This window comes from Enterobacter cloacae complex sp. HYC033_NIDB, assembly GCF_056673335.1.
This window is the reverse complement of the sequence record NZ_CP115123.1, coordinates 3,671,339-3,786,292: the sequence shown is the minus strand read 5'-3', so window position 1 is coordinate 3,786,292 and position 114,954 is coordinate 3,671,339. Positions and strand designations below refer to the sequence as shown.

The following is a 114,954-nucleotide window of genomic DNA, read 5'->3' as shown; positions in this document are numbered from 1 at the left end:
AATGCCTACGCGCGTTGCCGCGGAGACGGTATCATTGAAGGCAAACACGCCGTGCAAACCAATGACGCCAATTTTCACGCCATCTTTTTCGACGATGGTATAAGGTTTATCCCAGAATAATTTGCTGCTGTTCTCATAGAATATGTTGCCCTGTACGACAGGGAATTTCGCCTGGCTTAGCTGTAATAATGTATTATCCCAGCCATGATCAAATTCATGATTACCTATCGTTACAACATCAAACGACATGGTATTCATAATATCAATAATTGCTTTTCCCTTCGTTAAGCTACTAATATAAGGGCCAGTGAAATAGTCACCTGCATCAAAAAACCATGTCGCTTTACTTTTTGATTTTTCCTCTTTTACCAGAGTAGTGATATTCGCCCAGCCACCAATATCCCGTTTGCCGTCAGCAATCCATGGCACTTTATAAGGTTCTACATGAGCATGGAGATCATTGGTATAAAGGATGGTGACATCCTTAGCGCAGGCCCAAAATGGTAACGTCGTCAGAATACCCGCAGCGATTAACTTTATCTTCATAAGTCGTTCCTTTCAGTCATATAAAGATTCGCTACTTTACGTTCTGAAAGGATTTTTTATGCGAACCTGCTCACACACTTATGCAAGAGTTATGCGGCAAAATCACCGACCCATTCAAATCGTTGGTGATTAATATTGATTCTGTTTACGATTAATACCTGTAAATCGTTTGGTTGCCGTAATTTAGGGCTGCCAGTCTCAGCATCTGAAGATTACAGTTGGCCAGACTACAGGCTGGGATATCCAGCATTGCACTGCCGGGCATGTGGGAGTTATCCCCCTCTGTTTAATGAACAACAATTTAATGAATGGCTTTTTTCTTGCTTAAGCGCCTATGCCTTAGAAAACGGTTATTTTTGCCCTGAATGTTATTGCCCGAAAACTATTTGTTATGGTTATAACCCACGGGGGACACAGCGCGTTCAGTGCCGCGCCTGCAAAAAAGTCTGGACACCCAAACAGCAAAAGCAAAGAAAAATAGTGTATCCAGAACGTATTGAAACTGTGTCACTGGTTGTACCGTTCCAGGGGAGAATTGCAGAACAGAAATTGTATGTCCTGATCAGTTTTGATGCGATTCGCGGTAATATTATTCATCTCTCCACTAATTTTACTGAGCATCAAAGTGGGGAAACATTACGTTATCACTGGAAGGGAAATATCGAGCCTGATTTGCATCACGCTGATATTGTAAAACGCGTTGATATGCGAGAGACACAGTTTCTGCGTCGGAGCCAGTTCGATGAAATACAGTATGGAAGCGCGGCTCTGAAATGTAACGCCAGAGGTTCGATTGTGCGCCCGGTGATAGCGGCTCACGGGCATTTTCGAATACTGAATCTCCTCTTTCCTGAGGTAAAGATGCATGTTATTTCACACGAATGCTTTCTTCGGGGAGCAGTCATTACCGCCTGGGCAAATTTGTTTCGCCTGGGGCAAGGTGAAATGTGGTTTATAGAAGAAGAAATCAACGATAATGATAGTGATATACCCTGGAATTTTCAGAGAACGTCACAGCATGGCTGGTGGCAAAGTCAGTGGCAGCTTTGGGAGCAGGGAAGAAACCGTAAGATGGTTTGCCCATTAACAGGGGGGGATAGCAGTAACGCTAAAAGGCTCTCTTTAACGGCCAGCAGGTGCTTTATCAACTGGCTATATAAACAAACGCATTTTAGTCGCAGCGCGCAACTATCCGCAGGGCGGGTGACGCAAATACTACTTTCCCTGGCGCAAGACTATAACGATAAATTTACATTAGCGCCTTCAGGTATGAATAATGGCTCAATCTTTTCGGCGATGAAGTCATGACCTGTGCGCTTCGTATATAGCATCAAGGGGTCATGGCTCGACATGACCCCCTATTAACATATGCAGTGATCAATTGCATCTGTTCCAGATTGTTACATCATTTGATTAATTTGCATAAATAGATGCCGCAGTGATGACGTCAGTAAGCTCCGTTTCATTAAATAATCTTGCACGGTAGGCCTCCCCAGGGTATTGAGGAGCGCCATCAGATAAAGAAATTACATCATAGATAGAGGCAACCATATTACCGTCTACGTCACTGATAAAGAATGAGCGCGCATGGCAGGTAAAAATAGTGAAATAATCACCATGATCAAACACGCCTCCCATAAAGTCGGTCCATTGGAGGATAGGCGTCGTTGGGAGTTCAACAGGCGCATGAATCTCAACAGCGGTGCCTGCTGCTAAGTCGACCGCATAGAACAGAATGCGGGCTGGATCTGTTTGATAGGGGTCCGACGTCGCTGCGTCATTTATCGGACGAATAACGGGGTTGCCATTTTCATCTACGCAAGATCGGTTATCGAACACTGATAAGACAAATTTTCCTGCGGTAGGATCGATACTGGCAGAAAAAGCACTATTATTCGTAATGCACACCGTATGGGCACCATTTTCAAAATGAGTAATACCCGAATTATCAATATGAATAGTCGCTTGTTTTGCCGGGAACTGAGGGTTGAAATTACCTGTGTCGATTGCCCACAAGATACTGCCATCAACGATAGAGATACCAAAAGTTGTACTCGTTGTGCGAGAATGGACAATAATGGCTTCTTCGTTATTTGGGCTGCTTGCAATCCATGTAAGAGAGTTAAAATGGACATCATTAGGCGTATTGTTATTCAGAATTTGAGAACCACTATATTCGCTGGTATAGTTTTTCGCCCAAATCATTTTCCCTGTCTGATCGTTAAATTTCAGAACCAGCGCATCTTGCGCCATCGTGTTGGTTAGTCGGTTAGGGCTATCGGTGCCAAACATATAAATGTCGCCCGCGGAGTCCCAGACTACATCATGAGTATTTGCATAGTGATTGCCATCAGCATCACGCATGTCGAATTCAAGGACGACATTGCCCATGATATCAATTTTGAAAAAGCGACGGCCGTACCACGCCATATCTTCGTCGCTGCCGGTATAGAGGTAGCCATTGTGGATCCGCAGCGGCTGGAGATGATAAACCGATAAGAAGTTAAAACGCAGGTCACCATTTTGGTCATAACCTCGGCCAGTGGATTCCATTAACCAACTGTTTCCCCATACAGAGGTAAATAGTGCAGGATCGGTTTGCTCAATATCGAGGTGGAAGATGACAGATGTATCATATTCCTGATCTTCTGTACTGATGATAAATGGCTGATTGAAAACTTCAGTACCCGTGTCATCCTTAAATACGACCTGCACACTGTTTGCATATTGCGCATAAAGACCAATAACAGGGATTTTAATGGTTTGCGTAACACCATAAATGAGATCCGATGTATAGGTAAAATCTACGCTGGTTGGACTGGTCGTCCTTTTTGTAACAGTGTAAGAATAACTTACCGGGGTATCTGAGGTAGAATAAAGGTATGCAGCGAGCTGGTTGTCGGCTGGTGCAAGTTCAGTTTTAATATAAGTAATTGTCATGATGGTATTCCTTTTATTTCATTCAATAAGATATATGGTTTTTTTTCAGCGCAATTAAGCATCGCCTGTATAAATAACGAGTAAATAAACGCCTGACGGATAATTTTGTGCTGTGATAATTAAAAGCGATTTTGTATTCTCATTCTCCTATTATAAACTTTATGTAAAAAGAACATGGTTAATCATCCGGAAAATAACGATGTGCTGCATTCTCTGCGGAAATATACATATCAAATGTGTTAGGTTCTATTCAGGATACATCTTTCGTGATAGCTGAAAATGAACGCCATCCTTTATTTCCGTCCAGTTGCCACCCCACTCAACATCAACAGATAGCTCCTTAGCGGCCTGAAAAACAGCCGTTGCAATTGTCTGATAATGTTTAAAATCCCATGAAACGGTACCGTTGATGACCGCGAATACATCGACGGCGTGCCCCGTTAAATGCCTGCTTTTAGACGTTAATGATTTTCCTAATGCTAATAGCTCAAGCTGTCGTTTTTGGTTTCTTACCCCTTCAGAAATACCGAAGTCAACAGGCGATAATTTCAATGCTTTTCTCATCACCTCCGAAAGATCTTTATGTACTCCTTTAAGGTTCTTTTCAGTCTTTCTACTAAATTCATGATTTATCATTACTATCTCCAGAGATTTTCTTCCAGTAATAATTAAGAGCAACAACACCCATTGCACCTGATATACCGCTGACTGCAAGTGAAGTATGAAATACTGAACCAAGGCTTTGTGACATCAACCCAGCAAGTACACCGGTAAATCCTGATACAATAATTTGTGCTAACGCAGAAAATAAACTTCTTCCCGACTGGCCTGACTTAACGTCAAGGAGATATCTGACAAGTCCTCCCCACGCGCCAAATAATATTATGTAAAGCCAGCTAAAAAATGCATTTGATGATGGGTCTTTCCATGGCAAAGCAATTACCTCCATAGGGTATATAAGTAAAAAACTTTAACTCTTGATGAGATTATTTTTCTTGGTCTAACGATTTGCTTTTGCTATGCGGTAAATAATAAACGTTGAGCAATCCCGTTTTGTGATGAATATCACACGGAATGTAATTAATAGTTTTTGCCGATCGATATTTGATGAATGATAGTTATGTGTTATTAATATTAATGATTCTATTTATTAGTGGAATATATAACAGGGACAGGTGAGGAGGTGGGGGTAAACACTAAAACGGCAACGGGCGCCGTCCTGCATTTCTCATGCGCTGAAAAGCAAAAAGCCTGCTTTAAAAGCAGGCTTTTCAAATTTGGCTCCTCTGACTGGACTCGAACCAGTGACATACGGATTAACAGTCCGCCGTTCTACCGACTGAACTACAGAGGAATCGTGTGAACGAGGCGCATATTATCGACCTGCGTGCGCCTTGTCAAAGGGGAAAACACCGTTTTTGTTCGTTTGCCGACAATTTCAGCAAACCGATGATTTAATAGCAAATTTGCTTTCAAATTGCACAGCAAATCGCGCCGCCCGCAGGCGGCGCGCAGGATCAGAACAGTACGGAGTAGTTCAGGCCAAAGGTACGTCCACGGCCTTTATAAGTATAAAGACCCGGTGCGCCGTAGGTTGGGCTATACAGCCCCGGTGCGCGCTGGCCCCAGGCGGTGGTGTAGTCTTTGTCCAGCAGGTTCTCCACGCTGAAGCTGACTTTGCCCACCGGCAGGGCGTAGCTGCCCAGGAAATCAACGGTGTTATAGCCATCAATCTTCTTACCGTCGGCGTCAGACACGTCGAAGGTTTGTGTGCTCTGCACGCGCAGGGCCCAGTCGCCCGGCGCCCAGTTAACCCATGCGCTGGCTTTAGACGGGCTGGCGCTATCGACCGTCAGCTTCTCCCATTTCCCGTTTTCACGCGTTTCGGACTTGATGGCGTTAAAGTTCGCCCCGGTGCTCCAGTCGCTGTCGGTGAAGAAATAGTCCACCTGGCCTTCAACCCCATAGATACGACGTTTGTCGTCCTCCAGGTTGATGGTCATGTCGCTCTTGTTGATGGTGATGGTTTTATCCGAGAGCGAGTAGTAGGCCGCCACCTGGGTACGCAGGTTATCGCCGGTGAAGCGCCAGCCCAGCTCGTAAGCATTGACCTTAATACCGTCCAGCGTTGAGTCGTTCACGTTGACGCTGTTTTGCAGGCGATAGTGACCATCGACCAGCTGATAGGTGCCGGAGCCGTAGTACTTCGCCAGGTCCGGGATCTCGAAGCCCTGGGAGAAGTTAAACCACAGCTGCTGCTGTTCGGTAAGACGTCCAAGGATCCCGGCGTTAAACAGGAAGTTGTTGTAGTCGGTTTTCCCGCCCGGCACCGCGTCAGCGGAGGTCGCTTTGCCCGTGGCGATTGCCTGCTGCTGGGCGTAGCCGACAAAATCGTCCACCTTGTTTTCGGTGTACTGGTAACGCACGCCGCCGCTCAGGGTGATGGCGTCAATGTCATAGCTGGCTTGCAGGAACGGCGCGAGGTTGGTAATGCTGTAACCCGGATAACGGCCCACGTTGTAGGCATTGTCCAGCTCCATGCCGCCGCTCGCCGCCGCTTTGCTTAAGTCGAAGAACTGCTGGTTGGCATCGAACGTTTCATGGTCGGCGTCTACACCCCAGGTGAGGGTCAGGTCGTCCATCGGCTTGCTGTTCAGCGTCAGCTTGCCGCCGTAAAAATCGGTTTTCTGCTGGGAAGCGCCAATGCTGGTCACCGCGCCTTTGCTCAGCGTCGGGAACGGATAGTAGGTCAGGCTCTCGTCACGGTAGTAAATCTGCGCAACCAGATCCTGACCCCAGAAGTCGGTGTTCGAGTATTGCAGGTTAATCAGGTGACGCTCTGTGCCCGGGATACGGTCAGAGTTCAGGTTATCTTTGTTGTAGGCTTTGGCATCGCCCGTGACCGCAGCGAAATTCTCCCCAAGGAACAGGCCGTGCTTGCCGTCGGATTCGCTCTTGTAGTACTGCGTGGTTAACTGGAGCTGCTGATGATCGTCGATGTTAATGGTGCCTGTCCCCATCACGTCGATACGGTCGGAATACTGCAAGCCGGTCTGGGTGTTATCGATAATCACCTCGTCGCCGTTGCCGTCATACCAGCCGCCGTAGCGCTGATAGGAGACCGACAGACGACCAGAGGCGTTGTCATTGCCGCCGCTGACCGCTGCCGATACGTTCTCATCATGGTCGTTATGGCTGTTAAACCCGCTTTTTGCCCCGGTCTGGAACTCCACTTCGGTCTCCGGCTGGCCTTTTTTGGTGACGATGTTCACCAGACCGCCGGTACTGCCGCCGCCGTACAGCGAGGTGGCTCCGGAGATCACTTCGATGCGGTCAATGTTGAACGGATCGATTGAGTCGAGCTGGCGGCTGTCGCTGCGGGACGAGTTCAGACGTACGCCGTCCACCATCACCATCATGGAGCGACCGCGCAGGTTCATGCCGTAGTTGGTACGTCCCTGGCTGCTGACGTCCATGCCGGGGATCAGCTGGGCCAGCACGTCTTTAATCTCTTTCCCGCCCTGAACCTGCTGCTCAATTTCCGCCCGCTCAATAACCCAGGTGGTTTGCGCCATCTCTGCCACGCTGCGATGTGCCCGGCTGGCGGAGACCACAATATCTTCTTCCTTTTGTTCTTCCGCCCACGCAGAGGTAGAAAGCATGGCAAGCAAGCACGGATTTAAAACCCAAAGATGAGAACGTTTCATTGTTATGTTGATCCTGAATGTGTGTGTCAGTACTCGGTGGTCTTTATTAATGATTTAAAAACCTGGCTGCTCTCCGGGCTGGTGGTGCTCCGCCAGTGGATCACGCCGGGGGTGGTTGCCAGCTCAAACGGCTCGGCATCGTGGGCGCGATTCAGAATTCGCGCCGCGCGCCAGGCCATCAGGCTGAGCTGGGGTTCGGCAATACCGAGACGGTGCATCCCGGCATTGACGGCAAACAGGCGGTTGCTCTGCGGGCCGTCCCATTCAAGGGTAAAATCGTTGTTGATGCAGAAGGCTTCATCCTCATCCAGACGCAGTCGGGAAGAGAGCGGGGCGAGAAACGCGGGCTGTACGGCGCGGTAGCCGGTGGCGAAAATCACCACGTCGCTCTCCAGCTGTTCGCGCCCGCCGTCCAGGTGATGCTGGATGCTGAGGCGATGTCCGGTTTCCTGGCGCGTCAGCGACGTCACCGAGCGGGACGGCATCAGGTGCGCCCAGGGTTTTTCGCGCAGCACTTCGAAGCGGTGATACATGGCGCGATAGATGGCCAGCAGCGACTCCGTGGTGATCCCGTCGGAGGTCATCTTCTGCTCCTGCAACATCTGACGTCGGGCGTCGTCACCAAGGGTGGAAAAGCTATCCACATACTCCGGCGTGAAATACTCATTGGCAAACGCGGCTTCATCCAGCGCGTTGTAGTTGTTGCGGCGCGACACCCAGTTGAGGCTCAGCGGCTGCCCCCATTCCCCACGGAAGATATTTAAAAACAGATCCGCACCGCTCTGGCCGCCGCCGACGACGGTGACGCGCTTGCCCGCTAAATCCGGCGTGCGCAGCATCATTTCGCTGGCGTGGAAGCAGGTGTCGTCCTGCGCGGTGACGCAGTCTGGGAGATTGATCTGCTTCCCAATCCCCACGCAGACGTGGCGCGCCAGGAAGCGATCCCGCTGGGTCACGACCTCAAACAGGCCGTTTTGCTCATCAAAGCTGACCTGCTGTACCTGCTGGCTGAAGGCCAGGTTAGTTAGGTTATCCGCCGCCCAGCACAGGTAGTCGGCAAACTCCTCGCGCGACACGGTGCGCTGCTCGGTGGTGAGGAAACGGTAGAACTTTTTGCGCTGTACCAGATAGTTCAGAAAGCTGTGGCGGTTGGTAGGCTCCACGGCGCTCACCAGATCCTTCAGGAAGCTGGTCTGCATATGGCAGTCCGGCACCATCATCCCCGGGTGCCAGGAGAAGTGCGGCTTGCGTTCAAGAAACAGCGAGCTAAAACCGTCCAGCCCCTCTGCCAGCGCGGCAATACTGAGGTTGAACGGACCGATACCAATGCCGATGAAATCATAGGTTTTCATTGCGCTGACTCCCGGGAGACCAGAAAAAGAGGGTTATCAAGATCGCAGACGTAGTTCGGCAGCATGCGGCTGCCGCCGTCGTGTTCAGAGAAGGTAAGTTTGACTGGGTTGAGGATCACGCGAATAATCTGCGGCTTAAACAGGTCGAATTTGGCGAAGCGCGCCGCAAGATCCGGATGGGCGGCCATATAGCGACGTAACACCAGCGCCAGGATCTGATAGAAGCGGGTTTCGCTCACGCCGCATTGCAGGGTGAGGCGGGATATAAAGCGCAGCACCGTGACAAAGTTGCCGGTTTGCAGGTCGTGGATGATGTAATCCGCGCTGAGGCGCGCCGTCACCGCTTTTACCTGCTCCGGCAGGCTCTGCGCCTGCGGGAAATCTTCATCCACCAGGCGCATATCGCCCTGAAAATCCTTCAGGAAAATGCGCTGCGGAACGTAATCTTTCATCACCAGCGTGACGTTCTGGCCGTGGGCGATGAGCGCCACCCCGTAGCGACAGAGCAGGTGATAGAAGGGGATCACCGTCGCCTCAAACAGCTTTTCCAGCCATGCGTCAGCGGTTAACCCCGAGCGTTTGATCCACGCGTCAATCAGCGGGCGCCCCTGGTTATCGGTTTCCATCAGAGCCGCCATCAGCACCGCCTGTTCGCCATCCTGTAAATAGCAGGATGGGTTCTCGCGCCAGATCACCCCCAGCATCTCCTGATAGCGGTACGGCGCCTCAGGCAATGCGGTATAACCCGGATGCGACAGATATCCGGCTGCGGGTTCGCCAAGCACCTGCGCCCCGGAGTGAATCAGCGTGGCATCGCTGGCGAACTGCTGCTGTAGCCAGCGCGAGGCCAGCGGACCGGCGGCGATATACTTGCCCGGAATACCGCGATAGCAGGAGGTGTTGTAGATAGTCAGCGGCAGCTTGATGTCATACGGCGCGCGACGGCTGGCGTTGGTCAGCGTGCGCAGGGACTGCTGCGCCAGATACTCATCGCCGAACTCACCCAGCTCTACCATCTCACCGCGCGCGAGCTGCGCCAGGAAATGAATGGCAATTTTTTGCTGCCACTGCCACGGGTGCAGCGGCACCGGCAGCCAGCTGTCGTCCAGATCCAGCTCCTGCCAGCGGGCGTCGAACCGCTCGCGCTCGGCATCGTCCATGGCGCTGGAGAGCAGGGCGTTAATATCGCAATCGGCGTCGCTGCTCCAGACCAGACGCTCGCGCTGCACGGCGACCCAGTGCAGGCGGAAACGCCCGCGATATTCCGGCGCGTACAGGCGCAGGGCATCCAGCCCCCAGCCGCGGCGTCCCTTGTTGAAAATAAACTTCGGGTGACCGCGCATCAGGCACTGTAGTTCGTCCGGGTCGAGGTGGATCAGCGCATCGGCATCCAGCGTTTCACGCGCCTGCAACAGCTGCATGTCACCCCGCAGCGTGGCGTAGAGATCTTCCATGTGCTCCGCCGTTTGCGCGTCGCTCATCTCCAGCACGGTGGCCAGTTGCAGCAGCGCGTTTTCCGCTTCGACCGCCGCGCCGCTGGTGGTGGTCAGGGTATCAGGGTCAATATGCAGCCAGCCCCATATCCCACGCGTGGCGCGAAACTGCCAGCACGCGTTGCCCATACTGATGCGCCAGTTGTCCGCCGAAACCGGCTCGGCGCGCAGGGTGCGTTCATATTCCAGTTCGGCGAGGATCTTCGCCACCATCTCGCGGTTCACTTTCTGCCAGAGTGCGTTCACAGTTCCACCTCGTGGAAGAAGCGGTGACGCTCGCTCATGATCAGACGGGAGCGTTTGTGCGGGAAGTCGAACTCTTTCACCGTGTCGAAACCGGCGGACGCCAGATGGCGGAACAGACGCTGGTTGTCGAAGCGCGGTTCCGCCACAATGCGCGCCGTGCGCGGTTCATCGAGATACAGATAGTGGCTGAGGCCGCGCAGCCAGCTGCGGATGTATTGCGCGCCGCGCCAGTTTTCTTCACCCACCAGCATGTGCAGCCCGCGGTCAAACGGCTGCCAGCGATAGTGGCGGCCAATGCGATCTTCTGCCGCCCAGTAGAGTTCAAAATAGCCGAACGGCTGGTCATCGAAGCAGCCGATAACCGGGTAGCAGTACGTCGAATCAAGCTGGCGGCGCAGGTAGTTCTCCTGCTCGGCCTGCGGTCCCGCCATCTCCCAGAAAGCGTTCACGCGCGGGTTATTCATCCAGCGGGTAAAGCGCTCGCCGTCCTGGGCCACATCGGCCACGCGGAAGCTCAGGGTGCGTTTAATTTGCGGATCGTAACGGCGATACACCTCACCCTGCGGGCGGTGAGGGCGCAGCGGGAAGTACAGCTGACGGCTTTCGTCAAACTGCATTCCGCCGCTCGCCTGCGGACGTTCGCCTTTCAGCCACAGCGGCAGCTGCCAGAAAATTTCACGCGCCAGATAATCCCCGTGAACGAGGCTAAACAGCGCCTGCGCCTGAGGTTCATCCTGCCAGGCTGCCCACGGCAGGGTAATGCCGGTCAGGGCGGGCGCGGCAACAAACAGCTGGTCGAGGGCGTCCACCAGCCAGCCGTCCGGGAGCCCGGTCAGCCGCTCCAGCACCGCGCTGCCGTCGAGACCCAGCGTCAGCGGCAGGTTTTGTTCCGTGACCGTGCAGCGAAAGCCGTAGCCGGAATGGACGATATTCGCGTTTGCCATCACGCCTTCTCCTTATAAAACGGGTTGCTAAAGTCGAAATAGATCACCGCCGGATCGACGATGGTGTTTTCGTTGCGATCGTGCAGATAGCAGAAGAAGTTGCCTTTGCAGTTCCAGGTCGGGCTGTCGAGCACGTAATCGAGGCAGCGGGTCTGCTTCGCCGTCGTGCGCAGTTCGGCCAGCGCGTCACGCACGCGGGACATCAGGTTCTCTTCGCTGTCGAAGCCGGCGGCGGCGAGCGCGGCGGTGACGGCAAGGGTAGAGTTCAGCAGCAGGTAATAAGGGAAGTAGCGCAGCAGCTGGCTCTCACCGAAGCGGTTTTCCACCTCGGTTTCACCTGCCTCTTTCAGCCACGCGTCGGCCCCTTCGGTCCAGGCGCTGCCCTGGCAGTCGCGGTAGATCAGCCCAACGGGGAAATCCTGCTGCATCTCAACGAGGATATTTTGCTGGTGCGCCAGCAGGACCAGACCGTAGTCCGCCTCGGCGCTGAACAGCGGAAGCAATACCCGGTCGCAGTAAGCGTCCAGCCAGCAGCGCGCGGCCTGGGCGAGCGGGAGATCCAGACGCTGGCTCAGACGACGCACCGCCGCGGCGAGCAGGCTGTCGCCGCCGTCCGGCGCGGCCTGGGTCAGGCTCACCAGCACGTTGGTTTGCGTTTCAGGGGTATCGAACAGCAGGTTGACGCGCAGGGCCATCAGGCTCTCTTCCTGGACGACGCCGTGCTCATCGCACAGCCCCGCCCAGCCGTCCTCCTGCATCACGCGCATGGTCGGGTAGCGCGCCTGAAGTTCCTGCCAGCGTGCCGTTTTCGCCAGTCGCGCCAGGCGCATGCCGCGCTTAACCTCTTTCACCGACAGCGTGCGCACGGAGTTGGTCAGCCGCACGCTCAGGGAAAACTTAATCATGTCGCTGTTGGTTTCACTGTACAGCGAGCGGGAAGAGCTGGTGGGCAGCCATTGCGCACCGGCTTCGCCCAGATCGCGCAGGGCGCCTTTTTCTACCAGACGCTGGCACCAGTCCTGCTCCAGCAGATAGTCGGCCTGCCACGGGTGCATCGGCAGCATCCAGCAGGTGTCGGTGAAGTGACCGAGAAGGGCCGGCGCGCTCTGCGCTGCAAAGCGCAGCAGACGTTCCCGCAGGGAGACATTCAGGCTGTCGCCGGTAATCAGCTCATGCTCAACCGCAAACCAGCGCAGCGGGAAGCGGGAGGCGAAATCCGGCAGATAGCGACGCGCCTCGGCCTCGTTGAACGGCTCGTGCGACTTTGGGGCAGGATGAAAAGCATGGCCGACCAGCAGCGCCTGTTCCGCTTCGGCAAACGTCAGCGGCTTATCGCGCAGGTTTGCCCAGTTGTGGCGTAAATCAATGGCCTGCCAGGTGTGCGTATGGCTTTCCAGGACGCGCTGCTTAAAGCGAGCCAGCGTATCGGCATCCAGCTCGCCTTTTACCGTCTCTTTTTGAAGAATGAAATCAATCAGTTGATGAAATGTGACCGTGTCACCGCCGTCGCTGTCGGCCTGAATCAGCGTTGCCGGAAAACGATACTGGTGATGCTGCGTGGGGGAGAAATAGCGTACCGGAACCCGAATGGCCTGGGTTGGGGAGAGCGGGATATGAATCTGTGATAACTCATCCGCACGGGTTGCGGGAAGATAATGCCAGTCCTTCGTTTCGCGCAGCAGCGCGTTCAAAAAACACTGGGCCGCAACATCTGTACCGGCGGAGCGGGGCAGAGTACGCATAGTTGTACCTCATTCCATGACTGATAATAATTCTCGTTATGATATTCATTCTGTTTACAGTGGCAACTATTTTTGCAATATTTGTTTTCATAAACTTCATAATTTCCACACATTTATTGACATTATCTTCACAATTTTATGCGCACCCGTACTGAGAATCTCACTGACGTTGTGACCCCTAAAGCTAACTGGCCCCTGGCACTGGGCGCCGGTTTATTAGGTATTGGGCAAAACGGTTTGCTGGTTATGCTGCCGCAGCTGGTCTCCCTGACCGGACTGTCGCTCTCCGTCTGGGCCGGGCTGCTGATGTTCGGCTCGATGCTCTTTTTACCCGCATCGCCCTGGTGGGGACGCCAGAGCGAGCGGCACGGCTGTAAGATCGTTATGCTGGCCTCGCTGGGAGGCTATCTGGCGAGCTTTGTCGTGATGGCGCTGGTGGTGTGGGCGATGGCGAACGGCGCGCTGAATGCTCTCTGGGGAATGGCAGGCCTGGTGCTGTCGCGCATGCTGTACGGCCTGACGGTATCAGGGCTGGTGCCTGCGGCCCAGACGTGGGCCATTCAACGCGCGGGGCTGGATAAAAGGATGGCGGCGCTGGCGACGATAAGCTCTGGCCTTAGCTGCGGGCGTCTGCTGGGACCGCCTCTGGCCGCGCTGATGCTCAGCGTCAGCCCGGTCGCACCGCTCTGGCTGATGGCGGTGGCGCCGTTTATCGCGCTGCTGCTGGTGCTGCGCGAAGCCGCCGATCCCCCGTTGCCGCCGGTGGCGCACCAGTCGACGCGGTTACAGGCCTCCATGCTGCCTTTCCTGGTGCTGGCACTGCTGCTGGCGGCGCTGGTCAGCCTGATGCAGCTTGGTTTATCGCCGCATCTTCACCCGTTATTTAATGGCGATGCCGTGCAAATCAGCCATCATGTCGCGCTGCTGCTGAGCCTGGCCGCGCTGGCGACCCTGGCGGCGCAGTTTCTGGTGGTACGCCCGCAGCATTTTACCCCGAGAGTTTTACTCTTAATTGCCGCGGTCTTGATGGTGGCGGGTCTTGGGCTGATGTGTCTCGCCAGTTTAGCCCTGTTCTACGTGGGAATTGTCATCACTTCGCTGGGGGCCGCCATGGCAACGCCGGGATACCAGCTTTTGCTCAACGATCGGCTGACGACGGGCAAAGGCGCAGGGGTGATCGCCACCAGCCATACGCTGGGATACGGGGCCAGCGCGCTGCTGGTACCCGTGGTGACGCGCTTTTACGGTGAGCAGTTTTTGATTACTGCCGCATGGGGAATGGCGCTGCTGTTTCTCGCGGTGAGCGTGTGGGTACGATCGACCGATCGTACCCCTTAAACATTAGTGGAACGGATGAGGGGAGGTGCTGGCTGCGTCCTCACTTTGCCGCAGACGCTGGAGCGGATCCTGCTGATAAAACTGGCAAAAACGCTGCCACAGCGCCGGGAAGCGCGGAGCGAAAAGCTCAGGTGCGCTAAAGAAATACTCGGACAATACCGCAAAACACTCGGCGGGATCGGTCGCGGCATAGGCATCAATGCTGGCCGCGCTTTCACCCACCAGGTCTATCTCATCCTGAATGTTTTCCATCGCCGCGTGCAGGTCGTGCTCCCATCCCGCGACTTCACGCAGCGGGATCAGCGGCACGCCGCTGGCGCGATCGCCGTTGCGGGTATCCAGCTTATGCGCCACTTCGTGAATGATCAGGTTGAAGCCCGAGGCATCGAACGAGTCCTGAATATCCAGCCAGTTGAGGATGATTGGCCCTTGCTGCCAGCTTTGCCCGGACTGCACCATACGCTGGTTGTGCACCAGCCCGATGTCATCCTCCCACTCATCATCGACGATAAACGGCGCCGGGTAGATCAGCACTTCGTGGAAGCCATCCAGCCATTCGATACCCAGCTCCAGCACCGGCAAGCAGAAGAGCAGGGCGATGCGGGAATTTTTAAGCGGATCCAGTTCGAAGCCCTGTAGCGGTACCAGCCGTTTTTGCTGTAAAAAACGCTCGGCTAGCTGAATCAGCTTTGATTGCTCTTCAGGCAAGAGATTCGCCAGCACGGGGATCGCCAGAGCCTCATCCCAGGGCAGCGCCATATTTCGACCAGCGTCGTTCGTTTTCCAGGGCCACTTAATCATCGCTTTGCTCGTTACTCGCACGTGAACAAAATGGAAAGGTCAGGGGCTGTTAGCATGCCAACATACTCTGTTAAGCAGTATGACACTCCTCTTCGGCTGCATGCAGACTGGCAGCCTGTTTAAGAGGAATCCAGCCCGCATAAACTATCACTATGTGCCGTCAGGTTGATAGCGCTTTAGGGGTATCCCCTTCATTTTGTGAAGTATGTCGTGCACGACTATGATAAATCTCTTCTTACCCTACCGTGCTTAAGGATCCCGTCAGTATGCCCGTCAATTTTGACCTCAACGATCTCTATGCCTTCCGCGCTTTACTGGAATATGGCAATTTCCGTCTTGCGGCGGAGTCTATCTGCCTTTCCCAGTCGGCGTTGAGTCGCAGAATTGAAAAGCTGGAGGCGGCACTGGGGACAAAACTGTTCGACAGAACCACCCGGCGCGTCACGCTGACCCTGTATGGACAGACCTTTGCCGACCGATGCGGACAGCTGCTTGCTGATGTGGAGTCCATGCTTTCGGATATCGATAAGGCCAGCGAGGAGCGTACGGGGCTAATCACCGTGGCGACGGTGCCGTCCGCCGCCTGTTACTTTATGCCGGATGTTATCCGCCGCTTTCAGTCCCGTTACCCCCGCGTGCGCATAAAACTGATCGACAGCAGCGCCGGAAATGTTATCGAGGCCGTCACCCGCGGACAGGCGGATTTTGGTATCTGCTTTGCCCGGAGTTTGCAGCCCGACATCGAGTTTGTCCCGCTGGTGGAGGATGTCTACGTGGCTGCCTGCCGGCGCGACAGCCCGCTTGCAAAAAGAAAAAGCCTGACGTGGCAGGCTTTTTATCAGCAGGATTATATCGGTCTGGATAAGACCTCCGGCAACCGCAATCTTCTCGACCAGCGGGTCGGGCATATTCGGCCTGAGCGCCCCAGCATCTGCGAAACGCGGCACGTGACGACCATGCTGGGGATGGTTGAAGCCGGGATCGGCATTGCGGCCGTTCCCGCCATGTCAATGCCCCGCGCAGAGCATTCGCTGCTGACGTCGGTACCTTTAACCGAGCCTGAGGTCAGGCGAACCGTGGGGCTGATCCGCCGCCGCGGGCGGATCCAGTCCTATATTGCTGCCGAACTCGAAACGCTGATTACCGAGCAGTATCGCGAGGTGCACTGACGGGCGTTAAGCCCGTTGCCGTAATGACGCTGGCGGCCTGTGGCGAGGCGAGAAAAGTCAGCAGCGCTTTTCCCTGTTCGGGATGGTCAGCCTTCTGCGTTACGGCTCCGGCGAAACGGGTAATGTACTGCATGTCGTCAGGCAACTTACCCACAAACGTCACCCCCGGGACCGGCAGAAGCTCGCTCACCTGCTGAAAGCCGAGATCGTATTTCCCTTTTGCCACTTCAGACGCCACCGGGATGCGCTCAACCCGGTGCTCTTTATCGTGAACCTGGCCGTCGATGCCCAGCTTACGGAACAGCTGACTCTCTACATACCGGCCGCTGGCGCTGTCGGAATAAGCTATGGAATGCGCCTTCAGCAGCGTTTGCCGCAGGGCAGGCACCGTACTGATATCCGGCACCGGCGCGCCCGCTTTGACGACCATCCCGACGGGCGAATCCGCCAGCTCCACGCGAGAGCCCGCCGCCGTCCTGCGATCCTGTTCCAGTTTCGCCAGCGCATCGCCCACCATAATCACCACGTCCGCTTTTTCGCCCCGGGCGAGCCGGGCCGGAATGGCCTGCGGCGTTTTGCCCATCGACGGGCCGGAGATCACAATGAGCCTGTCACCGCTTTGCGCTTCGTACTGCGGCGTCAGCTTCTCCAGCGCCGCTTTGAAGCCGCCAGAAATCATCACCGTCACATCCTGCGCAAGCGCGCCCGCGCTGAGGGTGGCGAAGGTCAGGGCGGCAATCACCGTTCTGAATGTAAGCATGAGGGATCACTCCTTAACGGCAGTTTGCAGGATTAACGTGCTACGACGATAGAGATAAAGCGTTGCCAGCAGGGCGCAAACGGCGGCAAAGCTCATCCAGTAGCCCGGGGAGGCTTTGTCGCCGGTGTACTCAATTAAGGCAGTCGAAATCACCGGCGTGAAACCGCCAAAGACCGCCGTTGCCAGGCTGTAAGCCAGTGAGAAGCCCGCCACGCGCACCTCTGCTGGCATGATCTCCGTCAGGGCCGGGATCATCGCGCCGTTATACAGGCCGTAGAGGAAAGAGAGCCACAGCAGCACGGTCAGCATCATTGAGAAGCTCGGGGCTGCGGCCAGCATCGTCAGCGCCGGATAGCTGGTCGCCAGCGCCAGCAGCGTCATGGCGATCAGCACTGGTTTACGCCCGAAGCGATCCGACAGCGCGCCGCCCACCGGAAGCCAGATGAAGTTGGACACCGCCACCAGCAGCGTGACCAGAAGACTGTCCGACGCGCTGAGCATCAGGACTTTTTTACCGAAGGTCGGGGCGTAAACGGTGATCAGGTAAAACGCGGTGGTGGTCATCGCCACCATCAGCATGCCCGCGACGACTACCGGCCAGTTGGCGAGCAGCGTTGTGAAGACCTGACGCATCGCCAGATGGTGGCGACGGGCGCTGAATTCCTCGGTCTCTTCGAGCTTGCGGCGCAGGAAAAAGATAAACGGCACAATCAGACAGCCAAACAGGAACGGAATACGCCACCCCCATTCGCGAATGGCACTCTCTTCCAGCACCACATTCAGCGCAAAGCCCATCGCCGCCGCGATCATAATGGCGACCTGCTGGCTACCTGACTGCCAGCTGGTGTAGAAACCCTTGCGGCCCGGCGTGGCGATCTCCGCCAGATAAACCGAAACCCCGCCCAGCTCGGCGCCTGCCGAAAAACCCTGCAACAGGCGGCCGGTCAGCACCAGCAGCGGCGCCCACAGGCCAATGCTCTGGTAAGAAGGGATCAGCACGATCAGGAAGGTTCCGGCGGCCATAATTGACAGGGTGACGATCAGCCCTTTACGGCGACCCACTTTATCAATGTAAGCCCCCAGCACAATGGCCCCGATCGGACGCATCAGGAAGCCCGCGCCAAAGACGGCGAAGGTCATCATCAGGGACGCAAATTCACTGCTTGCCGGAAAAAAAGTATGGGCGATGTAGGTGGCATAAAAGCCGAACAGAAAGAAGTCGAATTGCTCAAGAAAGTTGCCCGACGTGACGCGGAAAATCGCGCCCGCTTTGGCACGAAGCGTTGCAGGTGAGGTTGAGGAAACCATGATTATCTCCAGTTTTATAGTGACGTTATGCTCGTCTGTTTCTGAAAACTGGATCAGGAAGTGGAAATTAATAAGCGCAAATAGCGCATGGACTGATGCGTGTGGTGCATTAATGACAAAGCGTTGACCAGTATTTACATATTCAACAATAACTTAACATTTCGGTGATCTTTTATTTACTCGATTTCGCTAAGTTGCTGATATATCGGTTTTGTGACATCGCGCAGGTGAGAAGCCAGGCGGGGCCTGGCTTGGGATTATCAGCGCAGCGCGTTCGCAATCGCGCTAAACATCAGCGACGCTTCCAGCGGCTGCGCGCTGAATGACGGCTCTGCCTGCGGCCAGGTGGACCACTGGACGATAACCAGATTTTCTTTCTGATTAACCATGATCATCTGACCAAATATACCCAGCGCCCACAGGGAATCCTTCAGCGAATTTTCGACTTTCGGCTCCACGTGTGTGGCGGTGGCTGGTACTTCGTTGTTCCACCACTGGTAGCCGTATAACCCCTTCGGATGCGCGTCGGACACCGATCCTTTGGCCTGTGTCCAGGCTGAGGACTGTTTCACCCAGCCCTCGGGGAGGATCTGCTTCCCGTCCGGCAGCGTACCGTTATGCAGGATAAACTCCCCGAAACGCCCCCAGTCTTCCAGCGTGGCGTTGAACCCATGCGCACCCACGTCGTGCTGGCCTTTGCTGTAGGCATGCCACACGCCGTCGCTCGCCATGCCGTACGGCTGCCAGATGGTCTTCTCCAGATACGCCGCGAGCGTCATGCCGGTGGCGCGCTCAAGCACATCGCCTAACAGCCAGGCTCCACCCGAGGAATAGGACCAGTTTTCGCCCGCCGGGTGTTCACGGTGTAACCCCTTCACCAGGGTGCGCACGCAGTTGTAGGTGCCCGGCTTCGCTTCGCATTCGGTAAGCCGGGCGAAGTCAGATTGCGGGTTGGTGTAATCTTCGTTCCACGCCACGCCAGAGGTGTGGGTGATGAGCTGTTTTAGCGTTACGCCCTCCCAGGCGGTGCCTTTTAAATCAGGTTCGTATTGGGTGACAAGGTCGTCCAGCGAGTGGATTTTCCCTTCTTTAATTGCAACACCCACCAGCGCGGAGACTACGGATTTGCCCACGGAACGCGACGTCCAGAGCGTTGAGTCGGTATTGTCTTCTCCCAGGTATTTATAGGCTACTTTGCCATTTTTCAGCACCAGCATGCCGCTGACGTTCTGGCGTTTCAGGTAATCCTGAAGAGTGTAACTCTTACCCTTCACCTGATAGAGGGCATCGGTGAGCGGTTTTTCTGCGGGCAGTAGCGGCGTAGCGTTGCCGTGGCGGAACACATCCCCTGCGTAGTTGCGGTAGTCATTGCGAAAGCCCACCACGCGATCGGCCTGGTTCCAGGTGAGCATGGTATGCGCGTCCGGGAGTCTGGCATCGAAAGGCGCCGGACAGGTGGTGAGGTCGGTACCGTTGCAGGCCGCCATAACGGCGGGCGAGAGCAGGCTGCTGACAACCAGCGCCGCGAGCAGCGTGCGGTTTGTTTTGATTTTCATATTTATCTCGTTTGGCTCAGGAAGGACTTCAGTTTAAGAACCTGCGGCCTATAATAAAAAACGCGTTATGGGGGAAAATCCCCCGTAAAAATTGCGTGGAGAATGGCGTGGCATCACTGATCTATTCCTTTGCCCAGCTTGAGGCGTTCACTGCCGTCGCTGAACACGGCAGCCTGATGAAGGCGGCCAGTAAACTCGGCAAAGATCGTACTACCCTGCGGGATCTGATCGATTTCCTTGAGGATGGGCTGGGCTATGCTCTGTTCCTGCGGGAGGGGCGCAGCCTGCGCCTGACGCCGGAGGGGGAGCAGCTTCAGCGGCAGGCGCACCTGCTGATGCGCCAGGTCAAAGCGTTTGAGGCGTTTGCCAGATCGGTACCGGACAGCGCGACGCAGGACATTGCCCTCGCTTACGATCCGTTCACCCCCAGAGCTTTTTTACAGGCGCTGATTGCCACGCTGGCGACGAAAAAGATCCGCCTGAGCCTGACCAGCGCATCGCGCGATGAGGCGGAAGCGATGCTGGCAAACGGTCAGGCCGATCTGGGGATCTGCCAGGCGCGCAACCGCAGCGTGGGCAATGAGATGGAGTGGCGGGCGCTGGGGGCGATCGAAATGGATTTTTACGCCGCAACGGCGCTTTTTGCGGAGGTTGCGTCGCCGGTGTCGCTGCTCAATCTCTCTCTGGTGCCACAGGTGATTATGCATCCCGCGTCAGACGAGCCGGTTGCCCGTCGCCTGCAAATTTCAGGGCACACGCTTTTCACTAACGAACTGGAGATGCTGCGCGGCCTGCTGGAGCAGGGCTGCGGCTGGGGGTTTTTGCCGACCCATCTTCAGGCAACGCAGTGGAAAAATGTAAAAAGGCTGCCCACCGAAGTGGGCAGCCAGGGGATAAGCCAGACGATGGTCACTATCTGGAAGCCGGGCAGCGACAAGCGCGGGTTGATCAACGATACGCTGTCGCTGCTTCCGGCGTTATGGAAACGTTCAGCGCTGTGAGCACCCTTTGCACTGTTTATTCTGGATCTGCTGGAAGAAGTCGTTGCCTTTGTCATCTACCAGGATAAACGCCGGGAAGTTCTCCACTTCAATTTTCCAGATGGCTTCCATTCCCAGTTCAGGATACGCCACGCACTCCAGGCTCTTGATGCTGTTTTGCGCCAGCACCGCCGCCGGGCCGCCGATGCTGCCGAGGTAGAAGCCGCCGTGCTTATGGCAGGCGTCGGTGACCTGCTGGCTGCGGTTACCTTTGGCCAGCATGATCATGCTCGCACCGTGGGATTGCAGTAAGTCTACGTAGGAGTCCATACGCCCGGCGGTGGTTGGGCCTAAGGAGCCAGACGCGTAACCTTCTGGCGTTTTCGCCGGGCCTGCGTAGTAAATCGGGTGATCTTTAACGTACTGCGGCAGTTCTTCCCCGTTGTCGAGCAGCTCTTTCAGCTTCGCGTGGGCGATATCGCGCGCCACGATGATGGTGCCGCTCAGCGACAGGCGGGTGGATACCGGGTGCGAGGAAAGCTGCGCCAGAATGTCGGGCATCGGCTTGTTCAGATCAATGCTTACCACGTCGCCTTCTCCCTGCTGGCGCAGGGATTCAGGAATATACTGGCCCGGATTGTGCTCCAGCTTCTCAATCCAGATCCCCTCGCGGTTAATCTTCGCCTTGATGTTGCGGTCAGCGGAGCAGGAGACCCCCATGCCGATCGGGCAGGAGGCGCCGTGGCGCGGCAGACGGATCACGCGAATATCGTGCGCGAAGTATTTCCCGCCGAACTGCGCGCCAAGGCCGAGGTTTTGCGCTTCCTGAAGCAGTTCCTGCTCAAGCTGGACGTCGCGGAACGCCTGGCCGTGCGCATTGCCTTCGGTTGGCAGGCCATCGTAGTAGCGCGCAGAGGCGAGCTTGACGGTTTTCAGCGTGGCTTCCGCTGAGGTGCCGCCGATAACGAAGGCGATATGGTAAGGCGGGCAGGCCGCGGTACCCAGAGTTCGCATCTTCTCAACCAGATAATTTTTCAGCTTCGCCGGGGTGATCAGCGCTTTGGTTTCCTGATACAGATAAGTTTTATTGGCGGAACCGCCGCCTTTCGCCATGCACAGGAATTTATACTCGTCACCATCAACGCTGTAGAGGTCGATCTGCGCGGGCAGGTTGGTGCCGGTGTTCACCTCTTTATACATATCCAGCGCCGCATTCTGCGAGTAGCGCAGGTTGTCTTCAATATAGGTGTTATATACGCCCTGACTCAGCGCCGCTTCGTCACCGCCGCCGGTCCAGACGCGCTGGCCTTTCTTACCCATAATGATTGCCGTACCGGTATCCTGACAGGTGGGCAGCACGCCTTTCGCCGCAATTTCGGAGTTGCGCAGGAATTGCAGGGCAACGTACTTATCGTTCTCGCTGGCTTCCGGGTCGCTCAGAATAGCCGCAACCTGCTTCTGGTGAGAGGTGCGCAGCATAAATGCCGCGTCGTGGAAGGCCTGCTGTGCCAGCAGGGTCAGGGCTTCAGGCTCCACTTTCAGGACTTCCTGACCGTCGAACTCGGCAACGGAGACGTGCTCTTTGGTCAGCAGATAATATTCGGTGTCGTCATGCGCGAGGGGGAAGGGGTTCTGGTAGAAAAAGGGTTTGTTCGACATAGCGTATTGCTCCATAAAAATAAAACCGCCGGAGAGTTAGCCCGGCGGTCAGGAATCAGAACATCATGGACATCCACGGGTAGCCAATCAGCAGCAGAGCTGCCAGGAAGATGGCGCCGAAGATGGTGCCGAGGCGCCAGTAGTCTTTGGTTGGCAGGTAGCCGCTACCGTAGTAAATCGGGCTTGGACCCGTACCGTAGGGGGTAATGATCCCCATCACGCCCAGCGAGGTCACCATCAGCAGAACGAACACTTCCATATTCATGCCCGGAATGGTGGAGGCGATGGTCAGCATCGCAGGCAGCAGCGCCGTGGTGTGCGCGGTGGTGCTGGCGAACAGGTAGTGCAGCAGGTAGAACGCCAGCAGCAGCACGATGGTGGCGACACCCGGAGAAATACCGCTCATCAGCAGGCCGCCTTCTTTACCCAGCCAGCTGATAAAACCGGTGGAGGAGAGGCCATCCGCCAGCGCCACCAGGGTGGCGAACCAGACGAAGGTATTCCACGCGGCTTTGTTACCGGTGATATCGTTCCACTCCAGCACGCCGGTCCACAGCATCAGGCCAACGATCAGCAGGGCAGCCATGGCCGGTTCAATCCACGCCGCGGCGAAGATCCACATCAGCAGCGCACAGCACACGAACACCAGCAGCAGGATCTCATTGCGCGACAGTTTGCCCAGTTTTTCCAGTTCACGGGTCGCCCACAGCGGTACTTCGTTGTTTACCTTCACTTCCGGCGGGTAGAACCAGTAAGCCAGTAGCGGCATGGTCAGGATCAGCAGGATGCCCAGCGGCAGGAAGGCGAGGAACCAGGTCCCCCAGGAGATATCAATTCCAACCGTGCTTTTTACCAGCGCCAGCGCCAGCAGGTTAGGTGCCAGAGCGGAAAGGAACATCGAGCTGGTGATACAGGCCGCGGTGATGGCTACCCACATCAGATACGAACCGATTTTGCGCGCGCTTGGGTCATTGGGTTTTGAACCGTACAGCGGCGGCAGGTTGGCGATGATCGGGTAGATGGTTCCGCCGCTGCGCGCGGTGTTGGACGGGGTGAACGGGGCCAGCAGCAGGTCCGCAAACGTAATGGCGTAACCGAGCGTGAGGCTGCGACGGCCCAGGTACTTCACCAGAATCAGCGCCAGACGGCGGCCGAAGCGGGTTTTGTCGTAGCCTGCGGCGAACATAAAGGCACCGAAAATCAGCCAGACGGTGGAGTTACCAAACCCGCTGACCGCCCATTTAAAGGAGGCGCCCGCCAGCTTGAATTTTGGGTCAGCCAGCTGTTCCGGGCTAAAGAGTACCCACTGGCTGCACAGCGCAATCGCCACGACGCCGGTAAGACCGATCACGGCGCCCGGCAGCGGTTCGAAAATTAAGCCGACGATGACGCCGACAAAGATGGCGAAGTAGTGCCACGCATAAGGCGGCAGCCCTTCCGGAACGGGGACAAACAACAGCAGGACGGCAACAATGACGGGCAAAGCCATCATCAGCAGTCGTTTTGCTGTTCCATTTGATGCCAGATTCGCCGCAGGAGGCGTTACAGCAGTTTTTGTATTCATAGTTTCACGTCTTAAGTTGTCAAAAATTCGTCGCCCGGCGAAAACACAAATTCGATTGAAATATCCTTTTTGCTTTTTTTAGTTATTTAAGGTGCGGTTTTGTGTTTTCACTAATAGCGATTTAACGCATTTTGGTTTGCGCTAAATAAAAAATGATGATGTTTTTATATTGCTCTTTTGAATGCCATAACTATTGATCGCGATCAAGAAAACGGAACTGAATGGCTATTTTTATATTTTTTATAATAACCACTCTGAGTAGTGTGGTTATTCGCTGATTTTACGTATGTTATGTATCAAAACTATAACATTTAAATTCTGGTGCTTTTGTTTATCGTTGTTTTATAAGGTTTTTTGATAGATTTGGTGTATTGGTTTGACCTTTTATAATTTAACTTTTTTTAAATTCTTGTGAACGAGTGAAACATTCCCGCTAACACCAATGTGTTATTAATGTTATCGAAGGGATTAAATAGTTTATTAACTAACGTAATGACTTTAGAAACTAAAAAAAGCTTTATATTACTATCATGACATCGGCAAAAAACACGAAATAAAAAATCATCCCGATAACGAATTATTAATTTTTAAAGTTTGGAGTTTCTATTATGAGCACTAACGAACGTATTTTAAGCCCCTTCACATTACCGAATGGTACTGAACTGAAAAACCGTTTGTTAATGGCCCCGATGACAACCTGTACCGGTTATTACGATGGCACCGTGACCAGCGAGCTGGTGGAGTACTACCGCGCCCGCGCGGGCAGCATCGGCACCATCATCGTTGAGTGCTGTTTTGTTGACGATCTCGGCCTGGCGTTCCCGGGCGCAATTGGTATTGATAACGACGAGAAAATCGCCGGGCTGGCAAAAATCGCTGACGCCATCAAGTCCAAAGGCTCTAAAGCCCTGCTGCAAATCTACCACGGCGGCCGTATGGTCGACCCAAAACTGATTGGGGGCCGCACGCCGGTTGGCCCAAGCGCCGTTGCCGCGCCGCGTGACGGTGCCGCCACGCCGGTTGCCCTGACCGCGGAAGAGGTGGAAGGCATGATCGGCAAGTTCGGCGAAGCCGTGCGCCGCGCAATTCAGGCCGGGTTCGACGGCGTCGAAATCCACGGGGCGAATACCTATCTGATCCAGCAGTTCTTCTCCCCGAACTCTAACCAGCGCGACGACGAGTGGGGCGGCAGCCGCGAAAACCGCGCGAAATTCCCGCTGGCGGTGCTGGACATTACCCACAAGATGGTGCGCCAGTACGCGGACGACGCGTTTATCATTGGCTACCGTTTCTCTCCGGAAGAGCTTGAAGTCCCGGGCATTCGCTTCGAAGACACCCTGTATCTGCTGGAAAAACTGGCCGCGCGCGGGGTAGATTATCTCCACTTCTCCCTTGGCGCCGCCCTGCGTCCTTCTATCGTCGATACTCAGGACCCGACGCCACTTATCGAAAAATACTGCGCCATGCGCTCTGACACGCTGGCGCAGGTACCGGTAATGGGCGTTGGCGGCGTGGTGAATGCCACGGATGTGAATGAAGCGCTGGATCACGGTTACGACCTGATTGCCGTTGGCCGCGCCACCATCGCCTATCCGGACTGGACCGATCGCATCGCGGCGGGCGAAAGCCTGGAGCTGTTTATGGACAGCTCCCGACGCGAAGAACTGAGCATCCCGGAACCGCTGTGGCGCTTCTCGCTGGTGGAAGCGATGATCCGCGACATGAGCATGGGCGAATCTAAATTCAAACCGGGCACCTTTATTGAAAAAGTGCAGGACGATGCTAACGAGCTTGTGATTAACGTCAGCCTCGAAACCGACCGCATCGCCGATATCGAACTGGCCTCCGGCCCGAGTGAAGACGTCGAGTTTGTCACCAGCTTCGAAGAGATCCGTACCCGTATTCTGGATGCCAACACCCCGCACGTGGACGCGATTACGGGCGCGACCAGCCAGAGCGAGGCGGTGAAAAAAGCGGTCTCGAAGGCGATGCTGAAATCCAGCAAAGCGCTGGCGGCGGAAGAGGGCGCTGACCCGAATGAGACTAAAAGCGTGGATGTGGTGGTGGTCGGCAGCGGCGGCGCCGGTCTGGCGGCGGCGATTCAGGCGCATGACGAAGGCGCGAGCGTGCTGATCGTCGAGAAAATGCCCACCATCGGCGGGAACACCATTAAAGCCTCGGCCGGGATGAACGCGGCGGAGACCCGCTTCCAGCGCGTGAAAGGTATTCAGGACAGCAAAGAGCTGTTCTACCAGGAAAGTCTGAAAGGCGGTGGCAACAAGAACGACCCTGAACTGCTGCGTCGCTTTGTCGAGAACGCGCCGCAGGCTATCGAATGGCTGGCCACGCGCGGCATTATGCTGAACGACATTACCACCACCGGCGGGATGAGCATCGACCGTACGCACCGTCCGAAAGACGGTTCCGCAGTGGGCGGGTATCTGATCAGCGGCCTGGTGCGTAACGTCAACAAGCGCAACATCGAGGTGATGCTGGATACCTCCGTGAGCGACATCATTTTCGAAAATGGCGAAGTGACCGGCGTGCGTCTGACCACCGAAGAGAACGAAACCCTCACCGTGGCAACCAAAAGCGTGATTGTGGCAACGGGCGGCTTCAGCGCCAACAGCCAGATGGTGGTGAAATACCGTCCGGATCTGGCAGGGTTCGTTACCACCAACCACAAAGGGGCGACCGGAGGCGGTATCGCGCTGCTGGAGCGTATCGGTGCGGGCACCGTGGATATGGGCGAAATTCAGATCCACCCAACCGTTGAGCAGAAAACGTCGTATCTGATTTCCGAATCCATCCGCGGCGGCGGGGCGATTCTGGTAAACCAGCAGGGCAACCGCTTCTATAACGAAATGTCGACCCGCGACAAAGTCTCGGCGCAGATCATCGCGCTGCCGGAGAAATACGCTTACATCGTCTTTGACGAGCATGTTCGCGCCAAAAACAAAGCCGCGGATGAGTACATCGCAAAAGGGTTTGTTACCAGCGCCAGCTCGCCAAAAGCCCTGGCGGAAGCGCTGGGGATGGATCACCACCAGTTCCTGGCAACGCTGGAACGCTACAACGGCTTTGTGGAGAAACAGCACGACGATGATTTCGGCCGCACCACCGCGCTGCGTGCGCCAATCAACGAAGGGCCGTTCTACGCCATTCAGATTGCACCGGGCGTTCACCACACCATGGGCGGCGTGACCATTAACACAGAAACCTGCGTGCTGGACAGCAACCACAACGTATTGCCGGGAGCGTTTGCTGCGGGTGAGGTTGTCGGGGGCATCCATGGCGGTAACCGCATCGGCGGTAACGCGGTGGCAGATATCATTATTTTTGGTACGCTTGCAGGACATCAGGCGGCTATGCGTTCGAAAACACGGTAAGGCTCCTGTTTCCCCGGCGGCGCGGTGCCTGCCGGGGCTACATCTGAGGACTCATGAAATGCCTGATAGCCATCGCGTTTACAGCTACTCCGCCGTTCTGATGGGATCGCCCATCCTCCTGAAACTCTTTTCCCATGACGAAGCGCTTGCCTCTCGCGTGTTTCGCCTGATCAAACAGTACGAAGATCTGCTCACCGTTAACCGAGCGCACTCTCAGGTAATGGACATCAACCATGCGGCCGGTCAGCATCCGGTTGCCGTCAGTCGCCCGGTGTTCGAGCTGATCCGCTGCGCGAAAGCGGCCAGCCTGCTTAAAGACAGCGCCTTTAACCTGGCGATCGGCCCGCTGGTGAAGCGCTGGAAAATTGGCTTTAAGGGGGACGCTGTACCGCCCGCGGACGAGATCGCCGCCTTGCTGGGCATCACGCATCCTGCGGACGTGGTGCTGGATGAAGCCAACAGCAGCGTGTTCCTTACTCGCCAGGGAATGGAGATCGATCTGGGGGCCATTGCTAAAGGCTATATCGCCGACAGGGTGCGGGATTACCTGCATAAAGAGGGCGTTGAACTTGGGCTGATCAACCTTGGCGGCAACGTCCAGACGTTAGGCTCGCCGGAGGGCGGCTGGCGCGTCGGCCTGAAAAAACCGTTCGCCGTTGACGCGCTGATTGGTGCCATGACGGTCGAAAACCGGTCGGTGGTGACGTCAGGCACCTATGAGCGCTACTTCGAGCTGAACGGCAAACGTTATCACCACATACTTGACCCACGCACCGGCTACCCGCTGGATAACGAACTGGACAGCGTGACGATTATTTCGCCAGACTCCCTCGACGGCGATATCTGGACCACGCTGATCTACGGCATGGGCGTGGAAAAGGGCTGCGCCGCGCTGCGTTCGCGCCCCGATATTGAAGCCATCTTTGTCACCAAAACAAAAGAAGTGGTGATCTCCTCGATGCACCACTTCCGTTTTACCCTTCTGGACGACAGCTACCGAATTACTGGCAGTACTGTTTGAGTAGGCCGACCTGTTCCGGCTGCAAACGGTAGCGATATACCGGCCGGCCGGTAGCGCCGTAGTGAATGCTGGTGAACAGGATATTAATTTGCGCCAGCCAGATCAGGTATTTGCGGCAGGAGACGCGGGAAATGTTGACCGCATTCGCCAGATCGTCGGTGGAAAATTCTATCTCCGGATGGCTGTCGATCCACTGGCAAATGGTGCGCAGCGTCTGCGGCGTTAGGCCTTTCGGTAATTTTTTGCTGTCGGCCAGCTCCGGCGCGCCGCCGTGGATCAGCCTGTCGACGTCGGCCTGTTCATAATACTGATGCGATCCCATCAGGCTGCGCTTTGCCTTCCAGCCGTTCAGCGCCTCTTCAAAACGCGGGAACTGGAACGGTTTAATCAGGTAATCCACCACGCCATAGTGCATTGAGGTCTGGATCGTTGCGGCGTCGGAGGCCGACGAGATCATGATGACATCAATCGGGCGGCCCGACGCGCGGATGATGGGCAGCAGATCCAGCCCGTTATCCTGCTGCATATAGACATCCAGCAGCACCAGATCGATCGGCTGGCCTGGGTTGGCGATCAACGCCTCGGCCTGGTTGAGCGTGGAAGCGACGCCGCAGCAGCTAAAACCCTCAACGCGGTTAACATACAGACGGTTGAGGTCGGCTACCATGGCGTCATCATCGACAATTAACACATTTATCACGCGATATTCCTCTCGCTATCCCAGGGGATCTGAACAAAAAATTGGGTAAATACGCCAGGCTCCGACTCGACGGTAATATCTCCGCCCAGATTCTGGATCTGCTGACGCGCAAGGAACAGCCCAACGCCGCGGTTTTCACCTTTTGTTGAGTAGCCCTTTGTAAAAATAGCCTCCAGCCGCTCGGGATCAATGCCGGGACCGTCATCGCTGACCTCACCGCTTAGCCAGCCGTTCTGATAATGCAGCAGCAGGCCGATCTCGCCTTCCGGCTGGCCTTCCATCGCATCCAGGGCATTTTCGATTAAATTGCCCAGCACGGTGATCAGCACCGCAACCTGCTCTTCATTGGCGGTGTCAGGAAGCTGACTTTCCTCCGCCAGCGTCAGGGTCACTCCGGCCTCTTTAGCGCGGTTAATTTTACCCAGCAGGAAGCCCGCAATGACCGGCGATTTAACTTTGCGCTGTATCGCGCCGATATCCGTCTGATAATTCTGCGCGGTCTGGATGATGTACTCCTCCAGCTTATCGTAGCGCTTCATGTGCAGCAGGCCGAGGATCACGTGCAGCTTGTTCATAAACTCATGCGTATGGGAGCGCAGGGCATCAACGTAGCTGACCATGCCATCAATACGCTGCATTAACTGGCTGATTTCAGTTTTGTCGCGGAACGTGCTGATCGCCCCGATCACCTGATTCTGGCTTTTCACGGGGACCATGTTGCACAGCAGCAGCCGCCCGTTACAGCCGATCTCCTGATCCTGGCGGGCAATGCCCGTCCTGGATACTTCGCGCAGGCTGGCCAGCAGCGGTTCACTGCTGCTTTCGGAGTGCTGGCCCGAGGTCAGGAGTAATATTTCTCTGGCGGTGTGGTTAATCATCGTCACGCGCCCGTGCATATCCACGGCCATCACGCCTTCGCGCAGGGACTGCAACATGGCCTGGCGCTGCTCAAAGAGGGCTGAGATTTCGTAAGGCTCCAGCCCAAAGAGGATACGTTTCAGAACCCGGACCAGACCCCATATCGCCACTGAGCTCATCAGAACGCTGAATAAGATGGTCCACACGGCGTTGAGCCGCCCGCGGGCAATCTGATCTTCAACTTTATTCAGCGAAATACCCACCACCACCACGCCGATCTGGTCGTGCTGGTCGTCATACACGGGCGTAAAGACGCGCAACGCTTCTGCGAGCGCGCCGCGGTTAACGGAGACATTCTCTTTCCCTTCCAGGGCGGGCGTCAGATCGTCGCCAATAAAATGCAAACCTAACAGCGCTTCGTTTGGATGGGAATAGCGGATCCCACGCAGGTCGGTGACCACGGTAAACAGCAGGTCGTTGCGCTTCGTCACCGCCTCGGCAATCGGCTGGATGATGCCAGCCTGCGGCGATTCCATCAGGCCACGCTTGATCTCCGGGCTGTCGGCCAGCGTCCTGGCGATACCCAGCGCGGTATCTTTCACGTCATCGCGCGTGGCGCGGGTGATCTGCACAGAGTACAGCGCGAAGACCACCAGCAGCACCGAGCCGATAATCGCGCACACCATCAGCGTAACCAGCGTATTCAGCTTCATAGGGCGCTTGCGCGTCGGGGGGAAGGGCTGCAAATCGCTCATTAACACTCCGCGATGAATAAGAAAGGGCTAATTATCGCTGATGACGGGCGTTTCATAAAGCCATGTAAAGAGAGGCGTTTCGTGAGCCTCCTCTCAGGTGACCTATATAAAACACTTTATAGTGTGAGGGTACTCATAATAAGGAGGCAGTTTATGAGCATTATGCTTACCGGTACGGCCAGGGAAAGACGGCACGCCAGCACCACGAACATCGACAGATTATCGACGCTGGATATGCTTAACGTCATACACCAGCATGACGCGCAAATCTCTTCTGCACTTACCCCTCACTTAAGTATGCTGGCCCGCGTGGTGGATAACGCGGCGGCGACGCTTAGCCACGGCGGACGTCTGGTACTGACCGGCGCGGGCGCGTCCGGACGCGTGGCTGAACAGGCGGCAGAAGCGTTTGCGCCGGGAAAACATCCCGTCATTGCGATGACAGCAGGCGATCACGCCGGTAGCTACGCGCGCGGCGTTGCCGACCTTCAGACGATAGAATTTGGCGAGCATGACATGATGCTGGCGCTGTCCGTCAGCGGCAAAACCCCATGGGTATGGGGCGCGATGCGTCATGCGTGGTCTCTGGGCTCAACGGTTGCGATCATTACGGAGGATGCGCAAAGTGAAGCGGCGCAGCTGGCGAGCATGGTCATTGCCCCCGAACTGGGCGCGGACGTGGTGGCCGGGTATACCAACGCTAAAGCAGGCATTGCGCAAAGCATGATCCTGCATATGATCACCACCGGTCTGGCGGTACGTTCCGGACGGGTGTACAGCAACCTGCGCGTTGATCTGGAGGCAAGCAACACCAGATGGGCCGAACGACAAATTGCCATTGTGATGGAAGCGGGGGGATGTAGCCGTGCTCAGGCGAAGGCCGCGCTGGAAAGCTGCAACCACCAGTGCAAAACGGCGGTACTGATGGTGCTGACGGGGCTGGATGCCTGGAAAGCGCACGAATTGCTGGCGCAGAATAACGGGTTTGTTCGCCTGGCCTTGCAGGAAGCGCCGTAATATTTCAGCGTCAAATAAAAAAAGCCCGCATCGCGGGCTTTAATATTGATGGGGATTAGAACTGGTAGGTCATGCCTACGCCAACGATGTCATCGGTAGAAATACCGTTTGCTTCGTAGAAGCGTTCATCGTTGTCCAGCATGTTGATTTTGTAGTCAACATAGGTAGAGAAGTTCTTGTTGAAGCTGTACGTCATGCCCACGTCGATGTAGTTAACCAGATCCATATCGCCTTTCTGACCCTGCGGGTTGCCGGCGTAGCCTGGATAAGTCATGTCCTTACCTTTAGAGTAAACCCATGCCAGGGATGGACGCAGACCGAAGTCGAACTGATATTGTGCCACTGCTTCGAAGTTCTGAGTCTTATCCGCAATACCATCATCGCCGTATGGGGTCATGTTGCGGGTTTCAGCGTACATCATTGCCAGATAGACGTTATTGGCATCGTATTTCGCGCCAATGGTCCATGCTTCGGCTGTTTCACCGCCAGCAAAGTGGGCGTTATTTCTACCCGCACCGACTTGTTCGTTAGTACGGTCAGAAGAAGAGTATGCAGCACCCAGGCTCAGACCAGACAGATCGCCAGAGAAGTCATAAGAGGTGGACATACCGAAGCCGTCGCCGTTCTGGAAACGAACATCATCATGGCCGTTTTTGGTGCCTTCCTGATTTTCGTTTGCGTTGCCACCTTCATTATTACCCTGGTATTGCAGCGCAAAGTTCAGGCCGTCGACCAGACCGAAGAAATCGTTATTACGATAGGTCGCCAGACCGTTAGCACGACCGTTCATGAAGTTATCGGTCCAGGTGTAAGAATCTCCACCAAATACCGGCAGCATATCGGTCCAGGCTTCAACGTCATACACGACGCCGTAATTACGGCCGTAATCAAATGAGCCGTAGTCGCCATATTTCAGACCAGCGAATGCCAGACGGTTGAAAGATTTATCCCCTGCGCCTTCGGTGTCGTTAGCGTAGGTTTTATATTCCCACTGGCCATAGCCTGTCAGGTCGTTCGTGATCTGCGTTTCGCCTTTGAAACCCACCTGTACATAGGTTTCATCGCCGTCGTCGCCTGGGTTGTCGGAGAAGGTATGACGCGCATCAACCTTACCGTACAGGTCAACTTTGTTGCCATTCTTGTTATACATTTCCGCCGCATTTACTGCGCCAGCCATTAATAACGCGGGTACGAGAATTGCCAGAACTTTTCTTTTCATTATATATTCCCTTTAAATATAAATTGTCTGAATATATGTAATTACCCTCCGTAACTACATGGCTGATACTATTCTATGGATTATTATTTAGGTTCAAAAATAAATGTAATTAAAGTGGTAAAAATATTACAAAATATTTCTTTTTATCTCTTTATTTTTCATATGAATTAATTCATTGAAAATATAGCGGGTAATTATTATTAAGTATTTCGTAATTCTATTTATAAAGGATTTTAATTCGGGTGTATTATAATTCACTCACTTTTGAGCAACAGGACAGGATGATGGAACTTGCGCAGTGGCAACACCGTTTTGAGCGCTGGCTCGACGAAAATCATTTTACTGATGATGCGGCGCACGATATCGCCCATTTTCACCGCGTCTGGATGACGGCGCAGGGTATTATGGCTGACGAGGATAGCGATCCGCTGGTTGTGCTGACCGCATGCTACTTCCATGACATTGTCAGCCTGCCGAAAAATCACCCGGAACGTAGCCACTCCTCGCGGCTGGCAGCGGGAAAAACGCGCGAGATCCTGAGTCGCGATTTTCCTGATTTTCCGCCGGATCGTTATGCAGCCGTTGAGCATGCTATTGAAGCGCACAGCTTCAGTGCCGGTATCGCGCCGCAAAGCCTGGAGGCCAAAATTGTGCAGGATGCCGACCGGCTGGAGGCGTTAGGCGCTATCGGCCTGGCGCGCGTCTTTGCCGTCTCCGGTGCGCTGGGCGCCGCGCTGTTTGATGCCGACGACCCGTTCGCCGGAACACGAGCGCTGGATGATAAAGCCTTCGCGCTCGACCACTTTCAGACCAAACTCCTGCGCCTGCCTGACACCATGCAAACCGCGCGGGGGCGCGAACTTGCGCGTCACAATGCCGATTTTCTGATCCAGTTTATGGCGAAGCTGAGTGCCGAATTACAGGGCGATTACCTCGGAACCGACAGCCAGATATTGACCCATTTCCGTCGCAGTGTGCGATCCTGAACTGTGGTACTCTGTTTTCTGTCTTTATTGTCCGGTTAAGAGAATGCAGGAAAATCGATCAGTGACTGTGCCCGCGCCTGAGCGGGTTGAGAAATCAACGGCAGCCGTGCAGGCACTCCTGCGTCAGCTGCTGGAAATGTATGATGCTAAAACGCTGGCAAACCAGCTGGTGGCCCATGGCGAGAGCCACTGGAGCCCGGCGATACTCAAGCGGCTGCTGATAAGCGACAGGGCAGGTCACCGCCTGAGCGATGGTGAGTTCCGCTATCTGCAAAATTTGCTGCCGCGTCCGCCTGCTGCGCATCCAAATTATGCCTTTCGCTTTATCGATCTCTTTGCCGGTATCGGCGGCATTCGCCATGGCTTTGAAGCTATTGGCGGGCAGTGTGTATTCACCAGTGAATGGAACAAACATGCCGTCCGTACCTATAAAGCCAACTGGTATTGCGATCCCGACGCGCACCAGTTCAACGCGGATATTCGGGATGTCACGCTGAGCCACAAAACCGGCGTCAGCGATGAAGAGGCCGCCGAACACATTCGCAATACCATTCCGGCGCACGATGTGCTGCTGGCGGGCTTTCCGTGTCAGCCGTTCTCGCTGGCTGGCGTGTCGAAGAAGAACGCGCTGGGACGCGCACACGGCTTTGCCTGCGATACGCAGGGCACACTGTTCTTTGATGTTGCCCGGATCATTGATGCCCGCCGCCCGGCAATTTTTGTGCTGGAGAACGTCAAGAATTTAAAGAGTCATGACGGCGGCAAAACCTTCCGCATTATCATGCAAACGCTGGATGAACTGGATTATGACGTGGCGGATGCAGAGGACATGGGGCCGGACGATCCGAAAATTATCGACGGCAAACACTTCCTGCCGCAGCACCGCGAACGCATCGTGCTGGTGGGCTTCCGCCGCGATCTCAATCTGAAAGGCGATTTTACGCTGCGTGATTTGCCCTCGCTGTATCCGGCGCGCCGCCCGACGGTGGCCGATCTGCTGGAGCCCGCCGTCGATGCGAAATTCATTCTGACCCCGGTGCTGTGGAAATACCTCTATCGCTATGCCAAAAAGCATCAGGCCAAAGGCAATGGCTTTGGGTTTGGCATGGTCAATCCGCTTAATCCTGACAGCGTGACGCGTACGCTGTCGGCGCGCTATTACAAAGATGGTGCGGAAATTCTTATCGATCGCGGCTGGGATAAGGCGCTGGGCGAAAAAGATTTTGACGATCCCCAGAACCAACAGCACCGACCGCGGCGCTTAACGCCGCGCGAGTGCGCCCGCTTAATGGGCTTTGAGACGCCGCAGGGCTACAGTTTTCGCATCCCGGTATCAGATACCCAGGCCTATCGTCAGTTTGGCAACTCGGTGGTGGTGCCAGCCTTTGCCGCGGTAGCTAAACTGCTGGCCTCACGCATCAGCAAGGCCGTTCAGCTTCGTCAGAGCGAGGCCGTCGATGGCGGACGTTCACAACAAGGCCACGCGCAGTAAAAACATGCGTGCCATCGGCACGCGTGATACCGCGATTGAAAAACGGATCGCGGGCCTTCTGACCGCCGCCGGGTTTGAATTCAGGGTTCAGGATGCCACGCTTGCCGGGCGTCCTGATTTCGTCATCGACGCGTACCAGTGCATCATCTTTACCCACGGCTGTTTCTGGCATCATCACGACTGCTATCTGTTTAAAGTCCCGGCGACACGCACCGACTTCTGGCTGGAGAAGATTGGCAGAAACGTCGAGCGTGATAAACGCGATGTTTCTCAGCTTTACGCTCAGGGCTGGCGGGTGCTGATTGTCTGGGAGTGCGCGCTGCGTGGAAGAATGAAGCTGAATGACTTGGAACTGACGGAGCGGCTGGAAGAGTGGATCTGCGGCGGCGGTCAGGCCGCGCAGATCGATACCCAGGGCATTCACCCGATCACGGTTTCTCCACCTCACACCTCGTGACAATCGGTTTCGCGGGCAGCAAATATTTACCCAGCGTGACCAGTACCACGGCAAAGACAATCACACCCAGCGCCAGCCATTCAATCGTCGACAGCACTTCGCCCGCAAAACCGGTACCCAGCAGCACGGCAACCACCGGGTTAACGTAGGCGTAGCTGGTGGCAACCGCCGGTGAGACGTTGCGAATCAGGTACATATAGGCGTTGATGGCGATAATCGAGCCAAACAGCGCCAGATACCCGACGGCCAGGAAACCTGAAAGGTCTGGCATCGCCGTCAGTTTTTCACCCGTCAACGCGGAGGCCATCAGCAGCACAATGCCCGCCGCGAGCATCTCAATCGCACCTGCCATCATCCCGGAGGGCAGCTCGATGCGTGAACCGTAGACCGAGCCGAAGGCCCAGCTCATGGAGCCGATCATGATCAGAACGGCAGCCCAGGGGTTCCCGCTCAGGTTACCGCCGCTGTTCAGCAGGATGATACCCACAAGCCCAATCGCGATGCCCAGCCATTCGAGCTTACGGGTGCGGATCCCGAAGAGGCGACTAAAGCAGAGCGTAAACAGCGGCACGGTTGCGACGACCACTGCGGCGATGCCCGACGGCACGTTCTGGTGTTCGGCGACGGTTACCGCGCCATTGCCCACCGCCAGCAGCAGCAGGCCAATCAGGGCGGCGTTAAGCAGGGGACGCCGCGGCGGTAGTCTGTGGCCGCGCAGCAATAAAAACGCCATCAGCAGCACGCCGGCCGTAAGGAAACGAATACCGGCCATCATCAGCGGGGGCCAGCTTTCCACGCCTATACGAATGACAAAATAGGTGGACCCCCAGATGATATACAGGGAAAAGAGTGCTCCAATGAGCGGTAATAAATGCCGGAAACGCATAGTCCCTCACGACGAAATAAAAAGTTCGCTCATAGTTAACGCCAAAACTATCAGCCTGGCGAGTGCTTTAATTGTGTTGTTGATGTGAAATTTTTGTTGACGCGAGGTGCCAGTTTCCGGGCGGTGAGTTTTGTTCCATACTATTCACTTAATTAGCAAAAAAAGAAGGAAAGAGATTTTGGCAGGAAGTAGCTTATTAACATTACTGGACGACATCGCCACCTTGCTGGATGACATTTCGGTTATGGGAAAACTGGCGGCGAAAAAGACCGCCGGGGTACTGGGAGATGATTTGTCGCTTAACGCGCAGCAGGTCAGCGGCGTGCGGGCGAACCGTGAGTTGCCGGTGGTGTGGGGCGTTGCGAAAGGGTCCTTTATTAACAAGGTGATCCTCGTTCCGCTGGCGCTACTGATTAGCGCCTTTATACCCTGGGCCATTACGCCCCTGCTGATGATTGGCGGGGCGTTCCTGTGCTTCGAGGGTGCCGAAAAAGTGTTGCATATGTTCGCTGCACGCAAAGAGAAAGACACCCCGGAAATGCGCCAGCAGCGTCTGGAAGCGCTGGCCGCGCAGGATCCAAAAACGTTTGAACGCGATAAGGTCAAAGGCGCGATCCGCACGGACTTTATCCTCTCGGCCGAGATAGTGGCGATTACGCTGGGTATCGTCTCAGATGCCCCTCTGATGAACCAGGTGCTGATCCTGTCCGGCATTGCGATCCTCGTGACGATAGGGGTTTATGGCCTGGTCGGGCTGATCGTCAAGCTGGACGATATCGGCTTCTGGCTGGAAAAAAAATCCAGCGCAATTGCGCGCGGCATTGGGAAAAGCCTGCTGGTGCTGGCGCCGTGGCTGATGAAAACCTTGTCGGTGGTGGGAACCCTGGCGATGTTCCTGGTCGGTGGCGGAATTATCGTGCACGGTGTTGCTTCGCTGCATCACATGATTGAACATTTTGCGTCAGGCCAGGGAGCGGTAGTTGCTGCAATTCTGCCCACACTGCTTAACCTCGTACTGGGCTTTATCGTCGGTCTGATTGTGGTAGCCGTTGTTAAGCTGGTTGAAAAAGTACGCGGGAAATCGCATTAATTATTGCTGACCCCGGATGCAAAAAGACCATTCCTCGTCTAAATTGAAAACGTTTCACCCTGATACAGGAGGCAGGTATGGTCTTTTTGATCAGTGATGAAGTTAAGCCCAAAAATGGTGGTCCAGGTATGATCGTCACCGGGTATTCCAGCGGAATGGTGGAGTGTCGGTGGCATGATGGATACGGCATTAAGCGGGAGGCTTTTCGCGAAGACGAGCTTCAGCCTGCTAATAAAAGGCAAAAACGCGACAAGGCTTAATCACACAACGCCCGGCCTTGCCGGGCGTTTTTACTGGCAGAAGACTTATCATATCAGATGGTGAGCGACAATCAGGGAGTGTGTGTGCAGCACGATACCTTTGTTGTAAAACAATCTTTTTTGCAGTGGCTGCATAAGCGTAGCAATCCCCGTTTGATTGTTAACTTCTGTTTTATCGTTGTCCTGATCTTTTCCACCCTCCTGACCTGGCGCGAAGTTGTGGTACTGGAAGATGCTTATATCTCCAGCCAGCGTAACCATCTGGAAACGGTTGCCAGTGCGCTGGACAGACAGCTTCAGTTCAGCGTCGATAAGTTATTGTTTTTTTCGCCACAGCATGCGTGATGCGCTGGAAACGCCGCTGGCGTTTGGCGTGCTGCATGATGCGGTAAAGCGTTTTGCGCATTTGCGCACGTCCCCCAGCTGGCAAATTGCGGTTGATAAACAGCGCACGTTACCGATCAACGGTGTTTCGGATGCCTTCGTTGAAAAGACGACCCTTCTGAACCGTGATGATGAGTACCTTGATAATGAACTGTCCGCCGCGCTTGAAGTGGGGTATTTGCTGCGTCTGGCATCCAGCCCTTCCCGCAACGAAGAGCGCGTGATTTATGTCTCTCGCGCCGGATTCTTTCTGGAAACGGATACGCCGGGAAATTCCAGCGATATCGTGCAGCGCTATTACCATCTGGTCACTCAGCCCTGGTTTACCCAACAGTCCGAGCGTGAAAACCGTGCGCGTGCCGTGCGCTGGTTTATCTCGCCGCCTTCCACCTTTGTCGGCAAAAAGCCGCTGATCACCGCCAGCGTGCCGGTTTATTACAATCACGTCTGGTATGGCGTGGTGGCGATGGATTTCACCTTTGCCACCCTGCGTCGCCTGCTGGTGGAAGCCGTGGGCGATAACCCGGAAGGGGAATACCAACTGTATGACAGTCGGCTTACTCAGCTTGCAACGTCTGAATCACCTGCTGCGGACGTTAATCATTTTGACGCGCGCGAATTAGCGCAGATAGCGCACGCGATAGAATCGGATTCCGAAGGTGGCATTCGCCTGGGGAGTCGTTTTGTGAGCTGGGAGCGTCTCGACCATTTTGATGGCATCGTCCTGCGCGTGCACACCCTGGATGAAGGGGTGCGCGGTGATTTCGGCAGCATCAGCATTGTGCTGGCATTGCTTTGGGCGCTGTTCACCGCGATGCTGCTCATCTCATGGCTGGTGATCCGGCGCATGGTCAGTAATATGTATTCGATGCAGAACTCGCTGCAATGGCAGGCCTGGCACGACCCTCTGACCCGGCTGAATAATCGTGGGTCGCTGTTCGAGCAGGCGAAAATGCTGGCGAAGCAGTGTGAACAGCAGTCGCTGCCTTTCTCGGTCATTCAGATCGATCTTGATTGCTTCAAGAGCATCAATGATCGGTTCGGGCATCAGGCGGGTGATAAGGTGTTGTCCCATGCCGCGGGTCTGATTGCCAGCACCCTCCGGACTAAAGATATTGCCGGACGCGTCGGGGGCGAAGAGTTCTGTGTGGTGCTGCCGGGCATGACGCTTGAAGAGGCGGCGGAAGTCGCAGAGCAGATCCGCGAGCGTATCGACAGCAAAGAGATCCTGATTAAGAAAAGTACCACCCTGCGCGTAAGTGCGTCGTTTGGCGTCTCTGGCGCGCAGGAGAAGGGCAATTATCACTTCGAAAATCTGCAATCCATCGCCGATGCGCGTCTGTATGAGGCGAAACAGCGCGGGCGTAACCGGGTCATCTGGCAGGATCACGTCAAAAAGTAATCAAGCCCCTCGCACCAGCCAGTCGGCCCGGTGTGCTGAGTGTGATAAACCCGGGCGGGATCGTTGTTCTTAAGGCTGACGCCCTCCCGGTTGAAGCCTTTCACCACGACGGCAAAGCCTACGCTGTCCAGCAGCGGGGCATCATTCGGGCCGTCGCCCAGGCCCAGCGTCATCGGTTCGGAACCCTCGTGCAGGCGATACTGGTCCACAAGCCAGTGAACCGCCGCGTCTTTGCCGCAGCAGGTGTCCAGGATATGCCAGAAGCGTGCTCCCTGGACGATCTTCAGCCCCTGCCGGGCGAGTTCGGCGGCAAAGCGTTCCATTTGTTCATCACTGTCACGCCAGATCAGCGTCACGGAAGCCTCGTGTTTACGCGCAAGCACTGAGCGGGGACGACTCAGCCCAGTCCATCCGGCGACCACGCGCTCATCCACGTCATCGAAGGTGGTGAATTTAAGATGCATTTCCTGACGTACCCGGGCAATACACTGCCGGATATCGTCATGCTTCTTTTCTGAGATGAACCGTGCGGCGTTTTCCCACCGTACGTCAGGCTGGATCACCGCGCCGTTTTCCGCAATATAGGGCAACCCGCCAAGCCCCAGCTCCTGCTGGATGTCATCCATCTCGGACGCGGTTTTGCTGCTGCACAGAATGACCGGTACCTGTTCATCCATTAACTTTTCCAGCCAGGGGGCCGCAGGCTGCCAGTCGAGTGTGTGAAAATCCAACAGCGTGCCGTCGAGGTCGGTAAAAACAAGCAGAGTCTCCTCAAACGAAGGCATAACGTCTCCCGGGTGATGATTTCACCTAAGATAAATCTTAAAAAAACAGGCATTGACGCGCCGTTGAAGTGGAAACGATCCCGACAAACCCACACGCGGCGCATGTTTATACTCATAACCAAAATTCACATGTATAAAATATAATATTCGCTAAGAGAATATATGCTTGTAAGACTATTCCGTTGGGGATAATGTCTTACCTGCATCAGATTTCCTGGTGTAACGAATTTACAAGTGCTTCTTGCATAAGCAAGTTTGATCCCGGTCATCCCCATGACCGGGATTTTTTTCGCCTTAGCGGTTCGTCTCCGAGACGCTAAAGTCATGGATATCCAGCTCGAATGCTTCAGCCAGTTCACGGTAGGTATGGTAATCCCTACCATTGACCACGACACGGTCGGAATTATCCTCCGCGCGATGAACTTCGGACTCACTGATTTCATTGATGGCGGCAAGCAGGGCATCGACATCCACTTCAACCTCACGCTTAATGGTGTCGCTGTACTCTTTGTCGGTCTTCATGGCGGGTTCCTCATTTAATCGTCTCAACAGTTAAGTATAGACCGCACACAAAAACGCCATTCGCGCCAGGTGGCGATGCCAGGCAATGCAATTTGTTCTACACTGGCTCAAAACCACAGGAGGAATGTATGAAGGTCAACGATCGGGTAACCGTCAAAACGGACGGTGGGCCGCGCCGCCCGGGCGTGGTGCTGGCTATAGAAGAGTTTAATGAAGGCACAATGTATCTGGTGTCGCTGGAAGATTACCCGCTCGGCATCTGGTTCTTCAACGAACTGGGGCACCCGGATGGGATCTTTGTGGAAACGGCGGAATAGGGCGGCGTCGGGGGCATCTTCTCCCCGGCTCCGGCTACTGAAAAGCAAAATCTCTGGCCAGGCCAGAGATCAAGGTAGGGTACAACATGGCCGTGCAAATTAGCGCATATTAACGAAAATCCCATTCGTCACATTATCTGTCAGGCGTACGACATGGTATATGACTTGCTTATTATGCGTTTTAATTTTCCTTTTAATATTTCCTTTGTGTGACGATACTGTTTTTGCCTTGATATTCATCTGGTCTGAGATCTGAATTGTCCCTTGTCCAGCCATCCACATTCTTAGCATACTTGATTCAGTTCTGCTTAATGATAGGGTGGGTAAGTTAACCGCCCCTACATTCTTAACTTCTTTATTCAAATAATCGCCCAGGATATCATCAAGCGACTCTGGTTTAATCGATTTCGAACTGATTAATAAGTTTTTACGCACCAACAAATACTCATCGAAATGAATATTGGCGATCGCCATAAAAACAATAAACAGGGTCTTAGGATGCTGATTAATGATCTGCTTAATGTGCTGACTGTTAGCGGGGTCGTGAATGAAACAGTCCTCATTAATAAACACCACGCCGGGCTTGTGGGCGTCACAAGCGGCTGCGAGTTCTTCAACGGTGTGTGCATCGTTGATGTCTCTCTTTCTTACCCCTCTGCTTGCTAAGTACCCGGTTAACCCTAGCCGGGTGTAGCTGCATAAATCCATAATGATCGTTGACATGGCATACCCTCACTCAATGCGTAACGATAATTCACCACCTGCCTGAGAGCTCATAAACAGCCATACGGGATGGAAAAAATCTAATAAAACCTGTGAGCATGACAAAGACTTTCAGGCGAACTCACTATCCCGTAAAGTTACGTATAATTTGCCAGGAATCATCTTAAAGTAAAGTAAATATTAAGTATTGTGAGGTGGTTAGAAACATTTAAACCGCGTCAGATATATCCTGGTAGATGTTTTTCGAGATTATTTTTAGGAATATCCTCAGAAAGACATTGCAAACACTGCGGGTTATTATTTGCGTGGAAGTTCGCTGACAATATCCGCTAACAGATTGAATATCTCACTGAATAAATGCTCGCAGAAGGGGGCGATAAGTGGCATCAATAATGACATTAATAAAAGGCCAACCGTCAAAGTCACCGGAAAGCCGATGACGAATACCGACAGCTGCGGAGCCATTCGGTTGAGTAAACCTAATGCGAAGTTAACGGTGAGCAGCAGGGTAATGATCGGCAGCGCCAGCATCAGCCCGTTGAGGAAGATCAGCCCGGCAGCCCGCACCAGCGCCAGAAACGCGTTGCTGTTTACCGGGTTGTCGCCAATCGGCAGCGTGTGGAAGGTGTCCACCAGCATCGAGATGAGCCACAGGTGGCCGTTGAACGAGAGAAACAACAGCATCGCCAGCAGGTCGATAATACGCGCCAGCACGGGCATATTCAGATGGCTGCCCGGGTCAACGAACGTCGCGAAAGACAGACCCATCTGCAAACCGATAAGTTCACCCGCCGTTCGTACCGCGGCGAAGGCGAGCTGCATCGTAAACCCGACCGCCACGCCAATCATCACCTGTTGCAGGGCAATCCAGATCGCATTCGGGGAAAAGATCGGGATATCCACCGCTGGCAGGGTAGGGGCAACGATAATCGTGATAACGATGCCCAGCCCAATTTTGACGCGTTTAGGCACCGACTTTTCACTGAGTATGGGGGCGGTGGAGATCAGCGCCATGATGCGCAGCATCGGCCAGAAATAGATCCCGAGCCACTGAACAAACTGATCGCTGGTGAAATGCAGCATCGTCCGTCAGCCGATGATGTAAGGCAGATTGGTGAACAGGTTGCGCATATAGTCCAGCAGCAAATTGAGCATCCATGGCCCGGCAACGATAATCGCCACGAAGACGGCAATGATCTTCGGGATGAACGACAGGGTCATTTCGTTAATCTGCGTGGCGGCCTGGAGAATACTGATAATCAGACCGGTGACCAGCGCAACCAGCAGCAGGGGCGCGGCGACAGCAATCGCGACTTTCATCGCCTCCGTGCCCATCATCATGACCGACTCAGGCGTCATTGCGCGCTCCTCAACTGTAGAAACTCTGCGCCAGCGAGCTGACCAGCAGCTGCCAGCCGTCGACCAGCACGAACAGCATGATCTTAAAGGGCAGGGCAATGGTTGCGGGCGGGACCATCATCATCCCGAGCGCCATCAGGACGCTGGCGATCACCAGGTCAATAATCAGGAACGGAATGAAAATGGTGAAGCCAATCTGGAACGCCGTTTTCAGCTCACTGGTCACATACGCCGGGAGCAGAATACGCATCGGCACCGCTTCCGGCCCCTGTAACTCACCGGTGTTAGCGAGACGGGCAAACAGGGCCAGATCCGCTTCGCGCGTCTGGCGAAGCATAAATTCACGTAATGGCTGCGCGCCCTTTTCCAGGGCAACATGCATGGAAATTTTATCTTCGCTGAACGGCTGGTAGGCCTCGGTGTAAATCTTGTCGATCACCGGCGACATAATGAAAAAGGTCAGGAACAGGGCTAAACCCAGCAGTACCTGATTGGGCGGCGCGGACGGCGTGCCGAGCGCGTTGCGCAGCAGGCCAAACACAATGATGATGCGGGTGAAGCTGGTCATCATTAGCAGGATCGCCGGGATAAAGGTCAGCGAGGTGATGAATACCAGCGTCTGCACGGACAGGGACCAGCTTTGTCCACCGTTCGCCAGCGGCGTGGAAACCAGCCCCGGCAGTTGCGCATACACAGAGGGCGCGAACAGGCCCAGGCCTGTCAGCGTAAGGAATAACAAACGGCGCATCAGGATCTCCCGGGACGCTTGAGCAAACTCTTCATTACGGACTGGAAATCCGCAGGGGCCTGGGCGTTAGCCTCCACCGTGACAGGCGCAGGGGGGAGCGTGTGAAGGACGTTAATGCTGGAGGCGGTCACGCCCAGCACCAGTCGTGCATCTTCCACCTCCACAATGACCACGCGCTCGCGCGGTCCTAGCGGGGTGCTGGCGCTGACCTTCAACCCGCGGGTACCGGCCGTTTTCCCCGCCAGACCGAAACGCTTTGCCAGCCAGGCGGCGATAAGGATAAAGGCAATAATACCGAACAGCGCGCCGCTCACCTGGAGCAGCGGTGAGCCGGGTACGGCGGAGGGCGCGGACAGTGTTGCCTGGGTTTTCATACTTAACGACTCAGACGACGCATGCGTTCGGAAGGGGTAATGATGTCGGTGATACGTACGCCGTATTTATCGGCCACCACCACTACTTCGCCCTGTGCAATCAGGTAGCCGTTGATCAGAATATCCAGCGGCTCACCCGCTAAACCGTCAAGCGCCACCACGGAACCCTGCGTCAGGCGCAGCAGCTCTTTAATGGTCATGCGGGTGCGACCCAGCTCAACGGTCAGCTTGACCGGAATGTCCATAATCAGGTCGATGTCCTGCAACGTGCCGCTGACGTCGCCGCCGCCTAACTGCTGAAAGACCGCGTCTGCCGCGCTTTTCGTCGGCGTCGTTTTCTGCTCGTTTAACGCGTCAGCCCACAGATCGTCCAGTGCTCCGCTGTTTTCATCGGACGGATTGTTCATGTCACTCATTTGGGCTGTTCCTCATTCAGCGAATTCAAAATCGGGTTGATCAAGTGCTCAACGCGTAACGCATACTGGCCGTTAATCGTGCCGTACTGGCTTGTCAGCACGGGTACGCCATCCACATGGGCAATAATGCGGTCAGGTTTATCTATCGGCAAAACGTCGCCGGGTTGTAATTTCAGGATCTGCGATAACCGCATGGAGATGTCGGCGAAGTTGGCCACCAGCTCCAGCTGCGAATGCTGCACCTGACGCACCAGGTTTTCACGCCAGTTCTGATCTTCGTGACGTGAGTTCTCCAGCGGCGGGTTCACCAGCAGTTCGCGCAGCGGTTCAATCATGCTGAACGGCAGGCAGATGTTGAACTCGCCCGTCAGGTTGCCGATCTCGACGTGGAACGGGGTGTTCACGACGATGTCATTCGGGGAGGTGGTGATGTTGGTAAACTTCACCTGCATCTCGGAACGCACGTACTCCACTTCCAGCGGGTTAATCGCTTTCCACGCGTCGCTGTAGGATTCCAGCGCCAGCTTCAGCATGCGGTTAATCACGCGCTGTTCGGTATGGGTAAACTCGCGGCCTTCCACTTTGGTCGGGAAACGGCCATCGCCACCGAACAGGTTATCCACCGCGATGAACACCAGGCTTGGCGAGAACACAACCAGGCCGGTACCGCGCAGCGGTTTCAGATGGATCAGGTTAAGGTTGGTTGGCACCGGCAGGTTGCGGGCAAACTCATGATACGGCTGAATGCGGATCGCACCGACGGTGATATCCGGGCTACGACGCAGCAGATTAAACAACCCCATACGGAACTGACGTGCGAAACGTTCGTTGATGATCTCCAGCGCCTGTAAACGCTCGCGCACCACGCGACGCTGGGTATTGGGATCGTAGGGACGAATATTATCATCGCCGGTCAGACCCGGCTTCGGTTCGTCACTTTTATCGCTGTCGCCGTTGAGCAGCGCATCGATTTCTGCCTGAGAAAGAATACTGTCGCCCATGTCGTTACCGCAGAATGAAGGCTGTATACAGAACGTCAGTGACTTCCTGCTTAGGTTGGCCGTTTACCAGCGGGGTCGCCAGCGTCTGTTTAATGGCATCGACCAGCTTTTGCTTGCCCACATCGGTGGCGAGCGCGGAGGCATCCTGACGAGAAAACAGCAGCAGCAGACGGCTACGCACTTCTGGCAGGTAGTCGTTCAGACGTGCACGGGTCGCTTCATCTTTCAGACGCAGCGTAATACCCACGTAAAGCACGCGATCCGCATCGCCCAGGTTCACGGTGAACGTATCCAGCGGGTAGAAGACCGGCGCCGGTGGAGGCGGCGCTTCAGCTTTGGCGGCCGCGCTGGAGGGTTCCTGCTGCATACGCCAGTAACTGTAGCCTGCGGTGGCGCAGGCCGCGAGGGTAATCAACACCAGCAGCGGGATCCAGATGGAACGCTTGCTTTTTTTGGTGATAGCGGAGTCTGTCATCTGATACGAGCTTCCTGTTTCGGTACAGCTTAATACGGTGATTATCCCGTGTCCGGCTTAGGTCAAAGCGTGGAAAAGACGGGGATAATCACGTTACCTCTGGCGTTTAGGCAAAGATGTCTACGGCACGGCTGCCGCGCGCGGCGGATTGCAGGGCGGCAGGGGCAGGCAATAACTCTTCACTCTCATCGTTAAACCCGCCATGCTGGCCGGAACGCGAAGTGTGCTGTTGCTGCCCGGATGAGGACTGCTGTTGCCCGGCAAAGCCCTCGCTGCTGACGCTGCTTTGGGAAAGCTGAATGCCGTTTTCCGCAAGCTGCGTGCGCAGGATCGGCAGGGCCGCTTCCAGCGCCGCGCGGACGTGGCTGTGGGGCGAAACCATCTGCAACTGCGCCTGGTTGTCATCCAGCTTAAGCGAAATTTGCACCTGACCCAGATCCTCCGGGTGCAGACGCAGCTCTGCGGTCTGCTGTCCCTGCTTTGTGAACAGGGTGATGTGCTGGCTCAGATTCTGCTGCCATTCGTGCGTGCCCAGCGGCTGGCTTAACACCGGCGCTGTCGCAACGGTAGCGGCAGGCTGTGAAGGCGCCAGGTGACTGACGATCGGCGCCAGCGTCGCGGTTGGGCTGGCGGCAGACGACGCCGCGCTCGCTACGTCCTGCCTCTCCGCGACGGCGGCGACGGCTGGCGTAACGGCTGCCGTGGCGGGCAGCGATGTGTCGCTGTCCTGAACCGGCATTTTTTCCTGACCCGTTAACGCATGGCTAAGCGGCTGATGCTGGCCGTTGTCCGTCTGGGCTAGCGCAGAGGGGAGGGCGGCACGGGGGGCGATCTCCCCGGTGCTCGCAGGCTGCGTCGCTACCGGGGTGGTGGTCTGCTGGTGCGCTAACATCGCCATCAGCGCGCTTAACCCGGCCAGCTCCTCTTCTTCAGTCGTGGTCTCGCTGTTTGTTTTCGCCTCCGGCTGGGTCAGCGTCTTCAGCGCATCCGTATTCGCTGCGGGTTTCAGGCCGGAGACGAGGCTTTGCAGGGAGACGGCGGTATCTTCACCAGTCAGGGTCTCCTGACGGGAGAGCAGCTCGGCAATTTTGGCCTGGAGCGTGGTATCACCGTTTTTTTCCTTTGCCGCTGTCGACAGCTTGCTGCCCGCCGCTTTCAGGTCCGCCAGCGTCAGCGGGGCATCTTTGCCTTTGCCGGTGGTCTCGGTCAGCGCGCCCGCCAGCAGAGAGAGAAAATCTTGCGCGCCCTCAGCGCCTTTCCCGGTCAGCGTGCCGCCGGACGGGTCGCTGTCGGTCATCAGCAGTTGTTGCAGTGTGATCATTCTGGTTTCCTCATTGATGCGCGCTGGGCAAACTCATCCATTTTTTTCTGATCCAGACGGTTTTCCGCCAGGGTCGAGGCTGCAATCTGCCGGTCCTGTAAGGTTTGCCAGGCCTGCAACCGCTGTTTTTTCTCGCGCCAGAAATTCAGTGCGGTATCGACTTTTTGCGTCCACTGGTTGAGCTGCTGGCGATGCTGCTCAATCGCCTTTTCCAGCGTCTGGATAAACTGCTGATAGTTAATCCAGCGCTGGCTACCAATGCCCTGCGCCATGTCGGTGTTAAGGTTGGTGCGATATTCATGCTGATAGTCGATTAACATCTTCAACTGTTCTTCAGCCTGCTGGCACCCGCGTCGCATTGCGCCAAGCTGCAATGCGGCATCATCAACTTCTTTTTCAGCCAGATCTTTCAGCGTTGATAACGCGCTGTTCTGCGCCATGACCTTCGCCCTCCACCTGTGTTACACCTGCGGGAAAATCAGCTCCAGTGCCTGGAGGGAATCTTCCCAGTCGGCGCGTTCAAAAATACCCTGTTGCAGAAATGCCTCCAGCTGCGGCCACAGGGCAATCGCTTTATCGAGCATCGGGTCGCTGCCTTTGGCGTACGCCCCGACGCTTACCAGATCGCGGTTGCGCTGGAAGCTGGAGAGCAGTTGTTTGAAGTTACGCACGCGGGCGTAGTGTTGCTCGGTGATCAAGGCCGTCATCGCACGGCTGATCGAGGCTTCAATATCAATTGCCGGGTAGTGCCCGGCTTCGGCCAGACGGCGCGACAGCACGATATGGCCGTCGAGGATCGCTCGCGCGGAGTCGGCAATCGGGTCCTGCTGGTCATCGCCTTCGGTCAGTACCGTATAGAACGCGGTGATGGAGCCGCCGCCGCTGATGCCGTTCCCCGCGCGCTCAACCAACGCCGGGAGCTTGGCGAAGACCGACGGCGGGTAGCCTTTGGTCGCGGGCGGCTCGCCGATGGCCAGCGCAATCTCACGCTGCGCCATCGCGTAGCGGGTCAGGGAGTCCATAATCAGCAGCACGTGCTGGCCCCGGTCGCGGAAATCTTCCGCAATACGCGTGGCGTAGGCGGCACCCTGCATACGCAGCAGCGGCGACACGTCCGCAGGCGCGGCGATCACCACCGAGCGGGCGCGGCCCTCCGCACCCAGAATGTTTTCGATGAAATCTTTGACTTCGCGACCACGCTCACCAATCAGGCCAACCACGATAACGTCCGCCTGGGTATAACGCGCCATCATGCCGAGCAGGACCGATTTACCCACGCCGGAGCCGGCAAACAGCCCCATACGCTGGCCGCGTCCCACGGTGAGCAGGGCGTTAATCGGCCGCACGCCGGTATCCAGTACGTGCTCGATTGGCGTGCGTTGCAGCGGGTTGAAGGGTTGGGTGATCAGCGCGCCGGTTTCGGTGGTATCAGGGGAGGGCAGGCCATCGAGCGGTTTGCCGCTTCCGTCCAGCACGCGGCCCAGCAGCGCCGGACCGAGCGGGAGCTGTTTGCCGCTTTGCAGGCCGTCACCGCTGATGTTTTTCGCGTAGACGCGGGCGCCGGGCAAAATCCCTTCCACTTCTTCAAGGGGCATCAGAAACAGGCGCTGACCGTTGAACCCGACCACTTCGCTTTCCACTTCACGCGTCTCCCCCCCGTCCTGACGCTCAATCACGCAGGTGGCGCCGAGCGGAAGTTGCAGCCCAGTGGCTTCCAGGACCAGACCGGTGGCGCGCGTCAGGCGTCCATAACGACGAACGGATGGCAGCTGCGCCATCTTCGTTTCAAAATTATCGAGCGTGTTAAGCCAGCGCGTAAGGCGAGCGGTCATCAGATGACTCCCGGTGCCGCCAGGCGGCACAGTTCCTGCCAGCGGGTCGCGACGCTGGCATCCAGATCGCCCTCATCCGCCGAGACCTTACAGCCTCCGTGATGGAGCGACGGATCGCCGCGCAGCCGCCAGCCGTGCAGGCTCAGCGTCGCGCCGAGGCTCTCTTCCACGCGCTGCAAATCATCAGGATGAACGCGCAGCTGCGGTTTGCCGCTGAACAGCGGCTCCTGCTGGAGCAGGGCCTGGATCTGCTTAATCAGCGCGGCGTTATCCACTACCGGCGTCTGGCCGATCACCTGACGGGCCGCCTCCAGCGCCATCTGCATCAGGCGCGAGGCAATCACGCTGTCGAGCGCATCCAGCGTGTGCTGAAACTCGCTCACCAGCTGCTGCATGCGGGCATGCAGCGGCGCCTGCTGCTGGCGCGCCTGCTCGATGCCCTGCTCTAAACCTTTCGCCAGCCCTTCCTGATAACCCTGTGCGTGCCCGGTCTGACGGCCTTCGTTCATCCCGGCGTTGAAGCCCTGCTCGTGCGCCTGCATTTGCATCTGGGCCAGCATCTGGGCGCGCTGTTCCTCTTCACTCAGCTCGGGGATGCCCGCCCCGGCGTCGCCCTCGTCGGACGACACAACGGCAGGGGTGAACTCTGCGGTGGGAGGGGAGAGGTCGTCAGGCGTCCAGCGCTTCCACGACAGTTCATCAGACATAGGTGTCGTCTCCGCTGCCAATCACCATCTCGCCGGTTTCTGCCAGACGACGAACAATAAGCAGGATCGCTTTCTGTTCGTTTTCCACCTGAGACAAACGCACCGGGCCACGGTTGGCCAGGTCGTCGCGCAGGATATCGGCCGCACGCTGGGACATGTTGCGCAGGAATTTCTCGCGCAGCGGCTGCTCGGCGCCTTTGAGGGCGATAAGCAGCGATTCGGAGTCCACCTCCTGAAGCAGGCGCTGGATACTGCGGTCGTCCACTTCGACCAGGTTTTCGAACAGGAACATCTCGTCGATAATTTTCTGCGCCAGCTCGCCGTCGAACTCGCGTACCGCCGTAATAACCGCCTCTTCCTGCTGCGTTTTCATTAGGTTGATGATTTCCGCTGCCGTTCTCACGCCGCCCATTTTGCTGCGCTTGAGGTTCTGGCCGTCGAGCAGGTTGTTCAGCACTTCGGTCAGCTCCGCCAGCGCGGCTGGCTGGACGCCGCCGAAGGTGGCGATACGCAGCATTACGTCGTGGCGCAGACGCTCGTCGAACAGCGCCAGAATATCGGCCGCCTGGCCCCGTTTGAGGTGGACCAGAATGGTGGCGATAATCTGCGGGTGCTCGTCGCGAATAAGATCGGCGGCGCTTTGCGGCTCCATAAAGTTGAGCGTTTCGATCCCGCTGGCGGTGTCGCGCGTTTCGAGAATATCTTCCAGCAGGCTGGCGGCGCGCTCTTCGCCCAGCGCCTTAACCAGCACGGAGCGCAGGTATTCGTTGGCGTTGACGTTGAGCGCGGCAAACTGCTCGGCTTCCTGCTCAAACTCCGCCAGCACTTCTGTCAGCTGCTTGTTGGAGATCTGGCGCACGTTGGCCATCGCCGCGCTGAGGATCTGCACTTCTCGCTGGGAGAGGTGTTTAAACACCTCCGCCGCACGATCTTCGCCAATGGTCATCAGCAGGATGACGCTCTTATCGGTGCCTGTAAGCGTATTACTCATGTTCGTTACCCATCCAACCGCGGATGACCAGCGCGACGACGCGCGGATCGTTATCTGACATTTCGCGAATGCGCTGGCTCATCACCTCTGCGCCCATACGCTGGTTAGCACGGCGCTGCTGCATCTGTTCATCTTTGCTGAGACGAACTTCAACCGCTTCTTCCTCGTCCGGACGCGCGTTCTTCTGTTCCAGCGCGGCTTTCTCGGCTTCAGCACGGCGCTGTAGCTGAGGACGAACGCCCTTACGCCACAGCAGCCACGCGACAATCAGCACCAGCAGCCAGCGACCTGCGGACATCAGCTGATCGAAGAACGCCTGCTGTTGCCAGAACGGCAGTTCGCCACCGGTCTCATCCACCGGGTTGAACGGTGAGTTCACAACGTTGAGGGTATCGCCACGTTTTTCAGAGAAGCCCATCGCTTCGCGGGTCAAATCTTCGATCTGCTTCATCTGCTCCGCCGTGAGCGGCAGCGGTTTACCGTCCGGCAGCGTTTTGTAGTTCACCACCACGGCAACAGAGAGACGCTGAATATCGCCCGTGTTCAGTTTGGTATGGCGGATAGTCCGGTCGACTTCGTAGTTGGTCGTTTCGTTACGGCTGCTGTTACGCGGGCCGGTACTGTTCGCGGTCGAGGTCGTCTGCTGATTCGTTTGCTGACCGTTCTGCGGGTTTGCCGGCGGGGTGGAGATTGGCGCGGCGTTGGCAGGCGCAGGCTGGTTAGAGAGCGCGCCCGGCACACCGCCAGGATACTGGCCGCCGACCTGTTCCGTCTCATTGATCTGACGCGAGCGTAACACGGCGCGGGAGGCATCCCCGTTCGGAGCGTACTGCTCTTCGGTCTGTTCTTTATTCGAGAAATCAATCTGCGCGGTGACCTGCGCGTGTACGTTGCTGCTGCCGACCACCGGGCCCAGAATCGCTTCGATGCGACGCTGGAGACGGCCTTCCACATCCGCGGCGTATTTCAGCTGAGCGTCGTTGAGATCGCGCCCGGCGGTGTTGGACTGCGTCAGCAGATGACCACTCTGATCGACAAGCGTAACGTTACCCGGCGGCAGACCGGCCACCGCACTGGAGACCAGGTGCGTGACGGCGCTGATCTGCCCTTCATCCAGCGCACGGCCAGGTTCGAGGTTAACGGTCACAGAGGCCGAAGGGGACTTTTGTTCACGGACAAACAGGGACGGCTTAGGCATCGCCAGGTGCACGCGGGCACTTTTCACCGGGCCTAAGGTTTCAATCGTACGGGCCAGCTCACCTTCCAGTGCGCGCTGATAGTTAACCTGCTCGCTGAACTGACTGATGCCGAATTTTTCCTGATCCAGCAGCTCAAACCCAACCGCGCCGCCTTTTGGCAGCCCCTGCTGGGCGAGACGCAGGCGAAGCTCGTGCACTTTATCTGCCGGTACTTCAAGCGCACCACCGTTATCGGCAAAGCGATACGGGATGTTCATCTGGGTTAACTGGGTGACGATGGCACCGCCATCCTGGTCGGAAAGGTTGCTGTAGAGCGTGCGGTAATCCGGGCTTTTTGCCCATAAGACCATCGCGACAACGATCGCAATGGCGGCAGCGCCTGCCACAATCAACGGGATCTTAGGGTTGGCGCGAAGGCGGTTCATCCACTCGAGTGATTTATTCTGTGGCGCTGTCGATGCTGCTGTCGCACTCATTGCGCACCTCTTAAATCCTGGTGGTTTACGTTATTCGTGTAGAGAAACAAAACTGACTCCCGGGTCGGCAAACACGACAAAAGTTCCATACTGATGGCCCTGCCATTATTTGATGATTCGGGATTTTCTATGCGTCAAATAACCTGGTTTTTTAACGCTATTTACCGCCATTATCTTATTGACAAGCTGTTAGTCTTGACCTCGTAAAAAACCATCCAGGGGAGAGTCATGGCTATACAGGGCATTGAAGGGGTACTCAGTCAGTTACAGGCAACGGCGATGACCGCCCGTAATCAGAGCGTGGCTGACCAGCCGCCGGGCGTTAGCTTCGCCGGTCAACTGCATGCGGCGCTGGACCTGATCAGCGACAAGCAAAACGCGGCCCGTACCCAGGCTGAGAGATTTACCCTTGGCGAACCCGGCGTGGCGCTCAACGATGTGATGGCCGATCTGCAAAAAGCGTCGGTGTCATTGCAGATGGGGTTGCAGGTGCGTAACAAGCTGGTGTCGGCATACCAGGAAGTGATGGGGATGCAGGTTTAATCAATACCTATCTTACGCTGGCAGCCTGATGGCTTTAATGCCACAATATTTTTTTCTTCGCATGCAGGAAAGATGATGAAAAAAGTAGCAATTGTGGCTGCGATGCTGACGTTAGCGGGATGTGTTCAGGTAGATAACTATCAGGAAGTGATTAAGCACCCGGTACCTTCGCAACTGGCAGGTTACTGGCAGTCGAAAGGGCCGCAGAGCGCGATGGTGAGCCCGGAAGCGATCGCCACGCTGGTGGTGACGCCAGAGGGGGATACGCTGGATTGCCGTCAGTGGCAGCGCGTTATCGCGGTGCCGGGTAAGATCATGCTGCGTTCAGATGATTATTACAACGTGACCCGTAAGCTGGATGTCTATCCGCTGGAGCGTGATGGGGCGGCGCTGGAGTATGACGGTATGGAACTGTACAAGGTTGACCGTCCAACGGTGGAATGCGCAGATTACCTGAGCAAGAATCCGCTGGAGAGTAAGCTTCCGTAGCGGTAAAAGCAAAACGGCAATCATATTGCCGTTTTTAGGGTTTGCTCCCTCTCCCGGTGGGAGAGGGTCGGGGTGAGGGCATCAGGCCGCACTTTCCCAGCACTACAGCGCGTCCTCAATCACCCAGACGCTGACGCTTCCCCCGTTACAGAAGAACGTCCCTTCGCCATCCGCCGCCGTGGTCACGGTTTCCTCGCGGTTGCCTAAAAAATCACGCCAGGTCTTATTGCCGTAATTTTCCCCGAGGCAGATGGTCTTCTCGCCGTCATCACCATTTGACAGCACCACCACACAGCCCGGGTGCTCCTCAGTCCCGCTGCGGCTGAACGCAATGCAGTTTGGATGGTCGAAAAAGAGCGTCTGCACGCCGTGGGCAAAACGCTGCCGGGCGAGGATCAGCTCGTGGAGCTGTTCAATCACCGGCATATCGATGTGATACGTCTCGCCATCCCCGCCGGTGTCGTCATAGCTGGCGCCAAAAAGATCCGGGTAGAATACGCTCGGCACGCCGTTTTCACGCAGCAGGATGAGCGCGTAGGCCAGCGGTTTGAACCAGGCTTCAACCGGGGCTTCCAGCGCCTGCAAGGGTTGGGTATCGTGGTTGGCTACCAGGGTCACGGCATGGAACGGATCGGCTTCCACCAGCGTACCGGTGAAAATCTGGCTCATATCGTAGTCGCGTCCCTGGCGTGAGGCTTCGTGAAATTTCATTTGCAGTGGCGCATCAAACAGCATGGTTTTACCGTCCACCTGATTGATGTAGTGCTGCAATTTATCCACTTCGTGAGACCAGTATTCCGCCACGATAAACAGCGGCTGCGGGGCCACCTCCTGGACGTGCTCAATCCACTCTTTATAGAACCAGGCCGGGATGTGTTTTACCGCGTCCAGGCGGAAGCCGTCGCAGTGGGTTTGCTCCATCACCCAGCGCGCCCAGTATTTGATCTCCTCCGTCACCGCATGGTTGCGAAAATCGATATTTTCACCCATCAGGTAATCGAAATTGCCCATCTCGTCGTCGACCTGATCGTTCCAGCCTTCGCCGGTGTAGTCGTTCACGATTTTGAAGATACCGTCCTCATTGGGGTTTTCAATGTGGTCGATACCGCTGAAGCATTTGTAATCCCAGATGAACTGCGAATACTGCCCGGCCCGAACGGGGAAGGTGTAGCGCGTCCAGGCTTCGCATTCGATGATCTCATCGCTGATTTGGGTGCGATCCTGAGCATCCACGCGCTGCACGCGGACGGGTTCCTTTTCATCGGCCCCCATTTTATGGTTGACCACCACGTCCAGAAGCACCGCAATCTGGTTGCTTTTTAAGGCGTTGATGGCCTCCAGCAGCTGGGCTTTATCGCCGTATTTGGTGGCGACGCTGCCTTTCTGGTCAAACTCACCGAGGTCGAAAAGGTCATAAGAGTCATACCCGACGGAATAGCCGCCGGATGCCCCCTTATATGCCGGCGGTAACCAGACCATATTGATGCCGATTTCGTTCAGGTTGGGGGCTAATGCCGTGACTTCTCGCCACAGTTCACCGCCGGTGGGGTAGTACCAGTGAAAACATTGTAAAAGTGTTGGGTTGCGCATGCACCATCTCCATGAGGTCGCGAAACTCAAGTATGGAGCAGGTTTGGCAGAAATGCCTGGCGAACGAAACGGTTAACGCTCGAACGCCAGTTAAATGGCTAATTAATATCGCTATTACTTTGCGGAACCAGGACATGACCGCCCTGGTTACCGTAGGTGGAGAGAACGGTTTTCTGGATGGAGGATTGCCCAACCAGCTTCGCCAGTTCATCCATTCTGGCTTGCAGCAACGTTTTTACCTGGCCTTCGTTGTCCAGGATCACCCGCAGCGTCGGGCGAAGCTGCTCCTGAATCTGCATCGAAGGCTCACTTTCCTGAGTGAGACGAGCCAGTGAGTGCACCGCATTAACATAGTCGGTTTCACAGATGATCAGATCATCCCATAGTCCCTGCCGGGCCAGTCGCAACATCAACTGGCTCTGCTCAAGGAGTTGCTGATAAAGGGCATAAAGTTGCGGTGCGTTACTCATTAGACGGCGTCCTGCATCAGTTGTGGCGTACCGGCAACCTCCTTCCACCCGTCAGCGATATTGCGCAGCAAGTTTTCCACCTCTTCGATGGCGCTGGCGTCGTTATTCACGTTGGCGTGCAGGAGGCGACGTACCATATAGGCATAAAGGGCAATCAGGTTTTGCGTAAGCTCATCACCGTTATTTTCCACCAGGCCAACCTTCAGCCCGTTTTCGATAATGTTGATGGCTTTTGAGAGCGCCAGCCCTTTTGCCGGGATATTACCGTCTGCCAGGAACAGACGCGCGCGTACCAGCGCGCTGAGGGCTCCATCAAATAGCATGATAACCAGCTGCTGCTGGCTGGCGCTCATCACCGCGCTTTCAACTTCTATCTTTGCGTAGGCTTGCGTGCCTTTTGCGCCGTACATGTTATCCCCCTCGGGTCTGATTAGCGTTTACTACTTGTTGCTGGACGTATTTTCGAACTGCTGCGTCAGGTAGCTGCTGGTGTTGTTCAGCGAGGTCATCAGTACGTCCAGCTGGGTAAACTGGGCTTTGTACTGCGCCACTCTCGCGTCAATACGTTCGCTCACGGCGTTATATTGATCCGTTAACTTGTTCAGCGTTTTGCTGACGCCATCTTTGGCCGCCTGGATAATGCCTTTACTGGAAAGCCAGTCAGTCAGATGGGTGGCCATGGTGGTAGTGATCCCGGTGGTTTTACCGTCACCCACAACCAAATCTTTCACGGCAGACGGGTTATCCGTCAGCGCTTTTTTCAGCTTGTCGCTGTCCAGCTCCAGCTTACCCGTACTTGGATCGGAGGTAATGCCGACCTGAGACAGCGTTTTATAGGCGGTTCCGCCGACGGAGTTGCCCAGCATGGTTTTCAGCTGCGTCTGGATAGTACGCAGCGTACTGTCTCCGAGCAGGGCACCGTTGCTGGAATCCTGCGCATCTGTACCCGCATCAACCGCCGTATATTTGGTTAATGATGCAAAGCTGTCCTGAAGGGTGTTGTAGGCATCCACCCAGGCTTTCATCGCCGTTTCCGCTTTCGATGTATCTTTAGCGATCGTCAGCGTCTGGTTACCGGTGGTGACATCGTTCAGGTTCAGGGTGATATCTTCCAGCGCATCGCTGATGGTGTTGCTGCTGTTTTCGATATCGACGTTATTCACCTTCAGCTTGGCGTTCTGCGCGGTGACGCTTTCTGTCATGCCGTTGCTGGCGTCGGTGCTGGTGCCGTTGTAACCCATAAAGGATTGCAGGGCGCTGTCGCCGCTCACGCTGATGCTGACCGCGTTGTCCGCCCCGGTTTCGGTGGAGGTGATGGACAGACGGTACTGACCATTACCGACGTTAATAATACTGGCGGTCACGCCGGCGTCAGCTTTGTTAATCGCATCGCGAATGCCGGTCAGCGAGGAGTTTGCCGCGCTGATATCGACGGTCACCGGATCTTTACCGTTACCGGCGGTAAAGGTGATCTTGCTGTCAGCCGTGGCAATGGCCGTTTTGGTATCCGGCTGCGCGTTTTTGGTCGTCAGGGTTTGCGCCTGCGCCAGCTGCGACACGCTGATGGTGTATTTACCGGCAATCGCGCTGCCGGTGGTGGTGGCGCTGAATGCCGTGGTACTGCTCGACGTGCTGGTCGCTGTAAACAGATCGGCTTTATTCAGCGCGGTGTTGGCGGTCTGAAACGCTTCCAGTGAACTTTTCAACGTGCCGTAAGCGCTCAGCTTGGCGGTATACGATGTCTGTTGTTTGGAAATTGGCGTCAGCTGTGCTTTTTCGGCCGTGGTCAGACTATCCAGAATGTCTGCTAACTTAAGACCCGAACCAATCCCCAATGATGAAATACTTGCCATATTTATTCCTTAATCTATCGACACGTAGAACGAATAGTGGGGTTATCGGCCTTAATGGGGGAAAGTTTACGGTTAATTTCTTTTTTTTAATGGCGGGAATAACGGTAATAGAGAAGAGCTTTTCCGTGGCTAAAAAAATTAACGCGATCCTGAAAAAATATCTAAAGGTTGGTTTGGACCAGACGATAACACCTTTGACGGCGATGAAGCCGAAGGGTGGAAACCCAAATCTAACCAAACAGATTTGATGAACAACAGGAATCGAAATCATGGCACAAGTCATTAATACCAACAGCCTCTCGCTGATCACTCAGAACAACATCAACAAGAACCAGTCCGCTCTGTCTTCTTCTATCGAGCGTCTGTCTTCTGGTCTGCGTATCAACAGCGCGAAAGATGACGCTGCGGGCCAGGCTATCGCTAACCGCTTCACCTCTAACATCAAAGGTCTGACTCAGGCTGCACGTAACGCTAACGACGGTATCTCTCTGGCGCAGACCACTGAAGGCGCGCTGTCTGAAATCAACAACAACCTTCAGCGTGTTCGTGAACTGACCGTTCAGGCCTCTACTGGTACGAACTCTAAAACTGATTTGTCTTCAATCCAGGATGAAATTCAATCTCGACTGGATGAAATCGACCGTGTTTCAGGACAGACCCAATTTAACGGTGTCAATGTCTTGGCTAAAGACGGTTCTATGCAAATTCAGGTTGGTGCCAATGATGGGCAAAACATTACCATTGATCTGAAAAAAATCACAGCCTCAACTTTGGGTCTGACTGGTTTCGATGCCACCAAACTTGCTACAACCGTCAGTAATGGTACTAAGTTAAATGCTACTGTAGATTTTGCTTCCGCCACAGTTAGCAATACAGGGACTACGAATACTACAGCAACTGGTGATTCTTTAGTTCAAGATGATGCAGGTAATTATTTTGTTAAAGGCAGTGATGATAAGTATTACGCAGCAACGGTCGATTATACAGCAAATACCATCAAATTTAATGCAGATACAGCTGGCACGGTATCTGGTTCCGTATCTTCTGTTGCAGCAGCAACAGACACTGTAAGCGCAAAAATTGCTGTTGATACAACTACTTTAGGTGCAACTGAGTCACTGGTTTCATATAAAGATACGAGCGGCAATAACGCATATGCAGTTTATGATTCTGCTGCTAATACCTTTACTTCAGCGACCATTGACAGCACTGGTAAAGTGACTGCGGCTGCGGCTGCAAATACTGCGCTGAGCGATCTGAATTTGGATCCTTTAGATAAACTGGATGCTGCTATCTCTGATGTTGATAAATTCCGTTCTTCACTGGGTGCGGTACAGAACCGTCTGAGCTCTGCCGTAACCAACCTGAACAACACCACCACCAACCTGTCTGAAGCGCAGTCCCGTATTCAGGACGCCGACTATGCGACCGAAGTGTCCAACATGTCTAAAGCGCAGATCGTTCAGCAGGCCGGTAACTCCGTGCTGTCCAAAGCTAACCAGGTTCCTCAGCAGGTTCTGTCTCTGCTGCAAGGCTAATCGCCTGATGACGCTTAAACCCCGCTTCGGCGGGGTTTTTTCTGTCCGCATTTACGCGTAACCCCCCAAATAACCCCTCATTTCACCCACTATTCACCCGATTAAAACCCCTCCAGAATCGGATAATCATGCCGATAACTCAACTAACGCAGGGCTGTTTATCGTGAATTCACTCTATACCGCTGAAGGTGTAATGGATAAACACTCGCTGTGGCAGCGTTATGTTCCGCTGGTGCGTCACGAAGCATTGCGCCTCCAGGTGCGTTTGCCGGCGAGCGTGGAACTGGACGATCTGCTACAGGCGGGCGGTATCGGGTTATTGAATGCAGTTGACCGGTACGACGCTCTGCAAGGAACGGCATTTACGACTTACGCAGTGCAGCGTATTCGTGGTGCGATGCTGGACGAGCTGCGCAGCCGCGACTGGGTGCCGCGCAGCGTTCGCCGCAACGCGCGCGAAGTGGCGCATGCGATGGGGCAGCTGGAACAGGAGCTGGGGCGCAACGCGACGGAAACCGAAGTAGCGGAGCGTCTGGGCATTCCTGTTGAAGAGTATCGCCAGATGTTGCTCGATACCAATAACAGCCAACTCTTCTCTTATGATGAGTGGCGCGAAGAGCATGGCGATAGCATCGAGCTGGTGACCGATGAACATCAGCAAGAAAACCCGTTACACCATTTACTGGAAGGGAATTTACGCCAGCGCGTGATGGAAGCGATCGAAGCTTTACCGGAACGTGAGCAACTGGTGTTAACCCTCTATTACCAGGAAGAGCTCAATCTCAAAGAGATTGGCGCCGTGCTGGAGGTGGGCGAGTCTCGGGTGAGCCAGCTGCACAGCCAGGCCATTAAACGCCTGCGCACAAAACTGGGTAAGTTATAGGTGAGTTATTCGCCTTGGAAATGCCGCACAACGTATTGACAACCAGGAGTTATCATGACGGTGCAGCAATCTAAAAGACGGCCTTTAAGCCGCTACCTGAAAGACTTTAAACACAGCCAGACGCATTGCGCCCACTGTAAAAAATTACTCGACCGCATCACGCTGGTTCGTCGCGGTGAAATCGTGAATAAGATTGCGATTTCCCGCCTCGACACGCTGATGGATGAAGCCGCCTGGCTTGAAGAGCAAAAAGAGTGGGTAGCGCTTTGCCGTTTCTGTGGCGATCTCCATTGCAAAGAGCAAAGCGACTTCTTCGATATTATCGGCTTCAAGCAATTCCTGTTTGAACAAACGGAGATGAGTCACGGCACCGTGCGTGAATACGTGGTTCGCCTGCGCCGCCTGGGTCAGCATTTGACCATGCAAAATATCTCCCGCGATCTGCTGACGACCGGATACCTGGATGAAAATCTGGAACCCTGGTTGCCCGCCACCAGTACCAATAATTACCGCATCGCGCTGCGAAAGTACGCGCAATATAAAGTCCAGATGCCGGGCGTCATAAAGCAGAAAGTCCGCGCCGGAACAACTTCTGATATATATTAAAAAAGAATAAGATGTAGCGCAGCCGCCTTTGACGTTGCAGGCGATTTCTCTACACTACTCAAAAATTCCACTGTATCGGGGTACTTATGAAATTAGCACTTCTGGGTCGTCAGGCGCTGATGGGGATGATGGCCGTTGCGCTGGTCGCGGGGATGAGCGTGAAAACGTTCGCGGCAGAGAATCTGCTCAACAAAGTTAAAGAGCGCGGCACGCTGCTGGTTGGGCTGGAAGGAACCTATCCTCCGTTCAGCTTCCAGGGCGACGACGGTAAACTGACCGGTTTTGAAGTGGAGTTTGCGCAGGAGCTGGCAAAACACCTCGGCGTTAAAGCCTCCCTGAAACCCACCAAATGGGACGGGATGCTGGCGTCACTGGATTCCAAACGTATTGACGTGGTGATTAACCAGGTAACCATTTCTGACGAGCGTAAGAAGAAGTATGACTTCTCCACGCCGTACACCGTGTCCGGTATTCAGGCGCTGGTGAAGAAAGGTAACGAAGGCAGTATCAAATCCGCAGCGGATCTGAAAGGTAAGAAAGTCGGCGTCGGTCTGGGCACCAACTACGAGGAGTGGCTGCGCCAGAATGTGCAGGGCGTGGACATCCGTACCTACGATGATGACCCGACGAAATACCAGGATCTGCGCGTAGGCCGTATTGACGCCATTCTGGTTGACCGCCTGGCAGCGCTGGATCTGGTGAAGAAAACCAACAATACCCTGGCTGTCGCGGGTGATGCGTTCTCCCGTCAGGAATCCGGCGTGGCGGTGCGTAAAGGTAACGAGGATCTGCTGAAAGCCATCGACGGCGCCATTGCTGAGATGCAGAAAGACGGTAGCCTGAAGGCGCTTTCTGAGAAGTGGTTTGGTGCAGACGTGACGAAATAAGTCTCTGACTGACAAAAAAAGGCGCTTTTAAAAGCGCCTTTTTTATTTCTCGCGCGTCTGCGTGCATAATGAAATAACAATTGTTTGCGTGACCGGAGGAACCATGTCACTACAGAATTTAACGCGCTTTCCCCGTCTGGAATTTATCGGCGCACCCACGCCGCTGGAGTATCTGCCGCGATTTTCTGACTACCTGGGGCGCGATATATTCATTAAGCGTGACGATGTGACGCCCATGGCGATGGGCGGAAATAAGCTGCGCAAGCTGGAATTTCTCGCCGCCGATGCCCTGCGCGAAGGCGCGGACACGCTGATCACCGCCGGGGCAATTCAGTCTAACCACGTTCGCCAGACGGCGGCAGTGGCGGCGAAGCTGGGACTCCACTGCGTAGCCCTGCTGGAGAATCCGATCGGCACGCAGGCAGAGAATTACCTGACTAACGGTAACCGTCTGCTGCTGGATCTGTTCAACGTGCAGGTTGAAATGGTCGACGCGTTGACCGACCCGGCTGCACAGCTCGACGAGCTGGCGACGCGTCTGGAAGCGCAGGGTTTTCGTCCGTACGTGATCCCGGTTGGCGGCTCGAATGCGCTGGGTGCCCTCGGCTATGTTGAGAGCGCGCTGGAATTCGCTCAGCAGTGCGAAGGCGCGGTAAGTTTATCCTCGGTGGTGGTGGCGTCCGGCAGTGCGGGAACCCATGCCGGTTTAGCGGTCGGGCTTGAGCAGCTGATGCCAGACGTCGAGCTGATTGGCGTGACCGTTTCCAGAAGCGTTGCGGACCAGAAGCCGAAAGTCGTCACCCTGCAACAGGCGGTGGCTGAACAGCTTGCGCTTCAGGCGAAGGCGGAAATAGTGCTGTGGGATGACTATTTCGCGCCGGGCTATGGCACCCCCAATGATGAAGGGATGGAGGCGGTTAAGCTGCTGGCCCGTCTCGAAGGTATTCTGCTCGACCCGGTCTATACCGGCAAGGCAATGGCGGGCCTGATCGACGGCATCGCCCGCAAGCGCTTTAAGGATGAAGGACCCATTTTGTTTGTTCATACTGGCGGAGCGCCTGCGCTGTTTGCCTATCATCCTCATGTCTAAAAATCAGGTAGAAAAATAATAATGCAAGAAAGTATTCAACTGGTTATTGATTCGCTGCCGTTCTTGCTTAAGGGCGCGGTGTTTACTTTACAGCTCAGTATCGGCGGGATGTTCTTCGGGCTGGTGCTCGGGTTTGTGCTGGCACTGATGCGCATGTCGAACATCTGGCCGGTGCGGTGGCTGGCGCGGTTTTACATCTCCGTGTTCCGCGGAACGCCGCTTATCGCCCAGCTGTTTATGATTTACTACGGTCTGCCACAGTTCGGTATTGAGCTGGATCCGATCCCGGCGGCGATGATAGGCCTGTCGCTGAATACCGCGGCGTACACCTCTGAAACGCTGCGTGCGGCGATCTCCTCCATCGATAAAGGACAGTGGGAAGCGGCGGCCAGTATCGGGATGACCCCGTGGCAGACGCTGCGCCGGGCGATCCTGCCCCAGGCGGCGCGCGTGGCGCTGCCGCCGCTGAGCAACAGCTTTATCAGCCTGGTGAAAGACACCTCGCTTGCGGCGACCATTCAGGTGCCGGAGCTGTTCCGTCAGGCGCAGCTGATCACCTCGCGCACGCTGGAAGTGTTTACCATGTATCTGGCGGCCTCTCTGATTTACTGGGTGATGGCGACGGTGCTGTCCGCTCTGCAAAACTATTTTGAAAACCAGCTTAACCGCCAGGAGCGTGATCCAAAATGAGTGCAATTGACGTTAAAAACCTGGTGAAAAAATTCCATGGACAAACGGTGCTGCATGGCATTGACCTTGAAGTTGAGCAGGGCGAAGTGGTGGCCATTATCGGCCCGAGCGGATCAGGCAAAACCACGCTGCTGCGCAGCATCAATTTACTGGAGCAGCCCGAAGGCGGGACGATCCGCGTGGGTGATATCACCATTGATACCGGGAAACCCATCAGCCAGCAAAAAGGGCTGATTCGCCGCCTGCGCCAGCATGTCGGCTTCGTGTTCCAGAGCTTTAATCTCTTTCCGCACCGCACGGTGCTGGAAAACATTATTGAAGGGCCGGTCATCGTCAAGGGGGAACCTAAGGAAGACGCGACGGTCCGCGCCCGCGAGCTGCTGGCGAAGGTTGGGCTGGCAGGGAAGGAGACGAGCTATCCGCGTCGCTTATCTGGCGGGCAGCAGCAGCGTGTCGCCATTGCGCGCGCGCTGGCGATGCGCCCGGATGTGATCCTGTTTGACGAACCCACATCCGCGCTCGATCCTGAGCTGGTCGGGGAAGTACTGAACACGATCCGACAGCTGGCGCAGGAGAAACGCACGATGGTGATTGTGACGCATGAAATGAGCTTCGCTCGCGACGTTGCCGATCGGGCTATTTTCATGGATCAGGGGAGAATAGTTGAGCAGGGGCCGGCTAAAGCGCTGTTTGCCAATCCGCAGCAGCCCCGAACCCGTCAGTTCCTTGAAAAATTCTTAATGCAGTAGCATTTTAGCGTTCAATTTGCTCCAGATGCCGCTTCTGGAGCAAATTATCCTCCCTTAAACTCCGTTCTGTTGCTTTTTTATTCCGCCTGATGTGGATAAGCCATCGCCAAATTAAAGATAATCTGCCTGTGGCCGATATTTTATATAAATAATCATGCTTTATGTGTTAGGTTATATTCACCATAATAATGATTATCTTTATCAGAGGCTTCATTCAGTAAGTATGAGGGATATAGACTTTTTCACCTGGCGACGGGAATGCTTCCTCCGGTTTCAGGAAATGACCTGTGCCGAAGAGGTATATCAGGAACTTCAGCGACAAACGCAGGCGCTTGAATTCGATTATTATGCGCTTTGTGTTCGACACCCTGTGCCATTTACCCGCCCGCGAACCTCCGTCCATTCCAGTTATCCGCAACAATGGATGGCGCAATATCAGTCCGAGAATTATTTCGCCATTGACCCGGTGCTGAAGCCCGAGAATTTCATTCAGGGACATTTGCCCTGGACGGATGAATTATTCACGGATGCCCAGCAATTATGGGACGGCGCGCGGGACCACGGATTACGCAAGGGAATAACGCAGTGTCTGATGATGCCAAATCATGCGCTCGGTTTCCTCTCCGTGTCATGTACCAGCTTACAGGCACACTCGATATCCAGTGAAGAAGTTGAGCTGCGTTTACAAATGCTCGTCCAGATGGCGCTCACCACACTGTTACGCTTTGAACATGAGACGGTGATGCCGCCTGAAATGAAATTCAGCAAGCGTGAGCGGGAAATTCTGAAGTGGACCGCAGAAGGGAAGACGTCGGCAGAAATCGCCATCATTCTCTCCATCTCGGAAAATACCGTCAATTTCCATCAAAAGAATATGCAGAAGAAATTCAACGCACCGAATAAGATCCAGATAGCGTGTTATGCCGCGGCGACGGGGCTTATCTGACTGATATCACGTTCTGCGTGTCAGACGAGAAAACGGCTGAATGCTTTGCATCCAGCCGTTTTTGTTACTGGCGGTAGGCTTGTTTAATTTGCTTAACCGTATTGGCAAAAACAGCGGATTCCGCCTGGTCTTCCATCTGCGCGATCTGTTTTTCCATTTTAATGATCACACGACCAGCATCAGCCTGGCCCATCGCTTGTAGCATTAGCGTCAGCAGCGACTTCAGGCAGTTTACTTCCTGTGCCAGTTCCTGGTTATTCTCGGCAGTGGCAAATTCAGGTGTGCTCATTTATTTTCCTCATTATAAAACAGCGCATGAGCGCGACGATGAAAGTTAAGGCGGCGGAGTATACCACAAGCTACGGCAAAAAATGCAGTGGTTGTTTTTTATACTTATCGCGCAGTGATTATTGGGCGGCGCGGATTATGAAGGTACTCTGTCCAATATGTTAGCGACAATTAAATGTTTATCCCCGGTTCGCCATTCGTTAATTGTTGTTACAAAAAATCGCGCGCTCTTTTTCGTTTGAGTTAACAACTGTTTTAGTAACTTTTCGAATGTCGATGCTATAAAATAGAGGTAAAAGCCCAGCGGGCAAGGGTTTTCTTTCCACTTACTGTACAGCTTAATTTCCAAAAACGAGACAAGAATCGAATAGCCGATTTTTTAGCGTTTTAATCTTGCATGGAAAACCGTTAATATAAACCCAATTAGCAGTCAGTAGCGTTATCCCTATTCTGGAGACATTTCCTTTGATCAACGTCCTTCTTGTTGATGACCACGAACTGGTGCGCGCAGGGATACGACGCATTCTTGAAGATATAAAGGGTATTAAAGTTGCCGGCGAGGCGTGCTGTGGCGAAGATGCCGTTAAATGGTGTCGCGCTAACTCCGCAGACGTGGTGCTGATGGATATGAACATGCCCGGTATTGGCGGGCTTGAAGCCACGCGCAAAATCGCGCGCATGTTAGTTGATACCAAAGTTATCATGCTGACCGTCCATACCGAAAATCCGCTGCCTGCCAGGGTTATGCAGGCGGGTGCTGCCGGGTATCTCAGTAAAGGCGCCGCGCCGCAGGAAGTCGTCAATGCGATCCGCACCGTACACGCCGGGCAGCGCTACATCGCTTCTGATATTGCTCAACAGATGGCTCTGAGTCAGATTGAACCGGAAAAAACGGAATCTCCGTTTGCCAGTTTGTCTGAGCGCGAATTGCAGATTATGCTGATGATCACTAAAGGTCAGAAGGTGAATGAGATCTCAGAGCAACTGAATCTCAGCCCGAAAACGGTCAACAGCTATCGCTATCGAATGTTCAGTAAACTGAACATTCACGGTGATGTCGAACTGACTCACCTGGCCATTCGCCATGGTTTGTGCAATGCGGAGTCGTTAATAAGTCAGTGAGTGAAGCGTTCGATTCAAAAGCATTTCTGAAAACCGTCACCAGCCAGCCAGGCGTCTACCGTATGTACGATGCTGGCGGTACGGTTATCTATGTCGGTAAGGCGAAAGATCTGAAGAAACGCCTTTCCAGCTATTTCCGCAGCAACCTTGCTTCCCGTAAAACCGAAGCGCTGGTCGCACTTATACATAACATTGATGTCACCGTAACGCATACGGAAACGGAAGCGCTGCTCCTTGAGCACAACTATATTAAGTTGTATCAGCCGCGCTACAACGTTCTGCTGCGCGATGACAAATCCTATCCGTTTATCTTCCTGAGCGGCGACACGCACCCGCGGCTGGCGATGCATCGTGGCGCTAAGCATGCGAAAGGTGAATATTTCGGCCCGTTCCCGAACGGTTATGCCGTGCGGGAAACGCTGGCGCTTTTGCAAAAAATCTTTCCTGTTCGCCAGTGCGAAAATAGCGTTTATCGCAACCGCTCCCGGCCATGCCTGCAATATCAGATTGGCCGCTGCCTGGGGCCGTGCGTTGAAGGGCTGGTGAGCGAAGAAGAGTACGCGCAGCAGGTGGAATATGTCCGCCTGTTTTTAGCCGGGAAAGACGATCAGGTGCTGACGCAACTGATTGCCCGTATGGAAAAAGCCAGCGCGGCGCTGGAATTTGAGGAGGCCGCACGCATCCGCGACCAGATTCAGGCGGTGCGCAGGGTGACCGAGAAGCAGTTTGTTTCCAATACGGGCGACGACCTCGATGTTATCGGCGTAGCCTTTGACGCCGGTCTGGCCTGCGTTCATGTGCTTTTTATTCGTCAGGGCAAAGTGCTCGGCAGCCGCAGCTACTTCCCGAAAGTGCCGGGCGGCACTGAGCTGGGTGAAGTGGTGGAGACCTTCGTCGGCCAGTTTTATTTGCAGGGCAGCCAGATGCGTACGCTGCCCTCGGAGATCCTGCTCGACTTCACGCTCGATGATAAAACCCTGCTGGCGGAGTCGCTTTCAGAGCTGGCAGGCCGCCGGGTGAATGTTCAGACGAAACCGCGCGGCGATCGCGCGCGTTATCTGAAGCTGGCGCGAACCAATGCCGCCACGGCGCTGACCACCAAACTGTCCCAGCAGTCGACCGTCAGCCAGCGTTTAACCGCGCTTGCTACGCTGCTTAAGCTGCCGGAAGTGAAACGCATGGAATGCTTCGACATCAGCCATACGATGGGTGAGCAGACCGTGGCGTCGTGTGTGGTCTTTGATGCCAACGGTCCGCTGCGGGCAGAGTATCGTCGCTATAACATCACCGGCATTACGCCCGGTGACGATTATGCTGCCATGAACCAGGTGCTGCGCCGTCGCTATGGCAAAGCGATTGAAGAGAGCAAAATCCCGGACGTTATCCTTATCGACGGCGGGAAAGGGCAGTTGGGGCAGGCGAAGGCGGTATTTGAATCACTCGACGTGGAGTGGGATAAGAACCATCCGCTGCTGCTAGGGGTAGCGAAAGGGGCAGATCGTAAGGCTGGCCTGGAAACGCTGTTCTTTGAGCCGGAAGGCGAGGGCTTTAGCCTGCCGCCGGATTCCCCTGCGCTGCACGTGATCCAGCATATCCGCGATGAGTCGCACGATCACGCCATCAGTGGGCACCGTAAAAAACGGGCAAAAGTGAAAAATACCAGTACCCTTGAGACGATTGAAGGCGTCGGGCCAAAACGTCGCCAGATGCTGTTGAAGTATATGGGCGGATTGCAAGGATTACTCAACGCCAGTATGGAAGAAATTGCAAAAGTGCCGGGTATTTCGCAAGGGCTGGCAGAAAAGATCTACTACTCGTTGAAACATTGAGGGCTCTGTAGCAACATAGAGCTAAATTTTACTGACAACAGACAGTTACCGTCATCATGCGATTTAATATCCCTACGTTGCTCACTCTCTTTCGCGTTGTGCTCATTCCGTTCTTCGTCCTGGCATTTTACCTGCCGGTCGTCTGGGCGCCTTTTGCCTGTGCGCTTATTTTCCTGATCGCTGCCGTGACGGACTGGTTTGACGGTTATCTGGCGCGTCGCTGGAACCAGAGTACCCGCTTTGGCGCGTTCCTCGATCCGGTTGCGGATAAGGTGATGGTGGCAATCGCGATGGTGCTGGTGGCGGAACATTATCATACCTGGTGGGTAACGCTGCCTGCCGCGACCATGATTGGCCGTGAGATTATTATCTCTGCCCTGCGCGAGTGGATGGCGGAGCTGGGTAAACGCAGCAGCGTGGCGGTGTCCTGGATCGGTAAAGTTAAAACCACCGCACAGATGGCGGCGCTGGTATGGATGCTGTGGCGTCCGAATGCCTGGGTAGAGTGGGCCGGCATTGGTCTGCTGTGGGTTGCGGCGGTGCTGACGCTGTGGTCAATGCTGCAATATTTGAACGCTGCGCGCGGTGATTTGCTTGAACAGTGATCGTTTCGGCTTAATTTTCAGCAAACGATCCTGAGATGCAAAAAATAACGTTGACTCAAAACGTCATATCAGTAGAATGCAACGCATCGAACGGCGGCACAGTTAGCCGGACGACAATGAAATCAAGTGGTTAGGAAGTAGTTAAATAGTTACTTGATGACATGCGGGAATAGCTCAGTTGGTAGAGCACGACCTTGCCAAGGTCGGGGTCGCGAGTTCGAGTCTCGTTTCCCGCTCCAGATTAATGCATCGGCAGCTTGCGGGTGCAGGTCGAAAGACAACAGATTTAAGGCGCGTTAGCAAAGCGGTTATGTAGCGGATTGCAAATCCGTCTAGTCCGGTTCGACTCCGGAACGCGCCTCCACTTTCTTCCCTGGCCGGATGGTGGAATCGGTAGACACAAGGGATTTAAAATCCCTCGGCGTTCGCGCTGTGTGGGTTCAAGTCCCACTCCGGCTACCATGGGAAAAAGCAGAATAATCAAAGCAATAAGCAGTGTCGTGAAACCACCGAAAGGTGGTTTTTTTGTGCCTGCCATTCTGCTAATCAACAACCTTCATTTCTGACCCTCACGTAATAAAACAACGATCCTTTTCAACGGAATTAAACAGATACCCATTATGCTATCGTGTAGCGGGCGCGATTTGCAGTGTGAAGATTTGCAGGTTTGCGATCCTGATTCCCCATGCCATCACCTCATTTAAGGGACGCTATGTCTTTACCGCCATTGTATGCACTGCGTGCGTTTGAAGTTGCTGCGCGGTTGAATTCCTTCAGTAAAGCCGCTGAAACGCTCAATATTACACCGGGCGCGGTCAGCAGACATGTTCGTACCCTTGAACTGTGGTTCGACTGCGAGCTTTTCAAAAGGCAAGGTCCTCGGGTGGAGGTCACTGAAGCCGGGCGAGTGCTTGCCGGGCAGCTGAACGAAAGCTTCACGAGCATTGAATGGGCCTGCCGGGTATTTCGTAGTGAAAACCACCTGCTGCGGCTTAAAGCACCCAGTACCCTGACCATGAGATGGCTTCTCGACGTGCTGCGATCTTTTCGCAACAACCATGCAAAACCACAGGTTGAGATTGCCAGCGTCTGGATGGACATTGACACCGTTGATTTCAATCTTGAGCCCTACGATTGCGCCATTCTTCTCGGCAATGGGCGTTTTGGTGACACAACGGAAAGCCAACTGCTATTTCATGAATGGCTTATCCCGGTTTGTACTCCATCGCTTATCGAACCGGCCCGGCAGCGGCTTCCGCAATGCGATCTGATCCATCCTTCACCGGACAGACGTGACTGGCGGCGCTGGCTGCGAAGAACAGGATTGTTCCCGGGGCTCGATATGAGCAGCGGTATGGTGTTCGATACCCTTGAACAGGGAAGTATTGCCGCGATGAACGGGCACGGCATCGCTATCGCCGACCTGCATCTCACGCTTGATGCCCTGAAAAGTGGCCTGCTGGGCCTGCCTTTCAGGAAAGCTATCGCGACGGGGGATGGCTACTACCTCGTCTGGCCAAAAAATTCACTCAAAAGAGAGAGCATTCAGCATCTTCTGGCCTGGCTGCAAAACCATACCCCGGTCGTTCCGGCGCTGGATATCGATTATCTGGCATACGATGACAGTCGGATTTATTAATACCGTTATGAATAAGATATATTTGCCATCTTTTTATAACGTTCTGGCAAAGCGCTGTTCAGGTTGAGCACCTTATCCAGAATATAAAATGCTGGCGTGTTTTTCTGTTGCTCAGCGTCAATAATTGCCGCACGTAATAGCGTGGCGGCAGACGAAATCTTGTGAAAATAGTCCTCAGACTCGGGCGTCTGTAATTCACCAGAAGTGGCGTAACGCACGTCCGGCCAGCCAGAGAAGTTGAGCAGCGGGAGAGGGTTGCCTGCTTCGGGCTGACAGGATGAAAGCAACGCAGCTGCTTTTTGGGGATCGCGATAGGCAACTGAAAGCATATACGCGCGCTGCGAAAACGGTAACAGGGCGTCAGAATGATTTTTGGTGGAGATAAGCAGGGTCATAAAATTCGCTAAATCGCCATCTGATGGAGTTTCAGATGGCGATATAATTTTTATTAATTGAAATAAAGCATCAAGTGTCATGTTTGCCCCGGTTCCTCTCATTATGACTATTCAGTTTGCGCCTGAATGTTTTAATTGGCCCACCGTCAGGGTAGGTCGAGAGGATAATATTGGAAGGCGTGCGTTTTTGAAAAACGATTAATAATGGCAATCACTGTGAGTTTTTCTCACTATAGCCTTTTCATTTCACACTCCACCCAGATACGCCTTCCTCACCTCCGGATCCTTCAGCAACGCCTCGCCGCTGCCGCTTAACCGAATCTGCCCGTTAACCATCACATAGCCGCGGTCGGACAACTTCAGCGCGTGGTGCGCATTCTGCTCGACCAGAAAAATCGTCATTCCGTTACGGGCCAGTTCGCGCAGCGTCTGGAAAATCTGTTTAACCACGATTGGCGCGAGGCCGAGGCTGGGTTCATCCAGCAGCAGAAGTTTAGGACGGCTCATCAGCGCGCGGGCGATAGCCAGCATCTGCTGTTCACCGCCGGAGAGCGTCATCGCCCGCTGGTTACGTCGCTCCTTGAGGCGGGGGAAGAGGTCGAACATGCTTTGCATATCTTCCGCTGCATGCTGATTGCCGACGGGGATTGTCCCCATCAGCAGGTTCTCTTCTACAGACATATCCGGGAAAATGCGTCGTCCCTCAGGTGCCTGCGCGATGCCACCGGTGGCAACATAGTGGGTGGATTTGTGGCTGATATCCTCGCCGCAGAAGAGGATCTGCCCGTTGCGGATCCGGGGCTGACCAAAGACAGACATCAGTAATGTTGACTTCCCCGCGCCGTTAGCGCCAATCAGGGCCACGGTTTCCCCTTTGTTAACCTCAAGCGAAACCTGCTTCAACGCCTGGATCACCCCGTAGAAAACATCCACATCCTGAAACTGAAGCATCGGTTCGCTCACAGATTTACCTCGCTTTCGTCGGTGCCCAGATACGCGGCAATCACTTTTTCATTGTGCTGGATTTCAGCCGGTTTACCTCTGGCAATCACATCGCCATGATCGAGCACAATGATGTCATCCGAAATGCCCATCACCATCCCCATATCATGCTCGATCAGCAAAACCGTAATGTCATGGTGGTCGCGCAGGAACCGGATGATCTCACTCAGCTTGTGCGTTTCCACCGGGTTCAGGCCGGCAGCAGGTTCATCGAGACAAATCATCTCCGGGCCGGTACACATGGCGCGGGCGATTTCGAGGCGTCGTTGCTGGCCATAGGACATTTCCCCGGCCAGACGGTTCGCGCAATCCACCAGATCCACCACCTCCAGCCAGTAAAACGCCCGGTCCAGCGCATCGTTCTCTGAGCGACGATACGCAGGGGTGTTCAGCACCCCCGCCAGCAGATTGCGGTTGACGCGCATGTGCTGTGCCACCAGCAGGTTTTCCACAACGGACATCTCGCGGAACAGGCGGATGTTCTGAAACGTGCGCGCAAGACCCGCGCGGTTCACCAGATGCGTGCCGCCAAACATCTTATAGAACAGGCGTTGACCAAGCTGCGCCGGGTTGAGCCAGTCGCCCGGCTGGAATTTCTGGCCGAGCACCTGAATGACATTGGTGGTTTTATTTCGTGCATTGAACAGAATGTTGCCGCCGGAGGCCCGGTAGAAACCGGTCAGGCAGTTAAAGACGGTCGTTTTTCCCGCGCCGTTAGGCCCAATGAGTGCGGTAATGGAGCCGCGCTGCACCTCAAGATTGACGTCGTTTAAGGCCTTGATCCCGCCGAAGTGCATCATCAGATGTTCTACACGTAAAATCGTTGCGTTCATGGCGCCACTCCTTTACGCACGGCAAATCCGCTGCGGTTGATGCGGATCAGACCGCGAGGACGCCAGATCATCATCACCACCATCAGCATGCCAAACAGCAGCACGCGATATTCCGCAAAGCTGCGCAGCAGTTCCGGCGTGACGGTCAGCACAAAGGCGGCCAGTACGACGCCGACGGTAGAGCCCATCCCGCCCAGGACCACAATGGCGAGGATCAGGGCCGATTCAAAAAAGGTGAAAGAGGTCGGGTTAACAAACCCCTGGTAGGTGGCAAAAAACACTCCGGCGATACCTGCCGTCGATGCGCCCAGGGTGAAGGCCGAGAGTTTGACCAGAACGTGATTTAGCCCCATTGAACGGCAGGCAATCTCATCCTCACGGAGCGCTTCCCACGCCCGTCCAATGGGCATTCGGGTCAGCCGGTGTTTAATGTACAGCACCAGCATGACTACCAGGAACAGCACCGCATAGATGAAGATAAACTTCAAGTTGGGGTTATAGGTCAGGCCGAAGAACTCGTGGAAGGGGACGCCGCCTTCTTTGGCGCGTCGGCCAAACTCCAGGCCAAAAAAGGTCGGGGCAGGGGCTGAAACGCCGTTAGGCCCGCCGGTGAAGGTGAGCCAGTTGTTCAGCACCAGGCGGATGATCTCGCCAAACCCGAGCGTGACGATGGCGAGATAATCCCCGTGCATGCGCAGCACCGGAAAGCCGAGCAGGGCGCCCGCGCCCGCGGCCATTAGCGCCGCCAGCGGCAGCATGCTCCAGAACCCAAGCCCCAGATACTGATACCCGAGCGCTAGCCCGTAAGCGCCGATGGCATAGAAGGCGACATAACCCAGATCCAGCAGCCCTGCCAGGCCAACAACAATGTTCAGCCCAAGACCGAGCAGGACGTAGATCAGTCCGAGAATGGCAACCGTCAGAACGTATTTAGTGGCCACAAACGGGAAGCAGATCGCCAGCGTGACAATTAGCGGAATGATCCAGCGCATGCGGCTTTTATACGCCGGCGGCCGGACATACACCCCCGCATTGTCGGATTCAAACCGTGCCTGTAAACGTCTTCCGGCCGCCGTAGCTGAAAAGGCGCTCAGTAAAAAGCGTCCCACCATCACCGTGCCTACAATCCACGCCAGCCGCTGGCCGTCAAAGATAAAGCTGTAACCATCCAGTATCACGCCCGCAATCGGGCCGAAAATAATCAGGGCGATCATTCCGGAAAAAATCGAGTCCAGAATGCAGCGCTTCAGGGAAAAACCGTCAGAGGTCATCGCGTTGTTCCTTACACTTTAGCCACGACGGGGCGGCCCAGCAGCCCCTGAGGACGAAAGATCAGAATTAAGACCAGCAATCCAAACGAGAACACGTCTTTATAATCCGAGTTCACCATCCCGGAGAATTGCGCTTCTGCGACGCCCAGAATCAGCCCGCCAAGCATCGCACCGGGCAGAGAGCCGATGCCGCCCAGCACCGCCGCCGTAAAGGCCTTGATGCCGATAACAAACCCGACGTAAAAATCAAAGGTGCCGTAATTCATGGTGATTAGCACGCCCGCCAGCCCGGCCATGGCTGCGCCGATAACAAACACCAGCGAAATAATTCTGTCGGTGTTGATACCCAGGATGGAGGCCATCTTACGATCCTGCTGTACCGCACGGCACATGCGTCCTAAGCGGGTACGGTTGATAATCCAGGTCAGCACCAGCATGCCCGCGAACGAGGCGATGAGAATAAAGACTTTGGTATAGGTTATCTGGACAAACCCTTCGCCGAGGTGAAAACGCAGCACGCCATCAAGCATGGTGGGCACGCCCTGCTGGCGCGGGCCCTGGCTGAGCTGGACGTAGTTTTGCAGTATCAACGACATCCCGATGGCCGAAATCAGCGGTGCCAGACGCGTCGAGTTGCGTAGCGGCTTATAGGCGATGCGCTCAATCGTCCAGCCATAAACGCCGGTGACCACGATGGTGAAAACCAGCGTCCCCAGGATCAGCAGCGGAAAGGAGTGGAGTCCAAAAAACGCCAGCAGGGCCAGGCCAATGGCCGAGAGATAGGCGGAGATCATATACACTTCGCCGTGGGCGAAATTGATCATACCGATGATGCCGTACACCATGGTGTAGCCGATGGCGATAAGACCGTAGACCGAACCCAGCGTTAAGCCATTAATTAATTGTTGCAGGAAGAATGTACTCATGGTCGCGCACCTGAATAAAGGGTTACGCCGACAGTCAGACCTGCCGGCGCTGAGCAGATTCCGTCCCGTTATGGCACTTCTTTATATTTGCCTTTGTCATCCCACTGATAGACCACGTAGTCAGAGACTTTGAGGTCACCTTTGCTGTCCCAGGCTTTTTTACCCATCACCGTGTCGACAGGGTTGGCCTTCAGCCACTCGCTGGCTTTTGCGGAATCCGTCCCTTTTGTGGCCTTGAATGCCGCCGCGATAGCCTGCACAGACGCGTAGGCGTAGAGGGTGTATCCTTCAGGTTCAAATTTACCGGTGCGGAATTTCTCGATGACGGCTTTTCCGTCCGGGATCAGGCGCGGATCTTTACCGAAGGTCATGTAAATACCGTTGGTGTATTGCGCCCCACCGGCGGCGGTGACCATCTCTTCATTGACGATACAGTCTCCCGAGAAGAACTTCGCCTGCACGCCCTGTTCACGCATCTGGCGAACCAGCGGGCCCGCTTCCGGGTGACAGCCCCCGAAGAACACCACGTCCGGTTTTTGTGCGCCGATTTTGGTCACCAGCGCGTTAAAGTCTTTCTCCCCGCGGGATAACCCTTCGTACATCACCTCCTTCACGCCGCGTTTAGCCAGCGCCGCCTTAGTGGCGTCCGCCAGCCCCTGGCCGTAGGTGTCTTTATCGTGGATGATGACCACCCGTTTGGCTTTCAGCTTATCAAGAATGAAATCGCTGGCGACCTGGCCCTGCTGGTCGTCACGTCCGCACATGCGAAATATATCGCTCATGCCACGTTCGGTAATAAGCGGGTTCGTTGAGCCGGGGGTGATGGAGAGGATCCCGGCATCGCTGTAGACCTCGGAGGCGGGCATGGTCGACGAGGAGCAGAAGTGGCCGACGACCGCTTTCACCTTATCCTGATCGACTAAGCGGTTGGCAACGGCGACGGCCTGTTTGGGCTCGCAGGCGTCGTCGCCCTGAACCAGTTTGATTTTCTCACCGTTGATCCCGCCGGCGGCGTTAATGTCTTCCGCCGCCTGCGTAGCGCCATGCCAGTATTGATCGCCGTAGGTTGCGTTCGGGCCTGTGAACGGCCCGGCCACGCCGATGACGATATCGGCCTGCGCGGAAAAGGCCGTCACCAGACAACCGGCCAGCACCAGGGAGAGGGGAGTTTTGGTAAATTTCAGCGACATTATTATGTTCCTTAGCAAAGAGGTTTTTGCACCAGGTATAAACCCGAACGCCTGATGGCATCGTAAATCCAAAAACAAGAGCGAGAACAAAATGCACTTTAGAAGCAATCTCATGCTTAATACGGCGAGGATCCCACGCACCGCGAAGCGCGCAGAACATTAAGCAAAAAGGTTGCCAGAATGGTTAATCCCTTGACCGGGTCACAACACGTTGAGTATAGAGCGCCGTTTTATGCGCCTTTGCGGGAGGAGATGAATTTACAGCGGAGATCACATCTCCTTAACAACAAAGCCCATAAGTTGTGCAACGGTCACGATTTGCACGTTTTTGCAGCAATAAAGACCTAAACTTCAGATAGGCACGCGCGGCGATATATGTCAGGATCGTTTTTTTTATCAGGAGTATCAGCAATGGCTGAAGGCCCATTAAATGAAAGCGAGATGGCGTGGCTGGAAGAGACATTAATCTCTTACGGTCACGACGATGCATCCGTGATTGACGTGTCCGAACTGGACGGCATGCTTACCGCAGTACTTTCCGGTCCCGTTGTGGTGGAGCCCGACACCTGGCTGGTGGCGGTCTGGGGTGGTGAGAAATATATTCCGCGCTGGAAAAACGATCGTGAGATGAACCGTTTTATCGATCTCTGCTTTAAGCACATGAACGATATTGCCGAGCGTTTGAGCGAATACCCGGATCAGTTTGAACCGCTGTTTGGCTATAACGACGTTGACGGTCAGAGCTATACCGTGGTGGAAGAGTGGTGCTATGGCTACATGCGCGGCGTGGCGCTGACGGACTGGTCATCCCTGCCGGAAGCGCTGGAAGCGGACCTGGCGGTGATTGCCCTGCACGGGACGGAAGAGAACAGCGAGAAGCTGGATGCGCTGACCGAAGAGGAGTACATGGCCAGCATCGAAAGCATTCAGCCTGCGGCGCTGCGTTTGTATAACTACTGGGTGGCTAACCCGCAGCAGCCGGAAGCGAAAAAGCCGATCGTGAACGGGTCGAAGGTGGGGCGTAACGATCCGTGCCCGTGCGGGAGTGGGAAGAAGTTTAAAAGCTGCTGCCTGCATTAAATCATTAATTACTGTGGCCTGAATGGGGCACGGGTGTTGAGTCCCCGCTAAAATCGGCGAACCGGAGACCAGATGACAAGGGCTGGACGCCATGGATGGCGGCCAGAGGCGAATCGAGACAGGATGTCGAGTTGAGCCGACCGCAGGCAGATGGTCGGGAGGTGAGCGCAGTGCGAAGCACCGATTTTCCGCGGGGCCGCGGGGATTGATAAGGGGGCCGCGGCGGCCCCCTTATCCCGTTCACATGCTGTGAAAAAATTATATTCTGTTGATCTTAAGGTGAACGGAACAGTACCTCAGGACCTGTATAAATAAGTTATCCCACTTCCGGCAGCATCCCCGCTGCAATCAAAATCTGCACCAGAATAATCACCACCCCACAACCAAACACCGCGCAAAGCATTGGCGTACCGCCCGCTACGCGATACCCCTGCTGCGGATGTTGCTGGCGGCTCTTCCACGCCAGCAGGGAAGGCAGCAGCAGGGCCAGTACCGATAACGCCACGCCAGCATACCCCAGCGCCATCACAAACCCGCGCGGGTAAAAGAGCGCGAAGGCCAGCGGCGGCAGGAAGGTCATCGCCCCCGTCTGTAAGCGTCCGGCAACGGTATTGCGACGCTGGAACAGATCCGCCATATAGTCAAACAGGCCAAGCGCTACGCCGAGGAAGGAGGTTGCCAGCGCCAGGTCTGCAAACAGATGTACCGCCAGCTCCACGTGTGAAGAGGCCACCACGTTACGCAGGGCAACCAGGAATCCATTCAGACCAGAATGCTCTGCCATCAGGCCGATAAAGGTATTGGAATCAATACTGCCCAGCGTCACCAGCTGCCAGAACAGGTAAGCAATCAACGGAATGGCGCTGCCGATAACAAAGACGCGGCGCAGCTTGCGAATATCACCGTTCATATAGCTCACGATGCTCGGCACGCTGCCGTGAAAACCGAAGGAGGTGAAAATAACCGGGATGGCCGAAAGCGCCAGACCTTTCTCCAGCGGGAGGGAGAGCAGGTTAATCTTGTGAACATGCGGTGCCAGCAGCACCAGCATCACAATCAGGAAGAGAATTTTGGCGCTGAACAAAAAACGGTTAAACAGATCGACCAGCGATGTGCCCGCACAAACCACGCCGCCACCGATCAGCGTAAAGACAATGGCGCCTGTTTCCGGTGAAAGTGACGCACCGAAGCCGTCATTGATACTTGACGCAATCAGCTCCCCGGCGCCGCTGATGTAAGCGGCAGTCAGGGCGTACATCAGGAATATCATGCTGAAACCGGTGATCCACTGCCCGTAGCGTCCAAGATAGCGTGCAGCCAGGGAGCCTAAGCCAGTATCGGCAGGGACATGCTGATAAACCTCCAGCAATAATAGCGCGGTGTAACACATCAGGGCCCACAGACCGCCCAGCAGCACTACGGTAACCCCAAACCCGACGCCGGCGGCAGCCAACGGCATGGCCAACATTCCTGCGCCAATTGTCGTTCCGGCGACGATAAAAATACTTCCCAGAGTTCTGTTCTTCACGCTTTCCTCTACAACGCTTCCATACCGCGACTCATTCTGCGGCGCAGAGTAAGGGAAAAGCACCATCTCGTCAAATCACCGTTACATAGGGTGTAATAATTAATTTACAAAAAGAAAAGGGTAACCTGCGCCAGCGCAAAGCGTGCCGTAGAGGGAACGTTTAGTCTGCTTTTTATTTGCGAGAGGTAACCATGTCAATTCACGGACACGACGTGCTGAATATGATGATTGAGTCAGGTGAGCGCTATACGGAGGAGAGTCTGGTTGAGGCGATACATGCCCGCTTTGGCGAAGCGGCGCGTTTCCATACCTGTTCAGCTTCGGAGATGACGGCCGCGGAGCTGGTGGCGTTTCTGGCGGCGCGCGGAAAATTCATTCCAGCAGCAGACGGATTTTCCACTCACGAAAGTAAAATCTGCCGCCATTAAATAATGCGGTGCTGAAAACTCAGCACCGCTTTTCTGTTAATTCTGGGTATCGAGCGTCGACAGCTCTTTATCAATGAAGTACAGACCTTCCCCGGATTTACCTGCCAGAGATAATTTATCCAGCACGGATTTAAACAGCTTCTCTTCTTCGTGCTGTTCAGCCACATACCACTGAAGGAAATTAAAGGTTGGATAATCCTGGCTGGTCATGGCGGCATGAGCCAGTTCATTAATTTTCTGGGTGATCAGCTGTTCATGCTCATAGGTGGCGCGGAACAGTTCATCAAGAGAGCCGTATTCGGCAAAAGGCGATGCCACGTTATCAATGCGCGGCAGGCTGCCGGTGTCCGTCAGGTAATCAAACAGACGCTGCATGTGCGTCATCTCTTCCTGGGCATGGCGACGCAGGAAGGCGGCCGCCCCTTCAAAGCTGTGATAGCTGCACCAGGCGCTCATCTGCTGATAGAGCAGGGAAGAAAAAAGCTCAAGATTCATTTGCGCATTGAGCTTGTCGATCATTTCAGTTTTTAACATGGTGCAGCTCCGGTTTATTAATTCTGGTTCACGATGAGCGACACTATAATTTGTTATTTAATTATTTGCAAAAAGTAAAATAAGTATTTCTTTATTAAAAATACGAATGGGAATAAAACGCATTGCCGCCTTTTATATTTATTAATGAGAATTATTTTAGTTCTTATTAAATAAACTGCCAGCATGACTGGCAGTAGCGGTTAATACCACGGATTCTGGCTGGAAGAGGTAACGGCATATCCCTGACATTTATACTGAATGGTCACACTTTCGTTCAGACAGAGTGAACCGCTGATCAGGGTGCAGGTTTTAATTGGCTGCCCGTAGGCTGAGGCGGTGGCGTAGCCCATATGTTGACAGGCTTTGGTTGCCGTACCGTTATTAACATAGTCATCAGACCAGGCGTTTTGCAGCATGGCCTGGCCATAGTCGAGGCGCACAATTCCGTTTGGGGCATCCGTACTGCTGACTTCTGCCTGCCGGTTGATACTGCACCCGGCGAGCAACAGGATCGTTCCGGCTATGATTACACGTTTCATGGTTCACTCTGCGTGACGGGAAATACGCCATTGTAACCAACGCGATGGTACGCAATGGCTGGAATAGCCGGAGGATCTGCCCTCTCACTGTGCAACGAGCCGGGCCACCGCGCGAAATTGTGAGCGCATCTTTGTTTTTTAAAACAAGTTTTCACTTAATTTGAAAGTGCGTTTGTTTGATAGTAAGGTTAAGTTGAAAAGGTATCCACAGCGGGATCGCCCGCCATGCATTCAGGAGAGACAAGATGAAAATTGCACTGATGATGGAAAACAGCCAGGCCGCTAAGAATCCCATCATCCTTAATGAGCTGAAAGCCGTTGCTGATGAGAAAGGTTTTCCGGTCTATAACGTCGGTATGAGTGATGAGAACGATCATCATCTCACCTATATTCACCTGGGCATCATGGCGAGCATTCTGCTTAACGCTAAAGCCGTTGATTTTGTTGTTACCGGCTGCGGTACCGGGCAGGGCGCGCTGATGTCCCTGAACATCCATCCGGGTGTGATTTGCGGTTACTGCATCGATCCTGCGGATGCTTTCCTGTTTGCGCAAATCAACAACGGTAACGCGCTTTCTCTGCCGTTTGCGAAGGGCTTCGGCTGGGGGGCAGAACTGAACGTACGCTTTATCTTTGAGAAAGCCTTTACCGGACGCAATGGCGAAGGCTATCCACCAGAGCGTAAAGAGCCGCAGGTGCGTAACGCCGGGATCCTGAACCAGGTGAAAGCGGCGGTGGTGAAAGAAAACTATCTGGATACCCTGCGAGCAATCGATCCTGAGCTGGTTAAAACCGCCGTATCAGGCCAGCGCTTCCAGCAGTGCTTCTTCGAGAACTGCCAGGACAAAGAGATTGAAGCCTTCGTGCGCGGTATTGTTGGCTGATTAACTTTGCCGGGCGGTGCGTTGCCTGCCCGGCAGATAGCGTTACTTTTTCGATGAGACCGCGCTGCCCACATCTTTAGTCAGACGCAGCGTGTCAACCATTCCCACCAGGCAGATCAGCGCGATTGCCACAAATGCCAGCCGGAAGCTCATTCCCGGCATACCGGCAATCCCCATCGCCTCACTGACTTTTTCCCCGATACGAATACCAATCGCCCCGAGCGTGATCCCAAGCCCCACGGCAAGCTGCGTTGCGGTTGAAAACAGAGTATTGGCATAGCTCATCTGCGCCGATGGCACATCCGCAAAAGCCAGCGTACTGATGGCTGTAAACTGAATCGAACGGAAAACGCCGCCCAGATAAAGGATCAGCATGATGAGCCACGCGGGCGTCTGCGGCGTAAGAAACGCGCAGGCCAGCAACGCCAGGACATTCAACGCACCGTTAATCAGCAACAGCCGCTTAAACCCCAGGCTGCGGATCAGCGGCGTCGTCGCCGGTTTAATGGTGAGATTGCCAACGAAAACCGCCAGCACCAGCAGGCCAGAATGGAACGCGTCCATGCCAAAGCCGACCTGGAACATCAGCGGTAACAGGAACGGAACCGCGCTGATGGAGGCGCGAAACAGCGATCCGCCGTACAGGGTGACGCGAAACGTCGGCACCTGCATCGCATCGAGCCTGATCATCGGCCAGGTTGCCCGCTTAAAGTGACGCAGCGCCAGGCTTAAGGCGACGACACCGACGATAAACAGCGTGGCGGTTAAACCTGTTTGCAGAGGCTCTGCGCCCATCAACTCCATCGCATAAACCAGGCTCACCATGGCAAGGGTGGTGACAACAAAACCCGGTAAATCAAACGGTCGGCGCGTATCTTCATGCAGGTCTGGAATGATGCGCAGTGCCAGCAAAATGGCGATTATCCCCAGCGGCACGTTAATAAAGAAGATCCAGCGCCAGTCGGCATAACTGGTAATGAACCCACCCAGCGGCGGGCCGATGATCGGCGCGACCAGCGCAGGCCAAGTCAGGGTGGCGATTGCCGTGATGAGCTGATGTTTTGGCGTGGTGCGTAGCACGGCCAGGCGACCTACGGGCACCATCAGCGCGCCACCCATGCCCTGGAGGACGCGCATCGCAACGAACTGATCGAGCGTGGTGGACAGGCCGCAAAATACCGAGGCCAGCGTGAAGATCGCCAGCGCGAGGGCAAACACTTTTCGCGCGCCGAAGCGGTCGGCGATCCAGCCGCTGGCGGGGATCAGCACGGCCAGGGTGATCAGATAGGCGCTGATGCCGATATTCAGATCCACCGCCTGGTCGCCGAAGCTTTTTGCCATATCCGGCAACGCGGTGGCGATCACCGTCCCGTCCAGAAACTCCATAAAGAAAGCACCGGCCACCAGCAGCGCCGCAGGCGATAATCCACGGCTCTCTTTGCCGGATACGTTTTCACTCATTCTCTTCCTGCCCGCTCAAAAAATTTTATAAACATTTACTGGAATTTCTAAGCCTGTAACGTGCGGATTTATCATGGCTTTTTTTAACAAACCAGCAGCACTGAGGGTTTAATAACCGTGATGCAGGTCACAAAATGGTTGATTTTTGTGATGGTGGTCATATTATAAGCGTATTGACAATAACACCTGCATAACACGTTACTGGAGCAACATAATGAAACTGCGCAAAATCCTGAAAAGCATGTGGGCAAACTACTGCACAACGTTTAAAGACGTCCCACCGGGTGCGATGTTCTGATAAAAAAACCTGCTTCGGCAGGTTTTTTTATATCTGCGGACGACGAGAGGGAGATGGAAGGGCGTCTGTTTTGCTACTATGGCGGCCTTTGAATAAGGAGAACCCCATGTCACAAAACCTGAGCGCCGATCAGGAACTGGTATCTGACGTCGTCGCCTGCCAGCTGGTTATCAAACAAATCCTTGATGTGATTGACGTTATCGCGCCGGTTGAGGTACGCGAAAAGATGTCGACCCAGCTGAAAAACATCGATTTCACCAACCATCCTGCTGCGGCGGACCCGGTTACGCTCCGCGCGATCCAGAAAGCGATTGCGCTGATTGAACTCCGCTTCACACCGCAGGGTGAGTCACACTAAAATAAACCGATGTTTTAAAATTAGAAACTCTTTTCTGCTTTTACGTCGAAGGGCGACAGAGCCTGTCGCCCGCAGAAGGATCAGAAGAACGTCTGCACCAGCAGATAGCTCACCACGCAGGCACAGCTGACGCCAATCAGCCCCGGCAGAATAAAGCTGTGGTTGATGATGAATTTACCGATGCGGGTGGTGCCGGAGCGATCGAACCCGATACAGGCCAGATCGCTCGGATAGGTGGGCAGCACAAAGTAGCCGTAGGATGCCGGGAAGAAGGCCACCAGCATTTTCGGATCGATGCCCAGCATCAACCCCATCGGGGCGACCGCGGTCAAGGCCGCAGCCTGGCTGTTGACCAGTTTTGATACCAGGAACAGCACGATGGCATACGTCCAGGGATGACTTTTCACCACCCCCTCCAGCGCCATTTTCAGCTCGTCGAGATGCGCCTGAAAAAAGGTATCGCTCATCCACGCCACGCCAAACACCGAGAAAATCGCGACCATCCCCGCCTTAAATACCGCCCCGTTTGAAATGGCCGACGCATTCACCTTGCAGGTCATCAGCATGATGGCCCCGGCGATCAGCATCATCATTTGAATGACAAGGTTCATCGACAGGGCCGTCATTTTCCCTTTGATCTCAAACGCCGGACGCAGCTCGGGCAGCGCACCCAGCAGGACCACTACGGCAATTCCGGCGAAGAAGATCCACGTGGACCAGTAGGCCTGTTTCGGGAAACGTTGATCCATCAACGTCTCCGTTCCTCCATAGATAAACTCCCGCTGTTTCGGATCTTTCAGCTTTTCCTGAAATTCAGGATCGTCTGCGAGGTTTTTCCCGCGACGCAAGCTCCACAGTGCCGCAATGGCGACGCCAGACAGTGAGGCCGGTACGGAGACCGCAAGAATTTCAAGGATCCCCCACGCGTGGCCGATACCGTGCTGCGCACCCAGAATCGAGACCAGCGAAACGACGGCCACGGAAACGGGGGAGGCGGTGATCGCCATCTGAGATGCCACCGAGGCCACCGCCATCGGCCGTTCCGGGCGTATGCCTTTTTTCAGGGCGATATCCGCGATAATGGGAAACATGGTGTAGACGACGTGCCCGGTCCCGCACAGGAAGGTCAACATCCAGGTGGTAAACGGTGCGAGAAGGGTGATGTGCTGGGGATGTTTACGCAGCAGGCGCTCTGCAAACTGCATCATTACATTCAGGCCACCGGCGGTCTGTAGCGTGGCCGCACAGCCGATGACGGCGAGGATCGTGAGCATCACGTCAACCGGCGGTTTACCGGGTTGCAGACCAAAGACAAAACTCAAAACAAACAGGCCGATGCCGCTTATCAGCCCCAGGCCCATCCCGCCGAAGCGGGTGCCTATCAGCAGGCAGAGGATAATGACAATAAACTCAATGGTGATCATGATGCTCCCTCGTTAATGAATGTAATTAAACAAATCATTACACGATGTATGGTTATTCATTGGGAGCAAGATCTGATTTGTTAAATGTCAGCAAAAGCAGGGAGTTGGTACCCACTCCCTGACGGGCTGATGGATCCCCAGTAATTTGAAAGCAAAAGCGATAACGTTGCCTTCAGAATAACTGAAGGCTTTCAGCGATGCCTCGGTCCGGCTGTAAATCGCTGAGGCGTTTCCTGTAGGCCGGGGCGAGGCGCAGGGATGCGCCGAGAGGGCGGGCTTTACAGGGATGTTACCTCCGCCCGTCCCCGATAAGCCGGAAGGAATAAGCTGAAGGTACCGCGAAGCGGCGATTTTCCGCCGGAAGCCCGGGTCGCCAGGGTGGTGGCGACTGAGCCACCCTGGCACGTTCACCGGTTATGCCGTGACAGAGTAGCAAGGAACATAAAGTGAACGGAATGACCACCAGAGCCGTATGTTCCCCCTCACCCCAGCCCTCTCCCTCAAGGGAGAGGGGGCCGTCTGTGCAGGCATTATTTTGTGGGGAACTCTCAGCCCTGATGGGAGCGGGTGAAGGACTTAGTGGTGTTGCACGGTAGCAATGTCGAGAAGATGGCGGTCCGTCTGCTCCAGACAAATCCCCGCGCGTTTCGCGTTGCGGATTTCATCTGCGAGCGTCTTCAGCAGCATGCCATCCTGCTGCTGCTCTCTGTCCATATCACGTAAAAACTTGAGGGTAATGATGTCCCGTTGCGCTTTGGCTTCATCAGCCAGTTTGCTCAGCTTCGCACAGCGTTGCTCATACTCTTCGAGCGTTTTCTGAAACAGTTCTTCCAGAGAAGTGTAATTATCTTCAATCGTTTCAAGCTCTTTGACGGTAGGGTTTGCCCCGACAGCTTTCAAAAAATTAAAGACGCGCATCATGTGCGTGACGTTACTTTGCGCCTGAGTACGAAAGAAGGTGGCAGTGCCGTTGAGGCTTTTTCTGGAACACCACGCGCTCAAATGCAGATGCAGATTTGAAGCATAAAACTCCAGGTTCATCTGGGCATTCAGTTTTTGCATCATCGTTTGGGTAGTCATTCTCATATCCTTATTGACTGTGGGACTTGATGTCCGCTACTTAACCTGACCCGGCAGGTATTGACGATTGAATGGCAGAAATAGATTTCTGCAAGGTAAAAAACTCGAAAATTCACTTCCTGTGTTCGATTTAAATAAGCATACGCTTCTCTTTGACTTAAGAAAACTCTTAATAAGGCTGTGTTTACCATACATTACAAATTTAAATATAGGCCAGAATAGAAAGAGGGTTAAGAGATTGTATTTAATATAACTTGTTGATTTTAATGGGTGTGAAATTAATATCGCTCATTTTTATCGTTTCGGGAAACGTTCTTTGGCGGGAAATTCTGTAAAAGTGTTAAATCAGAAATAATATCTGCAAATATATCCTGTCGTATCAAATTTGAGCTAAATCAATTTTCACTCAATATACGGTTCTGTGATCGCGTCGCAAGATTGTGATCTGATAAAGAGTGAAAATGAAACACTGTTTTACAACGTTTCATTCGTTGAGGTTTATGATGGCTAACGTTGCGGTGCTGCTGGCACCCGGTTTTGAAGAAGCAGAAGCGATTATCACGATTGATATTCTGCGGCGTTTACAGATTGAGGTGGAGACGCTGGCCTGTGCGGAGTCCCGTGCGGTAGTGAGTTACCACAATATCCCCATGGTGGCTGACAGTACGTTAACGGAGCGCATTAATACGCTGTATGACGCAGTCGTGTTGCCCGGTGGGCCGCAGGGGAGCGTCAATCTTGCGGCTAGCAAGCAGGTGATCCGCTTTGTTTCCGCGCATGACGAGCAGGGCAAACTCATCTGCCCAATCTGCTCTGCGGCCGCGCGGGTGCTGGGCGGTAACGGGCTACTGAAGGGGCGCCGCTACGTCTGTTCCGGCGATCTCTGGCAGAGCGTTGATGAGGGAGTATATGTGGATGCGCCGGTCGTGGTGGATAATAACCTCATCAGCGGCAAGGGGCTGGGGCACGCTTTTGACTTTGCGCTGGCGCTCTCTGCTCGTCTGTTGGGTGACGACGCCCCCGTGCGCGATCATGCTGAACACATCTATTACCGCTGGTAATTTTTTCTGCCGGGCGCTAAGGCGTCCGGGTTACAGGGATTTCTTAGCTGACCTTATGGATAATCCTGCTTAACTCCTTTCCATTTGTAGGACAATTACGTCCTTTTTTATGTCATTTTTCGCTGAATTTATGTACGCAATTACTGTAATTCTGCGGTGTGATGTCGCTCTCTTATGGATGATTAATTTCCCGCTAAAACTATCTCCAGCAATAACGCTTATGACGAGGTAAGCGCTAATGCCTTGTTTTAAGTCCGATTAAATAAGTTGTTCGCCATTATTCCCTACAGATAAGAATGCTAAAGCTGGAGTTTACCATGCACAAATTTACTAAAGCGCTGGCGGCCATCGGCCTGGCTGCCGTTATGTCACAATCCGCTATCGCTGAAAATTTAAAGCTCGGTTTTCTGGTTAAACAGCCGGAAGAGCCGTGGTTCCAGACCGAATGGAAATTTGCTGATAAAGCCGGAAAAGATTTGGGATTTGAGGTAATTAAAATCGCCGTACCTGACGGTGAGAAAACGCTGAACGCCATTGATAGCCTGGCGGCCAGCGGCGCGAAAGGTTTCGTTATCTGTACGCCGGATCCAAAACTGGGGTCAGCGATTGCCGCGAAAGCGCGCGGTTACGACATGAAAGTGATTGCGGTGGACGATCAGTTCGTAAATGCCAAAGGCAAACCGATGGATACCGTTCCGCTGGTAATGATGGCGGCCACTAAAATCGGTGAGCGTCAGGGCCAGGAGCTCTACAAAGAGATGCAAAAACGCGGCTGGGATGTCAAAGAGACCGCCGTGATGGCCATTACCGCTGACGAGCTGGACACCGCCCGTCGTCGTACTACCGGGTCCATGGACGCCCTGAAAGCGGCTGGCTTCCCGGAAAAACAGATCTACAAAGTTCCGACCAAATCCAACGATATTCCGGGCGCCTTTGATGCGGCGAACTCCATGCTCGTCCAGCATCCGGAAGTGAAGCACTGGCTGGTGGTGGGGATGAACGACAACACCGTACTGGGCGGCGTGCGTGCAACGGAAGGCCAGGGCTTTAAAGCACCGGACGTGATCGGGATCGGCATCAACGGCGTTGACGCCGTGAGCGAACTGTCTAAAGCGCAGGCGACCGGCTTCTATGGCTCTCTGCTGCCAAGCCCGGATGTCCACGGTTATAAATCCAGCGAAATGCTCTACAACTGGGTGACTAAAGGGGTTGAGCCGCCGAAATTCACCGAAGTGACCGATGTGGTGCTGATCACCCGCGATAACTTCAAAGAGGAGCTGGCGAAAAAAGGACTGGGCGGTAAGTAATACGCTGTGATTGCGCCCCTCACTCACCGTGAGGGGCCAGACGTACACACTACAGGAATCACGGAGTCGTTATGCAACAGTCTGATCCGTATCTCTCTTTCCGCGGCATCGGTAAAACGTTCCCCGGTGTAAACGCGCTGACCGATATCAGCTTCGACTGCTATGCCGGCCAGGTTCACGCCCTGATGGGGGAGAATGGCGCGGGAAAATCCACGCTGCTAAAAATTCTCAGCGGCAACTACACACCCACCACCGGCACGCTGGCTATTCGCGGCGAAGAGGTGGCCTTTGCCGACACCACGGCAGCGTTAAATGCGGGCGTCGCTATCATCTATCAGGAGCTGCATCTCATTCCTGAAATGACCGTGGCGGAGAACATCTATCTGGGCCAGCTTCCGCATAAAAGCGGCGTGGTCAACCGCTCGCTGCTCAACTATGAAGCGGGCTTGCAGCTCAAGCACCTTGGGCTGGATGTCGATCCGCAAACGCCCCTTAAGTATCTCTCCATCGGCCAGTGGCAGATGGTGGAAATTGCCAAAGCGCTGGCGCGTAACGCCAAAATTATCGCTTTTGACGAGCCAACCAGCTCGCTCTCGGCGCGTGAAATAGAAAATCTCTTTCGCGTGATCCGCGAGCTGCGCAAAGAGGGCCGCATCATTCTGTACGTTTCTCACCGAATGGAAGAGATTTTTGCCTTAAGCGATGCCATCACCGTGTTTAAAGATGGCCGCTACGTGCGCACCTTCACCGATATGCAGCAGGTCAATCATGACCAACTGGTGCAGGCGATGGTCGGACGCGATCTGGGGGATATTTACCACTGGAAACCGCGCGAGTATGGCCCGGAGCGTCTGCGTCTGGATAACGTCAAAGCCCCGGGCGTGCGCACGCCCATTTCACTCTCGGTGCGCAGCGGCGAAATCGTCGGGCTGTTTGGCCTTGTGGGGGCAGGGCGCAGCGAGCTGATGAAAGGGCTGTTTGGCGGCACCCGAATAACCCAGGGCCAGGTTTTCGTCGACGGGAAAAAGGTCGATATTCAGAAGCCTGCGCAGGCGATTAACGCGGGGATTATGCTCTGCCCGGAGGATCGAAAGGCCGAGGGCATTATTCCGGTGCACTCGGTGCGCGACAACATCAACATCTCTGCCCGGCGCAAGTTCATCCGCGCGGGATGTCTGATTAACGACGGCTGGGAGGCGAGCAACGCGGATCACCATATCCGTTCGCTGAACATCAAAACCCCCGGGGCTGAACAGCTGATCATGAACCTGTCCGGCGGCAATCAGCAAAAAGCCATTCTGGGGCGCTGGCTGTCGGAAGATATGAAGGTCATTTTGCTGGATGAGCCAACGCGCGGTATCGACGTGGGGGCGAAACACGAAATCTATAACGTCATCTATGAACTGGCAAAACGCGGTGTGGCGGTCCTGTTCGCCTCCAGCGATCTGCCTGAGGTGCTGGGCGTCGCCGACCGCATTGTTGTGATGCGTGAAGGTGAAATTGCCGGTGAATTGCTGCATGAACAGGCGAATGAACAACAGGCGTTGAGTCTCGCCATGCCTAAAGTTAGCCAGGCTGTCGCCTGAGTAAGGAGTCAATGATGTCCTCTGTTACTACATCCGGAGCGCCGAAGTCGGCTTTCAGTTTTGGCCGCATCTGGGACCAGTACGGCATGCTGGTGGTCTTTGCTGCCCTGTTCGTCGCCTGCGCGATTTTTGTGCCGAATTTCGCCACGTTCATCAATATGAAGGGGCTGGGGCTGGCTATCTCCATGTCCGGCATGGTGGCCTGCGGAATGCTGTTCTGCCTGGCCTCCGGTGATTTTGACCTGTCGGTTGCCTCGGTGATTGCCTGTGCAGGCGTCACCACTGCCGTGGTGATCAACATGACCGAAAGCCTGTGGATCGGCGTGCTGGCCGGGCTGCTGCTCGGCGTGCTGAGCGGCCTGGTGAACGGGTTTGTCATTGCGCGCCTGAAGATTAACGCCCTGATCACGACGCTGGCGACCATGCAAATCGTGCGCGGTCTGGCCTATATCATCTCCGACGGGAAAGCCGTGGGGATTGAAGACGAGCGTTTCTTCACGCTGGGCTATGCCAACTGGCTGGGGCTGCCTGCGCCAATCTGGCTGACGGTAGGCTGTTTGATCCTGTTCGGTTTCCTGCTTAACCGCACCACGTTTGGCCGTAACACGCTGGCGATTGGCGGCAATGAAGAGGCGGCGCGTCTGGCGGGTGTCCCGGTCGTACGGACCAAGATCATTATCTTCGTGCTTTCCGGGCTGGTATCGGCGGCGGCGGGGATTATTCTGGCGTCGCGTATGACCAGCGGCCAGCCAATGACCTCCATTGGTTATGAGCTAATCGTCATCTCAGCCTGCGTTTTAGGGGGCGTTTCCCTCAAGGGCGGCATCGGAAAAATCTCATATGTGGTGGCGGGGATCCTGATTCTGGGGACCGTGGAGAACGCCATGAACCTGCTTAATATTTCTCCGTTCTCTCAGTACGTCGTACGCGGCCTGATCCTGCTGGCAGCGGTGATCTTCGACCGTTACAAGCAAAAAGCGAAGCGTACCGTCTGATTTATTTTTAGCCATCAATATGCTCAACTATTAACCATAGTTGACCCCCTGACCGGCCCGCCAGTTTTGCTGACGGGCCGGTTGCCAAATGGCGAGCACCGTCACACTGTCTATACTTACATGGCTGTTTTGTTCACTGTAAGGAGGATTAGGGTGGCTGACTTGTTAACCGCACCGCCTGTACTGCCCGGAAAATTTGCTTTCTTTTTTGACCTCGACGGGACGCTCGCCGGGATTGAACCGCATCCGGATGACGTCGTTGTACCGGACACGGTGTTAGAGAATTTGCAGCAGCTCTCCCGACAGAACGAGGGGGCACTGGCATTGATTTCAGGGCGCTCAATGGCCGAGCTGGACGTGCTCGCCAGTCCTTATCACTTTCCGCTGGCCGGTGTGCACGGAGCGGAGCGCCGCGATATCCATGATCAACTGCATATAGTTTCACTCCCCGACACGCTGATTCAGGCGCTGCGTACGCAACTCTCTTCGGCTCTGGAAATGCTTCCCGGTACGGAACTGGAAGCCAAAGGCATGGCCTTTGCGCTGCACTACCGTCAGGCGCCCCATCATGAGGCGGCGATATTTGCGGTGGCAAGAAGCGTGGCGGAAGCCCATCCGGAGCTGGCGTTACAGCCGGGTAAATGTGTGGTCGAGATTAAACCGGCAGGAATTAATAAAGGCGCTGCCATTGCAGCGTTTATGGCGGAAGCGCCGTTCAAAGGGCGTACGCCAGTCTTTTTTGGGGATGACCTGACCGACGAGGCCGGGTTCAGGGTGGTAAACCAGGCCCAGGGCATGTCTGTCAAGGTGGGATCTGGTGAAACCATTGCCGGATGGCGGCTGGAAAATGTCGCCAGCGTCTGGCAGTGGATATCTGACGTCGCTAACCAGCAACAACAACAAATAGCGCAAAACAACGGGAGAAATCATTATGGGTCGCTTAGTCGTCGTCTCTAATCGCATCGCACCGCCGGATGATAAAAAAGCCAGTGCCGGTGGCCTGGCGGTCGGGGTATTAGGTGCCCTCAAAGCCGCGGGTGGTCTCTGGTTTGGCTGGAGCGGGGAAATCAGTAATGATGAGAAACCGCTAAAAAAGGTGTCACGGGGCAATATCACGTGGGCCTCCTTCGCACTTAGTGAGAAGGACTACGATGAATATTATTCCGAGTTCTCAAACGCCGTGCTGTGGCCAGCGTTTCACTATCGTCTGGATCTGGTGAAATTCCAGCGTGAAGCCTATGAAGGCTACATGCGCGTTAACGCGCTGCTGGCAGATAAACTGCTGCCGCTAATCGAAGAAGACGATATTTTATGGATCCACGATTACCATCTGCTGCCCTTCGCCAGGGAGCTGCGTAAACGGGGTGTGAAGAACCGGATCGGCTTCTTCCTGCATATTCCGTTCCCGACCCCGGAGATCTTTACGGCGCTGCCGCAGCATGATGAAATTCTTGAAGCATTGTCTGATTACGACCTGCTCGGTTTCCAGACGGAAAATGACAGGCTGGCGTTCCTCGACAGCGTGTCGGGTAAAACCCGGCTGGTCACTCACGGCGGCAAATCTCACACCGCGTGGGGACGAAATTTCCATACCGAAGTCTACCCGATTGGTATTGAGCCAGACGAAATCGCCGAGCAGGCCTCTGGTCCGCTGCCGCCGAAGCTTGCCCAGCTCAAGGACGAACTCAAGCACGTTAAGAATATCTTTTCGGTTGAACGACTGGATTATTCCAAAGGGTTGCCGGAGCGATTCCTCGCTTATGAAACCCTGCTGGATAAATTCCCGCAGCATCACGGCAAGATCCGCTATACCCAGATAGCGCCGACCTCGCGCGGTGAGGTTCAGGCTTACCAGGATATTCGTCACCAGCTGGAGACCGAAGCAGGGCGCATCAACGGGCGCTATGGTCAGCTCGGCTGGACTCCACTTTTCTATCTGAATCAGCACTTTGAGCGCAAAATCCTGATGAAAGTGTTCCGCTATGCGGACGTCGGGCTGGTCACCCCGCTGCGCGACGGGATGAATCTGGTGGCAAAAGAGTATGTAGCAGCACAAGATCCTGCTGACCCGGGCGTGCTGGTGCTGTCCCAATTTGCTGGTGCGGCAAACGAGTTAACCTCGGCGCTGATTGTGAACCCTTACGATCGCGATGACGTGGCAAATGCCCTGAACCGCGCGTTAACCATGCCGCTTGCGGAACGTATTTCACGTCATTCAGAAATGATGGAGACCATCGTTAAGAATGATATCAACCGCTGGCAGGCGCGTTTTATTGACGATTTGCGCGCGATCCAGCCGCAAACTCAGGAAGGTGATCTGCAAAAAAAGATCGCGACCTTCCCTAAACTCGCCTGATTTTCTCCGGGGGCATTAATTGCCCCCGAGAGGCACCAGCAGGACATCCACCTGGCTTGACGAAACGATGGATTTTGCCGAGCATGCCGCCCGGGAAAAAAAGCTCTGGTTATGATTTCCGCAAATGACGAGGTCAACATTCTGTTTCTGACAAATGTCGAGAATATGTCCACTTAACTCGCCGGTGGCAATCACCGTCTGGTGGACAGGATATTTTGCCCGCTCAACCAGCTCGCGCAGAAATTGCTGCGTTTCCTCCTGAAGAACCTCACGAATATCTTCCAGCATTGGCGCTGCCAGTTGATTATACATTTCGGGTTCAGCTGCCAGGGTGATCAGACTTATGCGGGCATTATTCGGGCGGGCAATGGAAACGGCACGGGCGACGAGTTGATGACTTTCGGGGGAAACCGCAACAGAAACAAGAAGATGGGAGTAACTCATCACACACTCCTTTTATGTCAGAATGACACGTTTCTCAAGCTTTACCGCGAATCTGCCGCTTCTGCAAGAGGCACATGCGACAATAGTGTGAAGCTTATCATAATTATTCATTAATTATTCTTATAAGAAGAATAACGAAATGGGGACGCTAAATGAAAGTAATTAACAACTTAACGTAAATCACACATTTAGCCTTCCGTGCTGTTAAATCGCGTTAACCGATCGTCAACGCAAGCGTGATGGTTACCCATGGAAACTTTTTTCTCGAAAGGAAAACTTAAGCTGCTGTTTTTACTTAATTAACTCCGCCTCTTCTCTGGCGTTCGCGCCCGCTGTGACGCGAAAGGGCAGTGCTTCTTCGACGTAGCAATTTTCATACCCGATCCCCTCATCCCTCTGCATGAGTATTCGTTCCATAAGAATATAAACAAGCTTCAGTTGCTCAATAAATAGTCAAATTACAAGTCACGCTGATGGATTTATGGGTTACATTCGCGTAAATTATGTGACGGAGATCACATTTTTTTTAAATTCCAGGGGGGGCTGCATTGTATGTGTCAAAACTGACGAGTAGAGTTTGCGTCGAATTAGGAAAAATCTTAGTTATTTGTAAGAAAAGATAAAATGTGTAACCGACATTTTGGCCATGTTAACCGGTCACGCGCTTTACGACGTACAAACCTAAATTCAACTATGCATTTGGCCTTTTCTTTTTATACCGGGTGATTTCCCGGCGACATCACGGGGTGCGGTCTTTCCGCATAAAAATAATAGTTGGTTATTCGGGATGGGAAAAATGCATACATCCGAGTTGCTAAAACATATTTATGACATCAATTTGTCGTATTTATTGCTCGCGCAGCGTTTGATTAGTCAGGACAAACCGTCAGCGATGTTTCGTCTGGGTGTTAACGAAGAGATGGCAACCATGCTGGGTGGATTAACCCTCCCGCAAATGGTCAAGCTGGCTGAAACCAATCAACTTGTCTGCCAGTTCCGTTTTGATAACCCGCAGACCATTACGCGTCTGACTCAGGAATCCCGCGTGGACGATCTGCAACAGATCCACACCGGTATTCTTCTCTCCACCCGCCTGCTCAACGAAATCAGCCAGCCTGATGACGTAGCCCGGAAGAAAAGGGCTTAACAATGAGCGAAAAAAGCATTGTTCAGGAAGCCCGTGATATCCAGCTGGCGATGGAACTCATCACGCTCGGTGCGCGTTTACAAATGCTGGAAAGCGAGACGCAGCTGAGCCGTGGTCGTCTGATCAAGCTGTACAAAGAATTGCGTGGTAGCCCGCCGCCAAAAGGCATGCTGCCGTTTTCGACTGACTGGTTCATGACCTGGGAGCAGAACATCCATGCTTCCATGTTCTGTAACGCCTGGCAGTACCTGCTTAAAACGGGCTTATGCAGCGGCGTTGATGCCGTGATCAAAGCCTACAAACTTTACCTTGAGCAATGCCCGCAGCAGGAAGAGGGACCCCTGCTGGCGCTGACCCGCGCCTGGACGCTGGTGCGTTTTGTTGAAAGCGGAATGCTTGAATTGTCCCGCTGCAACTGCTGTGACGGCAATTTCATTACCCACGCGCACCAGCCTGCGGGCAGCTTCGCCTGTAGTTTGTGCCAGCCTCCATCCCGAGCCGTAAAAAGACGTAAACTTTCCCGGGATGCTGCCGATATTATTCCACAACTGCTGGATGAACAGATCGAACACGCTGTTTAACCCGAACCTGTGGGCAAGATTCCAGCAGCGGTAAGCGATTACCGCTGCTTTTTTTTACCCTGCGTTCAGGTCATGCGCTCGAAATGAACGTCCTGCCATAGTCACTAGCGGAAGGATGATGTCGTGCTTATCTTATTAGGTTACCTGGTAGTTCTCGGTACAGTTTTCGGCGGTTACATGATGACCGGCGGGCACCTTGGAGCACTCTATCAACCGGCTGAACTTGTCATCATCGGCGGTGCAGGGGTAGGGGCTTTTATCGTTGGTAACAACGGCAAATCGATCAAGGGCACGCTGAAGGCGATTCCGCTGCTGTTTCGTCGCTCGAAATACACCAAAAGCATGTATATGGATCTGCTGGCGCTGCTCTATCGCCTGATGGCGAAGTCACGTCAGCAGGGGATGTTCTCGCTGGAGCGGGACATCGAAAACCCGAAAGAGAGCGAAATTTTCGCCAGCTACCCGCGTATTCTGGCCGACGCGATGATGCTCGATTTTATCGTCGATTACCTGCGACTGATCATCAGCGGCAACATGAACACCTTCGAAATTGAAGCCCTGATGGACGAAGAGATCGAAACCCACGAGAGCGAATCCGAAGTACCGGCCAACAGCCTGGCGCTGGTGGGCGACTCGCTTCCGGCGTTCGGCATCGTGGCGGCGGTCATGGGCGTCGTTCATGCCCTGGCCTCGGCGGATCGCCCGGCGGCTGAACTGGGGGCGCTGATTGCCCACGCGATGGTGGGGACGTTCCTCGGTATTTTACTGGCCTACGGCTTTATCTCCCCGCTGGCGAGCGTGCTGCGCCAGAAGAGCGCCGAAACCACCAAAATGATGCAGTGCGTGAAAATTACGCTGCTCTCAAACCTCAACGGCTATGCGCCACCGATTGCCGTCGAATTTGGTCGTAAGACGCTTTACTCCAGCGAACGTCCGTCGTTTATCGAACTGGAAGAGCACGTGCGCGCGGTGAAAAACCCTAACCAACAGACGACAACTGAGGACGCATGAAAAACCAGTCCCATCCGATCGTCATCGTAAAAAAGCGCAAGCATAAGGGGCACGGGCACGGTTCTCACGGCTCCTGGAAGATCGCGTACGCCGACTTTATGACCGCCATGATGGCCTTCTTTCTGGTGATGTGGCTAATCTCCATCTCCAGCCCGAAAGAGCTTATTCAGATTGCGGAATATTTCAGAACGCCGCTGGCGACGGCGGTTACCGGCGGGCCGCGCATTTCTAACAGCGACAGCCCGATCCCCGGCGGCGGTGACGATTACACCCAGCAGCAGGGTGAAGTGAAAAAACAGCCTAACATCGACGAGCTGAAAAAAAAGATGGAGCAGGCGCGTCTGAAAAAACTGCGCGGTGACCTGGATCAGCTGATTGAAGCAGACCCTAAGCTGCGCGCGCTGCGTCCGCATCTGAAAATTGACCTGGTACAGGAAGGGCTGCGTATTCAGATCATCGACAGCCAGAACCGGCCGATGTTTAAAACCGGCAGCGCCGACGTGGAGCCCTACATGCGCGATATTCTGCGTGCGATTGCACCGGTGCTGAACGGTATTCCAAACCGCATTAGCCTGTCCGGACACACGGATGATTTCCCGTACGCCACGGGAGAGAAAGGATACAGCAACTGGGAGCTTTCTGCCGATCGCGCCAACGCCTCGCGTCGCGAGCTGGTGGCGGGTGGGCTTGATGATGGCAAGGTCCTGCGCGTGGTCGGCATGGCTGCAACCATGCGCCTTACCGACCGCGGACCGGATGACGCCATCAACCGTCGTATCAGTCTTTTAGTGCTGAACCAGCAGGCGGAGCAGGCCATCCTGCATGAAAACGCCGAAAGTCAGAATGAGTCACTGGACGATTTAAAACAGCCTGGGGCCGTCCCTTCGGCTGCCGTTCCAACATCGCCACCAGCCAATCCGAGGTGATAGCGTGAGCATGGATATTACCGATTTTTACCAGACATTTTTTGATGAAGCCGACGAATTGTTGGCCGATATGGAGCAACATTTGCTGGATCTGGTGCCCGAGGCACCGGACTCAGAACAGCTCAATGCCATCTTCCGTGCGGCGCATTCCATTAAAGGCGGTGCCGGAACGTTTGGATTTACCATTTTGCAGGAAACCACCCATTTAATGGAAAACCTGCTGGATGAAGCACGACGCGGTGAGATGCAGCTCAATACCGACATTATCAACCTGTTTTTGGAAACGAAAGATATTATGCAGGAACAGCTCGACGCCTATAAAAGTTCGGCAGAGCCTGATGCCGCCAGCTTTGAATACATCTGCAACGCGCTGCGTCAGTTAGCGCTGGAAGCCAAAGGTGAGGCGTCTGCGCCCGCTGTCCCTGCGGCAAAACTGAGCGTTGTTGACGCCGTGGCCGAACCCGATACGGCGCCTGACGCGCCCGCAGGAAAACTGCGCGTGGTGCTGTCACGTCTGAAGGAGAACGAGGTCAACCTGCTGGAAGAGGAGCTGGGGAACCTGGCGACGCTCAGCAACGTGGTGAAGGGCAAAGACAGCCTGGCCGCGACGCTCGACGGCGGGATCGGCCAGGATGACATCGTGGCGGTGCTCTGCTTCGTGATTGAAGCGGATCAGATTGCGTTTGAAACCGAGGCGGCGGCCGTTGAAGCGCCTGCTCCGGCAGAGAATACCCCTGCGGTAGTTGCCGCTGCCCCGGCCCTGAAAGCCGTGCCAAAAGAGACGGCCGCTCCGGCCCGCGGTGAAAAACCAGCGGCGCGTTCCAGCGAGTCCACGAGCATTCGCGTGGCGGTGGAGAAAGTGGATCAGCTGATCAACCTGGTGGGTGAACTGGTCATCACCCAGTCGATGCTGGCCCAGCGCTCCAACGAGCTGGACCCGGTGACCCATGGCGATCTCATCACCAGCATGGGCCAGTTACAACGTAACGCCCGCGATTTGCAGGAATCGGTGATGTCCATCCGCATGATGCCGATGGAATATGTCTTCAGCCGCTTCCCGCGCCTGGTGCGCGACCTGGCCGGCAAGCTCAACAAACAGATCGAACTCACGCTGATGGGCAGCTCCACCGAGCTGGACAAGAGCCTGATTGAACGCATTATCGATCCGTTAACGCACCTGGTGCGTAACAGCCTCGACCACGGCATCGAGCTGCCGGAAAACCGCGTAGCAGCTGGAAAATCGCCCGTGGGCAACCTGATCCTGTCAGCGGAACATCAGGGCGGCAACATCTGCATCGAAGTGACCGATGATGGCGCCGGCCTGAACCGCGAGCGCATTCTGGCGAAGGCGATTTCGCAGGGAATGGCGGTTAACGAAAACATGACCGACGAAGAGGTGGGCATGCTGATTTTTGCCCCGGGCTTCTCAACCGCAGAGCAGGTCACCGACGTTTCCGGCCGCGGCGTGGGCATGGACGTGGTGAAACGTAACATTCAGGAGATGGGCGGTCACGTTGAGATCCAGTCTAAGCAGGGCGCGGGCACCACGATTCGTATCCTGTTGCCGCTGACGCTGGCCATTCTTGACGGCATGTCCGTTAAAGTGGCGGACGAAGTCTTTATTCTGCCGCTGAACGCGGTGATGGAGTCCCTCCAGCCGCGTGAAGAAGATCTGCATCCGCTGGCGGGCGGCGAGCGCGTGCTCGAAGTGCGCGGCGAGTACCTGCCGCTGGTGGAACTGTGGAAAGTGTTTGAAGTGGACGGGGCAAAAACCGAGGCCACGCAGGGTATCGTTGTGATCCTGCAAAGCGCCGGACGCCGCTACGCGCTGCTGGTCGATCAGCTGATTGGTCAGCATCAGGTGGTGGTTAAGAACCTGGAAAGTAACTACCGCAAAGTGCCGGGGATCTCTGCTGCCACCATCCTGGGGGATGGTAGCGTCGCGCTGATCGTCGATGTATCGGCACTTCAGGGATTAAATCGTGAACAACGTGTGGCGAACACAGCCGCCTGATTAAGTAAAAGGTAATAACATGACCGGTATGAGTAACGTAACGAAACTGGCGGGCGAGCCATCTGGACAGGAATTCCTGGTTTTCACTTTAGGGGATGAAGAGTACGGTATCGACATCCTGAAAGTGCAGGAAATTCGCGGTTACGACCAGGTAACGCGCATTGCGAACACGCCAGCGTTTATCAAGGGTGTGACCAACCTGCGCGGTGTGATTGTGCCTATCGTGGACCTGCGCGTGAAGTTTAGCCAGGGCGATGTGGAGTACAACGATAACACGGTGGTGATCGTCCTGAATCTGGGGCAGCGCGTGGTGGGGATCGTGGTGGATGGCGTGTCTGATGTGCTGTCGCTGACCGCCGATCAAATCCGTCCTGCGCCGGAGTTTGCGGTCACGCTGTCGACGGAATACCTGACGGGGCTGGGTGCGCTCGGCGAGCGTATGCTGATTCTGGTGAATATTGAGAAGCTGCTGAACAGCGAAGAGATGGCGCTGCTGGATATTGCGGCGAATCACGTGGCATAAAATAAAGCCGGGTGGCGGCTTCGCCTTACCCGGCCTACAAATGGCTCGAACACGTAGGCCGGGTAAGCGTCAGCGCCACCCGGCTCTTTTGTAACCTTACGCCTCCTGCTCCACCAGCGCTGATTCCGCTTCCCGCGCCCCTTCATTCTGCGACAGCATCGCCGTCGCAATCCCGTTCCCCAGCACGTTAATGGCCGATCGTCCCATATCCAGGAAATGGTCAATCCCCATCAGCAGCAGGATCCCGGCCACCGGAATGTTAAAGCTCGGAATAGTTGCCGCCAGCACCACCAGCGACGAGCGCGGTACGCCCGCAATCCCTTTCGAGGCCAGCATCAACGTTAACATTAGCACCGTCACCTCGGTGAAACTCAGGTGAATGTTGTATGCCTGGGCGATAAACATCGAGGCGAACGAGCAGTATACCATGGAGCCGACCAGATTAAACGAGTAGCCGATCGGCAGGACGAAAGAGGCGATATTACGTGAACAGCCGAAGCGCGCTAACTGCTCCAGCGTTTTCGGGTATGCCGCTTCTGAGCTGCTGGTGGTAAACGCGACCAGCACCGGATCTTTCAGCATCGCCACCAGACGGAAAATCTCTTTTTTCAGTACCATGTAACCTACCGCCAGCAATACCAGACAGGTCAGAAGGATCGCCACATAGTAACCGCCAATGAACGAGGCATAGTTCAGCAAAATGCCCAGACCCTGAGTGGCAATCACGGACGAAATCGCGGCAAAAATGGCCAGCGGCGCAACGTACATCACATAGCCCGTCACTTTCAGCATAATGTGGGAGACCACATCCAGCGCCGCCACCAGCGGGGCGTTGAATTTTTGACCTAATGACGCGCCGCCGATGCCGAAGAACATCGAGAAGACCACAATTTGCAGGATCTCATTGTTCGCCATCGCGCCGGCAATGCTGGTTGGAATAGTGTGTGACAGGAAGGCTTTCAGCGACATCCCGCTAACGGCCAGGCCGGTATCAACCGTCTCTGTCGGAATGCTCAAGTTCAGACCGCTGCCGGGTTGTTCAAGGGTAACAATAAACAGCCCCACCAGAATGGAAAGCACGGATGAGCTGATAAACCACACCATCGCTTTACCCCCGACGCGCCCAATCGTCGACGTTTCACCCAGCTTCATAATGCCCACCGTCAGGGTGCTGAACACCAGCGGGGCAATCACCATCTTAATCAGCCGCAGGAAAATATCGGTCAGCAGGGTGATGTTCTCCGACCAGGCCTGTATCGCGTCGGGCGAAGCATACTCATGGATTGCCGCACCTGAAAGAATGCCCGCCAGCATGAAAATCACGATGAAGAGCGTGAGTTTGTTTGCACTTGCCACAAAAAGATCCTCTATGCGCTAAAAGAGTTCCTGCGTCAATGCATACAAAATTTTTATTTAAGCGCAGGAAAATATTCGGGGCATAAATTGAAGTAAAGCTGCGTGAGTTACAACTTGTTTTTAATTTTTATGAAATTCGTTGTTTTTACGATGACGATATATTGTGACGAGGATCACATTACAGGCGATATATCCTCAAATTAAGCAAGAATAATGCCCGTTTTATTTTGCTAACTCTTTGTAATGTTTGTTAATAGTCTGTTAATTGGAGGGCGGGTGTCTCACCTTCGCTGAAAGTGGTTGAAGCGTGAACCATAAACTAAATTCTCAGTAACCGCGCCGGGGAATGTTTAAGCGGGGCTAACGTACTGAACAGTATGAATAAAATAGGGTAAGCGGACCATTATTTCTTCTGGAGGGTGGTAAATGAAAAGAACACATCTTTTTATCTGCGCGGGTACACTGCTGACGGCGGCGACTGTCGGTCAGGCGCTGGCAGTCACCAGTAGCGGTACTATCGGGGCGACGCTGACGCTGACGAACGGTTGTTTGATCAACGGCTCGCCAACGCAAAACGGCATTAACTTCGGGACACTCGATTTCGGGACCCATCCTGCGACATTCTCCACCCTGACAACCCAGTTAACCGGGGCCAGCGGCGGAAACACCTTTACCATTCAATGTACCACTGCCAGTTACACGGTGGCGATCACCGGCAACACCAACGCGACCGCACCCGGAACCGTTGTCGGCACCCCCGGCACACCCGCCCGCTATCTGGTGAACACCGCCAATGCGGCACAGGGCGTGGCATACAGCCTCTATAGCGACAGCGGGTACAACAACGTGATCGCTAACAACGCCGCGTTGCCCGTTGCCTCCACGGCGGGCGGGGTGGACAGCTATACCCTCTACGGACGCATAACGGGCGGTGGCAATAGCGTAACGGTTGTACCGGGAACCTATACCGACACGATTAACGTCAGCGTCACCTACTGATTCAGCCATGAAGGCATTGTGTTTATGTCTGCGCGAAAGCGCAGAGGGCGTCGTGCACCCTTTTTTGGCCCTGATCGTCGGGCTGATGATGAACTGCGACGCCGGGGCGGTGACCTCCCAGTCCTTCAGGGTGAGCGCGACGGTAGTACCAGGGTGCTCGGTGAGTACCGGCACGGGCGGGCGCTTTGGGACGCTGGATTTTGGAACCCGTAACGGCGTGGACAACACGCCGGTCAGCACCAGCTTTGTCGCCGACGGCGCGTTGTCCATCGCCTGCACGCCGGGCGTGGCGCTGAGCATGAGCATTGACGGCGGCCAGAATTACAGCTCGGTGCGACGGATGACGCGTTCAGGTGGGACCGAAGTTGTTGGTTACCGGCTCTACAGCAGCAGCTCTCTGGCGGCGAACAGCGAAATTGGGGTTAACCAGGCCATACCGATTACCTATACCAACAGCAATAACATCGCGCTGCCTCTTTTTGGCGTCGCGCTCCTGACGGGGTTTAGCCTGCCGGGAACATATTCAGATCAACTCACCGTGACCTTGTCATGGTAGGAAAGGGAGAACATCGATGAAGCCATTTTTCAGACGATCAGGCCTGGTGGGTCTGTTGGGGGCAACGGCTCTGGCAGCGGGCCAGGCGCAGGCAGCGGCAACCATTCTTTTGTGGCCCATCGATCCGTGGCTTTCGGCAGAGGCCAGAGCAACTGAATTGTGGATCCAGAATCAGGGCAACAGCGCCACGACAATGCAGGTGCGTATTGTGCGCTGGAAGCAGGAGGGCGGATATGAGCGTTACACCGCCCAGCAGGATGTGGTTGCCAGCCCGCCGATCGTGACCATCGCCAAAGGCAGTAAACAGCTTATTCGCCTGATCAAGCAGGGGACGATCCCGTCGGGGGTTGAGCAGGCCTACCGCATTATTGTGGATGAAATTCCCCAGCCGGATGCCAAAGCGGAACCGTCCATGGGCCTCAAACTGCAAATGCGCTATTCCATTCCCTTATTTGTTTATGGGCAGGGGATCCCCACCCTCAACGAAGGGGCGCACCACGCGCTGGCGAATACTCAACAGCTGAGCTGGCGGGTCGTTCAGGAAGGGGGGAAACCCGCGCTTCAGGTCCGTAATCAGGGGGATGTGCACGTCCGGCTCAGCCAGGTTGCGGTTGAGCAGGGCGGGCAAAAACGCACGGTTGCCGAGGGGCTGCTGGGTTATGTGCTGCCAGGCAGCACCCGAAGCTGGCCGCTTCCGGCTGGGATTTATCAGCCGAACCGGATGAGCGCGCAAATTAATGCCAGGGATACGCAATGGCAATCGACGCCCGTCAACTGAAACCGGCGATGATGATCCTGCTTTGCGTCAGTACCAGCGCCTTTGCCGAAACCGGCGACGACAGTTTACCGCCGCCGCCGGATGCACGGACGATAAACGGCGAAGCAGTATTCCAGCTCGCCCTGGTGCTGAACCACTATGACACGGGTCTGGTGGTGCCGGTGACGCAGCGTGAGGGCGCCTGGTTTATTTCGGGCGCGGATTTGCTCCGCGCCGGGCTGCCGCCCGCGCATGTGCCAGCCGGAGAGGTGAATCTCTCGACGCTTACGTCGGTACGCGCAGAGTACGACAGTACGGCCCAGCGCCTGTTGCTGACGGTCCCCCGGGACTGGGTCGCGGCGCGGATCACGCCGTTCAGCGAACAGAGCATGCAAAGCAAACCGCACTATGGCCGCGGCGCGCTGCTCAATTACGACGTTTATACCAACCATTCCGAACACACGGGCGGCCAGGCGTCGGTCTGGCACGAGTTTCGCTATTTCAATGAGGATTATTCATTTTCATCGACGGGTTACGCCCGGCAGAATTTCACCGGTAACAGCGGACAGCAGGAAGGGTACGTGCGTTATGACTCTACGTTACTGATCACCAACGAAGAGGATGCCACCACCTGGTCCGCCGGGGACGTCATCAGCGATGCGCTGAGCTGGAGCACCAGCGTGCGCATGGCCGGGATCAGCTACGGGCGCGACTTCTCCCTGCGTCCGGATCTGGTGACCTGGCCACTGCCCGCGTTTTCCGGCGAGGCGGCCGTCCCGACCTCGGTCGATCTCTTTATTAATGGCTACCGTTCCGGCTCCACCCGCCTTCAGCCGGGGCCGTTTACCCTCACCAATCTGCCGTATATCAACGGTGCCGGGGATGCGGTACTGGTTACCACGGATGCGCTGGGACGTCAGGTGAGTACCACGTTGCCGTTTTATGTCAGCAGCGATCTGCTTAAGCAGGGGTTAAGCGACGGCGCCGTGACGCTGGGCAGCCTGCGGCGTAACTACGGTATTGAGAATTTTGACTATGGCCCGGCGGCGGGCAGCGGATCGTACCGCTACGGGGTGACCGACTGGCTGACGCTGGAGGGGCATGCGGAAGGGGCGGAGTCGCTGGCGCTTGGCGGCGCGGGCACGGTGCTGAAGCTTGGGCGTTTTGGCGTGGTCAATACCTCGTGGACCCAAAGCCGCATGCGCGGCGATAGCGGCGGCCAGATAAACTGGGGCTATCAGTACAACACCAGCGAGTTTAGCGTAGCGACCCAGCATACCCGGCGCGACCGTGGCTTCGGCAACCTCGCTCTGTACGATCAGCCCACCGTTTATGATGAAAATGATAACCCCGTTGCCAGCCTGAGCCGCAATACCGACCAGTATTCCTTAACCTTTAACCTCGGCGGATACGGCAATATCGGCGCGGCGTGGATCGGCGTTGAGAGTTTTGACAGCCAGAAAACTGAACTGCTCAACCTCTCCTGGAGCCGTAATCTGTGGGGCTCAAGCAGTATTTATCTGGCTGCCAGCCGTGACCAGCAGCGAGGCGACTGGACGGTTGCGCTGTCGTTGCAGGTTCCCCTCGGCGAACGTGACAGCGCCGCCGTCACCTTTGAAAACACCCCTGACGCAGGCAGCACTCAACGCATTAACTACAACCACTCGATGCCTTCAGACGGCGGCTTTAGCTGGAACATGGCCTGGGCCAACCAGTCGCGGTCGAGTAACTATCAGCAGGCCACGCTCGGCTGGCGGAATAACAACGTGGAGCTACAGGGCGGCGGCTACGGTGAGAAGGGCATGATGACCTGGTGGGGCGAGGCGATGGGCTCTGTCGTGCTGATGGACGGTGAGCTGTTTGCGGCGAACAAAATCAACGATGCGTTTGTGGTGATCAGCACCGATGGACATCCGGATGTTCCCGTCAGCTACGAAAACCAGCCGGTCGGAAAAACCAATAACAAAGGCTATCTGCTGGTGAGCGGCGTTTCCGCCTATTACCCGGCAAGTTACCGCATTGATACCCTGAACTTACCTGCGGATACCCGGCTGAAAGAGACCGAGCGTCGGGTGGCGATTCGTCGGCATAACGGTTATCTGGTGGATTTCCCGATGGAGCAGGAGCGGGTTGCCAGCGTGATCCTGCACGATGCGCAGGGCAATGCGATCCCGGTAGGAAGCCAGGTCAGACGCGCGTCCCGCAGCAGCGCGGTTGTCGGCTACGACGGCCTCGCCTGGCTGGAAAACCTCAACGACGTGAATCCGCTCGAGGTTACCACCCCGGAGGGTAAACGCTGTACGGCAACGCTGACCGTTGGCGCAAACCCTGAACATAAGCTGCAAACCTACGGTCCGCTGACCTGTCGGGAGGCGCCGTGAGACGCCTGTTAATCGCGCTCCTGCTGCTGTGCTCCGGCGGCAGCTGGGCGGCCTGTACCGTCAGTACGGTGAATGCCTCGTTTGGCAGCGTCACCTCGTTCGCACTCAGCGGCACCGGGGAAGTGGAAACGACGGGCACGCTGGTGGTGACCTGCGATACCGTTCTCAACCTGTTAACCAACGACTCGGTGACGCTGAATTACACCTCGGCATCCGTCTTCGCGAATAGCCGGGCGACCATGAAGCGTACGGACAACGCGGCTATTACCGATGTCATCCCTGCGCGGCTGTGCGGGGCGTCCGGCTGCGGCGGAAACAGTGAAATACAAATCAGCAAAGCCTATACCTGGAGCGGAAACACGCTGCTCGGGCTGCTGGGTTCAAGGCGCTACAACATTCCCCTTTATTTCCGGACCGTAATGGGGCAGAACGTCACCGCCGGGCCGTATCAGGTGTTGTTAACGTTCAGCATTAACTACAATGTGTGCGCCGTTGGCGCGGTCGGGGCGTGCCTGACCCCGCAAACCGGCACGGCAACCACCTCGATCCTCCTCAACATGACCGTCACCAACGATTGCAGCACCATGACCACGCCGGACGTGAATTTTAACAGCGCGCCGCTGGTGCAAAATTTTCCCACTGTTTCACAGTCGGTCGCCGTCACCTGCACCAAGGGCAGCACCTACACCATAGGCATTAATAATGGGGCAAACGCCCTGAACAACGTGCGTCGTATGGTCAGCGGCAGCAACTTCATGAGTTACGACATCTATAAAGAGGCGACCAGCAACCGCTGGGGCGGCAGCGGCAGCGAGCGCTGGGCCAGCGCCAGCTCATCGCAGGTCAGTACGGACGGGCTTTTACGTACCTACAACTATACCGCCAAAGTTCTGACCAGCCAGGCCACGCCGCCTGCCGGAACCTACACCGACACGCTGATTGTCGACGTCGCATTCTGACTCCCGCGCTTTTCCCTTTCGCAAATGTAAAGTTCCTGTGGCCTGTGCCGATAACACCGTTAATAAATCTATGAGAAGGTGTTGTATGTTGAACCGTATCCGCGTTGTCACAATGCTTATGATGGTGCTGGTCATTTTCGCACTTCTTCAGCTTATTTCTGGCGGCCTCTTTTTCTCGTCGTTAAAACAGAACCAGGACAGCTTCGCGGCCTCGAACGATTTGCGAATGCAGCAAAGCGAACTGACCACGACCTGGGATCTGATGTTGCAGACGCGTATCAACCTGAGCCGCTCGTCTGCCCGCATGATGATGGACCCGAATAACCAACAGAGCAGCGCAAAAACGGAACTGCTGAAGAATGCGCGCGCCACGCTGGCAGACGCGGCGAAACATTACGACGCCTTCAAAAAAATCGCCCCTCAGCCAGCAATGGCGCAGGCGAGCGCGAACATAGATGAAAAATATCAGGCCTACTTCGCCGGCCTCACGGAGCTGGTACAGTTCCTGGAGCAGGGCAATATGGACGCCTATTTCGCGCAGCCGACCCAGGGAATGCAGAACGCCCTCGGCGCGGCGCTCGGCGAGTACGCCAAAGCCAGCGGCGAACTTTATCACTCCGCCTTTACGCAAAGCCAGAACGACTACCGTTTCGCGAAATGGCAGATGGCGGTTCTCGCCCTCGCGCTGGTCATCGTGCTGGTGGCCGTGTGGTACGGCATTCGTCATATCCTGCTTAACCCGCTTGGCCGCGTCATTGCCCATATCCGTGATATTGGCCGGGGCGATCTCACGAAAACGCTGACCGTTTCTGGCCGCAATGAGATCACCGAGCTGGCAACTAGCGTCGACCATATGCAGCGTTCGCTGATTGATACCGTCGCCAACGTGCGCGAGGGGGCGGATGCCATCTATACCGGCACGAGTGAAATCGCGATGGGCAACAACGATCTCTCGTCCCGTACCGAACAGCAGGCATCCGCACTGGAAGAGACGGCGGCCAGCATGGAGCAGCTCACCGCGACCGTGAAGCAGAATGCCGACAATGCCCGCCAGGCGTCGCAGCTTGCAGAAAGCGCGTCCGACACCGCCCAGCGCGGCGGTCGGGTGGTCGACGGCGTGGTGAAAACCATGCATGACATTGCCGACAGCTCGAAGAAAATTGCCGACATCATCAGCGTAATCGACGGCATCGCCTTCCAGACCAATATCCTGGCGCTGAACGCGGCCGTTGAAGCGGCGCGTGCGGGCGAGCAGGGGCGCGGGTTTGCCGTGGTCGCCGGCGAAGTGCGTAACCTCGCCAGCCGCAGCGCCAATGCGGCGAAAGAGATCAAAGCCCTGATTGAAGACTCTGTTTCACGCGTGGATACCGGCTCGGTGCTGGTGGAAAGTGCGGGTGAAACCATGAATGACATCGTGAATGCCGTGACGCGCGTGACGGACATCATGGGTGAAATCGCCTCTGCATCGGATGAGCAGAGTCGTGGTATTGACCAGGTCGCCCTGGCGGTATCGGAAATGGATCGTGTGACGCAGCAAAACGCCGCCCTGGTGCAGGAGTCCGCTGCCGCGGCCGCTGCGCTGGAGGACCAGGCGAGCCGCCTGAAAATGGCCGTCTCGGCGTTCCGTCTTACTTCAAAAACGACAAATACGGTCAGCTCGCGGTCGGCGTACAGCGAAGCAACCCCGGCACCCGTGACAACACGTACGCGCGCAGCGGTGACCGGACAAGATGAAAACTGGGAAACATTTTGACTGACAATTAAACCGCGGCTGCTTGCCGCTTGATGGGAGCGTGGATGTTAAATCGTATTCGTATCTCGACCACACTGTTTTTGATTCTGATCCTGTGTGGGGTTTTGCAGGTTGGCAGTAACGGGTTGTCTTTCTGGGCGTTTCGCGATGGCTATCAGAATTTGCAGGAAGTTGAGACGAGTAATCAGCAGCGCTCCGCACTGGCACAAACGCGTGCCGTGCTGTTGCAGGCAAGCACGGCGCTGAACAAAGCAGGGACGTTAACCGCGCTGAGCTATCCGCCGGAGGATATTAAGGCGCTGATGGTCGTGGCCCGCAGCAGCCTGAAGCAGGCCGACGCGCAGTTTAAGGCCTTTACGGCGCAGGAGGCGGTCAGTGAGAAAGAGAAAGCGCTGAAAGTCGCCATGAAAAAGACCTTTGATGTGTGGTACGGCGATCTCGACCATCAGGCGACGTGGCTGGAAAACAACCAGCTTTCTGACTTCCTGACCGCGCCGGTGCAGGCGTCTCAGGCGGCGTTCGACGGCAGCTTTAACGCCTGGCAGCAGGATATTAACCAGTTTGTGGCGCGTGCCGGTGCGGACAGCCGTACCAGCTACCGCATGTCAGGGGCGATTTTCCTGACCATGGTGATCCTGGCCGCCCTGCTGACCGGCGGCTCGCTGTGGTGGTCGCGCAAAATGATCGTCCAGCCGCTGGCCATCGTCAGCAGCCACTTCGACAGTATGGCGAAGGGCGATCTGGCGCGTCCGGTGGCCGTGTATGGCAGGAATGAAATATCAGCGATTTTCGCCAGCCTGAAGGCGATGCAGGGGTCGCTGCGGGAAACGGTAAGCAACGTTCGCCAGGGCAGTTACGCCATGCATACCGGGATCTCCGAGATTGCGGCAGGCAATAACGATCTCTCATCCCGCACCGAACAGCAGGCGGCATCGCTGGCGCAGACGGCGGCCAGCATGGAGGAGCTGACCGCGACGGTGAGTCAGAACGCCGATAACGCGCGTCAGGCGTCCGACTTGTCAAAACAGGCGGCGATGACGGCGAAACGTGGGGGCGATCAGGCCTCTCACGTCGCCAGCACGATGCAGGAGATTGCCGCCAGCTCGAAGAAAATTGGCGACATTATCAGCGTCATCGACGGTATCGCGTTCCAGACCAATATTCTGGCGCTGAACGCGGCCGTTGAAGCGGCGCGTGCCGGGGAGCAGGGGCGCGGGTTCGCGGTGGTTGCCGGTGAAGTCCGAAACCTCGCCAGCCGCAGCGCCAATGCGGCGAAAGAGATCAAAGGGCTGATAGAAGAGTCGGTCTCCCGCGTTCAGCAGGGCTCCGCGCTTGTGGATACCGCCGCGCAGACCATGCACGAGATTGTCACCTCCGTGACGCGGGTTAACGACATTATGGGCGAGATTGCCTCGGCGTCTGATGAACAACGCCGTGGTATTGAGCAGGTGGCGCAGGCCGTTACACAGATGGATCAGGTTACGCAGCAGAACGCCTCACTGGTGGAAGAGGCGGCGGCGGCTACCGATCAGCTGGCAAACCAGGCGGATCACCTTACCGGGTTGGTCGCCGTATTTAATGTGAAAGAGCACGTTGAAGCAGTAACAGAAGTCGGACGGTCACAGGCCGTGCCCGTTGTATCCTGAATGTGATTAAGAAGGCGCTATGACATCACCCATGCCCTCAGGGCAAACGTCATTATTGTTGCAGATGACACAGCGCCTCGCGCTGTCCGACGCGCATTTTCGTCGGATATGTCAGTTAATCTACCAGCGTGCGGGGATCGTGCTTGCGGACCATAAGCGAGACATGGTCTACAACCGGCTGGTGCGGCGCTTGCGTACGCTGGGGCTGGATGATTTTGGCCGCTATCTGAGCATGCTCGAAGCGAACCAGAACAGCGCCGAATGGCAGGCATTTATCAACTCATTAACCACCAACCTGACCGCGTTTTTCCGCGAGGCGCATCACTTCCCGGTGCTGGCGGAACACGCCCGTCGCCGTAGCGGAGAGTATCGCGTCTGGAGCGCGGCGGCCTCTACCGGGGAAGAGCCGTACTCGCTGGCCATCACCCTGGCGGACACCCTGGGCATGGCGCCGGGCCGCTGGAAAGTGTACGCCAGCGACATCGATACCGAAGTGCTGGAAAAAGCCCGTAACGGCGTTTATCGCCAGGATGAGCTGAAAACGCTGTCTCCCCAGCAGCTACAGCGTTACTTCATGCGCGGTACCGGCCCGCATGAAGGACTGGTGCGCGTACGCCAGGAGCTGGCGAACTGCGTGGAATTTGCTCCCGTTAATTTACTGGATAAGCAGTACAACGTGCCGGGGCCATTCGACGCCATTTTTTGCCGTAACGTGATGATCTATTTTGATAAAACGACGCAACAGGACATCCTGCGTCGCTTTGTTCCGTTGCTCAAGCCTGACGGTTTACTGTTTGCCGGGCACTCGGAAAACTTCAGCAACCTCGTGCGTGAGTTTAGCCTGCGTGGGCAAACGGTTTATGCGCTGAGTAAGGAAAAAGCATGAGTAAAATCAGGGTATTGTCTGTCGATGATTCGGCGCTGATGCGTCAGATCATGACCGAAATCATCAATAGCCACAGCGATATGGAGATGGTGGCGACAGCGCCCGATCCGCTGGTCGCGCGGGATTTAATCAAAAAATATAACCCCGACGTGCTGACGCTGGATGTCGAAATGCCGCGCATGGATGGCATCGATTTTCTGGAAAAATTAATGCGTCTGCGCCCGATGCCGGTGGTGATGGTGTCATCTCTGACCGGTAAAGGTTCAGAAATCACCCTGCGCGCGCTGGAGCTGGGGGCGGTGGATTTTGTCACCAAGCCGCAGCTCGGCATTCGCGAGGGGATGCTGGCGTACAGCGAGATGATCGCCGAGAAGATCCGCACCGCGTCCCGGGCGAAGCTTGCCGCGCATAAACCGACGGCAGCCCCGGCAACCCTGAAGGCGGGGCCGTTACTCAGCTCGGAAAAGTTGCTGGTGATTGGCGCGTCAACCGGAGGAACAGAGGCAATTCGCCATGTACTCCAGCCATTGCCGCTCTCAAGCCCGGGTATCCTGATTACGCAACATATGCCGCCGGGCTTTACCCGCTCGTTCGCGGAGCGCCTGAATAAGCTGTGCCAGATCAGCGTGAAAGAGGCGGAAGACGGCGAGCGCGTGCTGCCGGGTCACGCCTATATCGCCCCGGGTGACAAGCACATGGAGCTGGCGCGCAGCGGGGCGAACTATCAAATCAAAATTCATGACGGGCCGCCGGTTAACCGGCACCGTCCGTCGGTGGATGTGCTGTTTCATTCGGTGGCGAAACATGCGGGGCGCAACGCCGTAGGGGTGATCCTGACGGGGATGGGCAACGACGGCGCCGCCGGAATGCTTGCGATGCACCAGGCTGGCGCCTGGACGATTGCGCAGAATGAAGCAAGTTGTGTGGTGTTCGGCATGCCGCGCGAGGCCATCAATATGGGTGGCGTAAGCGAAGTGGTCGATCTTAGCCAGGTAAGCCAGCAGATGCTGGCGAAAATCAGTGCCGGACAGGCAATACGTATTTGACTCAGGAGTATTATTTTATGGCGGATAAAGAACTTAAGTTTTTGGTTGTGGATGACTTTTCCACCATGCGTCGCATTGTGCGCAACCTGCTGAAAGAGCTGGGCTTCAACAATGTTGAAGAAGCAGAAGACGGGGTGGATGCGCTGAACAAACTCCAGGCTGGCGGGTTTGGTTTTGTGATTTCCGACTGGAACATGCCGAACATGGACGGTCTCGAACTGCTGAAAACCATCCGCGCGGATGCGGGCATGGCCTCTTTGCCGGTGCTGATGGTGACCGCAGAAGCGAAGAAAGAGAACATTATTGCCGCTGCACAGGCGGGCGCAAGCGGCTACGTGGTGAAGCCATTCACCGCGGCGACTCTGGAAGAGAAGCTCGGGAAGATCTTCGAGAAACTCGGCATGTGAGGTGATGGATATGTTGCAACCTGCTATGAAACCCGTTGAAGAACATTCGCCGAGCGACATTATTGCCCGCATTGGTAGCCTGACCCGCATGCTGCGTGACAGCCTGCGTGAGCTGGGGCTGGACCAGGCTATCGCCGAAGCGGCGGAAGCCATCCCTGACGCGCGCGACCGTCTGGACTACGTCGTACAGATGACCGCGCAGGCGGCCGAGCGTGCGCTGAACAGCGTTGAAGCCTCGCAGCCGCACCAGGATGCGATCGAGAAGGGGGCGAAAGCGCTGAGCAAACGCTGGGATGAATGGTTTGAGAACCCTATTGAGCTGGCGGATGCCCGCGAACTGGTAACGGATACCCGTCAGTACCTGGGTGACGTGCCGGGGCACACCAGCTTCACCAATGCCCAGCTGCTGGACATCATGATGGCGCAGGATTTCCAGGACCTCACCGGCCAGGTGATCAAGCGCATGATGGATGTGATTCAGGAGATTGAACGTCAGCTGCTGATGGTACTGCTGGAGAACATACCGGAACCGGCTGCCCGTCCGAAACGCGAGAACGAAAGCCTGCTCAATGGTCCACAGCTTGACACCAGCAAAGCGGGCGTGGTGGCAAGCCAGGATCAGGTGGACGATCTGCTGGACAGTCTTGGTTTCTGATTGCGCGTTCTGCCTCAGGTCGTTAACGCGGCCTGAGGCAGCTCAGAATAAAAACAGCGAAAAGAGCCCGAATAAACGGGCTTTTCCCGCCATTGGATTTTCTCTGCGCTGGCATGATACCCGTGAATTAATGGGCTGCGAGCAGGCACAGTGGCAGAAGAGAACGACGACAAAACAGAAGCCCCCACACCCCACCGACTTGAAAAAGCCCGTGAGGATGGGCAGATCCCCCGATCCCGAGAGCTGACATCCCTGCTGATCCTGGTGGTGGGCGTCTGCATAATCTGGTGGGGCGGGGAGATGCTCGCCCGCAGACTGGCGGGAATGCTCTCGGCTGGCTTACGTTTTGATCACAGCATGGTCAATGACCCCAATCTGATCCTCATTCAGATCATCAACCTTGTGAAAAGCGCGATGATCGCCTTGCTGCCGCTGATCGCGGGCGTGGTCATCGTGGCCCTTGTTTCGCCGGTCATGCTCGGTGGCCTGGTGTTTAGCGGTAAATCGCTGCAACCGAAATTTTCCAAGCTCAATCCGTTCCCCGGCATTGCGAAAATGTTTTCCGCGCAAACCGGGGCAGAGCTTCTTAAAGCGATCCTGAAATCGCTTCTTATGGGCAGTACCGCCGGGTTTTTTCTGTGGCACCACTGGCCGGAGATGATGCGCCTGATCAGCGAATCCCCGATGACGGCGATGAAAAATGCCCTGAACCTGGTCGGGTTATGCTCGCTGCTGGTGGTACTCAGCATTATTCCGATGGTGGCGTTCGACGTTATCTTCCAGATCTATTCCCATATCAAAAAGCTGCGAATGTCGCGTCAGGACATCCGCGATGAATATAAGCAGATGGAAGGCGACCCGCACGTTAAGGGCCGTATCCGCCAGATGCAGCGCGCCGCCGCGCGTCGGCGCATGATGGAAGATGTGCCGAAAGCCGACGTCATCGTCACCAACCCGACTCACTACTCCGTGGCGCTTCAGTACGACGAAAACAAAATGAGCGCGCCGAAAGTGGTGGCGAAAGGGGCCGGGCTGATTGCGCTGCGCATTCGTGAAATCGCCACGGAAAACCGTGTGCCGATCCTGGAAGCACCGCCGCTGGCTCGCGCGCTGTATCGCCACGCGGAAATTGGACAACAAATCCCGGGCCAGCTCTACGCCGCTGTCGCAGAGGTGCTGGCCTGGGTGTGGCAACTGAAACGCTGGCGTTTAGCGGGCGGTCAACGACCTGTAAAACCTGAGAACCTGCCGGTGCCTGAAGCACTGGATTTTTTGAACGAGAAGGAC

At 55.2% G+C, this 114,954-nt stretch carries 110 protein-coding genes, 4 tRNA genes and 2 pseudogenes (2 of these 116 only partly in view); 60 read left to right on the top strand and 56 right to left on the bottom strand.

Annotated features, from left to right (window positions below):
* Positions 1-546: the 5' end (the start) of a bifunctional metallophosphatase/5'-nucleotidase gene (locus O1721_RS18255; RefSeq protein WP_032648835.1), read on the bottom strand. Its footprint begins 1,008 nt before the window's first position; only the first 546 of its 1,554 coding nucleotides appear in the window; the start codon lies at positions 544-546; its stop codon lies beyond the left edge, outside the window.
* Positions 547-678: 132 nt separating this feature from the next.
* Between O1721_RS18255 and O1721_RS18250 the strand changes: the two genes are divergently transcribed.
* Positions 679-1,854: a cytoplasmic protein gene (locus O1721_RS18250; protein WP_085939390.1), complete on the top strand. Its 1,176-nt coding sequence runs from the start codon at positions 679-681 to the stop codon at positions 1,852-1,854.
* 105 nt (positions 1,855-1,959) lie between these two features.
* Here O1721_RS18250 and O1721_RS18245 read toward each other — a convergent pair whose 3' ends face one another.
* The 9 genes from O1721_RS18245 to O1721_RS18205 form a co-directional block, all read right to left on the bottom strand.
* The gene (locus tag O1721_RS18245) at positions 1,960-3,486 is read right to left on the bottom strand and encodes an aryl-sulfate sulfotransferase (protein WP_479953280.1); all 1,527 of its coding nucleotides are present in this window, start codon (positions 3,484-3,486) and stop codon (positions 1,960-1,962) included.
* A gap of 246 nt (positions 3,487-3,732) precedes the next feature.
* Positions 3,733-4,122 carry a M15 family metallopeptidase gene (locus O1721_RS18240; protein WP_017693120.1) on the bottom strand — a complete coding sequence of 130 codons (390 nt, stop codon included), beginning with the start codon at positions 4,120-4,122 and terminating at the stop codon, positions 3,733-3,735.
* Positions 4,109-4,435, bottom strand: coding sequence for a phage holin family protein (locus O1721_RS18235; protein WP_017693121.1), 327 nt, complete (start codon positions 4,433-4,435; stop codon positions 4,109-4,111). Before O1721_RS18235 ends, O1721_RS18240 begins: the two co-directional genes overlap by 14 nt.
* Before the next feature lie 329 nt (positions 4,436-4,764).
* Positions 4,765-4,840 (bottom strand) — tRNA-Asn (locus O1721_RS18230).
* Positions 4,841-5,003: 163 nt separating this feature from the next.
* Positions 5,004-7,193, bottom strand: a complete 2,190-nt coding sequence (locus O1721_RS18225; protein WP_032648831.1) for a TonB-dependent siderophore receptor — start codon at positions 7,191-7,193, stop codon at positions 5,004-5,006.
* A gap of 26 nt (positions 7,194-7,219) precedes the next feature.
* Positions 7,220-8,545, bottom strand: a complete 1,326-nt coding sequence (locus O1721_RS18220) for a lysine N(6)-hydroxylase/L-ornithine N(5)-oxygenase family protein (RefSeq protein WP_032648829.1) — start codon at positions 8,543-8,545, stop codon at positions 7,220-7,222.
* Complete coding sequence (gene iucC, locus O1721_RS18215) at positions 8,542-10,284, bottom strand: IucA/IucC family protein (protein WP_023303944.1); 1,743 nt, start codon at positions 10,282-10,284, stop codon at positions 8,542-8,544. The genes O1721_RS18220 and iucC overlap by 4 nt, the downstream gene beginning before the upstream one ends.
* Complete coding sequence (locus O1721_RS18210; protein WP_032648827.1) at positions 10,281-11,228, bottom strand: GNAT family N-acetyltransferase; 948 nt, start codon at positions 11,226-11,228, stop codon at positions 10,281-10,283. Before O1721_RS18210 ends, iucC begins: the two co-directional genes overlap by 4 nt.
* Positions 11,228-12,970 carry an IucA/IucC family protein gene (locus O1721_RS18205; protein WP_023303942.1) on the bottom strand — a complete coding sequence of 581 codons (1,743 nt, stop codon included), beginning with the start codon at positions 12,968-12,970 and terminating at the stop codon, positions 11,228-11,230. The genes O1721_RS18210 and O1721_RS18205 overlap by 1 nt, the downstream gene beginning before the upstream one ends.
* Positions 12,971-13,108: 138 nt before the next feature.
* Here O1721_RS18205 and O1721_RS18200 point away from each other — a divergent pair, with 138 nt between their 5' ends.
* Positions 13,109-14,308: an MFS transporter gene (locus tag O1721_RS18200; protein ID WP_023303941.1), complete on the top strand. Its 1,200-nt coding sequence runs from the start codon at positions 13,109-13,111 to the stop codon at positions 14,306-14,308.
* Positions 14,309-14,311: 3 nt separating this feature from the next.
* On the opposite strand, the gene mtfA is transcribed toward O1721_RS18200, so the two are convergent.
* A complete protein-coding gene (mtfA, locus tag O1721_RS18195; protein WP_017693127.1) occupies positions 14,312-15,109 on the bottom strand; it encodes a DgsA anti-repressor MtfA in 798 nt (265 codons plus the stop codon).
* Positions 15,110-15,375: 266 nt separating this feature from the next.
* Here mtfA and psrA point away from each other — a divergent pair, with 266 nt between their 5' ends.
* The gene (psrA, locus tag O1721_RS18190; RefSeq protein ID WP_003859540.1) at positions 15,376-16,278 is read left to right on the top strand and encodes an L-proline-binding transcription factor PsrA; all 903 of its coding nucleotides are present in this window, start codon (positions 15,376-15,378) and stop codon (positions 16,276-16,278) included.
* Here the strand turns inward: psrA and O1721_RS18185 are convergent.
* The 3 genes from O1721_RS18185 to O1721_RS18175 all read right to left on the bottom strand — a co-directional run bounded on the left by O1721_RS18185 (position 16,250) and on the right by O1721_RS18175 (position 19,902).
* Positions 16,250-17,038 (bottom strand): substrate-binding domain-containing protein, encoded by a 789-nt coding sequence (locus O1721_RS18185; RefSeq protein WP_032648825.1) that lies wholly within the window; start codon positions 17,036-17,038, stop codon positions 16,250-16,252. The genes psrA and O1721_RS18185 overlap by 29 nt on opposite strands.
* A gap of 6 nt (positions 17,039-17,044) precedes the next feature.
* Positions 17,045-18,346 carry an MFS transporter gene (gene tcuC, locus O1721_RS18180; RefSeq protein ID WP_032648822.1) on the bottom strand — a complete coding sequence of 434 codons (1,302 nt, stop codon included), beginning with the start codon at positions 18,344-18,346 and terminating at the stop codon, positions 17,045-17,047.
* Positions 18,347-18,606: 260 nt separating this feature from the next.
* Entirely contained in the window at positions 18,607-19,902 is a 1,296-nt protein-coding gene (locus O1721_RS18175; RefSeq protein ID WP_032648820.1) for a serine hydrolase domain-containing protein, read from the bottom strand.
* Positions 19,903-19,997: 95 nt separating this feature from the next.
* Here O1721_RS18175 and O1721_RS18170 point away from each other — a divergent pair, with 95 nt between their 5' ends.
* Entirely contained in the window at positions 19,998-20,903 is a 906-nt protein-coding gene (locus O1721_RS18170) for a LysR family transcriptional regulator (RefSeq protein WP_017693131.1), read from the top strand.
* Here the strand turns inward: O1721_RS18170 and fumA are convergent.
* Together fumA and O1721_RS18160 are read right to left on the bottom strand one after the other, a co-directional pair.
* Positions 20,892-22,541 (bottom strand): class I fumarate hydratase FumA, encoded by a 1,650-nt coding sequence (gene fumA, locus O1721_RS18165; RefSeq protein ID WP_032648818.1) that lies wholly within the window; start codon positions 22,539-22,541, stop codon positions 20,892-20,894. The two genes, O1721_RS18170 and fumA, sit on opposite strands and share 12 nt — an antisense overlap.
* A 55-nt stretch (positions 22,542-22,596) precedes the next feature.
* Positions 22,597-24,105 carry an anion permease gene (locus O1721_RS18160; RefSeq protein ID WP_017383327.1) on the bottom strand — a complete coding sequence of 503 codons (1,509 nt, stop codon included), beginning with the start codon at positions 24,103-24,105 and terminating at the stop codon, positions 22,597-22,599.
* Between the two features lie 608 nt (positions 24,106-24,713).
* Between O1721_RS18160 and O1721_RS18155 the strand changes: the two genes are divergently transcribed.
* On the top strand, positions 24,714-27,494 hold the full coding sequence (locus O1721_RS18155) for a flavocytochrome c (RefSeq protein ID WP_032648816.1): 2,781 nt from the start codon (positions 24,714-24,716) through the stop codon (positions 27,492-27,494).
* A 58-nt stretch (positions 27,495-27,552) separates the two neighbouring features.
* Positions 27,553-28,515, top strand: coding sequence for an FAD:protein FMN transferase (locus O1721_RS18150; protein ID WP_032648814.1), 963 nt, complete (start codon positions 27,553-27,555; stop codon positions 28,513-28,515).
* Here O1721_RS18150 and dcuR read toward each other — a convergent pair.
* Both dcuR and O1721_RS18140 read right to left on the bottom strand, forming a co-directional pair.
* Complete coding sequence (gene dcuR, locus O1721_RS18145) at positions 28,496-29,215, bottom strand: two-component system response regulator DcuR (RefSeq protein ID WP_003859556.1); 720 nt, start codon at positions 29,213-29,215, stop codon at positions 28,496-28,498. The genes O1721_RS18150 and dcuR overlap by 20 nt on opposite strands.
* Positions 29,212-30,828, bottom strand: a complete 1,617-nt coding sequence (locus O1721_RS18140; RefSeq protein WP_032619380.1) for a sensor histidine kinase — start codon at positions 30,826-30,828, stop codon at positions 29,212-29,214. The genes dcuR and O1721_RS18140 overlap by 4 nt, the downstream gene beginning before the upstream one ends.
* A 153-nt stretch (positions 30,829-30,981) precedes the next feature.
* Here O1721_RS18140 and O1721_RS18135 point away from each other — a divergent pair, with 153 nt between their 5' ends.
* A complete protein-coding gene (locus O1721_RS18135; RefSeq protein ID WP_032648811.1) occupies positions 30,982-31,845 on the top strand; it encodes an N-acetylmuramic acid 6-phosphate etherase in 864 nt (287 codons plus the stop codon).
* 55 nt (positions 31,846-31,900) lie between these two features.
* On the opposite strand, the gene ompC is transcribed toward O1721_RS18135, so the two are convergent.
* Positions 31,901-33,064 (bottom strand): porin OmpC, encoded by a 1,164-nt coding sequence (ompC, locus tag O1721_RS18130; RefSeq protein WP_023294961.1) that lies wholly within the window; start codon positions 33,062-33,064, stop codon positions 31,901-31,903.
* 284 nt (positions 33,065-33,348) lie between these two features.
* Here ompC and O1721_RS18125 point away from each other — a divergent pair, with 284 nt between their 5' ends.
* Genes O1721_RS18125 through O1721_RS18115 form a run of 3 tightly spaced genes read left to right on the top strand, consistent with a single transcriptional unit; the run spans position 33,349 to position 35,999 of the window.
* Positions 33,349-34,050, top strand: a complete 702-nt coding sequence (locus O1721_RS18125; RefSeq protein ID WP_032648809.1) for a phosphohydrolase — start codon at positions 33,349-33,351, stop codon at positions 34,048-34,050.
* A 43-nt stretch (positions 34,051-34,093) separates the two neighbouring features.
* A complete protein-coding gene (locus tag O1721_RS18120; protein ID WP_087654027.1) occupies positions 34,094-35,542 on the top strand; it encodes a DNA cytosine methyltransferase in 1,449 nt (482 codons plus the stop codon).
* Positions 35,508-35,999 carry a very short patch repair endonuclease gene (locus tag O1721_RS18115; protein WP_023303928.1) on the top strand — a complete coding sequence of 164 codons (492 nt, stop codon included), beginning with the start codon at positions 35,508-35,510 and terminating at the stop codon, positions 35,997-35,999. Before O1721_RS18120 ends, O1721_RS18115 begins: the two co-directional genes overlap by 35 nt.
* Here the strand turns inward: O1721_RS18115 and yedA are convergent.
* Positions 35,971-36,885, bottom strand: coding sequence for a drug/metabolite exporter YedA (gene yedA / locus O1721_RS18110; RefSeq protein ID WP_015572432.1), 915 nt, complete (start codon positions 36,883-36,885; stop codon positions 35,971-35,973). The genes O1721_RS18115 and yedA overlap by 29 nt on opposite strands.
* 178 nt (positions 36,886-37,063) lie before the next feature.
* Here yedA and O1721_RS18105 point away from each other — a divergent pair, with 178 nt between their 5' ends.
* From O1721_RS18105 to dgcQ, 3 genes and pseudogenes are all read left to right on the top strand, one after another.
* Positions 37,064-37,975, top strand: a complete 912-nt coding sequence (locus O1721_RS18105; RefSeq protein ID WP_017383336.1) for a DUF808 domain-containing protein — start codon at positions 37,064-37,066, stop codon at positions 37,973-37,975.
* Positions 37,976-38,052: 77 nt separating this feature from the next.
* The gene (locus tag O1721_RS18100) at positions 38,053-38,235 is read left to right on the top strand and encodes a YodC family protein (protein ID WP_003859574.1); all 183 of its coding nucleotides are present in this window, start codon (positions 38,053-38,055) and stop codon (positions 38,233-38,235) included.
* An 84-nt stretch (positions 38,236-38,319) separates the two neighbouring features.
* Positions 38,320-40,021, top strand: a pseudogene (dgcQ, locus tag O1721_RS18095) (cellulose biosynthesis regulator diguanylate cyclase DgcQ).
* On the opposite strand, the gene O1721_RS18090 reads toward dgcQ, so the two are convergent.
* Together O1721_RS18090 and yodD are read right to left on the bottom strand one after the other, a co-directional pair.
* A complete protein-coding gene (locus O1721_RS18090) occupies positions 40,006-40,806 on the bottom strand; it encodes a mannosyl-3-phosphoglycerate phosphatase-related protein (RefSeq protein WP_032648804.1) in 801 nt (266 codons plus the stop codon). The pseudogene dgcQ and the gene O1721_RS18090 sit on opposite strands and share 16 nt — an antisense overlap.
* A 294-nt stretch (positions 40,807-41,100) precedes the next feature.
* Positions 41,101-41,328, bottom strand: coding sequence for a YodD family peroxide/acid resistance protein (gene yodD, locus O1721_RS18085; protein WP_017383339.1), 228 nt, complete (start codon positions 41,326-41,328; stop codon positions 41,101-41,103).
* A 128-nt stretch (positions 41,329-41,456) separates the two neighbouring features.
* Between yodD and dsrB the strand changes: the two genes are divergently transcribed.
* Complete coding sequence (gene dsrB, locus O1721_RS18080) at positions 41,457-41,645, top strand: protein DsrB (protein ID WP_003859583.1); 189 nt, start codon at positions 41,457-41,459, stop codon at positions 41,643-41,645.
* A 99-nt stretch (positions 41,646-41,744) separates the two neighbouring features.
* On the opposite strand, the gene rcsA is transcribed toward dsrB, so the two are convergent.
* From rcsA to fliF, 14 genes and pseudogenes are all read right to left on the bottom strand, one after another.
* Positions 41,745-42,368 carry a transcriptional regulator RcsA gene (gene rcsA, locus O1721_RS18075; protein ID WP_017383340.1) on the bottom strand — a complete coding sequence of 208 codons (624 nt, stop codon included), beginning with the start codon at positions 42,366-42,368 and terminating at the stop codon, positions 41,745-41,747.
* 290 nt (positions 42,369-42,658) lie between these two features.
* Positions 42,659-43,451 (bottom strand): annotated as a pseudogene (fliR, locus tag O1721_RS18070) (flagellar biosynthetic protein FliR); the annotation flags it as partial.
* Between the two features lie 6 nt (positions 43,452-43,457).
* A complete protein-coding gene (gene fliQ / locus O1721_RS18065; protein ID WP_003859587.1) occupies positions 43,458-43,727 on the bottom strand; it encodes a flagellar biosynthesis protein FliQ in 270 nt (89 codons plus the stop codon).
* A 10-nt stretch (positions 43,728-43,737) separates the two neighbouring features.
* A complete protein-coding gene (gene fliP, locus O1721_RS18060; RefSeq protein ID WP_032648802.1) occupies positions 43,738-44,475 on the bottom strand; it encodes a flagellar type III secretion system pore protein FliP in 738 nt (245 codons plus the stop codon).
* Positions 44,475-44,849 (bottom strand): flagellar biosynthetic protein FliO, encoded by a 375-nt coding sequence (gene fliO / locus O1721_RS18055; RefSeq protein WP_015572438.1) that lies wholly within the window; start codon positions 44,847-44,849, stop codon positions 44,475-44,477. Before fliO ends, fliP begins: the two co-directional genes overlap by 1 nt.
* Positions 44,850-44,851: 2 nt before the next feature.
* Positions 44,852-45,265, bottom strand: coding sequence for a flagellar motor switch protein FliN (gene fliN, locus O1721_RS18050; RefSeq protein WP_003859592.1), 414 nt, complete (start codon positions 45,263-45,265; stop codon positions 44,852-44,854).
* On the bottom strand, positions 45,262-46,266 hold the full coding sequence (gene fliM, locus O1721_RS18045; protein WP_003859594.1) for a flagellar motor switch protein FliM: 1,005 nt from the start codon (positions 46,264-46,266) through the stop codon (positions 45,262-45,264). The genes fliN and fliM overlap by 4 nt, the downstream gene beginning before the upstream one ends.
* 4 nt (positions 46,267-46,270) lie before the next feature.
* Complete coding sequence (gene fliL / locus O1721_RS18040; protein ID WP_003859598.1) at positions 46,271-46,741, bottom strand: flagellar basal body-associated protein FliL; 471 nt, start codon at positions 46,739-46,741, stop codon at positions 46,271-46,273.
* 106 nt (positions 46,742-46,847) lie between these two features.
* Complete coding sequence (gene fliK, locus O1721_RS18035) at positions 46,848-48,062, bottom strand: flagellar hook length control protein FliK (protein ID WP_032648800.1); 1,215 nt, start codon at positions 48,060-48,062, stop codon at positions 46,848-46,850.
* A complete protein-coding gene (fliJ, locus tag O1721_RS18030; RefSeq protein WP_017383343.1) occupies positions 48,059-48,502 on the bottom strand; it encodes a flagellar export protein FliJ in 444 nt (147 codons plus the stop codon). The genes fliK and fliJ overlap by 4 nt, the downstream gene beginning before the upstream one ends.
* Before the next feature lie 21 nt (positions 48,503-48,523).
* Positions 48,524-49,894 (bottom strand): flagellar protein export ATPase FliI, encoded by a 1,371-nt coding sequence (fliI, locus tag O1721_RS18025; RefSeq protein WP_017693144.1) that lies wholly within the window; start codon positions 49,892-49,894, stop codon positions 48,524-48,526.
* Positions 49,894-50,601, bottom strand: a complete 708-nt coding sequence (gene fliH, locus O1721_RS18020; protein ID WP_032648798.1) for a flagellar assembly protein FliH — start codon at positions 50,599-50,601, stop codon at positions 49,894-49,896. The genes fliI and fliH overlap by 1 nt, the downstream gene beginning before the upstream one ends.
* Positions 50,594-51,592, bottom strand: coding sequence for a flagellar motor switch protein FliG (fliG, locus tag O1721_RS18015; RefSeq protein WP_003859608.1), 999 nt, complete (start codon positions 51,590-51,592; stop codon positions 50,594-50,596). Before fliG ends, fliH begins: the two co-directional genes overlap by 8 nt.
* Positions 51,585-53,267: a flagellar basal-body MS-ring/collar protein FliF gene (gene fliF / locus O1721_RS18010; RefSeq protein ID WP_017383346.1), complete on the bottom strand. Its 1,683-nt coding sequence runs from the start codon at positions 53,265-53,267 to the stop codon at positions 51,585-51,587. Before fliF ends, fliG begins: the two co-directional genes overlap by 8 nt.
* Positions 53,268-53,495: 228 nt before the next feature.
* On the opposite strand from fliF, the gene fliE reads away from it, so the two are divergent.
* Positions 53,496-53,810, top strand: a complete 315-nt coding sequence (gene fliE / locus O1721_RS18005; protein WP_023294952.1) for a flagellar hook-basal body complex protein FliE — start codon at positions 53,496-53,498, stop codon at positions 53,808-53,810.
* A 75-nt stretch (positions 53,811-53,885) separates the two neighbouring features.
* A complete protein-coding gene (yedD, locus tag O1721_RS18000; RefSeq protein ID WP_003859613.1) occupies positions 53,886-54,299 on the top strand; it encodes a lipoprotein YedD in 414 nt (137 codons plus the stop codon).
* Between the two features lie 102 nt (positions 54,300-54,401).
* Here yedD and amyA read toward each other — a convergent pair whose 3' ends face one another.
* From amyA to fliD, 4 genes are all read right to left on the bottom strand, one after another.
* Positions 54,402-55,889: an alpha-amylase gene (gene amyA / locus O1721_RS17995; protein WP_003859614.1), complete on the bottom strand. Its 1,488-nt coding sequence runs from the start codon at positions 55,887-55,889 to the stop codon at positions 54,402-54,404.
* Between the two features lie 98 nt (positions 55,890-55,987).
* Entirely contained in the window at positions 55,988-56,359 is a 372-nt protein-coding gene (fliT, locus tag O1721_RS17990; protein ID WP_006811148.1) for a flagella biosynthesis regulatory protein FliT, read from the bottom strand.
* Positions 56,359-56,769 carry a flagellar export chaperone FliS gene (gene fliS / locus O1721_RS17985; protein ID WP_003859616.1) on the bottom strand — a complete coding sequence of 137 codons (411 nt, stop codon included), beginning with the start codon at positions 56,767-56,769 and terminating at the stop codon, positions 56,359-56,361. Before fliS ends, fliT begins: the two co-directional genes overlap by 1 nt.
* A 30-nt stretch (positions 56,770-56,799) precedes the next feature.
* The gene (gene fliD / locus O1721_RS17980) at positions 56,800-58,212 is read right to left on the bottom strand and encodes a flagellar filament capping protein FliD (protein ID WP_017693218.1); all 1,413 of its coding nucleotides are present in this window, start codon (positions 58,210-58,212) and stop codon (positions 56,800-56,802) included.
* Positions 58,213-58,481: 269 nt separating this feature from the next.
* On the opposite strand from fliD, the gene O1721_RS17975 reads away from it, so the two are divergent.
* The 8 genes from O1721_RS17975 (at position 58,482) to sdiA (ending at position 65,601) form a co-directional block, all read left to right on the top strand.
* On the top strand, positions 58,482-59,750 hold the full coding sequence (locus O1721_RS17975; RefSeq protein WP_023294951.1) for a FliC/FljB family flagellin: 1,269 nt from the start codon (positions 58,482-58,484) through the stop codon (positions 59,748-59,750).
* Positions 59,751-59,913: 163 nt separating this feature from the next.
* A complete protein-coding gene (locus O1721_RS17970; RefSeq protein WP_003859623.1) occupies positions 59,914-60,633 on the top strand; it encodes an RNA polymerase sigma factor FliA in 720 nt (239 codons plus the stop codon).
* A gap of 54 nt (positions 60,634-60,687) precedes the next feature.
* Complete coding sequence (fliZ, locus tag O1721_RS17965) at positions 60,688-61,239, top strand: flagella biosynthesis regulatory protein FliZ (RefSeq protein WP_015570235.1); 552 nt, start codon at positions 60,688-60,690, stop codon at positions 61,237-61,239.
* Positions 61,240-61,325: 86 nt separating this feature from the next.
* A complete protein-coding gene (gene tcyJ, locus O1721_RS17960; protein WP_003859627.1) occupies positions 61,326-62,126 on the top strand; it encodes a cystine ABC transporter substrate-binding protein in 801 nt (266 codons plus the stop codon).
* 103 nt (positions 62,127-62,229) lie between these two features.
* The gene (gene dcyD / locus O1721_RS17955) at positions 62,230-63,216 is read left to right on the top strand and encodes a D-cysteine desulfhydrase (RefSeq protein WP_032104236.1); all 987 of its coding nucleotides are present in this window, start codon (positions 62,230-62,232) and stop codon (positions 63,214-63,216) included.
* 21 nt (positions 63,217-63,237) lie between these two features.
* Positions 63,238-63,906 carry a cystine ABC transporter permease gene (gene tcyL / locus O1721_RS17950; RefSeq protein ID WP_003859632.1) on the top strand — a complete coding sequence of 223 codons (669 nt, stop codon included), beginning with the start codon at positions 63,238-63,240 and terminating at the stop codon, positions 63,904-63,906.
* The gene (tcyN, locus tag O1721_RS17945; RefSeq protein ID WP_003859634.1) at positions 63,903-64,655 is read left to right on the top strand and encodes an L-cystine ABC transporter ATP-binding protein TcyN; all 753 of its coding nucleotides are present in this window, start codon (positions 63,903-63,905) and stop codon (positions 64,653-64,655) included. The genes tcyL and tcyN overlap by 4 nt, the downstream gene beginning before the upstream one ends.
* Before the next feature lie 223 nt (positions 64,656-64,878).
* Complete coding sequence (gene sdiA / locus O1721_RS17940; RefSeq protein ID WP_017384479.1) at positions 64,879-65,601, top strand: quorum-sensing transcriptional regulator SdiA; 723 nt, start codon at positions 64,879-64,881, stop codon at positions 65,599-65,601.
* 64 nt (positions 65,602-65,665) lie between these two features.
* Here the strand turns inward: sdiA and O1721_RS17935 are convergent, their stop codons facing one another.
* Together O1721_RS17935 and O1721_RS17930 are read right to left on the bottom strand one after the other, a co-directional pair.
* Positions 65,666-65,890: a DUF2594 family protein gene (locus O1721_RS17935; protein WP_003859644.1), complete on the bottom strand. Its 225-nt coding sequence runs from the start codon at positions 65,888-65,890 to the stop codon at positions 65,666-65,668.
* Complete coding sequence (locus tag O1721_RS17930) at positions 65,877-65,957, bottom strand: hypothetical protein (RefSeq protein ID WP_418235935.1); 81 nt, start codon at positions 65,955-65,957, stop codon at positions 65,877-65,879. Before O1721_RS17930 ends, O1721_RS17935 begins: the two co-directional genes overlap by 14 nt.
* A 397-nt stretch (positions 65,958-66,354) precedes the next feature.
* Here O1721_RS17930 and uvrY point away from each other — a divergent pair, with 397 nt between their 5' ends.
* From uvrY to O1721_RS17895, 7 genes are all read left to right on the top strand, one after another.
* Positions 66,355-67,011, top strand: coding sequence for a UvrY/SirA/GacA family response regulator transcription factor (gene uvrY, locus O1721_RS17925; RefSeq protein ID WP_032668539.1), 657 nt, complete (start codon positions 66,355-66,357; stop codon positions 67,009-67,011).
* Positions 67,008-68,840 (top strand): excinuclease ABC subunit UvrC, encoded by a 1,833-nt coding sequence (gene uvrC, locus O1721_RS17920; protein WP_017384477.1) that lies wholly within the window; start codon positions 67,008-67,010, stop codon positions 68,838-68,840. The genes uvrY and uvrC overlap by 4 nt, the downstream gene beginning before the upstream one ends.
* A 56-nt stretch (positions 68,841-68,896) precedes the next feature.
* Positions 68,897-69,445, top strand: coding sequence for a CDP-diacylglycerol--glycerol-3-phosphate 3-phosphatidyltransferase (pgsA, locus tag O1721_RS17915; protein ID WP_003859652.1), 549 nt, complete (start codon positions 68,897-68,899; stop codon positions 69,443-69,445).
* A gap of 163 nt (positions 69,446-69,608) precedes the next feature.
* Positions 69,609-69,684, top strand: a tRNA-Gly gene (locus tag O1721_RS17910).
* A gap of 51 nt (positions 69,685-69,735) precedes the next feature.
* Positions 69,736-69,809, top strand: a tRNA-Cys gene (locus O1721_RS17905).
* Between the two features lie 11 nt (positions 69,810-69,820).
* A tRNA-Leu gene (locus O1721_RS17900) sits at positions 69,821-69,907 on the top strand.
* A 250-nt stretch (positions 69,908-70,157) separates the two neighbouring features.
* On the top strand, positions 70,158-71,084 hold the full coding sequence (locus O1721_RS17895) for a LysR substrate-binding domain-containing protein (RefSeq protein WP_032104235.1): 927 nt from the start codon (positions 70,158-70,160) through the stop codon (positions 71,082-71,084).
* A 5-nt stretch (positions 71,085-71,089) separates the two neighbouring features.
* On the opposite strand, the gene O1721_RS17890 is transcribed toward O1721_RS17895, so the two are convergent.
* The 6 genes from O1721_RS17890 to O1721_RS17865 form a co-directional block, all read right to left on the bottom strand.
* Positions 71,090-71,560, bottom strand: coding sequence for a hypothetical protein (locus O1721_RS17890; protein WP_032648789.1), 471 nt, complete (start codon positions 71,558-71,560; stop codon positions 71,090-71,092).
* A gap of 165 nt (positions 71,561-71,725) precedes the next feature.
* Positions 71,726-72,442 (bottom strand): ABC transporter ATP-binding protein, encoded by a 717-nt coding sequence (locus tag O1721_RS17885; RefSeq protein WP_017384431.1) that lies wholly within the window; start codon positions 72,440-72,442, stop codon positions 71,726-71,728.
* Positions 72,439-73,314: an ABC transporter ATP-binding protein gene (locus O1721_RS17880; protein WP_015570244.1), complete on the bottom strand. Its 876-nt coding sequence runs from the start codon at positions 73,312-73,314 to the stop codon at positions 72,439-72,441. The genes O1721_RS17885 and O1721_RS17880 overlap by 4 nt, the downstream gene beginning before the upstream one ends.
* A complete protein-coding gene (livM, locus tag O1721_RS17875; RefSeq protein WP_032104234.1) occupies positions 73,311-74,585 on the bottom strand; it encodes a high-affinity branched-chain amino acid ABC transporter permease LivM in 1,275 nt (424 codons plus the stop codon). The genes O1721_RS17880 and livM overlap by 4 nt, the downstream gene beginning before the upstream one ends.
* A gap of 11 nt (positions 74,586-74,596) precedes the next feature.
* Entirely contained in the window at positions 74,597-75,511 is a 915-nt protein-coding gene (locus O1721_RS17870; RefSeq protein ID WP_003859667.1) for an ABC transporter permease subunit, read from the bottom strand.
* A 68-nt stretch (positions 75,512-75,579) separates the two neighbouring features.
* Positions 75,580-76,701 carry a branched-chain amino acid ABC transporter substrate-binding protein gene (locus O1721_RS17865; protein ID WP_003859669.1) on the bottom strand — a complete coding sequence of 374 codons (1,122 nt, stop codon included), beginning with the start codon at positions 76,699-76,701 and terminating at the stop codon, positions 75,580-75,582.
* Positions 76,702-77,112: 411 nt separating this feature from the next.
* Between O1721_RS17865 and O1721_RS17860 the strand changes: the two genes are divergently transcribed.
* The gene (locus O1721_RS17860; RefSeq protein WP_003859671.1) at positions 77,113-77,781 is read left to right on the top strand and encodes a YecA/YgfB family protein; all 669 of its coding nucleotides are present in this window, start codon (positions 77,113-77,115) and stop codon (positions 77,779-77,781) included.
* 316 nt (positions 77,782-78,097) lie between these two features.
* On the opposite strand, the gene tyrP is transcribed toward O1721_RS17860, so the two are convergent.
* Positions 78,098-79,309 (bottom strand): tyrosine transporter TyrP, encoded by a 1,212-nt coding sequence (gene tyrP / locus O1721_RS17855; protein WP_032104239.1) that lies wholly within the window; start codon positions 79,307-79,309, stop codon positions 78,098-78,100.
* A 191-nt stretch (positions 79,310-79,500) separates the two neighbouring features.
* Here tyrP and O1721_RS17850 point away from each other — a divergent pair, with 191 nt between their 5' ends.
* Complete coding sequence (locus O1721_RS17850) at positions 79,501-79,737, top strand: YecH family metal-binding protein (RefSeq protein ID WP_003859673.1); 237 nt, start codon at positions 79,501-79,503, stop codon at positions 79,735-79,737.
* Positions 79,738-79,773: 36 nt separating this feature from the next.
* Here the strand turns inward: O1721_RS17850 and ftnA are convergent, their stop codons facing one another.
* A complete protein-coding gene (ftnA, locus tag O1721_RS17845) occupies positions 79,774-80,271 on the bottom strand; it encodes a non-heme ferritin (protein WP_003859676.1) in 498 nt (165 codons plus the stop codon).
* Between the two features lie 200 nt (positions 80,272-80,471).
* Positions 80,472-80,810: a YecR family lipoprotein gene (yecR, locus tag O1721_RS17840; RefSeq protein ID WP_032104233.1), complete on the bottom strand. Its 339-nt coding sequence runs from the start codon at positions 80,808-80,810 to the stop codon at positions 80,472-80,474.
* A 245-nt stretch (positions 80,811-81,055) separates the two neighbouring features.
* On the opposite strand from yecR, the gene O1721_RS17835 reads away from it, so the two are divergent.
* Positions 81,056-81,694, top strand: a complete 639-nt coding sequence (locus O1721_RS17835; protein ID WP_003859680.1) for an RpiB/LacA/LacB family sugar-phosphate isomerase — start codon at positions 81,056-81,058, stop codon at positions 81,692-81,694.
* A 42-nt stretch (positions 81,695-81,736) separates the two neighbouring features.
* On the opposite strand, the gene O1721_RS17830 is transcribed toward O1721_RS17835, so the two are convergent.
* On the bottom strand, positions 81,737-83,155 hold the full coding sequence (locus O1721_RS17830; RefSeq protein WP_032648784.1) for an MFS transporter: 1,419 nt from the start codon (positions 83,153-83,155) through the stop codon (positions 81,737-81,739).
* A gap of 214 nt (positions 83,156-83,369) precedes the next feature.
* Here O1721_RS17830 and azuC point away from each other — a divergent pair, with 214 nt between their 5' ends.
* Positions 83,370-83,453, top strand: a complete 84-nt coding sequence (azuC, locus tag O1721_RS17825; protein WP_003859682.1) for a stress response protein AzuC — start codon at positions 83,370-83,372, stop codon at positions 83,451-83,453.
* Positions 83,454-83,559: 106 nt separating this feature from the next.
* Complete coding sequence (locus tag O1721_RS17820; RefSeq protein WP_003859683.1) at positions 83,560-83,811, top strand: DUF2766 family protein; 252 nt, start codon at positions 83,560-83,562, stop codon at positions 83,809-83,811.
* An 80-nt stretch (positions 83,812-83,891) separates the two neighbouring features.
* Here the strand turns inward: O1721_RS17820 and O1721_RS17815 are convergent, their stop codons facing one another.
* Both O1721_RS17815 and O1721_RS17810 read right to left on the bottom strand, forming a co-directional pair.
* Entirely contained in the window at positions 83,892-85,235 is a 1,344-nt protein-coding gene (locus O1721_RS17815; RefSeq protein WP_017693227.1) for an anaerobic C4-dicarboxylate transporter, read from the bottom strand.
* 576 nt (positions 85,236-85,811) lie between these two features.
* A complete protein-coding gene (locus O1721_RS17810; RefSeq protein ID WP_017384424.1) occupies positions 85,812-86,315 on the bottom strand; it encodes a non-heme ferritin-like protein in 504 nt (167 codons plus the stop codon).
* 503 nt (positions 86,316-86,818) lie between these two features.
* Between O1721_RS17810 and O1721_RS17805 the strand changes: the two genes are divergently transcribed.
* From O1721_RS17805 to otsA, 6 genes are all read left to right on the top strand, one after another.
* A complete protein-coding gene (locus O1721_RS17805) occupies positions 86,819-87,376 on the top strand; it encodes a DJ-1 family glyoxalase III (RefSeq protein ID WP_032103973.1) in 558 nt (185 codons plus the stop codon).
* A 317-nt stretch (positions 87,377-87,693) separates the two neighbouring features.
* Entirely contained in the window at positions 87,694-88,683 is a 990-nt protein-coding gene (gene araF, locus O1721_RS17800) for an arabinose ABC transporter substrate-binding protein AraF (protein ID WP_017384422.1), read from the top strand.
* A gap of 71 nt (positions 88,684-88,754) precedes the next feature.
* On the top strand, positions 88,755-90,269 hold the full coding sequence (gene araG, locus O1721_RS17795) for an L-arabinose ABC transporter ATP-binding protein AraG (protein ID WP_003859688.1): 1,515 nt from the start codon (positions 88,755-88,757) through the stop codon (positions 90,267-90,269).
* Positions 90,270-90,283: 14 nt separating this feature from the next.
* A complete protein-coding gene (gene araH, locus O1721_RS17790; RefSeq protein WP_003859689.1) occupies positions 90,284-91,264 on the top strand; it encodes an arabinose ABC transporter permease AraH in 981 nt (326 codons plus the stop codon).
* Positions 91,265-91,417: 153 nt separating this feature from the next.
* Positions 91,418-92,221, top strand: a complete 804-nt coding sequence (otsB, locus tag O1721_RS17785; RefSeq protein ID WP_017384420.1) for a trehalose-phosphatase — start codon at positions 91,418-91,420, stop codon at positions 92,219-92,221.
* Positions 92,196-93,620 (top strand): alpha,alpha-trehalose-phosphate synthase, encoded by a 1,425-nt coding sequence (otsA, locus tag O1721_RS17780; RefSeq protein ID WP_032103962.1) that lies wholly within the window; start codon positions 92,196-92,198, stop codon positions 93,618-93,620. Before otsB ends, otsA begins: the two co-directional genes overlap by 26 nt.
* Positions 93,621-93,635: 15 nt before the next feature.
* Here otsA and uspC read toward each other — a convergent pair whose 3' ends face one another.
* Positions 93,636-94,064, bottom strand: coding sequence for a universal stress protein UspC (gene uspC, locus O1721_RS17775; protein WP_017384418.1), 429 nt, complete (start codon positions 94,062-94,064; stop codon positions 93,636-93,638).
* 796 nt (positions 94,065-94,860) lie between these two features.
* Here uspC and flhD point away from each other — a divergent pair.
* The 6 genes from flhD (at position 94,861) to cheW (ending at position 100,266) form a co-directional block, all read left to right on the top strand.
* The gene (gene flhD / locus O1721_RS17770; protein WP_003859693.1) at positions 94,861-95,211 is read left to right on the top strand and encodes a flagellar transcriptional regulator FlhD; all 351 of its coding nucleotides are present in this window, start codon (positions 94,861-94,863) and stop codon (positions 95,209-95,211) included.
* A gap of 2 nt (positions 95,212-95,213) precedes the next feature.
* Positions 95,214-95,792 carry a flagellar transcriptional regulator FlhC gene (gene flhC, locus O1721_RS17765; RefSeq protein ID WP_003859695.1) on the top strand — a complete coding sequence of 193 codons (579 nt, stop codon included), beginning with the start codon at positions 95,214-95,216 and terminating at the stop codon, positions 95,790-95,792.
* 123 nt (positions 95,793-95,915) lie between these two features.
* Positions 95,916-96,803, top strand: coding sequence for a flagellar motor stator protein MotA (gene motA / locus O1721_RS17760; RefSeq protein ID WP_003859696.1), 888 nt, complete (start codon positions 95,916-95,918; stop codon positions 96,801-96,803).
* Entirely contained in the window at positions 96,800-97,729 is a 930-nt protein-coding gene (gene motB, locus O1721_RS17755; RefSeq protein ID WP_017693230.1) for a flagellar motor protein MotB, read from the top strand. Before motA ends, motB begins: the two co-directional genes overlap by 4 nt.
* Positions 97,730-97,733: 4 nt before the next feature.
* Entirely contained in the window at positions 97,734-99,743 is a 2,010-nt protein-coding gene (gene cheA / locus O1721_RS17750; RefSeq protein WP_017384416.1) for a chemotaxis protein CheA, read from the top strand.
* Positions 99,744-99,762: 19 nt separating this feature from the next.
* The gene (gene cheW / locus O1721_RS17745) at positions 99,763-100,266 is read left to right on the top strand and encodes a chemotaxis protein CheW (RefSeq protein WP_003859699.1); all 504 of its coding nucleotides are present in this window, start codon (positions 99,763-99,765) and stop codon (positions 100,264-100,266) included.
* Positions 100,267-100,362: 96 nt separating this feature from the next.
* On the opposite strand, the gene O1721_RS17740 is transcribed toward cheW, so the two are convergent.
* A complete protein-coding gene (locus tag O1721_RS17740; protein ID WP_017384415.1) occupies positions 100,363-101,622 on the bottom strand; it encodes a dicarboxylate/amino acid:cation symporter in 1,260 nt (419 codons plus the stop codon).
* Between the two features lie 426 nt (positions 101,623-102,048).
* Between O1721_RS17740 and O1721_RS17735 the strand changes: the two genes are divergently transcribed.
* The 12 genes from O1721_RS17735 to flhB form a co-directional block, all read left to right on the top strand.
* The gene (locus tag O1721_RS17735) at positions 102,049-102,621 is read left to right on the top strand and encodes a Csu type fimbrial protein (RefSeq protein WP_032648778.1); all 573 of its coding nucleotides are present in this window, start codon (positions 102,049-102,051) and stop codon (positions 102,619-102,621) included.
* A gap of 7 nt (positions 102,622-102,628) precedes the next feature.
* On the top strand, positions 102,629-103,177 hold the full coding sequence (locus O1721_RS17730) for a Csu type fimbrial protein (protein ID WP_032103963.1): 549 nt from the start codon (positions 102,629-102,631) through the stop codon (positions 103,175-103,177).
* 16 nt (positions 103,178-103,193) lie between these two features.
* The gene (locus tag O1721_RS17725; RefSeq protein WP_015570266.1) at positions 103,194-103,955 is read left to right on the top strand and encodes a fimbrial biogenesis chaperone; all 762 of its coding nucleotides are present in this window, start codon (positions 103,194-103,196) and stop codon (positions 103,953-103,955) included.
* Entirely contained in the window at positions 103,931-106,315 is a 2,385-nt protein-coding gene (locus O1721_RS17720) for a fimbria/pilus outer membrane usher protein (RefSeq protein WP_032648775.1), read from the top strand. The genes O1721_RS17725 and O1721_RS17720 overlap by 25 nt, the downstream gene beginning before the upstream one ends.
* Positions 106,312-107,274 (top strand): Csu type fimbrial protein, encoded by a 963-nt coding sequence (locus O1721_RS17715; protein WP_032648773.1) that lies wholly within the window; start codon positions 106,312-106,314, stop codon positions 107,272-107,274. Before O1721_RS17720 ends, O1721_RS17715 begins: the two co-directional genes overlap by 4 nt.
* A gap of 85 nt (positions 107,275-107,359) precedes the next feature.
* On the top strand, positions 107,360-109,027 hold the full coding sequence (gene tar, locus O1721_RS17710; protein ID WP_032648771.1) for a methyl-accepting chemotaxis protein II: 1,668 nt from the start codon (positions 107,360-107,362) through the stop codon (positions 109,025-109,027).
* Between the two features lie 44 nt (positions 109,028-109,071).
* Positions 109,072-110,673, top strand: a complete 1,602-nt coding sequence (gene tap / locus O1721_RS17705; protein WP_032648770.1) for a methyl-accepting chemotaxis protein IV — start codon at positions 109,072-109,074, stop codon at positions 110,671-110,673.
* Between the two features lie 19 nt (positions 110,674-110,692).
* Positions 110,693-111,559: a protein-glutamate O-methyltransferase CheR gene (gene cheR, locus O1721_RS17700; protein ID WP_017384409.1), complete on the top strand. Its 867-nt coding sequence runs from the start codon at positions 110,693-110,695 to the stop codon at positions 111,557-111,559.
* A complete protein-coding gene (locus tag O1721_RS17695) occupies positions 111,556-112,605 on the top strand; it encodes a protein-glutamate methylesterase/protein-glutamine glutaminase (RefSeq protein WP_003859716.1) in 1,050 nt (349 codons plus the stop codon). Before cheR ends, O1721_RS17695 begins: the two co-directional genes overlap by 4 nt.
* Positions 112,606-112,622: 17 nt before the next feature.
* Entirely contained in the window at positions 112,623-113,012 is a 390-nt protein-coding gene (gene cheY / locus O1721_RS17690) for a chemotaxis response regulator CheY (protein WP_000763862.1), read from the top strand.
* A gap of 10 nt (positions 113,013-113,022) precedes the next feature.
* Positions 113,023-113,667 (top strand): protein phosphatase CheZ, encoded by a 645-nt coding sequence (gene cheZ / locus O1721_RS17685; protein ID WP_032648768.1) that lies wholly within the window; start codon positions 113,023-113,025, stop codon positions 113,665-113,667.
* A gap of 150 nt (positions 113,668-113,817) precedes the next feature.
* Positions 113,818-114,954, top strand: the 5' portion of a protein-coding gene (gene flhB / locus O1721_RS17680) for a flagellar biosynthesis protein FlhB (protein WP_006811100.1). Its footprint extends 12 nt past the window's final position; only the first 1,137 of its 1,149 coding nucleotides appear in the window; the start codon lies at positions 113,818-113,820; the stop codon falls past the right edge of the window.

What these genes read in the sequence shown, in the direction of transcription:
- O1721_RS17735 (WP_032648778.1), top strand. Translation starts at nt 102,049, where the DNA reads ATGAAAAGAACACATCTTTTTATCTGCGCGGGTACACTGCTGACGGCG.
- cheY (WP_000763862.1), top strand. Translation starts at nt 112,623, where the DNA reads ATGGCGGATAAAGAACTTAAGTTTTTGGTTGTGGATGACTTTTCCACC.
- O1721_RS17865 (WP_003859669.1), bottom strand. Translation starts at nt 76,701, where the DNA reads ATGTCGCTGAAATTTACCAAAACTCCCCTCTCCCTGGTGCTGGCCGGT.
- fliO (WP_015572438.1), bottom strand. Translation starts at nt 44,849, where the DNA reads ATGAAAACCCAGGCAACACTGTCCGCGCCCTCCGCCGTACCCGGCTCA.
- O1721_RS17725 (WP_015570266.1), top strand. Translation starts at nt 103,194, where the DNA reads ATGAAGCCATTTTTCAGACGATCAGGCCTGGTGGGTCTGTTGGGGGCA.
- flhD (WP_003859693.1), top strand. Translation starts at nt 94,861, where the DNA reads ATGCATACATCCGAGTTGCTAAAACATATTTATGACATCAATTTGTCG.
- fliP (WP_032648802.1), bottom strand. Translation starts at nt 44,475, where the DNA reads ATGCGCCGTTTGTTATTCCTTACGCTGACAGGCCTGGGCCTGTTCGCG.
- O1721_RS17820 (WP_003859683.1), top strand. Translation starts at nt 83,560, where the DNA reads ATGTCACAAAACCTGAGCGCCGATCAGGAACTGGTATCTGACGTCGTC.
- fliE (WP_023294952.1), top strand. Translation starts at nt 53,496, where the DNA reads ATGGCTATACAGGGCATTGAAGGGGTACTCAGTCAGTTACAGGCAACG.
- tap (WP_032648770.1), top strand. Translation starts at nt 109,072, where the DNA reads ATGTTAAATCGTATTCGTATCTCGACCACACTGTTTTTGATTCTGATC.
- fliI (WP_017693144.1), bottom strand. Translation starts at nt 49,894, where the DNA reads ATGACCGCTCGCCTTACGCGCTGGCTTAACACGCTCGATAATTTTGAA.
- dsrB (WP_003859583.1), top strand. Translation starts at nt 41,457, where the DNA reads ATGAAGGTCAACGATCGGGTAACCGTCAAAACGGACGGTGGGCCGCGC.
- O1721_RS18135 (WP_032648811.1), top strand. Translation starts at nt 30,982, where the DNA reads ATGAGCATTATGCTTACCGGTACGGCCAGGGAAAGACGGCACGCCAGC.
- tcyJ (WP_003859627.1), top strand. Translation starts at nt 61,326, where the DNA reads ATGAAATTAGCACTTCTGGGTCGTCAGGCGCTGATGGGGATGATGGCC.
- fliN (WP_003859592.1), bottom strand. Translation starts at nt 45,265, where the DNA reads ATGAGTGACATGAACAATCCGTCCGATGAAAACAGCGGAGCACTGGAC.
- uspC (WP_017384418.1), bottom strand. Translation starts at nt 94,064, where the DNA reads ATGAGTTACTCCCATCTTCTTGTTTCTGTTGCGGTTTCCCCCGAAAGT.
- O1721_RS17975 (WP_023294951.1), top strand. Translation starts at nt 58,482, where the DNA reads ATGGCACAAGTCATTAATACCAACAGCCTCTCGCTGATCACTCAGAAC.
- O1721_RS18245 (WP_479953280.1), bottom strand. Translation starts at nt 3,486, where the DNA reads ATGACAATTACTTATATTAAAACTGAACTTGCACCAGCCGACAACCAG.
- O1721_RS18160 (WP_017383327.1), bottom strand. Translation starts at nt 24,105, where the DNA reads ATGAATACAAAAACTGCTGTAACGCCTCCTGCGGCGAATCTGGCATCA.
- O1721_RS17835 (WP_003859680.1), top strand. Translation starts at nt 81,056, where the DNA reads ATGAAAATTGCACTGATGATGGAAAACAGCCAGGCCGCTAAGAATCCC.
- O1721_RS17880 (WP_015570244.1), bottom strand. Translation starts at nt 73,314, where the DNA reads ATGAACGCAACGATTTTACGTGTAGAACATCTGATGATGCACTTCGGC.
- O1721_RS18240 (WP_017693120.1), bottom strand. Translation starts at nt 4,122, where the DNA reads ATGATAAATCATGAATTTAGTAGAAAGACTGAAAAGAACCTTAAAGGA.
- araG (WP_003859688.1), top strand. Translation starts at nt 88,755, where the DNA reads ATGCAACAGTCTGATCCGTATCTCTCTTTCCGCGGCATCGGTAAAACG.
- araH (WP_003859689.1), top strand. Translation starts at nt 90,284, where the DNA reads ATGTCCTCTGTTACTACATCCGGAGCGCCGAAGTCGGCTTTCAGTTTT.
- O1721_RS18225 (WP_032648831.1), bottom strand. Translation starts at nt 7,193, where the DNA reads ATGAAACGTTCTCATCTTTGGGTTTTAAATCCGTGCTTGCTTGCCATG.
- O1721_RS17890 (WP_032648789.1), bottom strand. Translation starts at nt 71,560, where the DNA reads ATGACACTTGATGCTTTATTTCAATTAATAAAAATTATATCGCCATCT.
- yodD (WP_017383339.1), bottom strand. Translation starts at nt 41,328, where the DNA reads ATGAAGACCGACAAAGAGTACAGCGACACCATTAAGCGTGAGGTTGAA.
- yedA (WP_015572432.1), bottom strand. Translation starts at nt 36,885, where the DNA reads ATGCGTTTCCGGCATTTATTACCGCTCATTGGAGCACTCTTTTCCCTG.
- O1721_RS18155 (WP_032648816.1), top strand. Translation starts at nt 24,714, where the DNA reads ATGAGCACTAACGAACGTATTTTAAGCCCCTTCACATTACCGAATGGT.
- fliF (WP_017383346.1), bottom strand. Translation starts at nt 53,267, where the DNA reads ATGAGTGCGACAGCAGCATCGACAGCGCCACAGAATAAATCACTCGAG.
- O1721_RS17810 (WP_017384424.1), bottom strand. Translation starts at nt 86,315, where the DNA reads ATGACTACCCAAACGATGATGCAAAAACTGAATGCCCAGATGAACCTG.
- mtfA (WP_017693127.1), bottom strand. Translation starts at nt 15,109, where the DNA reads ATGATTAAGTGGCCCTGGAAAACGAACGACGCTGGTCGAAATATGGCG.
- cheR (WP_017384409.1), top strand. Translation starts at nt 110,693, where the DNA reads ATGACATCACCCATGCCCTCAGGGCAAACGTCATTATTGTTGCAGATG.
- fliS (WP_003859616.1), bottom strand. Translation starts at nt 56,769, where the DNA reads ATGTACGGCGCAAAAGGCACGCAAGCCTACGCAAAGATAGAAGTTGAA.
- O1721_RS18235 (WP_017693121.1), bottom strand. Translation starts at nt 4,435, where the DNA reads ATGGAGGTAATTGCTTTGCCATGGAAAGACCCATCATCAAATGCATTT.
- sdiA (WP_017384479.1), top strand. Translation starts at nt 64,879, where the DNA reads ATGAGGGATATAGACTTTTTCACCTGGCGACGGGAATGCTTCCTCCGG.
- dcyD (WP_032104236.1), top strand. Translation starts at nt 62,230, where the DNA reads ATGTCACTACAGAATTTAACGCGCTTTCCCCGTCTGGAATTTATCGGC.
- O1721_RS17830 (WP_032648784.1), bottom strand. Translation starts at nt 83,155, where the DNA reads ATGAGTGAAAACGTATCCGGCAAAGAGAGCCGTGGATTATCGCCTGCG.
- fliG (WP_003859608.1), bottom strand. Translation starts at nt 51,592, where the DNA reads ATGAGTAATACGCTTACAGGCACCGATAAGAGCGTCATCCTGCTGATG.
- fliZ (WP_015570235.1), top strand. Translation starts at nt 60,688, where the DNA reads ATGACGGTGCAGCAATCTAAAAGACGGCCTTTAAGCCGCTACCTGAAA.
- O1721_RS18205 (WP_023303942.1), bottom strand. Translation starts at nt 12,970, where the DNA reads ATGCGTACTCTGCCCCGCTCCGCCGGTACAGATGTTGCGGCCCAGTGT.
- O1721_RS17730 (WP_032103963.1), top strand. Translation starts at nt 102,629, where the DNA reads ATGAAGGCATTGTGTTTATGTCTGCGCGAAAGCGCAGAGGGCGTCGTG.
- O1721_RS17935 (WP_003859644.1), bottom strand. Translation starts at nt 65,890, where the DNA reads ATGAGCACACCTGAATTTGCCACTGCCGAGAATAACCAGGAACTGGCA.
- fliK (WP_032648800.1), bottom strand. Translation starts at nt 48,062, where the DNA reads ATGATCACACTGCAACAACTGCTGATGACCGACAGCGACCCGTCCGGC.
- fliJ (WP_017383343.1), bottom strand. Translation starts at nt 48,502, where the DNA reads ATGGCGCAGAACAGCGCGTTATCAACGCTGAAAGATCTGGCTGAAAAA.
- motB (WP_017693230.1), top strand. Translation starts at nt 96,800, where the DNA reads ATGAAAAACCAGTCCCATCCGATCGTCATCGTAAAAAAGCGCAAGCAT.
- flhC (WP_003859695.1), top strand. Translation starts at nt 95,214, where the DNA reads ATGAGCGAAAAAAGCATTGTTCAGGAAGCCCGTGATATCCAGCTGGCG.
- ftnA (WP_003859676.1), bottom strand. Translation starts at nt 80,271, where the DNA reads ATGTTAAAAACTGAAATGATCGACAAGCTCAATGCGCAAATGAATCTT.
- O1721_RS18210 (WP_032648827.1), bottom strand. Translation starts at nt 11,228, where the DNA reads ATGGCAAACGCGAATATCGTCCATTCCGGCTACGGCTTTCGCTGCACG.
- livM (WP_032104234.1), bottom strand. Translation starts at nt 74,585, where the DNA reads ATGACCTCTGACGGTTTTTCCCTGAAGCGCTGCATTCTGGACTCGATT.
- tcyN (WP_003859634.1), top strand. Translation starts at nt 63,903, where the DNA reads ATGAGTGCAATTGACGTTAAAAACCTGGTGAAAAAATTCCATGGACAA.
- O1721_RS17870 (WP_003859667.1), bottom strand. Translation starts at nt 75,511, where the DNA reads ATGAGTACATTCTTCCTGCAACAATTAATTAATGGCTTAACGCTGGGT.
- O1721_RS17815 (WP_017693227.1), bottom strand. Translation starts at nt 85,235, where the DNA reads ATGATCACCATTGAGTTTATTGTCATTATCCTCTGCCTGCTGATAGGC.
- azuC (WP_003859682.1), top strand. Translation starts at nt 83,370, where the DNA reads ATGAAACTGCGCAAAATCCTGAAAAGCATGTGGGCAAACTACTGCACA.
- fliM (WP_003859594.1), bottom strand. Translation starts at nt 46,266, where the DNA reads ATGGGCGACAGTATTCTTTCTCAGGCAGAAATCGATGCGCTGCTCAAC.
- O1721_RS18200 (WP_023303941.1), top strand. Translation starts at nt 13,109, where the DNA reads ATGCGCACCCGTACTGAGAATCTCACTGACGTTGTGACCCCTAAAGCT.
- O1721_RS17850 (WP_003859673.1), top strand. Translation starts at nt 79,501, where the DNA reads ATGTCAATTCACGGACACGACGTGCTGAATATGATGATTGAGTCAGGT.
- O1721_RS18115 (WP_023303928.1), top strand. Translation starts at nt 35,508, where the DNA reads ATGGCGGACGTTCACAACAAGGCCACGCGCAGTAAAAACATGCGTGCC.
- tcuC (WP_032648822.1), bottom strand. Translation starts at nt 18,346, where the DNA reads ATGGTTTCCTCAACCTCACCTGCAACGCTTCGTGCCAAAGCGGGCGCG.
- rcsA (WP_017383340.1), bottom strand. Translation starts at nt 42,368, where the DNA reads ATGTCAACGATCATTATGGATTTATGCAGCTACACCCGGCTAGGGTTA.
- ompC (WP_023294961.1), bottom strand. Translation starts at nt 33,064, where the DNA reads ATGAAAAGAAAAGTTCTGGCAATTCTCGTACCCGCGTTATTAATGGCT.
- yedD (WP_003859613.1), top strand. Translation starts at nt 53,886, where the DNA reads ATGAAAAAAGTAGCAATTGTGGCTGCGATGCTGACGTTAGCGGGATGT.
- O1721_RS18125 (WP_032648809.1), top strand. Translation starts at nt 33,349, where the DNA reads ATGGAACTTGCGCAGTGGCAACACCGTTTTGAGCGCTGGCTCGACGAA.
- O1721_RS18100 (WP_003859574.1), top strand. Translation starts at nt 38,053, where the DNA reads ATGGTCTTTTTGATCAGTGATGAAGTTAAGCCCAAAAATGGTGGTCCA.
- fliD (WP_017693218.1), bottom strand. Translation starts at nt 58,212, where the DNA reads ATGGCAAGTATTTCATCATTGGGGATTGGTTCGGGTCTTAAGTTAGCA.
- O1721_RS18175 (WP_032648820.1), bottom strand. Translation starts at nt 19,902, where the DNA reads ATGAAAATCAAAACAAACCGCACGCTGCTCGCGGCGCTGGTTGTCAGC.
- O1721_RS18220 (WP_032648829.1), bottom strand. Translation starts at nt 8,545, where the DNA reads ATGAAAACCTATGATTTCATCGGCATTGGTATCGGTCCGTTCAACCTC.
- fliQ (WP_003859587.1), bottom strand. Translation starts at nt 43,727, where the DNA reads ATGACGCCTGAGTCGGTCATGATGATGGGCACGGAGGCGATGAAAGTC.
- cheZ (WP_032648768.1), top strand. Translation starts at nt 113,023, where the DNA reads ATGTTGCAACCTGCTATGAAACCCGTTGAAGAACATTCGCCGAGCGAC.
- O1721_RS18140 (WP_032619380.1), bottom strand. Translation starts at nt 30,828, where the DNA reads ATGAGCGATTTGCAGCCCTTCCCCCCGACGCGCAAGCGCCCTATGAAG.
- amyA (WP_003859614.1), bottom strand. Translation starts at nt 55,889, where the DNA reads ATGCGCAACCCAACACTTTTACAATGTTTTCACTGGTACTACCCCACC.
- O1721_RS18150 (WP_032648814.1), top strand. Translation starts at nt 27,553, where the DNA reads ATGCCTGATAGCCATCGCGTTTACAGCTACTCCGCCGTTCTGATGGGA.
- fliH (WP_032648798.1), bottom strand. Translation starts at nt 50,601, where the DNA reads ATGTCTGATGAACTGTCGTGGAAGCGCTGGACGCCTGACGACCTCTCC.
- O1721_RS18090 (WP_032648804.1), bottom strand. Translation starts at nt 40,806, where the DNA reads ATGCCTTCGTTTGAGGAGACTCTGCTTGTTTTTACCGACCTCGACGGC.
- araF (WP_017384422.1), top strand. Translation starts at nt 87,694, where the DNA reads ATGCACAAATTTACTAAAGCGCTGGCGGCCATCGGCCTGGCTGCCGTT.
- otsA (WP_032103962.1), top strand. Translation starts at nt 92,196, where the DNA reads ATGGGTCGCTTAGTCGTCGTCTCTAATCGCATCGCACCGCCGGATGAT.
- O1721_RS17895 (WP_032104235.1), top strand. Translation starts at nt 70,158, where the DNA reads ATGTCTTTACCGCCATTGTATGCACTGCGTGCGTTTGAAGTTGCTGCG.
- fliL (WP_003859598.1), bottom strand. Translation starts at nt 46,741, where the DNA reads ATGACAGACTCCGCTATCACCAAAAAAAGCAAGCGTTCCATCTGGATC.
- fliT (WP_006811148.1), bottom strand. Translation starts at nt 56,359, where the DNA reads ATGAGTAACGCACCGCAACTTTATGCCCTTTATCAGCAACTCCTTGAG.
- psrA (WP_003859540.1), top strand. Translation starts at nt 15,376, where the DNA reads ATGCCCGTCAATTTTGACCTCAACGATCTCTATGCCTTCCGCGCTTTA.
- pgsA (WP_003859652.1), top strand. Translation starts at nt 68,897, where the DNA reads ATGCGATTTAATATCCCTACGTTGCTCACTCTCTTTCGCGTTGTGCTC.
- O1721_RS17720 (WP_032648775.1), top strand. Translation starts at nt 103,931, where the DNA reads ATGGCAATCGACGCCCGTCAACTGAAACCGGCGATGATGATCCTGCTT.
- O1721_RS17695 (WP_003859716.1), top strand. Translation starts at nt 111,556, where the DNA reads ATGAGTAAAATCAGGGTATTGTCTGTCGATGATTCGGCGCTGATGCGT.
- O1721_RS18185 (WP_032648825.1), bottom strand. Translation starts at nt 17,038, where the DNA reads ATGCTTACATTCAGAACGGTGATTGCCGCCCTGACCTTCGCCACCCTC.
- tar (WP_032648771.1), top strand. Translation starts at nt 107,360, where the DNA reads ATGTTGAACCGTATCCGCGTTGTCACAATGCTTATGATGGTGCTGGTC.
- fumA (WP_032648818.1), bottom strand. Translation starts at nt 22,541, where the DNA reads ATGTCGAACAAACCCTTTTTCTACCAGAACCCCTTCCCCCTCGCGCAT.
- O1721_RS17860 (WP_003859671.1), top strand. Translation starts at nt 77,113, where the DNA reads ATGGCTGAAGGCCCATTAAATGAAAGCGAGATGGCGTGGCTGGAAGAG.
- yecR (WP_032104233.1), bottom strand. Translation starts at nt 80,810, where the DNA reads ATGAAACGTGTAATCATAGCCGGAACGATCCTGTTGCTCGCCGGGTGC.
- tcyL (WP_003859632.1), top strand. Translation starts at nt 63,238, where the DNA reads ATGCAAGAAAGTATTCAACTGGTTATTGATTCGCTGCCGTTCTTGCTT.
- O1721_RS18120 (WP_087654027.1), top strand. Translation starts at nt 34,094, where the DNA reads ATGCAGGAAAATCGATCAGTGACTGTGCCCGCGCCTGAGCGGGTTGAG.
- O1721_RS17805 (WP_032103973.1), top strand. Translation starts at nt 86,819, where the DNA reads ATGGCTAACGTTGCGGTGCTGCTGGCACCCGGTTTTGAAGAAGCAGAA.
- cheW (WP_003859699.1), top strand. Translation starts at nt 99,763, where the DNA reads ATGACCGGTATGAGTAACGTAACGAAACTGGCGGGCGAGCCATCTGGA.